The following is a 114,888-nucleotide window of genomic DNA, read 5'->3' as shown; positions in this document are numbered from 1 at the left end:
CTGGGCGGCGGCAAGGACCTCGATCTGTCCGTCGCCACCGCCGGCAACACCGACGTGGTGCGCGCCAAGGTCCGCACCATGGACATGCTCGGCCTCAAGGACGAGATCGAGGACATCCTGATCACCCTCGGCACGCAGTACCACCTCATCCGGCTGCTGAAGTCCCGCAACAGCAGCGGCCTGTTCCTCTACCTGGCACTCGACAAGGACCGGTCCAACCTCGCCATGGCCCGGCACCAGCTCCGGCGCATCGAAGGCGAACTGGACATCTGACCGGGTCAAGGGCGGCGCCGCGCACGGAGCGCGGCGCCGCTCCGTATGCCCGCGGGCACGGCCGCCGCCTCCGGGCCGCCCACGTAGTGGAAGCCCGGCGGCGGGTGCATCAGGAAGTCGTGGTGCGAGATGTTCCACGCGTACGCGCCGGACAGGGCGAAGGCCACCCGGTCGCCCGCGCGCAGGTGGGCGACGGGTGCCCGGCGGGCCAGCACGTCCTTCGGGGTGCACAGCTGGCCCGCGAGCGTGACCTCCTGGTTGTGGGCGCCCGGCCGGGGCCAGGGGCGGGTCCACTCCTCTACGGGGAGCACGACGAAGGGGTGGTCGTGGCCCTTGGCCGCCGGGGTGCGCAGGTGGTGGGTGCCGCCGCGCAGGACGGCGAACGCCTCGCCGTGGCTGTGCTTCACGTCCAGCACCTCGGTCACGTACCAGCCGCAGTACGCGGTCAGCGCCCGGCCCGGCTCGATGCGCAGCGTGAACTCGGGGTAGCGGTCGGCCAGCCCGGCGAGCCCGGTGCCGTACTCCCCCCAGTCGAAGCGGGTCTCCGGGCGTCCGTAGTCGACCGCCATGCCGCCGCCGAGGCCGATCTCGCACAGGGAGTGGCCGTGCCGGGCGGCGAAGTGCCGGGCCCAGTCGGTGATCCGGGCGGCGATGGCCAGTTGGGCGGGCGCGTCGAGGCCGCTGGCCAGGTGGGCGTGGATGCCGCGCAGCCGTAGCGGGCCGTCGCAGAGCAGCGGCAGGCAGTGCTCGGCGCGCGCGGGATCGAGGCCGAACGGCGTGGCCCGGCCGCCCATCGCCAGGGCCGCGCCGGCCGTGGCCCCGGCGCCCAGTGGCAGGTTGACGCGCAGCAGGACGTCCGCCTCCCGCCCGGCTGCCCGGGCGAGTGCGGAGAGCATCCGCAGTTCGTGCTCGCTCTCCAGGTGGAAGCGCTCGACGCCCAGGTCCAGGGCGGCGCGCAGTTCCGCCTCCGTCTTGCCCGGTCCGCCGAAGGCCAGCGGCAGCGCGGGCTCCGCCGCGCGCACATGCGCGGCCTCGCCCCCGGAGGAGACCTCGCAGCCGTCGATGTACGGGGCGAGCGTCCGCAGCAGGCGCGGGTCCGGGTTGGCCTTGGCCGCGTAGTACAGGTCGACGCGGGGCGGCAGGGCGGCCCGTACGGACGCGGCGTGGGCGGCGAGGTCGGCCAGGTCGTAGACGTAGGCGGGCAGCGGGCCGTCGAGCGTACCGCCGGGGCCCGGGTGCCCGGCGGTGAGGGCGTCCACCTGGCGCGCGGCCAGCTCCGTGATCATGCGGTGCTCCGGGGGCGGGCGGGGGTGGCCGTGGGCACGGGCGGGCCGCCGTCCGCGGCGCCGGGCGCGACCGGTGAGGCGATACGGACGTATCCCGCCTCCCGGTCCGCCGCGCGCCCCCACCGCGTCAGCAGGTTGGCCTTGGCGGGCAGGGGCGCGCCGGCCAGCAGGGCACGCAGTTCGTCCGGTTCGCCGTGCGCGGCGCTCCGCTCGCGCAGCACGCCCCGTACGGCCCGCCACAGCTCGCCCTCCAGCGCCGGGTGCCGGTCGGCGACCGCGGCGGCCGTCTCGGCGAGATGGTTGACGAGCAGGCAGTAGACGACGCGGTCCCAGCCGCGCTCCCGGTCGTACACCAGGGACCGCGCCACCTCTCCCGGCAGCCCGGCGAGGAACGCCGCGTGCGGGCCGCCGGGCAGCAGCTTGGTGCCTTCCAGGTCGCGGAAGAGGATCTGCGCGGGCATGCCGTGGGCGTCGACGCCGAGCACGACGTTCTGGAGGTGCGGTTCGAGGACGACGCCGTGGTCGAAGTAGGCGGCCAGCACGGGCGGTACGAGCAGCGACAGGTACGCGTCCCACCAGCCGAGCGCCGCCACCGGCCCGGAATCGGACAGGAGCGCCCCGAACTGGGCGTCACTCGTGCGGTGTTCATCGGCCACGGCGGCGGCCAGCAGCGGGGTGACGCCGGGCCGCAGCCGCTCCTCCAGCCCCTCCCGCACGATGACGCCGAGCCCTTCGGCAAGTTCGCGGTCGCCCACGTCCACGGTGCGGTAGCCGGGTTCGCGCAGCAGGTCGCAGCCCGTGAAGCGCGCGGCGAGGGCGGTGGCGACCGGTTCCAGGTGGTGGGTGAGGGCGACGGCGCCGCGCAGTTCGTAGTCGGCGTTCTTGCGCACGCAGTTGGTGATGCGGGTGTTGAGGCTGAACTTGAGGAACGTACGACCGTCGTAGAGCGTACGGACGGACGCGGTGGGCGCGAACGCGTCGCCGCGCTCCCCCAGGTCCAGCAGGTCCCCGCGCCGTACGGCGTCCCGCAGGGCGGGGTGCGCGCCGAGCATCGCGTACTGCCAGGGGTGCGCGGGCAGCAGCCGGTAGCCGTCGGGCACCTCGCCCTGCCGGTCCAGGGCTGTGAGCGCGGTGGGCGTGGCGGCCTCCTCGCGTACGCACTCGGCGCGTACGGCCAGGTGCCGCAGCCGGAAGCGGGCCCCGGCCTCGGGCGCGTAGCGGGCCCAGTCGGCGGCGCTGCCCGTACGGGACTTGGGCGTCGGGTGGAAGCGGTGCCCGAACAGCAGCGACTGTTCGGAGCGCAGGTAGCGGGCGTGCGGTCCGGTGCCCCTGGGGTCGTGGTCCGTGGAGGCCGCGGCGCGGCGCAGGGCGGCGGTGACGCCCGCGTGGCTGGACGCGACCTGCGCGCGGAACTCCTCGTTCCGTACGCCGGTACGCAGCTCCAGCTCGCGTTGCGTGCACGCGGCCAGTTCCTGCCAGCCCAGTTCGTGCCAGCCGCCGTCGCGCCACTGTCCGGCGGGGCCGCGGAAGCGGTGGGCCCCGGTCAGCGAGGTGCGGCGCAGTCCGATACGCAGCAGTTCGCCGCAGCGCGGCAGGCGCAGCAGCAGGTGGTCACCGGCCACGGCGGTCTGCCGTTCCGGGCCGCAGATCTCGCGCACCAGGCAGTTCAGGAGGGTGTGGGCGACAGGTTCGTCGGCCGAGCGCGGGACGGCGCGGTCCGGGCCGGCCGTGCGGGAGGGGGCGAGGGGCATTGCGGGGACTCCAACGAGGGGTGGGGAGCGGGGCCCGAGCGGTGGGCGGTCCGGTCACGGTGCCTGTGGGGGTGGCGGTCACCGACCCGGTGGGGTCAGGTAGTTCGGCCCGGTGACGTAGTGCTTGTTGATGTCCGACGCGCCCGACCGCCGTTTCGTGAGCAGGCTGCCGGCCGTGACCATGGCCTTGACCGGCAGCCGGTCGGCGTCCAGGACGCGGGTGCGCAGCACGGCGGCGGCCGCTCCGGGGGCGGCGTCCAGCCGGTCCACGGCCTCCGTCAGGCGCGCGCGGAGCTGCCCGAGCAGCACCGGCAGCGGCGCGCGGCCGAGCCGCGCCAGTTCGAAGGCGAGGGCGCCGGCGCACAGGTGGACGGTGATGGTGGTGAACACGTCCGCGACCGGGACGTCGCTGCCCACCAGGATGCGGCGGTCGGCGAAGCCGCACAGGTCGGCGGCGTCCCCGCCGAGCACGGCGGCCAGCCGGACGGTGTTCACCCGCGGCCCGTCGTTGTCCTTGAGCAGCAGGCGCAGACGCGGGCGCCCGGCGACCTCGTCCAGGATGAGCGAGGTGTTCTGCTGGTGCGACTCCAGCGCGATGCCGTACGCGAAGAGGGTGGTGTGCCAGTCCAGCAGGAGGGTCAGATAGGCGTCGAGGAAGGCGAGCAGGTCGCCGCCGTAGAAGCGGCGGGCGAGGTCGTCGGCGACCAGGGACCCGTCCGGCATCCGGGCCGCGAGCGCGGCCACCGGCACCACCCGCGCGCCGCGCAGACCGCTGGAACCGCGCAGACCGCGCAGGCTCCGCGCGGCGGCCGGACCGCCGCTCCCGCACACGGCCGCCGTGCCGCCGCTGCCCCGGGGGAAGCGGCGCACCAGAGTGGCCAGCAGGTCGTGCCCGGCGTCCAGGTGGGTGGTCTCGTCGGCGAGGAGCACGGTCTCGGCGAAGCGCGGGTGGCGGGCCACGACGGTCTCCAGGAGGCGCTGGCCCACCGCGCCGTCCACGAGGGTGCCCGGTTTCATGCCGCGCCGGTTGAGGCGGCCCAGTGTGGCGGTGGCGAGCGGCAGTTTGAGGTGGGTGTACGGGTCGTCGGTGACGGCGACGGTCCGCATCGACAGGGTGGGCCGCACCCGCAGCCACGCGCGGTCCGCGAGCCGCGCCGCGCCCTCCAGGCCGCGGACGCGCAGCGCTTCGGCCAGCGGTCCGTCGGCGGTGAGCGGGTGGACGGGCAGAGCGAGGTGGCTGCCGTCCAGCCGGGGCAGGCCCAGGTCCGCCGGGGTGGGCCACCAGTGGGGCAGCGCCGCCGGGTCGCCGTTGACGTGCTCGTACGGGAGGGCCAGCCAGCGCAGCGCGAAACCGGGCGCGAACTCGGGCGCGTAGGCGCGCACCTGGCCGGCGTCCAGGCCGATGCGGGCCCGGCCGGTGGGGTAGACGGGGTGGTCGCGGTGGGCGGCGAGGGTGTCGTAGTCGAGTGCGCCGCCGGGGCCGCACCAGGCCCGGTCGCCGTCGTACGCGCCGGTCGTGCCGGGCGGCACGGCGTGCGCGTCCGGTGCCGCGCCCCGGCCCCCGCCGCTCGCGCCGTCCGCCGGCCCGCTGTTCCCGCCGTACGCGCCGCCGCCCGCGTGCGGCCCGAGCCGGCCGACCACCGCCGCGCGCTCCGCGGCCTGCATCCGGGCCGTGGCCAGCGCCTGGTGGCACTCGCCGACGAAGGCGTCGAAGCCCGGCCGGTCCTCGGGCGGCACCGCGGTACGCAGCAGGCCCATGATCGCGTCGATGCCGGTCACCCGTGTGCCGTCGGGGCGCTCCAGCGCTCCCGTCCGGGCGGCGATCTCGCACTGGAAGCCGTCGGCCTCGACCGGAATCAGGACCGGGCCGTCCGGGAGGGGCAGCCGCAGCCGGTCGCCGTCCGTGCCGCGCAGCGTGCCGGCGGCGCCGCGCAGCCCGTACGCGTCCTCGCGCAGCAGCGTGCTCAGCACACGCCGCATCAGCTCTTCCTCCGGGCCGCCGAGGGGACCGCTTTCGATGTGCTCCGGCTCCGCACCGCACAGCGTGTCCGGTACGCCGTCTCCCGTCACCGCCGTCACGGCACGATCTCCCAACGGTGGGCGGCCAGGAACTCCCGTACGGCCGCGTCGATACGTTCCTCGTCGCGTCCGGTGGCCCGCAGCACCCCCAGGAAGTCGCGGTTGGTGCGGTACAGCGGGTGCCGCTCGCCCACCTCGCGTAAGGGCCGGTAGTCGAGCCGGACGCCGTCCGCTTCTCCCAGGTGCGCGTCCGGGGCCGCCTTCAGCACCCCGTCCCGGCCGGCGCACACGTACTCCATGCGCACCCGCACGCCGCGCCGCGCCTCCAGGGTCCGCGGCAGCCGCTCCCCCAGGTGCGTACGGAGGACCAGCTCGAACAGCGGGAGGTCCAGCGCCTCGGCGAGGACCAGGTCGCACTGGTCGCCGATGGCGCGGTAGTTGACCTCGATGATGCGGGCCCGGCCGCCCTGGTCCACGTATTCGGTGTGGCAGGCGCCGAAGCCGACGCCGAGCGCGCGCAGTTGGGTCAGCACCTGGTCCGTGGCGGGCCGGGGCGGTTCGGGGAGCAGGCGCAGCCGTTCCTCGATGAAGTGCGGCGGCGGTGAGATGTCCGTGCGGAAGGAGGCGAGCGGGTGCAGGGTGTGCCCGTCGCCGAGGGTTTCCAGGGTGTGCAGGGTGCCGTCCAGGTACTCCTCCAGGACCAGCGCGGCGCCGGGCCGCCGGTCCCGGATCTCGCGGCAGCGGGCGGCCAGTTCCGCGTCGTCCGCAACCAGGAAGACGTCCTCGCTGGCGACGCCTTCACGCGGTTTGAGGACGCAGGGGTACGGGATGCCATGCCCGTCCGGGTCGTCGTCCGGCGCCAGTTCGGCGGACCGTACGGCGTCCAGCCCGGCGGCGGCCAGGGCGCGCCGCAGCTCGGCCTTGTTCTTCGTGCGATACGCGGCCCGCCAGTCCTTGCCGGGCAGCCCGAAGTAGCCGGCGGCCAGGGCGGCCTGGGCCTGGAGGTGGTCGCTGTTGGTGAAGACCGCGGCGGGCGCTCCAACTCGGCTGGTTCCCGCGGCGATTCGCGCGATCACGGCACGGAAGTCCAGTACGTCGCACGGTACGATGTCCAGCTCGCCGGGCAGCGGGCCGCCACCGCCCCGCTCGCGCGCGTACCGCCCGTACGCCTCCCGGTGGGCGTCCGGCTGATCGGTCAGCAGCGCCACGGGCAGGCCGAGGCGGGCCGCGGCCGGCAGGAAGCCTTCCGTGACGGAGTCGGTGGGGTTGCGGGCCAGGACGATCAGGCCCGCGCAGGCGTCGTTCGGGGGTGCGGCCTCGTTCACACGCCGAAGATTAGGTTAGGCATACCTAACTTTGTCAACTCGCGCCACACCGGCGCCGCGACACCCTTCCCGCCCCTCCCCTGCGCGTTCCGGATTGCCTCCACCACGATCCGTCCCGAGGACTTAATCCGCCCTCAGGTCTTCCTTAAGCGGGCCATAAAGATCGCCGAGAACCGGCTTTCGGGCCCGAATCCCCTGCTCAGCGGGGCTAGCGTGCTGATCGCACCGGCGGGATCAGGCGCTCCCGCCGGTGCGCTCCCCCCGACCCGACGAAGGAGACCCCCACGATGACCGCTCGCCGCAAGGCCGCCGGTATCGCGCTGACCGGTATCGCCCCGCTGGTGTTCACCGCGCTCTCCGCGACCCCCGCGGTCGCCCACGGCTCGATGACCGACCCGGTCAGCCGGATCTCCGCCTGCTTCGCCGAAGGCCCCGAACACCCGAAGTCCGCGGCCTGCAAGGCGATGGTCGCGGCCGCCGGCACCCAGGCCCTGTACGACTGGAACGGCGTACGGGACGGCAACGCCGGCGGGCAGTCCAAGAAGCGCATCCCGGACGGCAAGCTGTGCAGCGCCAACAGCGCCGAGTACAAGGGCCTGGACCTGCCGCGGGCCGACTGGCCGGCCACCAAGCTCCAGGCGGGCAACCACACGTTCCACTACAAGGCGACCGCCCCGCACCGCGGCTCCTTCGAGCTGTACCTCACCAAGGACGGCTACGACCCCGCCAAGCCGCTCAAGTGGTCCGACCTGGAGGCCAAGCCGTTCGCCAAGGTCACCAACCCGAAGCTGACCGGCGGCGACTACGTCTTCAGCGGCAAGGTGCCCGCCAGGTCGGGACGCCACCTGATCTACAGCATCTGGCAGCGCTCGGACAGCCCCGAGGCGTTCTACACCTGCTCCGACGTGGTCTTCGGCAAGGACAGCGGCGGCGCGGGCAAGGGCGTTGCCCCGGCCGCCGCCGCGCCGAGCGACCGGCAGATCGCGGCGGAGGCGGACAAGTCCACCATCGACCACATGCACCACGGCGCGCACGGCGGCGCCCCGGCCGCCGGGACCGACGGCAAGGCGCAGCACGACAGCGCCGCGGGCAACGCGGCGCACCCCAACGGCGGCGCGGCCAAGGAGGTGGACCCGAAGCAGGCCGGTGACCAGCAGGCGGCCGGGAACCATCTGGCCGAGACCGGCGGCAACAGCGCGACCGGGCCGATCGCCATCGGCGGCGCGGCCGTCCTGGCGCTGGGCGCCTCGGTGCTGTTCGCGAGCACACGCCGCAAGGCCGCCCGGCAGCGCGGCTGACCCCACTGTCCAACCCGCAGGGCCCTTCCCCCACACATGAGGGCCCACCTGCGAGGCCATCCCCCACTGGCCCCGCAGGGCCCCTGGTGAGGTCATCCCCCACTGACCCACAGGGCTTGCCCCGTGAGGTCATCCCCCACTGGCCTCACGGGGCCTCACCCCCCACACCGGCGCCGCCGTCCCCTTCCCTTCACCTCAGGGGGCGGCGGCGCCACCCCGCCCGCCCCGCCCCCGCGCCGCACTCCCCTGTGGTGCGGCGTGGGAGCGAGCAGGGCGCGCCCGGCCGTGGCCGGCCCACGTCGTGTCATCTCTCAGCGCCGCGCGCCGGGTGGGAGATTCCCGTTCCGGCGGGAAATTCCGAAGAAACCCGCGCGGCCGGTTGTCAGTGGTCTCCCGTACAGTCGCAAGGGAGTCGACCTTGCTGACGAAGGGGGAGCGCCGTGACGGCGGTGGAGCGGACAGCGGGCGCGGTGGCCCGGCAGGTCAGGTCCGAGGTCGCGGAGATCACGTCCGAGCGGGAGCTGCGCGAGCTGGTCGGCGAGCCGAACGACCACGCGCTGCACAAGGTGCGCGACCGGCTGCACGACCTGGACCGGCAGTGGCTGGCGTGCTCGCCGTTCTGCTATGTGGCCACCTCGGACGCCGAGGGCCGGTGCGATGTCTCGCCCAAGGGCGACCCGGCCGGTTTCACACTGGTGCTGGACGACACGACGATCGCGATACCGGACCGCCCCGGCAACAAGCGCGTGGACGGCTTCCGCAACATCCTCGCCAACCCGCAGGTCGGTCTGGACTACGTCGTTCCGGGCCGCGGTGACACCCTCCGCGTCAACGGCCGCGCCCGGATCGTGCGCGACGCGCCGTTCTTCGACGCCATGGTCGTCAAGGGCCACCGCCCCCGGCTGGCGCTGCTCGTGGAGATCGACGAGGTCTTCTACCACTGCGCCAAGGCGTTCCTGCGCTCCGGGCTGTGGAAGCCGGAGAGCTGGCAGCCCGACGCGCCGCCCTCACGGGCCCGCATAGCCAAGGGGGTCGAGGTCCCCGACACACCGCTGGAGCAGCTGGAGGAGCACTACGGCCCGCGGTACGGCGACCGGCTGTACGGCTGAGCCAGCTTCGCCGCCGGCCGGGCCGCCGCCTCGCCGAAGCGGGCCCGCGCCCGGTCCACGGCCGCCTCGATGCGGCGCGCCTTGTCCTCGGCCGGGTCGAACGTCAGCTGCCGGGTGGCGAGTTCGGCCCGGCACAGGTCCTCCACCCGCAGCGCCACGGACCGTACGCGCGCCCGTTGCAGCCCGAGCGCCGCGTGCAGCGCGTACGCCGCGTCCGTCAGCGCCGGTCCGTGCGCGGTCGGTTCGGGCAGTCGCCGGGTGCGGGTCGTCGTGGAGCGGTCGGCGTAGCGGACGGTGAGGGTGAGCGCGCGGGCCGCCCGGCCGCTGCCGCGCAGCCGGGCGCCGAGGTCGTCCGCGAGGGAGAGCAGCGCGCGGCGCCGCCGGTCCGGGTCCAGTTCGTCGTGCGCGAAGCGGTGTTCGGCGCCGATCGAGCGCGCGGCGGCGTTCGGGGTGACCGGGCTCGGATCGATCCCGCGGGCCTTGTCGTGCACCGCCCGGCCGGTCTTCGCACCGAGGATGCGCTGGAGGGTGGCGGGCGGCGCGGCGGCGATCCGTCCGACGCTGTCCAGTCCGTACGCGCACAGGGCGCGCGCGGTCGCCGGTCCGACGCCGTGCAGCGCGGCGGCCGGTTTGCGGTCGAGGAAGTCCGCGACGGCGTCGCCGGGCACCCGGCGCACCTCGCCGGGCGCCGCGCCCTGCGCCGCCATCCGCGCGAGCAGCGGGTTGCCGGCGATGCCGATGGTGCACCGCACCCCGTACCAGGCCAGCGCCCGCAGCCGGATCAGCTCGGCGATGCCCGCGGCGTCCCGTTCGAAGTAGCGCAGCGCTCCGCGTACGTCGGCCAGCGCGGCGTCCGGCGGCAGCGCCTCGATCACCGGCGTGAACTGGCCGAGCAGCCGCAGAAGATGGCCGTAGGTCTCCGCGCCGAGCGAGGCGCCCTGGCCCCCTTCCGCACCACCGTCCCCGGCGGCGCGGAACCGTACGTACAGCACCTCGGCAGGCCCATCGGCCGGCCCTCTCATCAGCGTCATCCCGCACTCCCCGGGCTGGCGTGCCACAACTTCCGTCCGGTGGCGGAGCCTTCACCCGCCGGGCGGAGGTCGGCCCAGGGGTGCAGCTCATAGCCGGTCTCCAGCCGGATGGTGCGGCCGGCGGCCGGGCCGGCTCCGGTTCCGGCCCCGGCAGTGGCCGCCGGGACCTGGTCCGCCGCCCAGGTCGCCTCGGCCGCGGCCGAGCCCGCGCGGCCCGGCTCGCTGTGCACCCGGCGCGGCACCGCGCCGCCGTCCGCCGTGCCACCGTCCACCAGCACGGCCGGGTCCACCGCCGGTCCCCCTTCCGCGAGGCGCGCGGTGACCGCCTCCAGGCCGCCTTCGCGCCGCAGTTCGGCCAGCTCGGCCAGGTTCCAGGCGGCGGCGCCGACCACGCTGAAGCTGCGCGGCCCGCGCCGCTGGACCGTGCCGCGTACGAGCAGCAGCCAGGAGTGGAAGACCGTGTGCGCGCACGCCTCGTGGCTGTCATCGAAGAAGGCGCAGTCGACCAGGCCCGTGCTGTCGTCGAGGGTGGTGAAGATGACCCGGCGGCCGGAGCGGATCGGCGGGGTCTGGGTGGCCGCCTTGGCCCCGGCGACCAGCACCGTCTCCCCGTGCTCCACCTCGCGCAACCGCTTGGCCGCAACCGCCCCCAGCTCCGCGAGGAACTCCCGGTGGTCGCTCATCAGGTGCCGGGTGGTGTCCATGCCGAGGACGCCCAGCTCGGCGCTGAGCCGTTCGACGTCGCTCAGGTCGGGCAGCCCGGCCGGCTCGACCGCCTCGACGGGCCCGGCGGCGCCGTCCCCCGCGTCCAGGGGAAGCTGCCCCGCGGCCACGCCCCGCTGCTGACCGTGCAGTTCGGCCAGGTGCAGCAGCAGGTCCCGGCGGTTGGCGCCGAAGGCGTCCAGCGCGCCGACGCGGGCGAGGCGCTCGGCCACCGGGCGGCTGGGGCGGGCCCGCCGCCACAGGTCGGGAAGCGAGGAGTAGGGCTGCCCCTCCTCGATGCGGCGCGCCTCGGCCTCGCTCATGCCGTGCACGTCGGACAGAGCGAGCCGCAGACCCCAGACGGCCGGACCGGCCCCGGGGCCCGCACCGGCACCGGCCGGCCCGGCACCGGCCCCCGGCTCCGCCCCGGAAGCCGCAGTCCCACCCTCCGAACCAGACACCAGTTCGATTCGATGAGCGACCGCCGACCGGTTCACATCCAGCGGCAGCACCGGCACCCCCCGCCGCCGCGCGTCCGCCAGCAGCAGCCGCTTCGGATACATCCCCGGGTCGTGGGTGAGGAGCCCGGCGTAGAAGGCCGCCGGGTGGTGCGCCTTGAGCCAGGCGGACTGGTACGTCGGCACCGCGAAGGCGACCGCATGCGCCTTGCAGAAGCCGTACGAGCCGAACGCCTCGACGATCTCCCAGGTGCGCTCGACCACCTCGGGCGCGTACCCCCGGCGGGCGGCCCGCCCGGTGAACCAGGCCCGCACCTGCCCCTGGATCTCCGGCTTGGACAGCGCGCGCCGCTTCTCGTCCGCCTCGCCCCGGTCGCAGCCGGTCATGATCCGCAGGATCTCGATGACCTGCTCGTGGAAGACGACCACGCCATAGGTCTCGCGCAGCGGTTCCTCCAGGTCCGGGTGCGGGTAGCGGGCGGGCCGGCGGCCGTGCCGGGCCTCGATGAAGGGCCGCACCATGTCGGCCGAGACCGGTCCCGGGCGGAACAGCGAGATGTCGACCACCAGGTCGTGGAAGGTGGCGGGCTGGAGCCGCCCGACCAGATCGCGCTGTCCCGGCGACTCGATCTGGAAGCAGCCGAGCGTCTCGGTGGAGCGGATCAGGCCGTACGTGGCGGGGTCGCCGGGCGGCACCTGCGCCGGGTCGTCGAGATCGACGGTGCGGCCGGTGGCCCGCCCGATCTCGGCGGTCGCGTGCGCCATCGCGGACTGCATCCGTACGCCCAGCACGTCCAGCTTGAGCAGTCCCATCTCCTCCACGTCGTCCTTGTCGAACTGCGCCATCGGCAGCGGGGAGCCGCCCTCGCCGTCGCGGTGCGGGATCTCGCTGCGGGTCGGCACGACGGGCGTACGGGCCAGCAGCGAGGCGTCCGAGAGCAGCACCCCGCACGGGTGCATGGCCATGCCGCGCGGCAGCGCGTCCAGCGCCTCGACCAGGTCCCACATCGGTCCGTACCGCTCCGCTTCCACACCGCGCAGCTCGGGCAGTTCGGCGAGCGCCGCGCGGGCGTCGCGGGCGCGGATGTGCGGGAACGCCTTGGCCAGCCGGTCCACCTCGGCCGGGTCCATGCCCAGGGCGGCGCCCACGTCCCGTACGGCGTGCCGCACCCGGTAGGTCTCGGGCATGGCGACGGTGGCGACCCGCTCGGTGCCGAACCGGTCGAAGATCGCGCGGTAGACCTCCAGACGGCGTGCGGACTCCACGTCGATGTCGATGTCGGGCAGCACCGCGCGGCGCTTGGACAGGAAGCGCTCCATCAGCAGGTGCTGTTCGACCGGGTCGGCGTGCGCGATGCCCAGCAGGTGGTTGACCAGCGAGCCCGCGCCCGAGCCGCGCGCGGTGACCCGGATGCCCAGCTCCCGGGTGTCCTGGACGACCTGGGCGACGGTCAGGAAGTACGAGGCGAAGCCGTGGTGCTCGATGATGTCCAGTTCGTGGTCCATCCGCTCCCAGTACTTACGGCGCCGGTCGTAGCCGCGCAGCACCATCCCGGCGGCGCAGCGCGAGCGCAGCACCCGTCCGGCGGTGCGGCGCGCGGCGCCGACCAGGCGCGGTTCGGGGAAGTGGACGGTGCCCAGCCCGAGGCCGTCCTCCGGGTCCACCCGGCAGCGGGCGGCCGTCTCCTCGGTCATCTCCAGCAGCCGCCGAGCGGTGCCGGGCCCGAGACCGGCCGCCTCGGCGACCCGCTCGGCCGTACGGGCCATCGTGTGCGCGTCCTTGAGCCACCGCTCGCCGCTGTCCCGGGCCTCCGGGCGGTGCCGGTCCACCGGGACCAGGCGGCGGGCGGAGTCCAGGACGTCGGCGACGGGGCCCTGGCCGGGGTCGGCGTAGCGGACGGCATTGGTCAGCACGGCCCGGACGCCGTGTTCGACGGCGAAGCCGAGGGTACGGGCGGCGAGGCGCAGCGAGCCGGGGCCGGTGCCGGTACGGCCGTGGTCGACGACCTCCAGGCGCAGCGCGTCGCCGAACAGTTCGCGCCAGGGGGCGAGGAGCCGGGCGGCGCGGTCGGGACGCCCGGCGGCCAGCGCGCGGCCGGGGTCGGAGTCCGGGCCGAGCAGGACGGTCACCGCGTCCGGCGCCCCGGCGCGCACCGCTTCGGTGAGGGCGGCCCAGGTCAGTACGGGCCGGGTGGTGTCCCCCGGCAGGGTGGCGGCGTGGGCGGCCGTGACCAGGCGGCAGAGCATGGCCCAGCCGGCCGCGCCGTCCCGGGCGAGGAAGACGGCACGGGCCGCGGACTCGTCGATGAACGCGCCGCCGCGCACCGGACCGCGCCGCCGGGCCGTCCCCGGGGCGGCGCCCGGCGCCGGGTGGCCGCCCTCGGGCGGGGCCACCGCCAGTTCGGTGCCGAACAGCGGGCGGACGCCGGCCGCGGCCGCCGCCTTGGCGAAGCGGACGGCTCCGGCGAGGCCGTCCCGGTCGGTCAGCGCGAGGGCGTCCATGCCGCGTTCGGCGGCGCGCTCGACGAGGCGTTCGGGGTGGGCGGCGCCGTACCGCAGGGAGAAGCCCGAGGCGGTGTGCAGATGCGTGAACCGTGGCATCCGCGCCTCCTACCGCTCGTGCACCCCCTGACCTGTTCCGCGTCCCCCGTCGCGTTCCCACCATAACGCTTTTCTCGAACAGTCGTACGAAAATCGAACGGCGCCTACCCTTCGCCCCCGATCAGCCCGCCCGGCCTGCGGATTTCCGTAATGGAACGGAAGATATGGGGCAAAAGGTGACAACGAACTGCTCGGCACGACAGGGCGAGGGAGTGGCACATGGCCACGGCGGACGACGGCACCCGCGGCAACCGGGACCAGGACACCCACGGCGGCAGCTTCCTCGGGGAGGTGAAGGACGCGGTCTCCGCCCGGGCCGCGCTGCTGATGATCGGCGTACTGGCCCTGACGGCCCTGTTCATCGCGTCGTACGCGGGCGCCTTCCACTCCCCCAAGCCCAAGGACGTGGCGCTCGCGGTCGTCGCCCCCCAGCAGATGAGCGGGCAGCTCGTCGAACGGCTCGACAAGCTGCCGGGCTCCCCCCTCGACCCGCGCGCGGCCTCCTCCGAGGCGGACGCGACGCGGCAGATCAGGGAGCGGGACATCGACGGCGCCCTGATCGTCGATCCGCGCGGCAGCACCGACAAACTCCTGGTGGCCAGCGGCTCCGGGGCCTCGCTCTCGCAAGCCGTCGAGCAGGTGGTCACCCAGGCCGAGAAGGCGCAGAAGCGCACCGTGCAGGTCCGGGACATCGCTCCTGCCGACAAGGACGACACCCGCGGCCTGTCCTCGTTCTACCTGGTGGTCGGCTGGTGCGTGGGCGGCTATCTGTGCGCCGCGATCCTCGCGATCAGCTTCGGCGCCCGCCCCACCAACCTCAAGCGGGCGGTCATCCGGCTGGCCGCGCTCGCCGTCTACTCGGTCCTCACCGGCCTGGCCGGGGCCGTCGTCATCGGCCCCATCCTGGGGGCCCTGCCCGGCAGCCTCTACGGACTGTGGGGCCTGGGCGCCCTGATCGTGTTCGCGGTGGGCGCCACCACCTTCGCCTTCCAGGCCATCGCCGGGATCATCGGCATCGGCCTGACCATCCTCGTGGTGGTGATCGCCGGCAACCCCAGCGCGGGCGGCGCCTACCCGTACCCCCTGCTGCCGGACTTCTGGCGGGCGATCGGCCCCGCGCTGCCGCCGGGCGCGGGCACCTGGGTGTCCCGCTCCATCGCGTACTTCCACGGCAACGCGGTGACCGGCCCGCTGCTGGTGCTGTCCGCCTGGGCCGTCGCGGGCACCGTCCTGACGCTGGCCTTCGCCGCCCTCACCAAGGGCCGGACGATGATCAACCGCAGCGAGGTACGGCAGTGACGGCGCCGTCCGTACGCCCCTGCCTCACATGTGGGTGCCGCCGTCGATCCGTATCTCCGTACCGGTGATGAACGCGCCGTCCTCGGAGGCGAGCATCGCGATGACGCCCGCGACCGTCTCCGGGGGCGCGAAGCCCTCGCCGATGGCCGGCAGCAGCTTCCCGAACAGGCTCATGTCGGCGTCCGCCGGCAGGCCCGGGTCCGCGGTCATGCCGGACCGCACCGACCCCGGCGCCACACACACCGCGCGCAGCCCCTGCTTGGCGTACTCGCTCGCGATGGCGTGCGTCATGGACTGGATGCCGCCCTTGCTGGCCGCGTACGCCGCCATGTAGGGGTGCGCGAACGCGGCGGAGGTCGAGCTGAAGTTGACCACCACCGGCGCCCGGCCTTCCAGCAGCGCGGGCAGCGCCTCGCGGATCATCAGGAAGGTGCCGGTCAGGTTGACCGCGATGATCCGGTTGAAGGCGTCCAGGGTGGTCTCGTAGGTGTGCGAGGCGCGCAGGATGCCCGCCGCGTTGACCAGGACGTCCAGCCCGCCCAGCGTCTCGACGGCGGCGGCGACGCCCGCGCGCACCGCGGCCTCGTCCGCGATGTCCAGCACCGCGGTGCTCAGCCGGTCGGCGTGGCCGTCCGCCGCGGCCCGCCCGGCGGTCGCCTTCAGCCCCGCCTCGCTGATGTCGGCGGCCACCACCCGGCCCCCCTCGGCCAGCACCCGGTGCACGGTGGCCTGCCCGATGCCCGAACCGGCCCCGGTGATCAGGACGCGGCGTCCGTCGAAGCGTTCCATGTGGCTCTCTCCCGCTCTCGGTGTCCGCGTCCGCCGCGGGCGACACCGGCACCGTACGCCTTGGTGGCACGTTGTGCCACCTCCGCGCGCCGTGCCACCTCGCCGTACGGGCGTCGTAAGCTCGCCCCATGCCCACCGCACCGCGCCCCACCGCACCGGCCACCGCGCCCCCGCCGTCCGCCGCCCCCTCCCTGACCGAGCGGCGCAAGGCGGCGACCGAGCTGGAGATCGCGCGCGCCGCCGCGGCGCTGTTCGCCGAGCGCGGCTCCGCCGTCACCGCCGACGACATCGCCCGCGCCGCCGGCGTCGCCCTGCGGACCTTCTACCGCTACTTCCGCACCAAGGAGGACGCGGTCGCGCCGCTGCTCGCCGTCGGGGTACGGCAGTGGCTCGCGGAGCTGCGCCGGCTGGCCGGGGAGGCCGACGGGCGGTCCGTACGGGACGTGCTGGAGCGGGCGGCGCGGCGGGCGCTGACGCCGTCCGACGAGCGGGCGGCCGAGGCGCTGCGCTGGACGCGCGGGCTGCTGCGGGTGATGCGGGACGACCCGGCGCTGCGCTCGGTCTGGCACCGCGTGCACCACGACTCCGAGGAGGCGCTGATCCCCGTCCTCGCCGAGGTGACGGACGGCGGCCCGCTGGAGGTACGGCTCGCCGCGGCGGCCGCCAACACGGCGATGCGGGTCGCGGTGGAGACCTGGGCCTCGGCGGACGACGGGGCGGACGCGCGGGCGGAGGACCCCGCCGAACTGGTGGCGCGCGGGATGCGCGCGCTGACGGCCGGACTGCCGGGGCTGGACCGGCGCCGGGCATGACACTGCCGCCGGGCCCCTGCGGGGACTCGGCGGCAGTGTTACGGGACGCGTCCGTCGGAGCGCTTACAGCGCGCGCTCCAAACGCTCCGCCATCAGCTTGGTGAAGCGGGCCGGGTCACTCAGTTCACCGCCCTCGGCGAGCAGCGCCATGCCGTGCAGCAGCTCGGCCGTCCCGGCGAGGTCCGCGTCGTCGGGACGCTCGGCCTGGGCCTTGCGCAGCCCCTCGACCAGCGGGTGGCCGGGGTTGAGCTCCAGGATGCGCTTGGCCTCGGGCAGTTCCTGGCCCATGGCGCGGTACATGTTGCGCAGCGCCGGGGTCACATCGTCGGTGTCCGAGACGATGCAGGCCGGGGAGACGGTCAGGCGGGAGGACAGCCGTACCTCCTTGACCTGCTCGCCGAGCCGCTCCGTCATCCAGGACAGCAGCCCCGCGAAGTCCTCCTGCCGCTTCTCCCGCTCGGCCTTGGCCTCCTCGGTCTCCTCCTCGTCGAGGTCGGCCTCGCCCTTGGCGATCGACCGCAGTTCCTTGCCCTCGAACTCGGGAACGGTCTCGACCCACACCTCGTCGACCGGGTCGGTCAGCAGCAGCACCTCGTAGCCCTTGTCCCGGAAGGCTTCCATGTGCGGCGAGTTCTCGATGGCGGTACGGGACTCGCCGGTCATGAAGTAGATGTGCTCCTGGCCCTCCTTCATGCGCTCGACGTACTGCTGGAGGGTGGTCGGCTTCTCCTGGTCGTGGGTGGTGGCGAAGGAGGCGATCCGCAGGATGGCGTCGCGGTTCTCGTGGTCGCTGAGCAGGCCCTCCTTGACGACGCGGCCGAACTCCCGCCAGAACGTGGCGTAGTTCTCCGGGCGCTGCGTCATCATCTCCTTGACCGTGGACAGCACCTTCTTCACCAGCCGGCGGTGCATCAGCTGGATCTGCCGGTCCTGCTGGAGGATCTCGCGGGAGACGTTCAGCGACAGGTCCTGGGCGTCGACGACGCCCTTGACGAAGCGCAGGTACTCGGGCAGCAGCGCTTCACAGTGGTCCATGATGAAAACGCGCTTCACATAGAGCTGCACACCGCGCTTGTGGTCCCGCGCGAACAGGTCCTGGGGCGCGCGGGAGGGCAGGAACAGCAGCGCCTGGTACTCGAACGTGCCCTCCGCCTGCATGCGCAGGGTTTCGAGCGGGTCGGTCCAGTCGTGGCTGATGTGCTTGTACAGCTCGTGGTACTCCTCGTCGCTCACCTCGTCCCGGGAGCGCGCCCACAGCGCCTTCATCGAGTTGAGCGTCTCGGGCTCGGGCGCGGCCTTCGCCTCCTCGCCGTCCCCCTCCTCCTTCTCCTTCTGTTCGGCCGGGGCCTCGGCGGCCATCCGGACCGGCCAGGTGATGAAGTCGGAGTACCGCTTGACGATCTCCCGGATCTTCCAGCGGGAGGTGTAGTCGAAGAGCTGGTCCTCCTGGTCCACCGGCTTGAGGTGCAGCGTGACGGCCGTGCCCTGCGGCGCGTCCTCGACCGGCTCGACGGTGTACGTGCCCTCGCCGGTCGACGACCAGCGCGTGCCCTCGCTCTGCCCCGCCCGCCGGGTCACCAGCGTGACCTTGTCCGCGACCATGAACGCCGCGTAGAAGCCGACGCCGAACTGCCCGATGAGCCCTTCCGCGGTGGCCTCGTCCTTGGCCTGCTTCAGCTCCTGGAGGAACTTGGCGGTCCCGGAGTTGGCGATGGTCCCGATGAGCTGGACCACCTCGTCGTGCGACATGCCGATGCCGTTGTCGCGGACGGTGAGGGTACGCGCCTCGGCATCGGTCTCGATGTCGATGTGCAGGTCGGACACGTCGACGTCGAGGGTGTCGTCGCGCAGCGCTTCTAGCCGCAGTTTGTCCAGCGCGTCGGAGGCGTTGGAGATCAGCTCGCGCAGGAACACGTCCTTGTTCGAGTAGATCGAGTGGATCATCATCTGCAGGAGCTGACGTGCTTCTACCTGGAACTCGAACGTCTCGGTCGGCATATTCGTGGTTTCCTTCTCGTGTCACCAGGTGACGGGCCTACCGGAGAACTTTAGATCAGCCGGTCGGGCCGGGTACGCGCTTCCCGGCAGCCGTGGTCAGGGCGCGAGCGGTTCGCTGCCGCTCTCCGTCCCCAGGCCCTGCGGGTCCGGGCGGCCGGCGAGGTGGCGGTCCAGTTCCTGGGGCCACTGGCGGAGGGCTTCCGCGTCCATCGTCGCCAGTCGCGCGTCGACCGGCCCGGCCCGCTCCGGCCCGCAGAGCGGCACCACCGTGGCGTACAGGGCGCGCAGTCGCCGCTGGACCTGCACCGAGGCGGCGCCGAAGTGGCGGATCTCGTCCGTGCCGATGCACACGTAGTCGGCCCAGGAGCGGGTGCGGTGGGTGAAGGCCGCCGTGCCGGCGGCGGGCTCGGGTGCCGTTCGCGGGGCGAGCAGTACCAGCAGGTCTTCGATGTGGTCCAGCACCTGTACGGCCCGGCCGGGGTCGTTGACGGCCGGAGACAGCGCCTTGAGGGCGATGTCCACCAGGGCGCGCAACGCTCCGGCCGGGTCGCCGGAAACGCTCTGCGTCTCGCCGAACAGCAGGCAGCGCAGCAGTGCCCGGCGGCGGGTCCGGCCGCCGGGTCCGTACACGGCGAACAGCGGCGCCTCCAGTGCCACGAAGTCCCCCACCACGGGTACGAGTTCGACGCGCGCGCCCCATCTCCGGGCCAGCCGCTCCAGCCGCCGCGCGTCGAAGGCCAGCAGCACCTGACCGCTCCGCGGCGGTGTGCCCAGCCGTACCACCTCGGGTTCGCCGTCCGCTTGCGCGCCGTCCTCCGGGAGAGGGCCGCCGGTCGCGGGCCGGCCGGACGGGTGGGTACGGAACACCGCCCGCCGCCCCTCGGCGGCCAGCGTGCGCAGCAGTACACCGGAGTTCAGTACGCCGCTCACCCGCGCCACCAGCGCGAAGAACAGCACCGCGCAGACGACCGAGAGCCCGATGGCGAACAGCATCGACAGGACGGGCCGGTAGTCCTCCTCACGGACCGCCAGCCGCACCGACACCATCAGGGTGTAGACGAAGGTCGCCATGAAGGTGCCCATGGCCCAGCGCATGACGGGTTCCTGCTGGAGGATCGGCACCACGCGGACGGACAGCTGGGCCGCGCCGAACTGCATGGCGAGCGTGAGCGCGGTGAAGACCAGGCCGGTCAGGGTGATCATGCCGCCCGCGACGGCGCCGAGCAGGGTGGACATCGACCCGGAGTCCAGGTGCGGGAAGAACTGCTCGCCCACGTCCCGCTGGAGGTGGGTGAACTCGCGGTCGGCCGCCGGCAGCAGCCAGGACAGGAAGAGGCCGACGAGCAGCAGGACGACCGGCAGCTTCCACACCCGGTGGGTGCGCAGTCTGCGGCGCGTGCGGTACCAGCGCCATCCGCCCATGACGGTTCTCTCCTCGCGCCGCGAACAAGTGCCGCAAAGTTACCTCAATGGGGCATACGGCACGCCGTTCGCGCGCCGGGACACCGCGTGCCGTCGCCACCGACAGCCGCCCAACCCCTCCCAACACCCCCTTCGGCAGCCGCACTTCGGCCATTAGCGGCGAACCCGCACGAGCCCCCCGCGCCCCCTCGAACCACAGGAGTTGGCTGTTTTTCGCCGCACGCCCGGCCCGGCCGGAACCCGGCGCCCCACATGTTCCCGCTGACCGCGCGGCATAGCACGCATCGCGTACCGAAACACCCACCACTCGACTTCACGCCACCACGCTGAGTTTTCAACCAACGACTGGAAGTCACCGATCGATGTGCTTTCCTGATGCGCCTCGGCCAGACTCCTCGATGTCCGGCATTCGAGACGACAACCGAAGGAGAGTTCGAAAATGCGGTACATCACTGGAGGGATCGCGCTCGGCGCGGCGCTCGCACTCGGCGGTCTGGCCACCACGGCCCAGGCCGAGCCCGCGACGCCGAAGAGCCTGTACGCACCCTCCGAGTTGGTGCTCACCGTCGGGTACGGGGACACCGCCGCGACGGCCTCCATCCAGCGTGCGGTGTCGCTGAGCTGTAGCTCGGCCGGGAGCGGCTCGCACCCCATGGCGCGCGCCGCCTGCGCCGAACTCCGGACCGCGAACGGCGACTTCAACAAGATCACCAAGGCCGCCTCGGACCGTATGTGCACCAAGGAGTACAACCCCGTCGTGGTGACGGCGAACGGCGTCTGGCAGGGCCGCCGCGTCGCGTACGAGCACACCTTCGCCAACCCCTGCGCGATGGAGGCCGGCAAGGGCGTGGTCTTCGAGTTCTGACCGGGCGGTGATCCCCTGAGCGGTCCGGCCGCCACGGCCCCCGGCCGTACCGCACCACCGGCCCCCGGGCATCCACAGCGGATGCCCGGGGGCCGGTCCCGTTCCGACGCGGCGCGCACGACCACGGCCCTCCCCTCCCGGCCGTCAGCTCGCCGAGGTCATCCGGGCTGACCGGGCCCGGTGTTACTTGAGCATGCGGGCCGCCTGCACCCGGTGGAGGTGGATGACGACGTCGTGCGAGGCCGCGAGGCGGATCTGCGGGGCGTCCGCGATCCCGGGGTAGGTGGCGCCGATGTTCTTGACGGTGTGCGGCGTGGCGAGCCAGGTGCGGGCCGTTGCCGGGGCGTTGCGCAGGTCCACCACGTAGTCGCGGTGCCGTACCCGGTCGAGGGTGTGCTCGGTGGTGCCGGGCGCGGCCGGGCCTGCGGTGAAGCGGTGGACGGCGCCGTCCTGGCCGAAGGCGTTGAACGAGCCGTGGTCGAAGGTGAGGCCGACGCTGAGGTAGCCGTCGCCCAGCTGTTCGCGGAGGAATTCGCCCTGGGCCTTCGGGTAGGTGCCGGGGGCGTAGGTCTTGAGGGTGAGGTGGCCGTTGTGGGCGGCGAGCAGGATCTTGTCGCCGGTCCGCTGCTGCCACCAGGTGACGTTCTCCGCCATGATCCGGTCGCGGTAGCGCATGCCGGCGCTGATGTCCTGTGGGTCGTCCCAGTCGAAGGCGTACAGCGTGGTCATCTGGTGGATCGCGGTGGCGTGCTGGAGGGCCCAGGCGTGCGCGTCGGCGTCGGCGCCCGTGCCGGGCCGCTTTTTGAGCAGGTCCACCGCCCGGCCGGTCCGCTCGGCGAGCTCCTTGCGTTCGGCCAAGGGCTTCGCCAGGTAGTCGTTGACGTACGTCTCAGCGTCGGTGGCGGGCCGCAGGCCCCGGTACAGCTCGGTGAGCTTCGGGGCGAGTTCGGGGCGGGCCTTGGCCGCGTAGGCGCCCACCTTGTCGTACAGCTGGGCACCGGCGAACCCGCCGTCGTCGCCGACGAAGCGGACCGGGTCCTTGGGGTGCTTGACGTTGTACGCGCGTATCCACTGGAGCAGGTCGCGGTACTCGGCGTTGTTCCACCACCGGTAGGTGCCCTGGAACTCCTCGTCCATGATCTGCTTCAGGTCGCCCGTGCCGTGCGTGAGGTAGGCGTCGAGCCGCAGACCGGTGCTCCACGGGGCTTCGAGGGCAAAGGCCCGAAAGCCCTTCTCCTCGACCAGGTACCGCAGGACCCGGTGCCTGAGGGTGAAGAACTCGTGCGAGCTGTGGGTGGCCTCGCCCAGGCCCACCACCCGGGCGTCGCCGACCATCCGGCCGAACGGGCGGAGGTCGGCCAGGCCGCCGCGGGGCTCGGTGGTACGCAGCGGATGGGCCACCCGGCCCAGGGCCGCCTCGGGAGAGCCGAACGCGGCGGGCGCGGCCTCCTTCGGACCGGCGGCCGATGCGGCGGGCGGGGCGGACGGGGTGGCGGCGAAGGCAGCCGGGGCGATGGCCAGGGTGGCGCCGAGCGGGACGAGCAGGGCGGCGAGCAGGGCCTTGTGCGTGTTCATGGCGCAACTCTCGCCGCACGGGGGCGACCCGACCATCCACTTCGCCCCCCGATCGGCCGGGGGGTTAGGTACACCACCGATGGGCGAAGGACCGAGATCCTGGTCTCGGTCGTGAACAGAGCCAAGCAGGTCGCCTTACCTGAGGTCAGGGAGTATCGGCGACCGGCGATCCCCCGCCGAGAAGAGAGACGGCCCTGTGAGACGGGACACCCCGACTTTCGTCGGGTCCCTCGTGGTCCACCGGACGAACTCCGCGGGCCGGCCCGCGGCCCGCGCTGCCGCCCCGCCCCCTCCACGGGGCGGCAGCGCGGACGCCCTCGCGCCGCCCGCCGGAACAGCACGGCGCTCGGCTCACCGGTACCTGCCGGATTCTTTTCGGCCACGGGGCTGATGCATCATTAGAGCCAGCCGCAACGGGCTTGGCAAATCCGTTCCGGCCGCCGAACGGGAAAAGCCGGTACGGCAATTCGGGAACGGGCTCCCGACTTCCTGAAGTCGTCACGACCCGCACCGCGAAAACGGGATCATACCGGACATTTGCCAGCCGTTTCCCCGAAAGGCGGCATCCCTGAGAGGTGCCTCACACCTCCTTGGAAAGGGCGGGTCGGATCACATTCCCGTCAACATTTCAACGGCCCGCACGGGTATCGTGAAAACGATTCCCCGGAGACCGCCGACAGTCTGACGCGGCACCTGCCATCCGTCCCGCACCATGTCCCGGCCGGTGGAACCCGGCCGCCGGGAACCAAGCCGCCGGTATTTACACAGACTTCTTTCCTATTCTTTTGCCGACCGCGCCCGGAAAACGGAAACGGCCCCCGGCAGCAATTGCGTCCGGGGACCGTTCCGCTACGAAAATGGCGATGCCTGCCACGTCGGCCTCGGCCGGCGGGTAACCTAGCCGATCTGCGCGCCGACCGCCTTCAGGGCCGCCGGGACCGGCTGGAAGTAGGTCTCGCCGCCCGAGGAGCAGTTGCCGCTGCCGCCCGAGGTCAGGCCCAGCGCCGACTCACCGTCGTACAGCGCGCCTCCGCTGTCGCCGGGCTCGGCGCAGACATCGGTCTGGATCAGCCCTTCGACCGTGCCTTCCTGGTAGTTGACGCTGGCGTCGAGTGCCTTGACCGTGCCGTCGTGCACATGGGTGGTGCTGCCGCTGCGCTTGACCTTCTGACCGACGGTGGCCTCGGCCGCCTTGGTGATCTTCTGCGGGGCGCCGCCGTAGGTGTTCACCTCGCTCGGGTGGGCGGTGTCCGCGGTGTACTTGGCGATGGCGTAGTCGTTGCCCGGGAACTTGGAGTCCTCGGTGCCGGCGATCTCCTGGCCGCCCTGCTTGTCGGACCAGGACTTGACGGCGTTGCCGCAGTGGCCGGCCGTCAGGAAGTACGGCTGGCCGCCCTTGGTGACGTTGAAGCCGAGCGAGCAGCGCGAGCTGCTCCCCCAGATCGCGTCGCCGCCGGCGATGAACGGGGTGAACTTCGCCGCGGTGCGGCGCAGCTCGGCCTTGCTGCCGAGGCTCTTGACGACCTTGTTCAGTTTGTCGAGCTTGGCGCCCGAGACCGTGCGGTCGGCGGTGACGACGACCTTGTTGGCCCGCGGGTCCATGGCCCATGCGGTGCCGGGGATGGTGGCCCGCTGCTTGAGCGTCGCGCGGGCCGCGTCGAGCTGGGCGAGGCTGTGCCGGACCATTCTGGCCTCGGCGCCCTTGGCCCGTACGGCGTCGGCCGCCTTCCGGTCGACGACGTTGACCACCAGCTTCTTGGCCCGTGCGTCGTAGTACGAACCGGCCGCGTGGCCGCTGAGCTGGGATGCGAGTGCGGTGGCCGCGGCGGGCGTCAGCTGCTTCACGGCCGGGCCGTCCGCCGCGTTGGCGCTGGCCAGGGAGAGGGTGGCGGTGGTCGCGAGAGCCAGGGCTCCCGCGCCGGCCAGGACCGCGCGCCGCTGAGGAATCCGTCGGTGCTTCAACTCAAAGCCTCCCGTGGGGGGATGGGCCGCGGTATGTGGGGGGCCGCGTGCCCGGAGGACGTGAGGAACAGACACGGAACGGGAGTCGCCTGCGCAGCCTGCCGCAGGAAGTCGCGTCCATGCCAATGCGCGGTGTCGAGTATTCCGATTAACGCGGCTCGCGCACAAGACCGAGATCCGGTCTGGAGAACGGAACACGTTCCACCGGCCGTTCGCCACGCGTTCCGATATCCGCGCACGTCGTTTCCCTGTGCGGACACCAAACGAACACTTTGGAGTGGCCGGAACCGGCCTCGGGGGAGGTCTGCACCTGTCCGAAAATCGATGCCCCAGGCCGGACTTCGCTCACCGGCAGCGGCAGAACGTACAGAAGATTCAGCCCTTCGGGGTACTTCCTTCGCACACCAGGACGGTTTTTCGCCTCCCCGGGAGCCGCCGCTCCCGTATCAGGGAAGCTGCTCCGCCTCCGGCAACTCCTCCAGACCGGCCGCCGCTTCGGCACGCGGCGCGGCTTCCGGCCGGGCGTCCCGCACCTCCTCCGGCCGGGCGGCGGCCGGCGCGGCGGCGGCCTCCCGCTTCTCGTACGCCTCCGTCCGCGCCTGCGCCTGGAGGCCGGAGCGCTCCAGGAAGCGCAGCAGCTCGACCGGGAACGGCAGGACGAGCGTGGAGTTCTTCTCGGCGGCGACCGCGACGACGGTCTGGAGCAGGCGCAGTTGCAGGGCGGCCGGCTGGTCGGACATCGCCTGCGCGGCCTCGGCCAGCTTCTTGGACGCCTGGAGTTCGGCGTCGGCGTTGATGACCCGGGCCCGCCGGTCACGGGTGGCCTCCGCCTGGCGCGCCATCGACCGCTTCATGGTCTCCGGCAGCGACACGTCCTTGATCTCCACCCGGTCGATCTGCACGCCCCAGCCCAGCGCCGGGCTGTCGATCATCACTTCGAGCCCCTGGTTGAGCTTCTCGCGGTTGGAGAGCAGGTCGTCCAGGTCGCTCTTGCCGATGATGGAGCGCAGCGAGGTCTGGGCGACCTGGGAGACCGCGAAGCGGTAATCCTCGACCTTGACCACCGCGTCGGCGGCGTCCACGACCTTGAAGTAGACCACCGCGTCCACCCGGACGGTCACATTGTCGTGGGTGATGCCCTCCTGGGCGGGCACCGGCATGGTGACGATCTGCATGTTGACCTTGCGCATCCGGTCGACGGCCGGAACGATCATGGTGAACCCGGGCCCGCGCGCGGGCGAGGTCAGCTTCCCCAGCCGCAGCACGACGCCCCGTTCGTACTGCTTGACCACCCGAGCGGCCGCCATCACGTACACCGCGCCCGCCGAGGCCAGCGAGATCCCGGCTATCACGAGTTCCTCGACCATCACGGCCCCCTGCCGTCCGATCTGCCCGCGCACCCGCGTCCGGATCGTGCGCCCTCACCACGGTATGACCGGTCCGTGGAACGGTCGAGGGTCCGTGTCGGCCGTACGCCGCGCCGCGCACCGGCAAAGGGCCCCCGGCCGCGGGTGCGGTCGGGGGCCCGGAACGCTGCCGGCTGCGTGGGGGCGGGTCAGTAGATGCTGACCCCGTACGCGCTGATCGCTTCGGTGACGGGCTGGAAGTAGGTGGTGCCGCCGGAGGAGCAGTTGCCGCTGCCGCCGGAGGTCAGGCCGAGCGCCGTGCTGCCGGCGTAGAGCGGGCCGCCGCTGTCGCCGGGCTCGGCGCAGACGGTGGTCTTGATCATGCCGTACACGACGTCGCCGTTGCCGTAGTTGACGGTGGCGTTCAGACCGGTGACCTTGCCGCTGTGGGTGCCGGTGGTCGAGCCGCGGCGGGTGACCGTCTGGCCGACGGTGGCGTTGCCGGCCTTGGTGATGTCCTGGCCGCCGACCGTTCCTTCGTGCGAGACGCTGCTGTTGCTGTAGCGGACCAGGCCGTAGTCGTTGCCCGGGAAGCTGGAACCGGCGGTCGGGCCGATGCTCGTGCTGTGCGAGGAGTTGGTGTACCAGGGCGGGTTGCCGTCGGTGCAGTGCCCGGCCGTCAGGAAGTAGTACGTGCTGCCCTTCTTGACGTTGAAGCCGAGGGAGCAGCGCCAGCTGGTCGCGTAGATGGCGTCACCGCCGGAGATCAGCTTGCGCATGACGCCGGGGACGCGCTCCACCTTCAGCGCGCCGGCGTTGGCGCCCGCGCTCTGCTTGATCCGGTCGAGCTGGGCGTCGGTCACCCGGCTGTCGGCCTGGACGACGACCCGGTGGGTCTTCGGGTCCACGACCCAGGCGGTGCCCGCGACGTCCGCGGAGCGTACGGCGTCGCTGACGGCGGCGAGCTGGGAGGCGCCGAACGTGGCGGGCGGCGCGGGCTCGCCCGCGTGGGCGGTGGGCAGGGTCATGGCGCCGATCGCGGCCAGCCCGGACGCCACGGCGATCAGCCGGCCGCGTCTGGCCGCGCCGCTTCGGGGGGTAGTGCGCTCGTGTCTCACTGCTACCTCCGAGGGGATCGGAAGGACCCGCCTGTGGGCAGGTCCGTACGGCACCGCCCGGCGGGCACGCGGGACTCCGCACGTCCCGTTCGCGCATGCCCCGGACAGCGCTGCTCGGGAGTTTCGAGGGCCGGGCGCGTGGGCGCAAGGGGGGCTTTCGGACGCCCGCCCCATGGCCGTACACACGCCCGCCCCGACAGCAACGGGCGCTGCCGGGGCGGAGGTTGACCCCCTCGGTCGGTGCTGTGACGGCTCAGCCCGCGATGCGGTTCCGCTCGCCGGCGCGCAGCGCGAAGGGCAGTGTGTTGCCGGGCGGCGGGAACGGGCAGATGAAGTGGTCGGCGAAGGCGCAGGGCGGCAGCAGGGTGCGGTTCAGGTCCACCGGTACGGTGCCGTCCGCCGCCGGGGCCGGGGTGCGCAGGAAGCGGAAGCGGTAGCTGTCCGTGCCGCTGGTGGCGTCGGCGAGGACGGCCCACAGCGAGCCGTCCGCCTCGACGGCGACCTGGAGCGTGTGCTCGTCGCCGTCCAGCGTGAAGGCCAGTTCGCCGCCGAGGCCGAGCCCGCGCCGCTGCCCGTCGGCGTTGGGCACCTCGACCGTGCGCCCCGCGCGGTACGGCCGGAAGAGCCCGGGCCGCACCCAGTCCGCGTCGTACGGGAAGACGTCGATGCCGCCGAAGGTGCGCCGGGTCTCCGAGTCGGGGTCGAAGACGCGGACGGCCCACTCGCCCTCCCGGTGCAGCACCGGCAGCCGGCGGCCGTCGTGCGTGACCCGGGCCGTCGCGGGGCTGCCGTCGGCGTCGAGCCGTACGGTGCCGTCGAGCGGGGCCCCGTCGACGGTGAGCCCGTCGGCGGCGGTCGCGCGCAGGACCACCGCCGCGCCGTCCGCGCTCCAGTGGCCCGGTACGCCGTCCAGTCGGCCGTCCGGGGCATCGGCGAGCCAGTGCGTGCCCGTCAGCGCGAGCGGACCGTACGGCCGGGAGACCTCGGCGACGCGCTCGTCGTGCCAGGCCCTCCAGTCCTGCTCCGCCTGCGTGCCGGTGCTGCTGGTGGTGGTGCTCATGGCATCAGCCCTTTCCTGCGGGACGTGCCGGTTCCGGCAGCCCCAGATGAGAGCGCAGTGTGACGCCCTCGTATTCCGTACGGAGGACACCGCGCTCCTGGAGCAGCGGCACCACCCGGTCCACGAAGTCGTCCAGGCCGCCGGGGGTCAGGTGCGGTACGAGGATGAAGCCGTCGGCGGCGCGGGCGGCCACGAAGGCGGTCATCTCCTCGGCGACGGCCGCGGGCGTGCCGACGAAGGACTGCCGCCCGGTCGTCTCGATCACGGTCTCCCGGATCGACAGGCCCTTGGCCTCGGACAGCGCCCGCCAGCGGTCGGCGACCGCCTTGGGGTCGCCGATCCGGACGCGGCCCTGGGCCAGCTCCGGGTCCGGGACCGGGTCGAAGTCCGGCAGCGGCCCGTCCGGATCGTACGCGGACAGGTCCACGCCCCAGACCTGCTCCAGGGCGACCAGCGCGTTCTGCGGCGAGACCTGCTCGCGGCGGATCGTGGCGGCCCGTTCCTGGGCGTCGGCCGCGGTGTCGCCCAGGACGAAGGTGACGCCCGGCATGATCTTGAGGGAGTCGGCGTCGCGGCCGTGCGCGGGCAGCCGCCCCTTCACGTCGGCGTAGAACTCCTGGCCCGCCGCCAACGTGCTGTGCCGGGTGAAGATCACGTCGGCGGTGGCGGCGGCGAAGTCGCGGCCCTCGGCGGAGTCACCGGCCTGGATGATGACGGGGTGGCCCTGCGGGCTGCGCGGCAGCGTGAACTCGCCCCGGACGGTGAAGTGCGGGCCCTGGTGCGCGACCGGCCGCGCGGTGCCGTCCGCCGGCCAGGAGTCCCAGAGCGCGCGGGCCGTGGCGACGAACTCGGCGGCCCGTACGTAGCGGTCGGCGCGGTCGAGGAAGCCGCCGCGGCGGAAGTTCTCGCCGGTGAACGCGTCCGAGGTGGTGACCACGTTCCAGGCGGCGCGGCCCCCGCTGAGGTGGTCCAGGGTGGACAGCCGCCGGGCGAGTTCGTACGGCTCGTTGAAGGTGGCGCTGACGGTGGCGGCCAGGCCCAGCCGGTCGGTGACCGCCGCCAGCGCGCTCAGGACGGTGATCGCCTCCGGCCGGCCCATGACGTCGAGGTCGTGGATCCGGCCCTTGTGCTCGCGCAGCCGCAGCCCCTCGGCGAGGAAGAAGAAGTCGAAGCGGCCACGTTCGGCGGTGCGCGCCAGGTGTTCGAAGGAGGCGAAGTCGATCTGGGAGCCGACGGGGTCGCCGGTCCAGACGGTCGTGTTGTTGACCCCGGGAAAGTGGGCGGCCAGGTGCATACGCCTGGGGCCGGTCGGGGCGGACGGGGTGCGGGACGGTGCGGTGGTCGTGGTCACGGCGAGACCTTCCGGGCGGCGGCGTAGCGGTTGGCCGGGCGCGGCAGGCCGAGGTGCTCGCGCAGGGTCGCGCCCGGGTAGAAGCGGCGGAGCAGGCAGCGGTGCTGGAGGACCGGGACGGTGCCGTCGACGAGCCGGGCGAGGTCCCGCTGCGGGTCGGCGGGCCGCAGGTGGAAGCCGTCGCACGCGCCGTCCGCGTGCCAGTCGCCGATCAGGTCGGCGAGCCCGACGGCGTCGCCCGAGCAGTACAGCTCGACGGGCAGCGACGCCAGCACCCGCAGCCGGTCCGGGTCCCGGCCCAGGGCGCGGGCGCGTTCGCGCAGGTCGGCGCGGGCGTCACCGGCCGTGGCCGGGTCCTCGGCCCGTACGAGTGCCACGTCCGCGTGCGCCGCTGCCACCTCCCGGGCGGCCCGCGTGGTCGCGTCGGCCACGATCACCGGGCGGCCCTGGGGCGGCCGGGGTGTGATGGAGGGGCCGCGCACGGAGAAGGACGTGCCGCGGAAGTCCACGTAATGGAGCCTGTCGCGGTCGACGAACCGGCCGGTGGCCGCGTCGCGGATCTCCGCGTCGTCCTCCCAGCTGTCCCACAGCCGGGCGGCCACGTCGGCGACCTCGCCGGCCTCCCGCCACAGCGCGTCGGCGGGCGCGGCGTCCCGGCGGCCGAAGAGCCGGGCCTCGGCGCGGGACCGGGACACCTCCACGGTCCAGCCCGCCCGGCCGCGGCTGACCCAGTCCAGGGTGTTCACCGCGGTAGAGACGTGGAACGGCTCGGTATGGGTGGTGGTGACGGCCGGCACCAGGCCGATGCGCCCGGTCCGGGGCGCGACCCGGGCCAGTACGGCGAGCGCGTCGGGCCCCGGCCGGGCGAAGGAGTCGCCGAGCGTGACGAAGTCCAGGGTGCCGCGCTCGGCGAGCCGGGCCAGCCGGACGTAGTGCTCCGGGTCGTACGCCTCCCGGCCGCGGCGGGCCCTGCGGACCGGGCCGTCGAGCGCGAAGGCGAGGTGGAGGGGGCGCAGGGCGCACGGGGATACGGACATGTGAGGGGCCTTTCGTCGCTGCTCAGAGACGGTGGGGTGGCGCCGGGTGCCGTGCGGCGCGCTCGCGCAGGAAGCGGAGCAGGGCGCGGGCGGTGGCGTCGTTCTGCCGGAAGGCGGGCGCGTTCGTACCGGGCCGGGCGAACGCGCCGGAAGCGCGGGCGTCGGTGTACGGGCCGAGCGCGAAGCGGCGCGGGTGCGGCCGCCCGGCGCGGTCCAGCACCCGGCCGTCGCGGGGATCGACGGCGAGCAGGCCGGTGGCGGTGGAGGCGGCGCCGTCGTCGTACAGACCGCGCAGCAGGGCATCCTTCGTGTCCGCCACGGTGGGTCCCGGAAGCCGTGCCTCCACCAGCGCGCGGGCCTCGGCGAGCACGCCCGGCGCGCTGCTGCCGCGGGCCAGGAACACGCCGCGCTCCGGGTCGGCGGTGACGGTGAGTCCGGCGCCGAGGAAGCGCACCACACCGGCCCGGGACAGCGCGAGCAGCTGCCGCAGCCGCGGCCCCGGCGGCCCGGAGGCCAGGTAGCTGAAGAAGCCGTGCCACCACGGCCCGTGGTCCCCGACGCGGGTGAGCTGGCCGTACACCGACAGCAGGGCGAGGAAGACCGCCAGGTCGGGGCTGTGCGCGGGGTCGTGGCGGCGGGCGAGATCGGCCTCGATGTACGAGCGCAGGCCCTCCTGGAGGGCGTCCGCGTCCCGGTAGCGGACACCGTCGAGAGGCCGGTCCAGGGCGGCCAGGTCGAGGCGGTCCGCCGGGTCGGGTACGGCGGCGGCGACCAGCTCCCGCTGTTCCTCACCGAGCGGTTCGGCGGCGGCGTACTTCTCCTCGAACGCGGTCCAGTCGGCGCGTACGCGCTCCGGGTGGGCGGTGAACAGGCGGTGGTAGTGGGCGAAACCCAGTTCCTTGTCGATGAGCGGCCAGGCGTCGCGCCGGAAGTCGAAGCCGCCGGGGCGGGCGAGCAGCGCATCGACCTGCGCGGGGCCGAAGAAGCGGGGCAGCGGCGGCCGTTCGCCCTGCCAGGTGTAGCCGAGCTTGGCGTGGTACGGGACGCCGCGCCGCGAACCGGCGTACAGCACCGGTTCCCTGCCGGACGGCCGGTACACCAGCTCGCCGTCGGAACCGGGTGCGTACGATCCGCCGCGGCCCTCGGTGAGCAGCACCATCAGGTCGACGAAGGCCAGTCCGAAGCCGCGCACGATCACCGGCTCACCGGGGGCGAGCCCGGTCAGGTCCGTGTCGGCCGTGAAGTCGGCCGGAAGGTACGTCAGTTGGTGGCGCGCGGCGAAGGCGGTCAGCGCGCGTTGTTCCGGCGGGGGCTGGGCGTCGAGGTGCCCGAGGGCGAGGACGACGAGGTCGGCGACGAGCGGTGCGGGGCTGCCCTCCAGCCACACCTGCTGGCGTCCGTCGCGCGGGCCCGCGACGCGTACCGCGCGGCGGCGGTGCACATGGACGGTGACACCGGGCGGCAGCGCGGCCACCGCCTGCTCGTACACCCACTCCAGGTAGGCGCTCTGCACCTGCCGCCCGGCGAAGTCCTGCGGCCCTAACCCGGCTATGTCCGCGCGTAGTTCCGGGTCCACAGGGATCTCCCCCGTACGTACCCGGGCGGCCCACTCGGCGAGCGAGGGCCCGGTCCGCACCGGCCCCTCCTGCTCGACCGACGTGTCGGTGAACATCGTGACGTCCTCGGCCATGGAGTTCATCCACAGCAGCGGGGACTGGTCGCGGCGCCAGACGCGTCCGCCGCCGGGCGGATGGGGATCGACCAGATGCAGGTCGAGCGCTTCGGCGCCGTACAGCTCGGGGGCGTTGGCGGCGAGGCGCTCGACCAGGCCGGTGCCGCGCGGGCCCGCGCCGACGAGCACGACGGCGGGTCTCACCGGACACCGGGCCGGGTACGGCGCCGCGCCGGGGTGGCCGGGGGAAGCGGGGGACGGCGAAGGGGGCGCGGGGACGGCGGGGCGTCCACCGCGCGGTGGTTCGCAGGCATGCGTGAAGGCTCCGTGGATGCGGTGATCCCACTCGGGGAGTTGAGCGCCTTCACACACCGGCCGGGGCCGGCAACGGGCCGCGCCCCTCAGCGCAGCCGGCCCTTGAGGCTATGCGGCCAACAGCCCTGCCTGTCAAGGCTGTCCGGATCGTGGGCAGCGCGTCTCATGACGGTTGACGGAAAACCGGATGCCTGTTCCACTTGGCCGCATGGACTCACGGCAGTGGCTGGTCACGCGCGACCACATCGACTTCGGTCGTGTGTGGTCGTCCTCCTGTTGAGCTGACGCCCTGCCCCCGCCCGCCGCCGTTCCGGCCGGGCCCGCGGCGCGCCGCCTTCCGTCCGCCGCGCCTTCACACACCCGCGCCCGCCGGCGCACCCTCCCCTCGCAGCACCGCAGCACCTCCGGGCCGCCACGGCCCGGAGTCCAGGATTGTCGATAAATCGCCTCGGACCGCGCCCCGCCCCGGTGCGCCGGTCAACACCGCGCCTCCGGCAAGCGGCCGACCGGGTTCATCCGACCCCCCGTACGGGGCCGACCGGGTTGCCACTCGCACCCGGCCTCTTTGCATTCCGTCCGGTTTGCGACGGGAAACGATCGGGTACCGGACCGGCACTGGACGTTCCGACACTCCATGTGACAGCCTTCACACGGTCAGTTTCCGCGACTCCCCCCGGTTCTGACGCCATGCCACCCTCTTTGCACCAGATGTGTCACGAACCCCCCGTGCGGCGGCTATCCACTTGGCAGAGCATCCGCATCATGGACGACGATAGAGGTGCGGACACACGGACCGCGGGTGAGAGGAGGCGTCAATGGGATCGGTACGCAAGGCAAGCGCCTGGCTGGGCCTCGTCGACGACAACGATGACGAGCGCTACTACGACGACGACTACGCCGAGGGGTCCGAGCCCGGCAGCACCGGGAACACCCCCTGGGTGACCGACCCCCGCGTCCAGGTCGCCGAGGAGAGCGCCCAGGACCAGGGCACCCGCATCGCCACCGTCACCCCGGACGGTTTCCGGGACGCCCGCGGCATCGGGGAGCTGTTCCGCGAGGGCATCCCCGTCATCGTCAACCTGACCGCGATGGATTCCGCCGACGCCAAGCGGGTGGTGGACTTCGCGGCCGGGCTGACGTTCGGGCTGCGCGGCTCCATCGAGCGGGTCGCCACGCGCGTCTTCCTGCTGACCCCGGCCGACTACCGGATCCTCAACGGCGAGCCCGGCCGGCGCCGCGCCGAAGGCGGCTTCTTCAACCAGAGCTGACCCGGGGGCCCGGTCCGGCCAGGGGCCGGCGGGCGCCGTGCAGCCCGCCGGCCCCTGGCCGGCTCCGCTCACCGGAACGCGTCGAGCCCGGTGAGCGCCTTGCCCAGCACGAGCTGGTGCATCTCGACGGTGCCCTCGTAGGTGAGCACCGATTCCAGGTTCGTCGCGTGCCGCATGACGGGGTACTCCAGCGAGATCCCGTTCGCGCCCAGGATCGTCCGGGCCGTCCGGCAGATCTCGATCGCTTCCCGTACGTTGTTGAGCTTGCCGAAGCTGATCTGTTCCGGCCGCAGCCGCCCCGCGTCGAAGCGCCGCCCCAGGTGGTGGGCGAGCAGCAGGCCCTTGTGCAGCTCCACGGCCATGTCGGCCAGCTTGGCCTGGGTGAGCTGGAAGCCGCCGATGGGCCGGCCGAACTGCTCGCGGGTACGGGAGTAGTCCAGCGCCGCCTCGAAGCTGGCCCGCGCGGCGCCCATCGAGCCCCACACGATCCCGTACCGGGCGTGGCCCAGGCAGCGCAGCGGGCCGCCCAGCCCCTTGGCGCCGGGCAGTACCGCGTCGGCCGGCAGCCGTACCTCGTCCAGGACGAGTTCGCTGGTGACCGAGGCGCGCAGGGACCACTTATGGGTGATCTCGGGCGCGGAGAAGCCGGGGGTGCCGGCCGGGACGAGGAAGCCGCGGATGCCGTCGTCGGTCTGCGCCCAGACCACCGCGGCCCCGGCCACCGACCCATTGGTGATCCACATCTTGCGGCCGGTCAGCACCCAGTCGGTGCCGTCCCGCTTGGCGTGGGTGCGCATGTTGCCGGGGTCGGAGCCGTGGTCCGGCTCGGTCAGGCCGAAGCAGCCGATGATCTCGCCGGACGCCATGTCCGGCAGCCAGCGCTGTTTCTGCTCCTCGGAGCCGAAGCGCCAGATCGCGTACATGGCGAGCGAGCCCTGTACGGAGACCAGCGAGCGGATGCCGGAGTCGGCGGCCTCCAGTTCCAGGCAGGCCAGGCCGTACTGGACGTGTGAGGCGCCCGCGCAGCCGTAGCCGGTCAGCGCCATGCCCAGGGCGCCGAGGGAGCCCAGTTCGCGGGCGAGGTCCCGGATGCCGGGCAGCTCGCCGCGCTCGTACCACTCGGCGATGTGCGGCAGCACCCGGTCACCGGCCCAGCGGCGGACGGTCGTGCGGACCGCCCGGTCCTCGTCGGAGAGCAGATCGTCGATGCCCAGCGGGTCGGCCGGGTCGAAGGGCGGGAGCTGCGGGGACGGGGGTGCGGACATGGCGGGGCCTCCGGTGGCTGCGCGAACCCGAAAACTAGCGGTGGTAGTTATCCGGTTCCGACGGTACGGCGGCCCGCGGCGCGGCGGCAAGGGCCACCGCCGCCCGGGAACGCCCCGGTCAGCGGCGTACGCCCGCGCCGTGGCACACGGTCCCGGTCAGGACCGTACCCGCCCGTACGCCCTCGCGCCGCTCACCGCCCGGTGTTCGCGGGCGCGGGCTCCGCGTCGCAGTGCGCGTCCCCGTCGGTCCGGTCCCCCGCGTCCGCCGCCCGGCGCGGCAGCCGCAGCGCGATCAGCGCGCCGGTCAGCAGCAGCACGGCGCTGGCGACGAGCGTGATGTGCAGGCCGTGCACGAAGGCGCCCTGCGCGGCGTCGCGCAGTACGGACTGGGCCCGGCCGCCGAGTGTCGAGGCGACCTTGTACGCCTCCCCCAGGGAGTGCGCAGCAGAGGCAGTGGCCCCTTCCGGGACGCCGGGCACATGGGACAGCCCGGGTGCGTAGGCGGCGTTCATGACGCTGCCGAGCAGGGCCACGCCGATGCCGGCGCCGAGCTGGTACGAGGTCTCGCCGATGGCCGCCGCGCCGCCCGCCTGGTCGGCGGGGGCCTCGTTGAGCATCGACTCGTAGGCGCCGAAAAGCGTGCTCTGGAAGCCGAAGCCGAGCAGCACGAAGCCCAGGACGAGCAGCCAGGGGCGGTCCGTCTCGTCCATCGCGGTCAGGCAGAGCACGGCCGCCGCGGTGAGCACGAAGCCCAGCGAGACCATCACCTTGGGCCCGATGGCCTGGAGCACCTTGGAGCCGGTCAGCCCGGCGGCCATCGCCGAGAAGACCAGCGGCAGCATCCGCAGCCCGGTCTCCAGGGGGCTCAGGCCCAGCACGAGCTGGAGGTACTGCACCGCTATCAGCTGGAGCCCGACAAGGGCGAGCATCGCCAGCACGATGCAGCCCACGGAGGTGCCGAAGGCCGGGCGGGCGAACAGCCGCATGTCGATGAGCGGGTGCTCGCGCTTGCGCTGGCGCCGTACGAAGACGATCAGCAGCACGGCGCCGACGAGGATGGAGCCCAGTGTGGTCGGGCCGATCAGCGCCTCGCCGCTGCCGATGCGCTTGACGCCGAGGACGACGCCGAGCACGCCGAGCGCCGCGACGATCGCGCCGACGGTGTCCCAGGGCCCGTTGCGCTCGCCCCGCGACTCCGGCAGCAGCCAGCGGCCGATCAGGGCCATCGCCGCCATCATCGGGATGTTGATCAGGAAGACCGAGCCCCACCAGAAGTTCTCGACGAGGAAGCCGCCGAGCACCGGGCCGACCGCGGCGCCCACCGCGGCCACCGCGCTCCACACGCCGATGGCGACCGCCCGCTCGCGCCGGTCGGGGAAGACCTGGCGCAGGATGGACAGCGTGGCCGGCATGATCATCGCGCCGCCGATGCCGAGCAGCCCGCGGGCGGTCATCAGGATCTGCGGGTTGGGGGCCAGCGCGGCGGCGGCCGAGGCCGCGCCGAACAGCCCGTATCCGATCAGCAGGATGCGGCGGCGGCCCACCCGGTCGCCGAGCGTGCCGAAGAGGATGAGCAGCGACGCCGCGATCAGCGGGTAGATGTCCACGATCCACAGCAGTTCCACCGGCCCCGGGCGCAGGTCCTCGGTGACCGAGGGCACCGCCACGTACAGGATGGTGGTGTCCAGCGCGACGAACAGCAGGCTGACGCAGAGCACGACCAGAACGGTCCAGCGGCCCGCGCCGCCGCCTCCATGCCGGGGAACACCCGCCGCCCGCTCGTCGCCGGACGTGGTCGTCCCGGACATTCGCGTACCTCCTGTCATGCTCTCGCGGCCGCGTGCCGGGGCGCGAAGGCGCTCCGGCAGAACCGGCGGCACGGGCGAGTTGAGACGTCAGACTACGCGAGTCGCGTGACGTGACGCGTGGCTCACCCCACGATGAGACGCTCATCGCAGGGCCCGGCGGTTCCCATACCCGCTGACGGGCGGCGGACTCCGGTCACGGGATAATCGACCGGATGAACGATCTTGCCCCCTTTCGCGCCCCGGAGCCGACCGGCCCCGGCGACGGCCGTCCCGTGCGCGCCGCTCTGCGCCGCGCCGCCCCGGCGCTGCTGGCGTACGCCGCGATCCGGGCGCTGGGGGTGCTCGTCCTGGCCGCCTGGTCCGCGGCGCACGGCAAGAGCTGGCACACCCTGCTCACCGCCCGCTGGGACTCTCTCTGGTACACCCGCGTCGCCGAGCAGGGCTACGGCTACAGCGTCCAGCTCGCCAATGGGGACGTGCATTCGAACCTGGCGTTCTTCCCGCTGCTGCCGTGGCTGGAGCGGGGGCTGTCCGCGGTGGCCCCGCTGTCGGCCGCCGACGCCGGGCTGGCCGTGTCCTGGCTCGCGTCGCTCGCCGCGGCCTGGGCGCTGTACCTGACCGGCGAGCGGCTGCACGGGCCGCGGGCCGGGGTCGCGCTGGCCGCGCTGTGGGCGGCGCTGCCGGTGGGGATCGTGCAGTCGATGGCGTACTCCGAGTCGCTGTTCACCGCGCTCGCCGCGTGGGGCGTGTACTGCGTACTGACCGGGCGGTGGGTGACCGCGGGGGTGCTGGCCTCGCTGGCGGGGCTGACCCGGCCGGTGGGGGCCGCGGTGGTCGCGGCGGTGTGGCTGAGCGCGGCGGTGACGCTGTGGCGGGACCGGCCGGCGGGCGGCGCCCCGCGGTGGGGCCGCCACCGGCGGATGCTGCTCGGTGTGCTGCTGGCGCCGCTGGGCTGGTGCGGCTATTTCCTGTGGGTGGCCGCCGAGCAGGGCGGCCTCACCGCGTATCTGGACGTCCAGGGCGGCTGGGGCAACGGCTTCGACGGGGGCCGGGCCTTCGCCGCGTTCCTGTGGGACCTCGGTTTTCCGGCGGGCCTCGGACTGCTGGCCGGGGTGGCACTGGTGGTCTGGCTGTACGTGCTGGGCGCGCGCCGCGGGCAGCCGCTGCCGCTGCTCGTCTACGGCGGCGTCGTCCTGCTGCTGGCGCTGACCGCCAAGGGGTACTTCGGGTCCAAACCGCGGCTGATGATGCCCGCCTATCCGCTGCTGCTGCCGCTCGCGGCCGGGCTGGCGCGGTGGCGTCCGGCGGCGGCCTGGACGGTGACGGCCCTGGTCAGCGTGGGGTCGGCGGTGTACGGGGCGGTGTGGCTGAACGGTTCGGGGCCGCCCTGAGCCCGCCGGCCGTGCCCGCGCCGAACGGAACATTCCCCTCCGCGTACGGTCTCCCGGGGAAACGTGCCGCGACACCCGTACGAATCGGCGATAAACTTCTCCGGCGAATTGGAAAGAGCTCACCCGGAGCGACTTCCGGGGGCACCCCGAGAGGTAATCCGGCGACCGGGGAATTTCTCCGGAAAACCACTGGCCAAAGTCTCGTTTGAGACAGATTGCACATCACATCGTCATTACAAAGCTCACAGTTCGACCAGGCACCGACATCACACGCGGTAACGTCGATTGAGTGCGTACCGATGACAAGCTCGACCAGATGGAGGAGCGCCCGGCCGATCGCCCACCGTCACGCATGACCCGGACCCGCTGGTGGCTGTTCGGGGGCACGCTCGCGGTGTACGTGGCGATCGTGGCCGGCGTGCTCGCCACCTCATGGCTGGTCACGTTCGACTGGCAGGCGATGCTCTTCCGGCCCTACAAGCAGTGGCCGGAGATCCACGCCTTCCTCGACTACTTCGTCGTGCTGGGCCAGCGCGGCCCCACCGCGGTCGCCGTGGCGGCCTGGCTGGGCTGGCGCTGCTGGCGGACGAAGAACCTCCACCCGCTGCTGGTGCTGGGCACTTCACTGCTGCTGCTCAACATCACCGCGGGCGCCGCCAAGCTCGGCATGGGCCGCCTCGGCCCGCACTACGCGACCACCATCGGCGCCAACGAGATGTGGCTCGGCGGCGATATATTTCCTTCGGGCCACACCGCGAACGCCGTGGTCACCTGGGGTGTCCTGGCCTACCTCGCGACCACGCCGCTGCGCCGCCGGGCACTGTCGGTGATCGCCGCGCTCGGCGCCCTCGGGGTGGGCATGACCACGGTCTACCTCGGTACCCACTGGGTCAGCGATGTGCTGCTCGGCTGGGCGGCGGGGCTCCTGGTCCTGCTCGCGCTGCCCTGGTTCGAGCCCGCCGTGGAATGGGCCGAGGCCCGGCTGACGGCCCTGTGGATACGGCTGCGGACCGGCCGCCTGCCCGGCCCCGCGCCGCTCGCCCCGGCAGCGGCCCGCTCCGGGCTGTCCGCGCCGCGCCCCGCGCCCGAGGACGAGGTGCTCGTACGGGAAGCCGCCGGCCCCACCCGCACCGGCACCGCCGCGCGCACCGCGGACCCCCGGCCGCACCACCCGCCGCGCCCGCACACGACCCGCTCGGAGCGCACCCCGGTCACGCCGACCGGCCCCCGGCGCCCCCCGCACGCCGACCGCACGCCGCGCACCGCGCCGCTCGCCCCGGCTCCGGCCCGCGGCCGTACCGGCGGCAGCTGAACCGCGAGACCCGCGGGGGCGGTACGCACAGCCTCTCCCCCGCAGCCGACGGCCCCGGCCGCTCCTCCTGGAGCCCCGGGGCCGTCGGCTTTCCGCGCTGCCGCCGCGGTGGTTCAGCCCTTCCAGCTGCGGGTCACCACGTCGTCCTTGACCTCGAAGTTCAGGCGGCCCCCCAGGTATTCCATGGTGATGATCGTGCCCGGCGCGAGGGAACGGACGGTGCTCCAGCCGCGCTCGCGGGCGCGCTCCTCGGCGGTCCGCCGCGCCAGCCCGACGTAGGTCTCGGGGTCGTCATCGGGTTCGAAAGGGGACTTCGGTACGGGTGCCATGGCAGCCACCGTAGGCGGCCGCCGACAGGGGCGGAAGGGCCGGGGTGCCACCGGCGGGTACCGGGCCGGTCCTGCGTTCGTCACACTTCTGTCACAGGACCACGGCGTGTGTCCGGTTCGTTTTCCGTCACCCGAACGAGCCCGGCACTGCACCAACCGGGTGGGAATCGACGTCGGCCGGATTTCGGCCTTGATCGTCGTCCGGGGGCCGCAGCGGGACCCCCGCGGACCGGCCGCAATTAATTCCCCGTCAGTCTCCGTTTATTCCTTCTATTTCTCGCCGTCCGACGTCCGGAAAACGGCCGGCGGAGCGCCGTCCGCGCATATTTCACGGGCAAGGCGGCCGACGGCGGGTTTGGGTCCACCGCCGTGCGGTACTCGCTGTTGCCGAGGAGTCCCATGGGAGACAACACAGCGAACACACCGGACAGAAGCAGCAACCACCGAGCGGCATCCGCCCGCCTCAGCGCACCGGAACTCCTGCGGTCGGCCCGGGAACAGCTCGCCGAGCTGACGGGTCTGACCCCCGAGACGGTCTCCCGGTTCGAACGGACCGAGGACGGCTGGGTCCTGGAGACCGAGGTGCTGGAGCTCGCCCGGGTCCCCGAGACGATGAGCCTCATGGCGTTGTACGAGGTCTCGCTCGACCCGGACGGCATGCTCACGGGCTACCGGCGCGTCAGCCGCTATGAGCGCGCGAGAGGAAGACCACAGACATGACCGTTGTCCCGGCACAACAGCAGTCCGGGGGCGGGGGTGGCACCAGTGGCCTCTACGACGTCCTGGAGCTGATCCTCGACCGCGGCCTGGTGATCGACGCGTTCGTCCGCGTCTCACTGGTCGGCATCGAGATCCTCAAGATCGATGTCCGGGTGGTGGTGGCCAGCGTCGACACCTACCTGCGGTTCGCCGAAGCCTGCAACCGGCTCGACCTGGAGACCGGCGCCAACAAGAGCCCCGGCCTGCCCGACGTGGTCGGCCAGGTCACCGAGTCCGGCGCCAAGGGCAAGTCCAAGGGCGCGCTTTCCGGCGCGGCCGAGACCTTCGCCGACGCGATCGGACAGGGGCGGGACAAGGCCGAGGCCGAGAGCGAGTCGCAGCGCAGGCCGCGGCGCACCGCCTCCCGCAAGAAGGAGGAGAGCGAGTGAGCACGTACGTCTACGGCATCGCCCGCGCCGGCCACCCCGAACCGGAACAGAAGATCCTGGGCATCGGCGATCCGCCGCGTCCGGTCCGCGTCGTACGCGGCGGCGACCTGGCGGCCATCGTCAGCGACTGCCCCGACCGGCTCCGGCCCAAGCGCCGTGACCTGCTCGCCCACCAGCACGTACTGACCGAGGCGGGCGCGGACGGAGCGGTCCTGCCACTGCGGTTCGGCTCGCTGTCGGAAAGCGACGAGGCGGTCCAGGAGGTGCTGGCCGAGCACTCCGAGCACTACAAGGCACAGCTGGACGACCTCAACGGCCGCGTCGAGTACAACGTGAAGGCCGCGCACCGCGAAGAGGACGTACTGCGCCGGGTCCTCGCGGAGGAGCCCGAGATCCGGGCCCTCAACGAGGCCAACCAGGCGTCCGGTGGCGGTGCCTACCAGGACAAGCTGCGTCTCGGCGAGCTGATCGCCAACGCCGTGCGGGCCCGCGAGGTGGCCGACGCGCACATGGTGGAGACGGCGCTCACGCCGCGGGCCGAGCAGTCCCGGCCCGGACCCGAGGGCGCCGGCTGGCTGGTCAACCTGTCCTTCCTGATGCGGCGCGAGGACGCGGCCGCGTTCCTGGAGGCCGCCGACCGGCTCGGCGCCGACCACCCCCACCTGGAACTGCTGGTCAACGGGCCGCTGCCGCCGTACAGCTTCGTACGGCCGCTGGAGTCCGCTGCGGCGGAGTGAGCGGTGGGCCTGCTCAAGGAACTGCTGCTGCTCCCGGCCGCTCCCGTGCGCGGGACCGGCTGGGTGCTGCGGCAGGTCCTCACCGAGGCGGAACGGCAGTACTACGACCCGTCCGCGGTCCAGCGCGAACTGCGCGAACTGTCGGAACAGCTGGACCGCGGGGAGATCGACGAGGCCGAGTTCGACCGGCGCGAGGACGCGCTGCTGGACCGCCTGGAGGAGCTGCGGCAGCGCTCCTCCGGGGCGTAGCGGACGCGGCCCGCCGTACCCATGCGCAACAGACATTGAGGAGAACCCCGAGATGAAGAACCGGCCGGCACTGGTGCTGGCCGTCGCCGGAGGCTATCTGCTCGGCCGTACGAAAAAGGCCAAGCTCGCCATCGGTATCGGCAGCATGGTCCTGGGCAAGCGCCTGAACTTCAGCCCGCAGCAGCTGGTCTCTCTGGTCAACGACCAGATAGCCGCCAACCCGCAGCTCAAGGAGTTGCGCGAGCAGCTGCGCGGCGACCTGAAGGGGGTGGGCAAGGCGGCGACCGGCGCGCTGGTCACCAAGCGCCTCGACTCCCTGGCCGACAGCCTGCACGAACGGACCCTGAACGTACGCGACCAGCTCGACGCCGGCGAGGCCGCCGGCAAGGCGACGGACACCGTACGCGGGGCGACCGGCGGCGGACGGGACGGCGACGAAGCGTCCGAGGACACCGAAGAGGAGGAGACCGGCGGGGGCCGCGGCGGCGCACGGAAGTCCGCGGGCGAGGGCCGCGGCACCGCCAAGAAGACGGCCACGCGCTCTTCGAAGACGGGCACGTCCGGCGCCAAGTCCACCGCGGACCGGCGCAAGCGGCCCGCGAAGCAGACCGCCGCCGCGCCGAAGAAGACCGCGTCGGCCGCGAAGAAGACGGCCCGGTCCGCCACCCGCCGCAGCGGAGGTGACAGCCGTGGCTGAGTCGAAGTCCGGCGGCCCGGTGGCCGCCGTCAAGGAGAGCGTGGCGGGCAACCCGGCCGTCGACCGCCTCAAGGAGGAGGCCGTCTCGTTCGCCGCGGCGCAGGCCCAGCGGCTGCTGGTGGCCACCGGCAAGCGGCTCGGCGAGGCCACCACCCGGCTGACCGACGTGGCGGAGGGCCGCAGCGACAGCCTGATCGGCCCGGTGATCAAGGACACGCTCAAGGGCGCGGTCAAGGACACCGCCAAGGGCGCCGTCGGCAAGCTCACCGGCAAGCGCAAGGGCGGCGGCGGCAAGGGCAAGTTCGTCACGATCAGCGAGGACGTCGACGTCGGCGTGCCGCTGCGCGAGGCGTACAACCAGTGGACGCAGTTCCAGGAGTTCAGCACCTTCGCCAAGGGGGTGCAGGGGGTGGAGTCCGCGGACGACACCGACTCCAACTGGCGCGCGAAGATCTTCTGGTCCACCCGCAGCTGGAAGGCGCACACCACCGAGCAGATCCCGGACGAGCGCATCGCCTGGACCTCGGAGGGCGCCAAGGGCACGCTCAAGGGCGTGGTCACCTTCCACGAGCTGGCCGAGAGCCTGACCCGGGTGCTGCTGGTCATCGAGTACTACCCCAAGGGCCTGTTCGAGAAGACCGGCAACATCTGGCGCGCGCAGGGCCGCCGGGCGCGGCTCGACCTCAAGAACTTCCGCCGCTTCGTGATGATGCGCGGCGAGGCGACCGGCGAGTGGCGCGGTGAGATCCGCGACGGCGAGGTCGTCGTCGGCCACGACGAGGCCGTGGAACGCGAGGAACAGGACCGCGAGGAGCGGGACACCGAGGGCGCGGACAAGCCGGCCGAGGACGCGTACGAGGAGGAGTCGGGCGACGACCGCGACTCCGGCGGCTCCGAGGACGAGGAGCCGGAGGACGCGTACGAGGACGAGGACGCCGAGGCCGAGGGCGAGGAAGACGCCGACGCCGCGTACGAGGACGAGGAGGAGGAAGAGGGAGCCGAGGGCGAGCCCGAGGACGAACCCGAGGACTCCTACGACGAAGAGGAGGACGACGCCGAGGACACGTACGAGGAGGAACCGGCGGACGAGGAGGAGGACGAGCGCGAGCCGGAGCCGGCCCGATGAGTTCCCAGGTCCCCTCCCCCTACGGCTCCTCCAACGGCGGCGCCAACCTCGCCGACATCCTCGAACGCGTCCTGGACAAGGGCGTGGTGATCGCCGGTGACATCCGCATCAACCTGCTCGACATCGAGCTGCTCACGATCAAGCTGCGGCTGATCGTGGCCTCGGTGGAGCGGGCCGAGGAGATGGGCATCGACTGGTGGCGGGACGATCCGTCGCTGTCCTCCGGCGCCCGGCGCCGGGAACTCGCCCGGGAGAACGAGCGGCTGCGCGAGCGGATCGCCGCCCTGGAGGAGCAGGAGCCGCGAGAGGAGATCACTTGAGCACGCACGGCGCCGAGCTGATGTACACCTACGCCGTCGCACGGGCCGGCTGCCGTCCGCCGGACGGGCTGCTCGGCGTCGCGGACGCACCCGTGGAGACCGTCACGGAGGGCGCGCTGGCCGCCCTGGTCTCCCGGGTGCCGGCCGCCGACTTCGACGAGGAGGCACTGCGCGCGCACCTGGAGGACATGGCGTGGCTGGAGCGGACCGCCCGCGCGCACCGCAGCGTGGTGGACACCGCCGCCGCGGAGTTCTGCGTACTGCCACTGCGCCTGGTGACCGTCCACCGCGACGCGCGCGGGGTGCGGCAGGTGCTGGCGCAGCGCGCCGAGGAATTCCTGAGCGCGCTGGTGAGCCTGGACGGCCGGATGGAGTGGGGTGTCAAGGCGTACGTCGAGGACCCCGGCACCGCCAAACCGCCCGTGCCCGCGACCGGTTCGGCGCGTCAGGCGCCGGCCGACGGCTCCGGGCGCGACTTCCTGCGCCGGCGGCTCGCCCACCGGCAGGCCCAGGAGCAGAGCCAGCGGCGCGCCGACGAGCTGGCCGGCGCCGCCCACGAGGCGCTGGACAAGTTCGCCGAGCGCAGCCGCCTGCACCGCCCCCAGGACCCCCGGCTGTCCGGGGTCAGCGGGCGCAATGTGCTCAACGGCGCGTATCTGATCCCCCGCGACCAAGCGGGCGCGTTCGCGGGCCTGGTGGGCGAGCTGGCGGACCGCAGTCCCGGCGTACGGATCGAGCTGACCGGGCCGTGGGCCCCGTACTCCTTCACACAGGCGCCGCAGCCGCCGGAAGCTGGCGGGGAAACCGGTCCCGGCGGTGCCGTATGACCGCTCCGGTGCCCGCCTCCGAGCCGGGCCATCCGCTGGCCGACCGGCAGATCGCGCTGGTCGACCTGCTGGACCGGCTGCTGGCGGGCGGCGCGGTCATCGCGGGCGACCTCACGCTGCGCATCGCCGAGGTGGACCTCGTCCGTATCGATCTGCGGGCCCTGATCAGCTCGGTCAATGCCAACATTCCGTCGCCCTTCGAGGCACTGGGGCCAAACGCCGAGGAGGAGGTGGCGCCGTGACCCGGCGCGTCGAACTGGACGAGGACACCGTCGAACGCGACCTGGTACGGCTCGTGCTGACGGTGGTGGAACTGCTGCACCAGCTCATGGAACGGCAGGCGCTGCGCCGTGTGGACCAGGGCGATCTGACCGAGGACCAGGAGGAGCGGATCGGTCTGACGCTGATGCTGCTGGAGCGGCGGATGGGCGAGCTGTGCGAGCGCTACGGCATCGGCAAGGACGAACTGAATCTGGACCTGGGCCCATTGGGCCCTCTGCTGCCACGGGAGTGAAGGCCGCGGCGCGCGACGGGCGGGTGCCGCAATGATCCGGCCGGGCTGTGTACGCCCCCTCGCGTGACGCGGGGCGGGCGGCCATCATGGCCGCCATAGCCCGAGCACGTCCCTTACCGGCTGAGCCGGTTGCTTCTTGGCGAACGAGGTGGCGCAGATGGGTACGGACACCGTGGCGGCGAGCCCGGAACCGGTACGGGCCCGACGGCCCGGCGCAGTGCTGGTGGACTGGCTGACCACCACCGACCACAAGAAGATCGGCCATCTCTACCTGATCACCGCGTTCGGCTTCTTCCTGGTCGGCGGTCTGCTGGCGCTGCTGATGCGCGCCGAACTGGCCCGTCCCGGGCTGCAGATCCTGACGAACGAGGAGTTCAACCAGGCGTTCACCATGCACGGCACGATCATGCTGCTGCTGTTCGCCACCCCGGCCTTCGCGGGCTTCGCCAACGAGATCATGCCGTTGCAGATCGGCTCGCCGGATGTGGCCTTCCCCCGGCTGAACATGCTCTCGTACTGGCTGTTCCTCTTCGGCGGCCTGATCGTGCTGGCCAGCCTGCTGACACCGACGGGCGGCGCGGAGTTCGGCTGGACCGCCTACGCCCCGCTGAATTCGATGGGCCGCTCCCCCGGTATCGGCGCCGATATGTGGATCATGGGCCTGGCCCTGTCCGGCTTCGGCACCATCCTCGGCTCGGTCAACTTCCTCACCACCATCATCGGGATGCGCGCGCCCGGCATGACGATGTTCCGGATGCCGGTGTTCACCTGGAACGTGCTGTTCACCTCGATCCTCGTGCTGATCGCCTTCCCGGTGCTGGCGGCCTCGCTGCTGGTGCTGGAGGCGGACCGGCGCTTCGGCTCGGTGGTCTTCGAGGGCCAGTGGGGCGGCTCGCTGCTGTGGCAGCACCTGTTCTGGTTCTTCGGGCACCCCGAGGTCTACATCATCGCGCTGCCGTTCTTCGGCATCATCACCGAGATCATCCCGGTCTTCTCGCGCAAGCCCATCTTCGGCTACGTGATGCTGATCGGCGCGACCATGGCGATCACCGGGCTGTCGGTGGTGGTGTGGGCGCACCACATGTTCGCCACCGGCGCGGTGCTGCTGCCGTTCTTCTCGTTCATGTCGTTTTTGATCGCGGTGCCGACCGGGGTGAAGTTCTTCAACTGGATCGGCACGATGTGGCACGGCTCGCTGTCCTTCGAGACACCGATGCTGTGGGCCACCGGCTTCCTGGTGAGCTTCCTGTTCGGCGGGCTGACCGGCGTGATCCTGGCCTCGCCGCCGCTGGACTTCCAGGTCACCGACACCTACTTCGTCGTCGCCCACTTCCACTACGTCGTCTTCGGCACGGTCGTCTTCGCGATGTTCGCCGGCTTCTACTTCTGGTGGCCGAAGTTCACCGGGAGGATGCTCGACGAGCGGCTGGGCAAGCTGCACTTCTGGACGCTGTTCATCGGCTTCCACACCACCTTCCTCGTCCAGCACTGGCTGGGCGTGGCGGGCATGCCGCGCCGGATCTCCGACTACCTGGCTGCCGACGGCTTCACCGCGCTGAATACCCTCTCGACCGTCGGCGCCTTCCTGCTCGGCCTGTCCACGCTGCCGTTCCTCTACAACGTCTGGAAGACGACGAAGTACGGCACGAAGGTCGAGACGGACGACCCCTGGGGCTTCGGCCGTTCGCTGGAGTGGGCGACCTCCTGTCCCCCGCCGCGCCACAACTTCCTGACCATTCCGCGCATCCGCTCGGAGTCGCCCGCCTTCGACCTGCACCATCCGGAGATCGTCCGGCTCACTCCGCCGGACGCGCCGGCGCCGGAAGATTCCCCGCGGGAGACGGAGGCGGAGCCGGGCCCAGGGCCCGGGACAGCCGGTCCCTGATCTCCTCGATCCGCCCGGCCAGTTCGGGCGGTTCGCGGACCTCGAAGTCGAAGCCCATCAGGACGATGTGGATCACCAGCACGTCCAGGTGGTGGGCGCCGGTGCGCAGCAGGCAGCGGTGGTCGTCGAGCGGTTCGATGACGCCGTCGGCCGGGGTGATGCGCTGAGCGGCCTCCTCGGCGGGGGCGTGCAGCACGATGGTGGCCCGCTCGGCGTACGCGCGGGTGGACACGCCCTGCGAGACGTAGGCGGCGAGGTCGTCGGCGGGGGCCGGGCGCGGAGTGAAGCGCGGGCCGTGCGGCGGGGTGGGGGTGATGCGGTCGGCGCGGAACGTCCGCCAGTCCGCGCGGTCCACGTCCCAGGCCACGAGGTACCAGCGGCGCTGCGCCGACACCAGGCGGTGCGGCTCCACGGTGCGGCGGCTGACCGTACCGTCGTGGGCCGCGTAGGCGAAGCGCAGCCGCTCGCTGTCCCGGCAGGCGTTGGCCAGTTCGGTGAGGACCGCGGCCTCGACCCGGGGTCCGCCCGCGGCGCCGAGCATGGGGACGGTGAAGGTGGTGAGGGCGCTGACGCGGCGGCGCAGCCGGTTCGGCAGCACCTGTTCCAGCTTGGCCAGGGCCCGTACGGAGGTCTCCTCGATGCCCTCGACGCCGCCGACGGCCGCGGTGCGCAGCCCGACGGCGACTGCCACCGCCTCCTCGTCGTCGAGGAGCAGCGGTGGCAGGTCGGCGCCCGCGCCCAGTTGATAGCCCCCGGCGGTGCCGGGGGCCGAGTGGACGGGGTAGCCCAGTTCGCGCAGGCGCTCGACATCGCGGCGGACGGTGCGCGGGGTCACGCCGAGCCGGTCGGCGAGATCCGCGCCCGTCCACGCGCGGTGTGCCTGCAGCAGGGAGAGCAGGCGGAGCAGTCGTGCCGAGGTCTCCAACATGCCGGGCAGTCTGGCAGTACATGCGGACAGCTACGGTCCGCGTCTCAGGGGGCTACCACCTGTACCAGCGTGTACGCCCCCCGCCCGCGCTCGTCGTACGGAACAGGAAGCCGAGCAGCCACACGACCAGCACCGCGACGGCCACCCACCACAGGGCCTTGAGCGCGAAACCCGCGCCGAACAGGATCAAGGCCAGAAGCAGTACCAAAAGAACAGGAACCATGTGATTCGCACCTCCGCTGCTCCGAGTGCCCCCGGCGTGCGCTGTTATGCGTCCCTGTCTGACGGGACCCGGTCAACAGCCGGTGCTGTCCGGCCCGTCGTCCGTGACCCGGATCGTCAGATCGTTGTCGAGCGTGTAGTACGGCCCGATGCGCAGCTGCCCGGCGGAGCAGCCGACGGGCAGCGCCGGGTGCACGAAGACCGCCTTCTTCTCCGGCACGTCGTCCAGCAGCCGGCCGATGCGGACCGGCTCGGCGCCCTCGGCCGCGCGCAGCCACAGGTCCCAGCGCGCGTCGCCGCCTTCCCAGCGCTCCGCGAGCGGCACGTACGGCAGCGTGAAGGTGAACTCGCAGCCGTCGCCGGTGAGCGGGACGGTGACGACGGGGGCCACTTCGTCCGCTTCCGCGGCGCCGCCGCGGAGCCTGGCCTCGGCGCGCGCGCCCGGCCCGAGGACGGCGCCGTACAGCCGGCCGGTGACCGTCGTGCCGCCGGCGTCGACGACGATGTCCGCGGCCTCCGCGTGCGGTCCGCGCAGCCAGCTGCGCAGCGCGAGGCTGCCGGACCGGGTGGTGTACGGGATGCGCACGCCGAGCCGGCCGATGCCGGCCAGCGGGCGGCGGTCCACCAGCGGGCGCAGGTCGTTGTCGCCGGGCAGCAGCCGCTGCGGGTCGCGGCCGTCGCCGAGGTCCGCGTAAACGTTCCAGCGCCCTTCGGGCAGCGCGACGGTGCTCGGCAGGACGGCGCGCAGCCGCCCGGAGCCGTTCGGGCCGAGCGGCAGTCGCAGCTCCTCGTGGGCCGCGCTGTCGCCGTCGCCGCGCGGGCGCAGCACGAGCGCCGCGCTCCAGACCGGGCGGGTGCCCTGGGGCGCGGTGATGTCGAAGGTCAGACCGCCGGCGGAGTCCGCTATGCAGTCGGCGCGCAGCGGCTGCGCGGCCGGGGCCGCGTCGCCCGCGCCGTGCTCGGCCGCCGAGGGGGCCGGGGCCCCGGTCAGCACGGGAGCGACGGCTTCGGTGCCGGCCGGACCGGCGCCCGTCGCGGGCAGTTGCGTCGACGCGTTCATACCGTCCGCACCCCTCTCGCAGCGGCTCGCGCCGCGTCCTTGGTTGCGTACGCCCCGTGCCCCGGAGCCGGGTTGTACGTCGTCCGGACCGTCCCCCCGATGCCGTCGGCCTGGTGAAACAGGAATGAGCTGTGCATCCGTCCTGTCTTCCGTCCCCGTGTTCCTCGATCATCGGCGGACGAGTCCGGTTCGTCCGTCCCTTGAACGGGTAGACCACGGGCCCCGGTTCCGGGTTGAGGGCTTTGGCCAACTTGTTCCGAAAGAGTTAGGACATCGGTAGCAACATCACGGAACTTTCCCGGATCACTGATCGTCGTTTCCGTGTCGTGCTGTAACGCCACAAGCTAGGCGGTCCCGGGGCGTCCCGTCACGGGGTGTGCACCGTTCAACTTGGCACGCCGTGCCGTGCACTACCGCCCGGACGCTCAGGGCCGGTACGGCAGCTGCGGCACGGTGAAGCAGGTGGTGTCCATGTCGCCCTGGGTGACCCAGCCGCCCTTGCCGCCACGGGCCCCGTCCCGCCAGCGGGCGACCGACAGACAGGTCCGGTCGGTGGCCGGCGGCTCGGGCCGGGGCCGGAACGAGGCGGGAAGCAGCAGGCCGCGGGCGGTGTACGGCGGACCGTCGGCGACGAAGCGCTCCACGCACGCGCGGGTGACCTCCGCCCCGCACGAGCGCGCCGCATCGGCGAACCACATCGCCGCCGCCCAGCCCTCCAGCTGCCACTGCGACAACGGCCGGCCCTTGGCGTAGCGGGCCATTCCGGCGCGGAATTCCCGTACCGCCGCGCTGCCCGGCCCGCTCCCCTGATCGTCGTAGTTGCGGCTGGCACCCGTGGCCCACAGAGCGTTGCGACAGCCCGGCGAGTCCTTGTAGTCCTTGGCGACCACATCCGACCAATTCTGCACATTCGTTACTTTCGCCGTGGGCCGGACGCCCGCCGCGTCCATCGCCTCGCACAGCCGCGCGTTGCCGTGCGTGTCCAGCGCGTCGAAGACCAGGTCGGCGCCCCGGTCGCGCAGCCCGGCGGCGACCGCCGGGAAGTTGGGCAGCGCGAAGTCCACCTGTTCGGTGGTCACGTCGTACCCCTCGGCCTCCAGACCGCGCACGATCAGCCGGGCGTACGCGGCGGACGCCGCCTGGTTGTAGGAGACGACCGCGGCGCTGCGGGCCTTCTGTACGCGCTTGAAGTAGCGGTAGACCTCCGTGCCGCCGTAGAGCGTGCCGCCCCAGCCCGGCGCCTTGCCGTCCCGCGGCGCCTGGCTGCCGTAGATCCCGTACAGGTGCGGATATGTGTCGTACGCGGCGCCGACCGGCTGCCCGCCGATGTCGGGAACGCCGGCGGCGGAGACCCGGGGCGCACCCGCGTAGTCCAGCGCGGTGGTCGCGACCAGCGCGAACACCTTCTCGTCGGTGAGCAGTTTGCGCACGCACTCGTTGTTGCCGACGCCGCTGCCCCCGTCGTCGCAGGTGACCGGGCGTACCGGCCGCCCGTTGACACCGCCGTTCCGGTTGAGCGCGGCGAAGTACGCCAGCGCGCCGTCCCGCGGTCCGGTGAACGCCTCGCCGCCCACCGGACTCGTCGTGCTGGTGATGATCCCCACGGTGATCGGCTCGCGTGCCGGGCCGGTCGCGGGCGTGCCCCGGCGGTCCTCGAAGGCGCTCTCCGGGAGCCGGCTGCCACAGGCCGCGGTCAGTGCGAGCAGCAGCGCCGCTCCGGCGGCACCGGCCGCCTCAGCAGCCCGGCGCGCTCGCATTGCCGCTCATGCCCACCAGCGCGCACAGGGTCTTGAGGGAGACCTTCCACACCTTGTCCTGGTAGACGGAGACGCCCTTGGCGTTCGGCAGCGCGGTGGCCTTCTTGAGGGTGAGGCTGTACGTCACGTCGGCCTCGGTCGCGGAGGTGAAGCGTACGGCGGACACCTGCGCCCCGACCTGCCGGCCCCGCTGGTCGCCGTTGAACGCCTCCAGCAGCAGGCGCAGCTGCTCGCCGTTCTGGAGGTACTTGGCCTTCTCGGCGTTGGACAGGTTCGGGTCGAAGAACTTCTGCCAGTTCTCCTTGATCTCCCGCTCGGCGGCGGCCGGGTCGGCCGGAGCGCTGCCCGAGGACGGTGAACCGGCGGTGGCCGTGCCCGTACCCGCATTCCCCGAACCCGAGGCCCCGCTCGGCGCGGGCTGCCCGCCGTCGTCGGCGTCCCCGCACCCCGCGGTACCGGCCGCCACCAGCAGCACCGCCGCCACCAGCGCCGGAACCCGCCGCGCTGTCCCCCCACGGAACGTCATGTACACCACCGCCTGTCGTCGCGACCGCTCCGAGCCGGTCTGGCACAAACCTTCTAGGTGCTGTTTCCACAGGGCATAGTGGCGCTATTCGCCGAAAGTCGCGAGGGGGCGTGATGCGCAACGCGCGGACACGGTCCGGCGCGCGCCTGGTGCCGTGGGGCGGCTGGGCGGCGCTGGCGGGCGGGGCGGTGCTGTGCGCGGTCGGCTGGTACGGCGTCTCCGGCGAGCGGTTCGCCGAGCGCCAGATCCCGTTCCTGGCGTCCTGCTCGATCCCGGGCGCCGCGCTGATCGTCGCGGGTGCGGTGCTGGTGGCGCGGGGCGAGACGGGCCTGGCGGCGGCCCGGGTCGAGGAGTTGTACGGGCTGCTGGTCGCGTACGGGGCCGACGGGACGCCGCCCGGCGCGAACGGCTCCCCGGCCGCGCGGGAGGCCGTACCGGACGATGCCGGTCCGCCGCTCGCCGTACCCGGCGGGACGCTCCTGCACCGGCCCGGCTGCCCGCTCGTGGCGGGCCGCCCGGACGCCCGGCCCGTGGACGGGCCGCCGGAAGCCGAGGCCGCGGGACCGCTCGCGCCCTGCCCCGTCTGTGAGCCCGGCGGCCCGCGCCCCGGCGCCCGGCGGTGAGCTCGCTCTCGTACGACCTCACCCTGGCGGGCCTCGCGGTGGGCAGCGCCGCCGCGCTCACCGGCATCGGACTGATCGTCACCTACCGGGCCACCGGCGTGCTGAACTTCGCGCACGGCGCGGTCGCCATGGTGTGCGCCTACGTCCTGCGGCAGCTGGCGGTCGGCTGGAACTGGCCGCTGCCGCTCGCCGCCGCCGTCACCCTCCTCCTCGTCGCGCCCGGCACCGGGCTCGCGCTGGACCGGGCCGTCTTCCGCCCGCTGGCCGTCAGCGGCGCCGGACCGGCCCGCACCCTGGTCGCCTCGCTCGGCGTCTTCGTCCTCCTGGTCGGCGGGGCGGGCCTGCTGTGGGGGCCCGGGGCGCGCGCGGACGCGCCCGCGCTGCTGCCCGACGACCCCTGGGTGCAGCTGGGCACCGCCGTCACGCTGGCCGCCGGGGTCGCCGCCGTCACCCGCTGGACCCGCTTCGGGCGCGAGGTGCGCGCCGTCGTCGACAACCGGCCGCTCGCCGTCCTCGGCGGCATCGACGCCGACCGGGTCGCCGCCGCCGGCTGGGCCTTCGGCTCCTTCACCGCCGGGCTGACCGGCATCCTGCTGGCCCCGCTGCTGCGTCTGGACCCGTACGGGCTGCCGCTGCTGGTCATGGAGGTGATGGCGGTCGCGGTGGCCGCCGGGCTGCGCAGCCTGCCGGTGGCGGTGGCCGTCGCGCTGGGCATCGGCGTCGCGCAGAGCCAGCTCACCCGGCTGCACCCGGGCGGCAGCCTGGAGCCGCTGGTGCAGGCCGTGGGCGCCAACCTGTTCGTGGTGGCGCTGCTCGTCGCGGCCCCGGCCCTGCGCGGTCTCGGCTCCGCCCGTACCGGGCCGGCCGCGTCCGACGGCGCCGCCCCGCGCACCGGCCCGCTGCCCGACCACGACGGCCGCGCCTGGCTGGTCTGCGGCATCCTCTTCCTGCTGCCCCTCGGCTTCGCGGGCGGCGACCTGCGCACCGCCGTCCAGGTACCGGCGCTCGGCGTGGTGCTGCTCTCCCTGGTCGTGGTCACCGGGCGCGGCGGCCAGATCTCGCTGGGGCAGGCCGCGTACGCCGGGCTGGGCGCCCTGTTCACCGCGCTGCTCGCGGCCGGCCGCTTCCCGGGTGTACCGGCCGTCCCCGGACTGCTCGCGCTGCTGCTGGCCGTCCTGCTGACCGCGCCGCTCGGCCTTCTTACCGGGCGGCCCGCGCTGCGCGGGCACGGCCTGGCTACGGCCCTGGCCACCCTCGCCTTCGGCGTCGCGGTCAGCCGGTTCGTCTTCGACCAGCCGTACGCCACCGCGGGCCTCACTCTCGACCGCCCCGCCGGCTTCACCGCCGACCGCGCCTACTACGTCCTGGAACTGGCGCTGCTGGGCCTCGCGCTGCTCGCCGTGGCAGCGCTGCGCCGTGGCCGCACCGGGCGCGCGCTGGCCGCGATGCGCGACCACGAGCCAGGGGCGGCCGCTGCCGGAGTGCCCGTACCGGCGCTGAAACTGGCGGCCTTTGTGGTGGGCGCCGCACTGGCCGCACTGGGCGGCGGCATGCTCGGCATGGCGCTGCGCACCTTCGACGCCACGTCCTACGACCCGGTGCGCGGCCTGCTGTGGTTCGCGGCCGTGGTCGTCCTCGGCGCCGACAGCCTGCTGGGCGCGCTCACCGCCGCGGTTCTGCTGGTCGGCCTGGACGCGGGGGCCGCGGGCGGGGCCGCCGCCGCGGTGATCGGCGTGCTCGCCGTCCTCGCCGGCCGCCTCCCGCACGGCCCGTACGCAGCTCTACGCGACGCCGCTGCCCGCCTGTTCGCCGTCCCGGAGGTGCGGCTGACTCCGCTGGGCGCGCGAGTGCGGGAGCGGTTGGCGGTGGCGCGGGAGCCGGTACGTACGAGCGCCGATGGGCGTACGTCCGAACACCGCACCCCCGAGCCCCGCGCCTCGGCTCCGCACCGCCCTCTCCCCCGTACCGCGCCCTCGCCCGTCTCCCCCGCCCCCGCCGGCCGCCTCACCGCCCGCGCCGTCCGGGCCCGCTACGACGGCTTCACCGCGCTGGACGGGGTGGACCTGACCGTCGCTCCCGGCCGGATCACCGCGCTCATCGGTCCCAACGGCGCGGGCAAGAGCACCCTGTTCCACTGCCTGTGCGGCACCCTGCGCCCGGCCGGAGGGCGGGTGCTGCTCGACGGGGCCGACATCACCCGCAGGTCCGCCCACGCGCGGGCCCGCCTCGGGCTGGCCCGGACCTTCCAGCAGCTCGCCGTGTTCGAGGGACTGAACGTGACCGAAAACGTACGGGTGGGCGCCGAGCAGAGCGGCGTGCCCGATCCGGCCGCCGCCACCACGCGCGCGCTGGACCTGCTCTCCCTGGACGGGCCACTGCGCACCGCGCCCGTAGCCGGGCTGGACACCGGCACGCTGCGTCGCGTAGAGCTGGCGCGCGCCGTCGCGGGCCGTCCGCGCACGCTGCTGCTGGACGAGCCCGCGGCGGGTCTGGACAGTGCGGAAGTGGCGGCGCTGGCCGATGTGCTGCGCACACTGGCGGCCGACGGCACCGCGCTGCTGGTCGTCGAGCACGATCTCGATCTCGTCGCCGGACTGGCCGACACGGTGTACGCGATGGCGGCCGGCCGGATCGTGGCCCGCGGCCCTGCCCATCAGGTCCTGGCGGAGCGGGGCAGATCAGCGGGGCTGGCGGAGCCGGGCGCATGAGTGTCGAGGCCGCCCTGTACGCGGCGCGCGTGCGTTACGGCTCGCTGGAGGCGCTGCACGGCGTCGACCTGCTTGTTCCGGCGGCGTGCGTCACGGTGCTGCTCGGGCGCAACGGCTCGGGCCGCACCACGGCTCTGCGCGCGCTGGCGGGCACCGTGCCGCTCACCGCCGGGCGCGTCGTGTGGCGCGGTACGGACATCACCCGGGTCCCCGCGCACGCCCGCGCACGCCGCGGGCTCACGCTGGTGCCCGACCGCGGCGCGGTGTTCGGTTCGCTCTCCGTCGCCGAACAGCTCGAACTCGCCGCGCCGGACGGAGTGATCGGCCCGGCCCTGGACGCCTACCCGGCGCTGCGCGCGCTGCTCGGCCGCCGGGCGGGCACGCTGTCCGGCGGCGAGCAGCGGATGCTCGCCGTGGCCCGCGCGCTGGCCGGCACCGCCCGGCTGCTCCTCCTGGACGAGCCCACGCAGGGCATGTCACCGGAGGCCACGGCACGTACGTACGCGCTGTTCGGCGGCCTGGCAGCCGCCGGGCGCACGGTCCTGGTCGCCGAGCAGGCGCTGCCGCCCGGCCTGTGCCGGGCGGCGACCGTGGCGTACGTCCTGCGGCGCGGCGGCGTCGCCTTCAGCGGCGAGCCGGCCGAGGCCGCCCGCTTCCCGTGGACCGGCGGTCCGCAGCCCTCACCCCGGCGGTGATCCGCCGGGCGCCAGGCTCCGCTTGCCGAGTCCGAACCGCTTGGCGCAGTACGGCCAGGCCGACCAGCCCTGCACGCGCTGCACCCGCCGTGCGACGGCGATCTGCTGCTCGCGGCTGGCGAGGTCGGCGCGCGGCGCGTAGGCCAGGCCGCCGTGCTCCTTCCAGGTCGACTGCCGGAACTGCAGTCCCCCGAAGTAGGTGTTTCCGGTGTTCTTGCGCCAGTCGCCACCGCTCTCGCACTCGGCGATGCAGTTCCAGACTCCCCGGGACAGGGAACAGCCGGCCGGGGACGGCAGGTTCTGCTCCGTGTCCCGCGCCTGCGCGCCGGCGGGCACGCACAGCAGGACGACGGCCGGGACGAAGGACAGGACGGCCGCTCTGAGGCGGCCTGCTTTCGCGAGACGCTCGGGTTTCAGCGTTCGAAAAGTACGGGACATCGGCTCACGCTAGGCACGGGTCCGGGCGTGCCGCCTCCGTTGTGCCGCCGACTGCGCGACGCCCCACCCGGTCGGCGGACGACCGGATGGGGCGTTCGGCTCATCTACAGGGGCGGGGAGCGGGGCCGTGCCGGTTCCCGCGGGCGCCCGCGGGAACCGGGCCGCGTCCCCCACGGCTCAGACGCTGAGCCGCTGCCCCGGGACGATCAGATGCGGGTTGCCGCCGATGGCGGCCCGGTTCGCCGCGTAGAGCCGCTGCCAGGCCGTGTTGTGCGCGGCCGCGATCGAGCTGAGCGTGTCGCCCTGCCGCACCGTGTACCCGCCACCGGCCCGGATGCGGCCGCGGTCGGCGTACCCGCCCGTACCGCGTGCCTTCTTGCCGACCTTGGCGCGTACGTCGCGGCGGACGTCCTTGCGCACGTACTGCCGGCTGCTTTGCTTGCCCGACCGGTGTGCCTTCGGCGCCTTGGGGGCGCTGCCGTGGGCACCGGCGCGGGCGGCGCAGGTGGGCCAGGCTCCCCAGCCCTGGTTGGCCTGGACCCGGGAGGCCACGGCGATCTGCTGGGCGCGGCTGGCCTGGGCGGCGGTCGGCGCGTAGGCCGTACCGCCGTGCGCGCGCCAGGTGCCGTGGGTGAACTGCAGGCCACCCGAGAAGCCGTTGCCCGTGTTGATGTGCCAGTTGCCGCCGCTCTCGCAGCGGGCGATGCGGTCCCACACTCCGGCGTCCGCCGCCTGCGCCGGTCCAGCGGTGGCGGCCACCAGCGCGAGCGGGGCGATCAGTGCCGCCCCTGCCAGCGCGGCGATGTCACGACGTATGACGCCCTTCGTGAAAGGCATGGATTCCCTCTCCACGGCCCCGGGTCTCCCCCAGGCGCCGCGGCGCCGGCGCGTCTGGCGCCCACGGTCCGCGGCACCCCGCCCGCCGCGGGGTGGTGCTCGGTGGTGCTGCGTGTGGTGCATCCGGTGCCACACGACGCGGCTCTGGCGCCGTGTCGTGCTCGGCGTACCGGCCATGGTGCGGGCCGGTGGTGGAAGCGGACGGCGGGCGTCCCCGGGTGGTGCTCGGTGCACACGGCCGGAGAATGTAGGAAGGCTGACGCCCCGTTATCAACCGCGCCGCCGTCCCTCCTGGCCAGTCGGGCGTTACCGGAGGTATCGGCCAATTTAGGCCACCCACTTGATTCGCCGATTTCCTCATATATCCGCCAGTCGCCCCGGCGATCTGTGACCCAGTTCACCGCCGGAACTTCCGTGCCCCCCGCACCGGATGGCAGGGAGTGAGCGGTTCCGGGCCACATCTCACGCTGCGCTTCGAACGGTTCGATCGCGCACCCCGCCACGCGTGACCCCGGCCACAGATCGCCCGTTGTCCAGGTACGAGCCGGGGACCGCCCGGCAAGCCCGCGCAACGATCGAGGAGCCATCCGTGCCGCGCATGCTCGACGTCAGTGACGACGTACGCGCCGAGATCGGTGACGAAGAAGCCGACTGCCTGCTGGCCGGTGGCAACGCCCCCGGCAACTACGACTGCACCTCCTGCCGCACCCCCGGCGACAGCGACCAGGAGCGCACCAGCACCGTCCTGTTCGTGGGCGAGGAGACCGCGGTGCTCGCGTTCGCGCACGCGTCGTGCATCCCCTCGCAGGTCGTGCCGGTCTCCGAGGAGCAGCTCCAGGGCGCGGTGCGCTCCATCACCGGCGCGGACGGGGACGGGGCCGCACCCTCGGGCCGCCCGCCCGCCACCCCGTTCGCCGCGCTCCCGGGCGAGCCCCGGCAGGCGACACTCGGTGTCACCTGCGGCCTGGTCCTGGTCGAGAACGACCTGCGCCCCGCCCTGGTCGTCGAGCCCGCCGGCGCCATCGCCCGCCCCGGCTCCACCGAACCGGGCGACGCGTTCCTGCCGCTGCTCCTGGAGCACGGCTTCGCGCCGGTCACGGACATGTCCGTACTGCCCGCCGCCAACCCGGGCTGGTCGGTGCTGCTGGCCGGCGGTCGGCTGCACGCCATCCTCCAGCCCGGCACCGACGGCGGCCAGCCCGTCTCCTGGTGGCAGGCGCACCAGCCGCTGCCCGTCTCGGACGGCTGGCGCTCCGCCGCGGGCAAGGCGCAGACCGTGCTGGTGTACGCGGCACCGGTCGGCGCCATCGGCCACCAGCCGCGCGAGGACCTGATGCGCGAGGCCATGGAGAAGGCCGCCGCCGAAGGCAAGCTGGTGGCCGCCGCGATGCCGCTGGCGGGCACCTGACACCGAAGCCCTCTCCCGGCGGTCCTGGTGGGCGACCGCACCGGAAGGCCGTCCCGTGCCGTGCTCGTACCGAGCGGCGCGGGGCGGCCTTCCGGCACGTGGCGGCCGCCCGGACCGGCCGGGCGCCGCCCGGCGAGCCGGCCGTGAGCCGGTCGCGCGCTCCCCGCCGATCAGCCGATTCTTCGCCAAGGCCGCATCCCGGGAGCATCGGGGTCGTTGGCACAGACGTGCATCCATACGACCCGTCCACCCGCGTCCCGTATCCCTACCAGATCCCCGGCATGCGCCCGTCGCACGACGCGACCACGGCGACCGTGACGGCCCCCCACGCCGCCCCCGTGTCGGCCACGCCGATCTACGACTCGCTGTACGCCGAGTACCGCCGCTCCTTCCGGGCGCTGCCAGGGGACCGTTCGGGCGAGGAAGGGCTGAGCGCCGAGGCGATGCGGAGCATCTGGGGCCGTACGACCACCGCGACCGGCCACCTCCCGTCGGCCGGCCACTGGGAGCCCGCCGCCCGACAGCAGTACCACGGCCACCCGCAGCACGCGGGCGGCCCCGCGCGCGGCCACTTCCCCCCGGCGCTGCCGCCGGCACCCCGCGAGTACCGGCCGCACGGGCACTGACCGGCCCGTCCGTACGGCAGGCGTGACCCCACGCCCGTACGCGAGAACGACAGCGGGGCGGCCCGGAAGAGCCGCCCCGCCGTCTTCTTGCCGCTGTTACTTCTTCTTGCTGCGCTTCTCGCGCACCCGCACCGAGATGTGGATCGGCGTCCCCTCGAAGCCGAACTCCTCGCGCAGCCGGCGCTCGACGAAGCGGCGGTAGCCGGCCTCCAGGAAGCCGGAGGCGAAGAGCACGAAGCGCGGCGGCTTGGTGCCCGCCTGGGTGCCGAAGAGGATGCGCGGCTGCTTGCCGCCCCGGATCGGGTGCGGGTGGGCGGCGACGATCTCACCGAGGAAGGCGTTCAGGCGGCCGGTGGGCACCCGGGTCTCCCAGCCCTCGATCGCCGTCTCGATCGCCGGGACGAGCTTGTCCATGTGGCGGCCGGTGCGCGCCGAGACGTTGACCCGCATCGCCCACGGGATCTGCACGAGGTCCCGCTCGATCTCCCGCTCCAGGTAGAAGCGGCGCTCCTCGTCGAGCTGGTCCCACTTGTTGTAGGCGATGACCAGCGCGCGGCCCGCCTCCACGGCCATCGTGATGATCCGCTGGTCCTGGACGCTGATGGACTCGCTCGCGTCGATCAGGACGATCGCGACCTCGGCCTTCTCCACGGCGGCCGCGGTGCGCAGCGAGGCGTAGTAGTCGGCGCCCGCCTGGAGGTGGACGCGCTTGCGGATGCCCGCGGTGTCCACGAACTTCCAGGTCTTGCCGCCCAGCTCGATCAGCTCGTCGACCGGGTCGCGGGTGGTGCCCGCCATCTCGTTGACGACCACCCGCTCCTCGCCGGCGAGCTTGTTCAGCAGCGAGGACTTGCCGACGTTCGGACGGCCGATCAGCGCGATCCGGCGCGGCCCGCCGAGCGGGGTGCCGAAGAGCTGCTCGGGCGCCTCGGGCAGCGCTTCGAGGGCGGCGTCGAGCATGTCGCCGGTGCCGCGGCCGTGCAGCGCGGAGATCGGGTGCGGCTCGCCCAGGCCCAGCGACCACAGCATGGCGGCGTCGGCCTCGCCGGACGGCCCGTCCACCTTGTTGGCGACCAGCACGACCGGCTTGCCGGCCCGGCGCAGCAGCTTGACCACGGCCTCGTCGGTGTCGGTGGCGCCGACCTTGGCGTCCACCACGAAGACCACCGCGTCGGCGGCCTCGATCGCGAACTCGGCCTGGGCGGCCACCGACGCGTCGATGCCGAGGACGTCCTGCTCCCAGCCGCCGGTGTCGACGACCTTGAAGCGGCGGCCGTTCCACTCGGCCTCGTAGGTGACCCGGTCGCGGGTGACGCCCGGCTTGTCCTCGACGACCGCCTCACGGCGGCCGATCATGCGGTTCACCAGGGTCGACTTGCCGACATTGGGGCGGCCGACGACGGCGAGGACGGGCAGCGGGCCGTGCCCGGCCGCGGCGATGTCGCCCTCGACCTCCTCCAGGTCGAAGCCCTCCTGCGCGGCGAGCTCCATGAACTCCGTGTACTCGGCGTCACCAAGCGCACCGTGCTCGTCGCCGGTGGGGATCTGGTCGTTCATGAAGTCCGTTCCTCGTTCTCCGTCAACGGCGCCCGCTGGTGCGCGGGCGCCCTACAAGTCTCGTTCAGTGCCCGGTCAGGCGCCTGGCCTGGGCAAGGTGAGCGGTCAGCCGCTCCTGTATGCGCGTCGTCGCCGCGTCCAGCGCCGTACGGGTGCGCCGGCCGCTGCCGTCACCGGCCGCGAACGCCTCGCCGAAGACCACGTCCACGCGGCTGCGCAGCGGCGGCACCGCCTTGACGGCCCGGCTGCGGCGCTCCGCGCTGCCCAGCACGGCCACCGGCACCACCGGGGCCCCGGAGCGCACCGCGAAGTACGCCAGGCCGGCGCGCAGCGAGGCGAAGTTGCCCTCGCCCCGGGTGCCCTCCGGGAAGATCCCCAGTACACCGTCGTTCTTCAGCACGGTCAGCGCGTCGGTGACGGCCTTGCGGTCGGTGCCGGAGCGGTCCACCTTCAACTGGCCGATACCGTGCAGGAACGGGTCCAGCGGGCCGACGAATGCTTCCTTCTTGATCAGGAAGTGCACCGGCCGGGGCGCGGTGCCCATCACCATCGGGCCGTCCAGGCCGTGGGTGTGGTTGACCGCGAGGATCACCGGCCCGGTGGCCGGGACCCGCCAGGCGCCCAGCACCCGCGGCTTCCACAGTCCGTACATCAGGCCGATGCCGATCCGCCGCCCGACCGCGGCACCGGCCGCGCTCGGCGTCCGGTCGCCGTCCGCCGCCCGTCCGCTGCGCGTCACCGCGCCGCCTTCGCGGCCATCGCCGCCTCGGTGAGGGTGACCACGCACTCGACGACCTGGTCCAGCGTCAGGTCGGTGGTGTCCACCTCGACCGCGTCGTCCGCCTTGGCCAGCGGCGAGGTCTTCCGGGAGGAGTCGGCCGCGTCCCGCTTGATCAGAGCGGCCTGGGTGGCCGCCAGGTCGGCGGCGTCCTTGCCGGTCAGCTCGCCGCTGCGGCGGGCGGCGCGGGCCTCCGGCGACGCGGTGAGGAAGACCTTCAGGTCGGCGTCGGGCAGTACGGTGCTGCCGATGTCCCGGCCCTCGACGACGATGCCGTGCGGGGCCGCGGCGGCGATCTCGCGCTGCAGCTCGGTGATGCGGGTGCGTACCTCGGGGACGGCGCTGACGGCGCTGACGGCCGAGGTGACCTGCTGGGTACGGATCGGTCCCGCGGCGTCCAGGCCGTCCACGGTGATGGTGGGCGCGGCCGGGTCGGTGCCGGAGACGATCACGGGCTTGGCGGAGGCGTCCGCCACGGCGACGGCGTCGTTCACGTCGACGCCGTTGCTCAGCATCCACCAGGTGATCGCGCGGTACTGCGCCCCGGTGTCCAGGTAGCCCAGCCCGAGCTTGGCGGCGACGGCCTTGGAGGTGCTGGACTTGCCCGTGCCTGCGGGGCCGTCGATGGCGACAATCACTGCGGCCGGGGCGGTCCGGGCGGGGGTTTCCACGGTGTCGGGCACCTTCCTCGATCACGGGGCTGGACGGGGGCCGCCGCACGGGGCCCCGCACAAGGTTACTGGCAAGCAGGGGCGCCCCGTGCAGCCCGTACGCCCCTGCCCGGGAAGCGGGCCCGGGGCGCGGACGGCGGACCCTACTGCCGTATCGACCAGCCCCGCTCGCGCAGCTCGGCGGCGAGCACCGGCGCCGCCTGCGGCTCGACCATGAGCTGGATGAAGCCCGCCTGCTGGCCGGTGGCGTGCTCGATCCGTACGTCCTCGATGTTGACCGCGGCCCGGCCGGCGTCCGCGAAGATCCGGGCCAGCTCGCCGGGCTGGTCGCCGATGTGCACCGAGACGATCTCGTACGCGGCCGGGGCGGCGCCGTGCTTGCCCGGCACCCGTTCGCGGCCCGCGTTGCCGCGCCGCAGCACGTCCTCGACGCCGCGGGCGCCCGCGGCGCGCGCCTCGTCGTCGGCGGCCTCCAGTGCGCGGAGCGCCGCCACCGTGCGCTCCAGGTCGGCCGAGACCTCGCTGAGCACGTCGGCGACCGGGCCCGGGTTGGCGGAGAGGATGTCCATCCACATCCGGGGCGCGGACGCGGCGATCCGGGTCACGTCCCGGATGCCCTGCCCGCACAGCCGTACGGCGGTCTCGTCGGCGCCCTGGAGGCGGGCGGCGACCAGGCTGGAGACCAGCTGCGGGGTGTGCGAGACCAGGGCGACGGCCCGGTCGTGCGCGTCCGCCTCCATGACGACGGGCACCGCGCGGCACAGTGCCACCAGCTCCAGAGCTATGTTGAGGACCTCGGTGTCGCCGCCCTCGGCCGGAGTCAGGACCCAGGGCCTCCCCTCGAACAGCTCGGCGGTCGCGGCGAGCGGCCCGGAGCGCTCCTTGCCCGCCATCGGGTGGGTGCCGAGGTACGCCGACAGGTCGCAGCCCATCGCCTCCAGCTCGCGGCGCGGGCCGCCCTTGACGCTGGCCACGTCGAGGTAGGCGCGGGCGCAGCCGCGCCGGATCGCCGCGGCCAGCGTCGGCGCGACATGGGCGGGCGGCACCGCGGCCACCGCCAGGTCGACCGGGCCCGGCGGCTCCTCGGCCGTGCCGGCGCCGAGCGCGGCGGCGGTCTCGGCCTGCGCCGGGTCGTGGTCGGCCAGGTACACCTGGATGCCGCGGGACTGCAGCGCGAGGGCGATGGAGGTACCGATCAGGCCGGTGCCGATGACGAGCGCGGTCCTCACTGGGCGATGTCCTTCCGCAGGGCACCGGCGGCACCGAGGTAGACGTGCGCGATCTCGTCCTTGGTGCGCTCGGTCGCGACATGCGCCAGAACGCGCACCACGCGCGGCATGGCGCCCGCGATGTCCAGCTCCTGCGCGCACAGCAGCGGCACGTCGGTGATGCCGAGCTGCCGGGCGGCCACCGCGGGGAAGTCGCTGTGCAGGTCGGGGGTGGCGGTGAACCACATGCTGATCAGGTCGTCCGGGGTCAGCCCGTTGCGCTCCAGAACGGCGGTCAGCAGCGCGGACACCTGCTCATGCATATGCCCCGCTTCGTCCCGTTCCAGCTGCACGGCTCCGCGCACCGCTCGTACCGCCACGTCACCGCTCCCCTGGGTTCCACCTGCGGCGTCCGCCGCCGACTCCTGGGCGCAAGCCTAGCCAGATCCGGGCAGCGATCACGAAGCCGACCGGTCCGCGAGACACGGACCGGCCGGTGGTGGGACGTGGACGCCTGCGCTCAGGGCCGCCCGACGGCCCGGGGGCGGCGGGCGACGAGGTCCTGGAACAGCGGGTCCTGCGGTATCTCGCCGTCGGGCGTCAGCCGGTCCACGGCCTGCGGCAGCGCGTGCGCGAGCTGCTCCGCCGCCTCCTGGGCGCTGACGCCGTTCTCGTCCGCTATCCGCTGCAGGGTCTCGTCGGGCAGGGCCTTCTCGACCTGTTCGGGGGTGACCGGTTCGTTGGCGCCGCGCCCCACCCAGGAGTGCGCCTGCCGCCCCAGCTCTCCTTGCAGGAGTGTGCCGAGCACGGCCTGTATGCCGCCCCGGCCGCCGGGGCCGATTCCGTGGCCGGGGCCGCCGTGCCCTCCCGGTCCTGTGCCGCCGAGCGCTCCCAGCAGCGATCCGACGAGGTCTCCTCCCGCGCCGCCCTGGCCGCCGCCGGGCAGCCCGCCCATCAGTCTCCCGAGGTCTGGTGATCTCGTCATGTCCATGCTGCCTTTCGCCTTGCGCATGACCGGCAATGTCGATGAGGACCGCGCGACGAGTGACTTCATTCAAACGTACCGACGCCCGGGGTTTCCGCCACCCGAAACCGACTGGCGCCCACCTCTCCCACCAGCCACAATCCCCCTCATGCCGACCTCCGCCGCAGGCCACGCCCTGGTCACGGGACACACCGTCTACGCCTGTGTCATGGGCTCGCGCGCCTTCGGGCTCGCCACCGGCGCCAGCGACACAGACCGGCGCGGGGTCTACCTCGCGCCCACCCCGCTGTTCTGGCGCTTCGAGAAGCCGCCGGTCCACGTGGAGGGGCCGCGCGAGGAGGAGTTCTCCTGGGAGCTGGAACGCTTCTGCGAGCTGGCGCTGCGCGCCAACCCGAACATCCTGGAGTGCCTCCACTCCCCGCTCGTCGAGCACGCCGACGCCACCGGCCGCGAACTCCTCGCGCTGCGCGGCGCGTTCCTCTCCCGCGAGGTGCACCGCACGTTCACCGGGTACGCGGCCGGCCAGCTCAAGAAGCTGGAGGCGGACGTACGGCAGCACGGCGCGCCCCGCTGGAAGCACGCCATGCACCTGCTGCGGCTCTTGCGGACGGCCCGCGATCTGCTGCGTACGGGCGTGCTCACGCTGGACGTCGGCGAGGCGCGCGAGGACCTGCTCGCGGTCAAGCGCGGCGAGGTCCCCTGGCCCGAGGTCGAGCGCCGGATGACCGTACTGGCCGAGCAGGCCGCGGCGGCCGAGTCCGGCTCCCCGCTGCCGCCGGAGCCGGACCGCCGCCGCGTCGAGGACTTCCTGTTCCGGACCCGGCGCGCGTCAGCGCTCCGCTGCGCCGAGACGGGCGCGTACGAGGAGGTCGTGTAGCGCGTCGTGGCCGCCGGGGGCGTCCGGCAGCGCGGAGGCGGCCTGCGCCGCGTCCAGCCGTCCGTGCAGCTCCGCCACGTCCGCCCGCAACCGCTCCGGGTCCACCAGATCGGCGGCGGTCCCGTGCTCCGCCTCTGCCTTGGCCGCGATCAGCTCCGGTACGTACGCGGGCGCCGTCACCAGCTCGGCCAACGTGGGCAGATGGGCCAGCACCTGCCCGCTGCCCATCAGGTGAATGCCGGTCAGCAGCACGCGCAGCGTGTACAGCAGCGGCTTGAGCTCCCCGGTCTTCTCGAAGAGGCGCCACTGCGTGTTCGCGAAGCCCCGGTAGTGGTGGGCGTGGTGGCTGGTGAGAACGGCGGGCGCCAGCGCGAGCAGTTCCTCGTGCAGCGCGCTCGTGCGCACCACCAGCGGCGACAGCAGCTGTTCCAGCACATAGCCGTTGCGCCGCAGCATCAGCCGTGCGAACTTGCGCAGATCGTGGGTGACGAGATCGACCTCGACACCGTCCCGGTCCGCCATCCAGGAGCGCGTCTCGTCCGGCTCCCGCAGCCCGACCAGCGCGGCGGCGGGCAGCAGGTGCGCCCCGCGCAGGTCCACGTCCGAGTCGCGGGACGGAAAGCCGTACAAGTGCGCGCCGGAGACCGTCGCGAAGACCAGCGGGTCGCCCTCCCCCGCCGTCACCTCGCCCAGGTCCAGATCGGGCAGCCCGGCCGCCCGCAGCACCGCACCGCTCCGTGCCCCGTCAGACATCCCACACCTTCCCCAGCGCCAGCAGCTCGTCGCGGTACTCGATCCGGCCCGCCCACTCCTCGGGCCACGCCCCGGCCCCCAGGTGGGCGCCCGCGAAGGCGCCGGCGAGGCAGGCGATCGAGTCGGAGTCACCGGAGGAGCAGGCGGCGCGGCGCAGCGCGGTCAGCGGCTCGCCGGGAAAGAGCAGGAAGCACAGCAGCCCGGTGGCGAGCGCCTCCTCGGCGATCCAGCCGGCGCCGGTGGCCAGGCAGGGATCGGCCTCCGGGTCGGGGGCGCGCAGCGCGGCGTCCAGCCGGTCCAGCACGCCGAGGCAGTCGTCCCAGCCGCGCGCGATGAAGTGTTCCGGGGACGGGTCCTGGGCGTGGCGCCACAGCTCCCCCAGCCAGTCGCCCCGGTAGACCGTACGGCTGCCGACCGCGTACGAGCGCAGCAGGCCGGCCAATTCCTCCGGCCGTGCGCCCTCCGCGAGCAGTTGCACGGCGTACGCGGTGAGGTCGCTGGCTGCGAGCGCGGTCGGGTGCCCGTGCGTCAGCGCGGACTGGAGCTGCGCGGCGCCGGACCGCTGCTCCGGGGTGAGGGTCGGCACCAGCCCGACCGGCGCGACCCGCATGTTCGCGCCGCACCCCTTCGAGCCGACCTGACCGGCCTGCGCCCACGGCCGCGCGGGGTCACTGAGCAGCTGACACGCCCTGAGGCAGGTGTTGCCCGGCGCACGGTTGTTGTCCGGGGAGCGCCACCACTCGACGTACTTCTCCCGTACCGGCGGGACCAGCTGCGCGGCGTCCAGCCCGCCGACGCCGCCCGCGCTCGCCGCGGCCTTCCGCAGGCCGAGCCCGAGGGCGATCGTCATCTGCGTGTCGTCGGTCACGTACGCGGGCGACGGCAGCGCCATCTCGCGCCACGGGCCGCACGTGGCCTCGATCGCGGACACATCCAGGAACTCGGTCGGATACCCGAGCGCGTCACCGAGCGCGAGCCCGATGAGCGAACCGGTAGCGGCGGACGCCATGAAAAGAACCACCCCTTAATCGTCACAGTGACAATAAGGGGTGGTCCGACGACCTCGCAAGGCCGGTGCCAGGCGCCCGGCGCTTACAGATCGACCTCCCGCATCAGCATCCCGACCTCGGTGTTCGTCATCCGGCGCAGCCAGCCGGACTTCTGGTCGCCCAGCGAGATCGGCCCGAAGCTCGTCCGCACCAGCTTCTCCACCGGGAAGCCCGCCTCGGCCAGCATGCGGCGCACGATGTGCTTGCGGCCCTCGTGGAGGGTCACCTCGACCAGGTAGTTCTTGCCGGTCTGCTGCACCACGCGGAAGTGGTCCGCGCGCGCGTAGCCGTCCTCCAGCTGGATGCCGTCCTTCAGCTGCTTGCCCAGGTCGCGCGGGAGCGGGCCCTGGATCGCGGCCAGGTAGGTCTTCTTCACGCCGTAGCGCGGGTGGGTCAGCCGGTGGGCCAGCTCACCGTGGTTGGTGAGCAGGATGATGCCCTCGGTCTCGGTGTCCAGCCGCCCCACGTGGAACAGCCGCGTCTCGCGGTTGGTCACGTAGTCGCCCAGGCACTGCCGGCCGTCCGGGTCCTCCATGGTCGAGACCACACCGGCCGGCTTGTTCAGCGCGAAGAAGAGGTACGACTGCGTGGCGACCGTCAGGCCGTCCACCTTGACCTCGTCCTTGTCCGGGTCCACCCGCACACCCTGCTCGGTGACGATCTGCCCGTTGACCTCGACACGCGCCTGGTCGATCAGCTCCTCGCACGCACGGCGCGAGCCCATGCCGGCCCGGGCCAGCACCTTCTGCAGGCGCTCGCCCTCCTGGTCGCCGAACGTCTTCGGCGTCTTGATCTGCGGCTTGTTGTGACGGGCGCGGTTACGCTCCTCCACCTGCGCGTCGTACTCACGCGGCCGCGCCGGGGCCTGGCCGCGGCCACGCTGCTGCGGGCCCTTGCCGCCGCCCTTCGGGCTCGTACGGGGGCCGCCCTTGGCGCCGCCGCGGGCCGCCGCGCCGCGGCCCTTGCGCTCGGGGGCGCCGGAACCGCCGCGGCCGCCCTGGCCGCCGGAGCCGCCCTGGCCAGCCGAGCCGCCACGGCCGCCCGAGCCGCCCCGGCCCGCGCCCTCGCCCACGTCGTAGCGGCGCTCCTCGGGACGGGGCCGGCCGGCGCGCTGCTGCTTCTCGTCCTTCTTGTTGCCCGCACCCCGGTAGTTGCCCCTACCGGCGTCCCTGTTGTTCCTGCCGCTGCTTCGCATCAATGATCCGTCTGAGAGTCGTCGCCGCTGTCGTCTACGTCGAACGACGGAACACCTTCCCGGGAATCGCCCTCGACCGCCTCCGCCTCCGGGAGGAAGGGAGCGAGCTCCGGAAGCTCGTCCAGGCCGCGCAGGCCCATCCGCTCCAGAAAGTAGTTCGTCGTCCTGTACAGGATCGCACCTGTTTCAGGTTCCGTCCCCGTCTCCTCCACCAGACCACGCTGAAGAAGGGTGCGCATCACACCGTCACAGTTCACCCCGCGCACGGCCGAGACCCTGGAACGGCTGACCGGCTGACGGTACGCGACCACGGCCAGAGTCTCCAACGCGGCCTGCGTGAGCCGGGCCTGCTGCCCGTCCAGCACAAAGCTCTCCACGGCGTCCGCGTACGCGCCCCGGCTGTAGAACCGCCAGCCCCCCGCCACCAGCCGCAGGTCGAACCCGCGCCCCTGCCGCGTGTACTCCTCCGACAGCTCCCGCAACGCCAGCGCCACCTCGCGGCGGGGCCGCTCCAGCACCCTGGCCAGGTGCTCCTCCGTCGCAGGCTCGTCCACGACCATGAGCACCGCCTCCAGCGCGGGCCGCAGCTCCAGCTCCGCGACGCCGAGCGCGCCCACCGGCGCGTCCCGCCCGTCCGGGCCGCCCCCCACGACCGCCTGTGCCTCACTCACTCCGCGTCCCCGCCTTCCTCACCCGCCGCGGCCTGCGGCCCGGCCTCACGATCGAACTCGTCCGTGACCACCGGCTCGGCCTCCGCGCCACCCGTCCACCGCACCGTCAGCACCCCCAGCGCCTGCTCCTGGTCCAGCTCCACCACCCGCTCCCGGTACAGCTCCAGCAGCGCCAGGAACCGAGCGACGACGGTGAGCGTGTCCGGCGCGTCCTCGGCCAGCTCCCCGAACACGGCCGTACCGGCCGCACGCAACCGCGCCACCAGCACCTCCGCCTGCTCCCTGACACTCACCAGCGGCGCGTGAATGTGATCCACATACACCTGCGGCTTCGCCCTCGGCTGCATGGCCTTCACGGCCAGCCCGGCGAACCCCTCGGCCCCGATACTGATCACGACCTCGGGCAGCAGCTCGGCATGGTGCGGCTCCAGCCCGACGGTACGGGGGTAACGGCGCCCCTCGTCCTCCAGCCGCTCGCTGAAGATGTCCGCGACGCGCTTGTACGCCCGGTACTGCAGCAGCCGCGCGAACAACAGATCACGCGCCTCCAGCAACGCGAGATCCGCCTCGTCCTCCACCTCCGCCGCGGGCAGCAGCCGCGCCGCCTTCAGGTCGAGCAGCGTCGCCGCGACGACCAGGAACTCGGTGGTCTGATCGAGATCCCAGTCCGGCCCCATCGCCCGGATGTGCGCCATGAACTCGTCCGTCACCTTGGACAGCGCCACCTCGGTGACATCCATCTTGTGCTTCGAGATCAACTGAAGCAGCAGATCGAACGGCCCCTCGAAGTTCTCCAGCCGAACAGTGAACTTCCCGTCACCAGCCTCACCGTCCGCAAGCGACGGGGCATGGTCTTCGGTGGTGGTCATCATGATCCAGGGAGGGGTTCGGACTAGCCCCCAAAGCGTAGCCTTCCCGGGGGGCAGCCGATCCTCAAGGCGCGCGCCCGGGGGTCCGGTTTGCCCCGGTGGGGGTGCGCCTTGGCGCCGGGGGTTCGGTGGTGGGGGCTCGGGGCCCCGCAGGGGTCTCTCCTCGTTGCCTGGAGCGGCCGAAGTGTATGGACGCAACCGGGGCTTCGGTCGCCTGCGGGGAGACCCCTACGTGTCCCCGAGCCCGGCCGGTGGGCGGCTTTCCCGCCGCCGTGGCGGGGGTCTTTACAGGCCCCTGGCGGCCGGACCCCTGCGGCCCCCTCCGCATGACGCGGAGCCGCCTGAGGCCCTGCGCCTACACCCGGCGAGCTTCACCTCATGGGGGGCGCGCACCAGGCTTCTTTCCCCTCCCCCCACCGGCCCGCACACGCCGAACCGACGGGAGGGGGTGTGCAGGGGGACACTCCCCGCAGGCGACCGTTACATGGTTGCGTCCAGACATGACGGCCGCTCCAGGCGCCGAGGAGATGGCCCCCTGCGCACCCCCGCCCCACAACGAAGCCAATGCGTATCCGCGCGAAGCGCGGGCCAGACCCCCACAAACCCGCGGCTTCGCCGCGATCAGCGGCCCCGCAACCGCCGCACCAAAATACTCGCATCCCCCCGAGACTCCAGATCCGCCAGCACCACGGCCACGGCCTCCCGAACGATCCGCCCGCGATCGACCGCAAGCCCATGCTCACCACGGAGAACGAGGCGGGCATGCTCCAGATCCATCAGCTCCTCGGCGGACACGTACACCGTGATCTTCTCGTCGTGCCGCTCCCGCCCGCTGGGACGACGGTTCGCACCACGCCCCCGCCGCCGAGCCGGCACCGCACCGCCGTCCGCCGCGTCGGCGGACGCGGATTCCTGCCGGCGGCGCCCCTTCGGGGCAGCCGCCTCCGCACCGCGGCCACCGTGCTCGGCCGGCGCCGAACCATCCGGCTCCTCCCGCCGCGGGTTCGATTCCTCGCCCCGCGAGGGCTCCGTGGTCTCCGCCGGCCCGCCCGGCGCAGGCACCCGCGGCGCATCCCCGTTGACGGCGGCCCCAGGGCCGCCAGCGGCCGCGGCCGGCCCACCGGTCTTGCGGGGCGCCGGGGACTGCAGCCCCGACCCCCCGGTCGTACGGAACAATTCGTCGGCTCCGGGCAGACTCACTCGGCGTGACACCGGGCGAGCACCTCCCTGGCCAGTTGACGGTAGGCGGCGGCACCGACGGAGTTGGACGCGTACGTGGTGATGGGTTCACCCGCGACGGTGGTCTCGGGGAAGCGGACCGTACGGCCGATGACGGTGTGGTAGACGTGGTTGTCGAAGGCTTCGACGACGCGCGCCAGGACCTCTCGGCTGTGTACGGTCCGCGAGTCGTACATGGTCGCCAGGATGCCGTCGAGTTCCAGGTCGGGGTTGAGCCGTTCCTGGACCTTCTCGATCGTCTCGGTGAGCAGCGCCACACCGCGGAGCGCGAAGAACTCGCACTCCAGCGGGACGATGACCTTGTGAGCGGCCGTCAGCGCGTTGACGGTCAGCAGGCCGAGGGACGGCTGACAGTCGATGACGATGTAGTCGTAGTCGGCCATCAGCGGCTTCAGCGCACGCTGGAGGGTCGACTCGCGTGCGACCTCGCTGACCAGCTGCACCTCGGCGGCTGACAAATCGATATTGCTGGGGAGCAGGTCCATGTTCGGGACCGCGGTCTTCAGCAGCACTTCGTCGGCCGACATGCCCCGCTCCATGAGCAGGTTGTAGACCGTCAGGTCCAGTTCCATGGGGTTGACGCCGAGCCCGACGGACAGCGCGCCCTGGGGGTCGAAGTCGACGAGCAGGACCCGTCGTCCGTATTCGGCGAGTGCGGCGCCCAGATTGATGGTCGAGGTGGTCTTTCCCACCCCGCCTTTCTGGTTGCACATCGCGATGATTTTGGCGGGTCCGTGGTCCGTCAACGGTCCTGGAATCGGGAAGTAGGGAAGCGGGCGTCCCGTGGGGCCGACGCGCTCGCGGCGCTGCCGGGCGGCGTCCGGCGCGAGCGTGGCCGCGTATTCGGGGTCCGGCTCGTACTCCGCGTCCGGGTCGTAGAAGTGCCCCTCGGGCAGGTCGTCGTAGTCGGCGAGCCGGGTGGGTTCGGAGCCGCCCCGGTCGCCGGCCATGGCGTTCACGTGATGGCCGTCCATGCTCTGGTGGGCTGTCGTCGTGGTGCTCTGTTGGGTCGCGAAGGTGTGGACAGCGACGGAGCCGACAGCCTGGAGCCCCGAGGGACCCTGGCCCCGTGCAACCGCTCCTGGTCGACCACCTCCGGGAGTAAATGTCGACTCATTCACAAGTCGTCTTACCTCCTTGGATGTGACCAGGAAACTTATCGATAGGTCAGCGTGGCACTATGCCGACGGTTGGCGACTCTATGGCGTGTCGGGCGTTCGCAGCAACACAATCCGCCGGACCCGGCCCGATGTGTCGGCAATCGAACATGCCGATGTCAAGGGTGCAAGCGGTATCAGCGCAAGGTTTCGAGGGTGTGCGAATCGGTTAAACGGTTACGTTCTCGGCGAGTTGAGGACCGCCCGTGCGGTTTCGGGCGTGCGGCGTGTCGGCGAACGGCCGCGGCCGGGCCTTGAGGACAAGGCCCGGCCGGCAGTGCGTCATTGACGCGCGCTATTGACGTCTCAGCCGAGGAGCGTGGTCAGGTCGGTGGCCTCCAGGCCGTGCGCCTCGGCGACCGGACCGTAGACGACCTTGCCGTCGTGGGTGTTCAGACCCTTGGCGAGGGCAGCGTCGCGGCGCAGCGCCTCAACCCAGCCGTTGTTGGCCAGCGACACGATGTACGGCAGCGTGGCGTTGGTCAGCGCGTAGGTGGAGGTGCTGGGCACCGCGCCGGGCATGTTGGCCACGCAGTAGAAGACCGAGTTGTGGACCTGGAAGGTCGGCTCGGCGTGGGTGGTGGGACGGGAGTCCTCGAAGCAGCCGCCCTGGTCGATCGCGATGTCGACAAGGACACTTCCGGGCTTCATCTTGGCGACCAGCTCGTTGGTGACCAGCTTCGGGGCCTTGGCGCCCGGGATGAGCACCGCGCCCACGACGAGGTCGGCCTCGACGACGGCCTTCTCCAGCTCGTAGGCGTTGGAGACGATCGTCTGCACCTTGGTGCCGAAGATCCGGTCCGCCTCGCGCAGCTTGTTGATGTCCTTGTCGAGCAGGGTGACGTGGAAGCCGAGGCCCACGGCGATCTGCACGGCGTTCCAGCCGGAGACGCCGCCGCCGATGACGACGGCCTTGCCCGCGGCCACACCCGGCACACCGCCCGGCAGCACACCGCGGCCGCCGGCCTGGCGCATCAGGTGGTACGCGCCGACCTGCGGGGCGATACGGCCCGCGACCTCGGACATCGGGGCGAGCAGCGGCAGCTGGCGGCCCGCGGTCTCCACCGTCTCGTAGGCGATGGCGGTGGTGCCCGACTCCAGGAGGGCGTCGGTGCACTCGCGGGAGGCGGCCAGGTGCAGGTAGGTGAAGAGCGTCTGGTCCTTGCGGAGGCGGTGGTACTCCTCCGCGATCGGCTCCTTGACCTTCAGGAGCAGGTCGGCGGTGGCCCAGACCTCGTCGGCGGTGCCGAGGATCTCGGCGCCGGCCGAGACGTACTCCTCCTTCGGGATGGCGGAGCCGAGGCCGGCGTCCTTCTCGATGAAGACCTGGTGGCCGTGGCGGACCAGCTCGTGCACACCGGCAGGCGTGATCGCCACCCGGAACTCGTTGTTCTTGACCTCGCGGGGGATGCCGACCTTCACGTCGATCACGGTCCTTGTAAGAGAGCTTGCAGGAAAAATCCATGCATGCGAGGCATGCCGGGACTGACCGCGGTGTCCGCGGCCTGGCCAGTCTATTTAAGGATTCTCTGTTGTCTAGCCTTGCAAAGCATCAATTACTGAGAGGAGCACCACCGATTTCGTAGGTCACTGTGGGTGATCTGAGAGGAGACGTTCCCCTATGGCCCGATGCAGCCGGGCGGTGGCCGGGTCGCCGAGCCGGTCGAGGGTGTCCGCGATCCGCAGCTGGAGGGCCGCCTCCAGGCGGCCGTCCCGGGCCTCCGCGGCCAGGGACAGGGCCGCGGTGCAGGTCCGCAGCGATTCCTCGGGCCGTCCCGCGTACTCCTGCACCCGCGCGACCTCCCCCAGCGCGCGCGCCTGGCCCGCCACATCCCCCAGCCGCCGGTACGTCCCGTAGGCGGCCCGCCATTCCTTGAGTGCCGCGCCCCACCGGGCCGCGTAGGTGTGCACCGCGCCGATGCGGCCGTGCAGCCGCGCCCCGTCCGCGTTCTCGCCGCGGGTCAGCCGCAGCTCCAGCGCGCGCCCGTACCAGTCGGCGGCCCGCTGCCAGTCCCCCAGCTCCGTGTAGGTGCCGCCCAGCGATTCCAGTGCCCGTACGGTCGCGATGGGGTCCCTGACCTCGCGTGCCGCGCTGAGCGCGCCCCGGTAGCGGGCCATCGCGTCCGTGGTCCGCCCGGCCTGCGCGTCGAGGTCGCCGAGGTTGAGCAGCGCGGCGGCCTGTTCCCGCGCCAGCCCGCGCCGCTCGGCGACCTCCAGGACCAGCCCGTGCAGCCCGTAGAGATCGGGGGCGGCGGCCTCGGCGCCCTGGTGGGCGATGAGCGTACGGACGATGGCGGCCATCAGCCGCCGGTCCAGGGTGTCCAGCTCGCCTTCCTCGACGGCGATCCGGGCCGCCTCCAGAAGGGCGGGCCGGCGGCTGCGCAGCCAGGCGGCGGCGGACGCGGCGGAGGCGAAGCGCAGCGAGCGCGGCAGTCCGGCGACCTTCTGCCGGGCCGGTGATCCGGCGGGCTCCCCGAGCGCCCGGCAGGACTGGAGCAGCCGTACGGTGCGCTCCAGCATCCGTGCCCGGGCGAGCTGGATCTCGGCGGGCCGTTCCTTCGCGTCGAGCGCGGCGCGCACGAGCGGCGCCAGGCAGCCGGGCATCGCGTACTGCGCCTGGAGCCCGGCGCTCCCGGCGTACCCGGAGCCGTGCCCGCGCGGGTCGGGTTCCGCGGCTTCCGCCCTGTCTTCCTGAACCGGCCGCATCAGGCCCCGGGCCGCGAAGTCCCGCAGGGCCGCTTCGGCGGCGGCGACCGAGCAGCCGGCCAGGGCGGAGGCGATATGCGCGTCCGCGATCCCGGCCGGGGCGAGGCCGAGCAGCCGTAGCGTACGGGCCGCGACCGGCGACAGGGAGTCGTAGACGAGGCGGAACGCACGGGCCAGGGGGCGGTCGCCGGCCGGTTCGCCGGCCGGTTCCGGCACCTCGCGCAGCGCCTGGAGCAGGTCGGCGACGGAGGACTTGGGCCGTTCGGCGAGCCAGCCGCCCGCCAGCACCAGCGCGGCGGGACGGCCGCCGCACTCCTCGGCGACGGCGTCGGCGGAGCGGGGGTCGACGGTGATGCGGGTGGGGCCGGCGTACCGGCTGAGCAGGGCGACGGCGGACGCGTTGTCCAGGCCGCCCAGGGTGCACGGCCGGACGTCGGTGATGCCGGTGAGCGGGCCTTCGGAGACCGCGACGACCAGGCAGCCGGCGGCGTCCGGCAGCAGCGGCTCGACCTGCTCGGCACCGGCCGCGTCGTCCAGCAGGAGCAGCGCGCGGCGCTCGGCGAGGGCCGCGCGCAGCGCCTCGGTCAGCTCGTCCTCGGCGGCGCCGGGCTGGACCGGGGCGCCGAGTTCGGTGAGCAGATCGCGGGCGACGAGGTCGAGGGGGACGGGGCCGCCGCCGGGGTTGGTCAGCGCGGCGCGCAGTACGCCGTCGGGGTAGTCGTCGGCGAGTTGCCGGGCCAGTTCGGCGGCGAGGGCGCTGCGTCCGGAGCCGGGCCGCCCGGCGATCAGCAGGACGCGGCTGCGGGCGCCCCGGCGGCCGGAGAGGGTGTCCAGGCCGGTACGGGCGATGTCGGCGCGCAGGGCCTTCAGTTCGCGGCGGCGGCCGATGAAGCCGCCGGGCGCGGTGGCGGCGGGGGGCACGGTCCGGCGGGTGGGCGGGCGGCGGGTGCCGGGGCGGTCGGCGGCGTCGCGCGCGCCGTCCGCGTCGGGCCCCGGCCGCTGCCGTGCCGTCGTCGCGGGCCCGCCCGCCTTCCCCGGCGGGACGTGTCCCCCGCCCACCGCCTGATCCGTCACGGGTCGCTCCCGTCCACCTGCGCGAAGAGTCTGTGTCTGAACCCCGACCGGGATTTGGACACGGGCTCTGACGAGCCCGCCGCGGTCGCCAACGGGAACGCTGTCGAGCGTAGTTCACGACCCGTCACACGCCGGGCGGAGCACGGCGGTGGGGTCACCCGTCCGGATCAGATCATGATCGGACCGCGGGGGCACGGACGGGTGAGAGCAGCGGGCCCCGGGCGGGCGTCCGGCCCCGGCGTCCTGCCCCGGACTATGCCTCGAACGGGCGGGCCGGCCACGGCGCGTCGGCCGGGCGCAGGGCGTCCAGGCCCTCCCCCGCGCGGGCGGCGGCCAGCGCGAGCACCCCGACCACCAGGCAGTTGTTGTGCAGTTCGCCGGCGAGCGCGCCGCGGACCAGTTCGGCGACCGGGACCCGCGCCAGCTCCATGTCGGCCTCCTCCTCGGACGCCTCGAAGCGCTCGCCCTCGACCTCGGACAGGTCACGGGCCAGGAAGATCCGTACGGCCTCGTCGCAGCCGCCGGGGGTGGTGTAGACGTCGGTCAGCACCCGCCAGTCCTCGGCCTTGACGTGTGCTTCCTCGTACAGCTCGCGCTGGACCGCGCGCAGCGGGTGCTCGCCGGGGACGTCGAGCAGCCCGGCGGGGATCTCCCAGAGCTTGTGGCGGACGGGGTGGCGGTACTGGCGCAGGACCAGCACCCGGTCCTCCTCGTCGAGCGCGACGACGGCCACCGAGCCGGGGTGGACCTGGTAGTCGCGGGAGACGGTGGAGCCGTCCGGCATGACGACCCGGTCCGTGCGCATGCTGGTCTTCTTGCCGGTGAAGGGCGTCGCGGTCGAGGTGACCCGCCACGCTTCCGGGGTGTCCTGGATGGCCATGTACGTGGATGTCCTTCCGCAAAGCAGTCGACCGGGGTACCCGGCCCGTAACGGACCACGTACCCCGGTCAACGGTACCCGCCGACGATCGGCTCATCCGTGCCCGTCCGCAGGTGGGAGGGCCGATCGCCCGTGGGTCACGCCTTGGCGGCGCCCTTCTTGCCGGCGGCGGCGCCGGTCTTGCGCTCGACGGCCGCCTTCACCAGGCCGGCGAAGAGCGGGTGCGGGCGGGTCGGGCGGGAGCGCAGCTCCGGGTGCGCCTGGGTGGCGACCAGGTAGGGGTGCACCTCGCGCGGGTACTCGACGTACTCGACCAGCTTGTTGTCCGGGGAGGTGCCGGAGAACAGCAGACCGGCCTTCTTCTCCAGCTCGCCGCGGTAGGCGTTGTTGACCTCGTAGCGGTGGCGGTGGCGCTCCTCGACGTACGGCTGGTCGTCGTAGACCTCGCGCACGATCGAGCCCTCGGCCAGCTTGGCCGGGTACATGCCCAGCCGCATGGTGCCGCCCATGTCGCCCTCGCCGGCGACGATGTCCATCTGCTCGGCCATGGTGGAGATGACCGGGTCGGCGGCGGCCGGGTCGAACTCGGTGGAGTTCGCGCCCTCGATGCCGGCCAGGTTGCGGGCCGCCTCGATGACCACGCACTGCAGGCCCAGGCACAGGCCCAGCAGCGGCAGCTTGTTCTCGCGGGCGTAGGTGATGGCGCCGACCTTGCCGTCCACGCCGCGGTCACCGAAGCCGCCGGGGACGCAGACCGCGTCGCAGTCGGCGAGCTGCTGCTTGGCGCCGGCCGGGGTCTTGCAGTCGTCGGAGGTGACCCACTTGATCTTCACGCGGGCCTTGTTGGCGAAGCCGCCGGCGCGCAGCGCCTCGGTGACCGACAGGTAGGCGTCGGGCAGGTCGATGTACTTGCCGACCAGCGCGACCTTCACCTCGTGGTCCGGATTGTGCACCCGGTCCAGCAGGTCGGCCCACACGGTCCAGTCCACGTCGCGGAACGGCAGGTCGAGCTTGCGCACGACGTAGGCGTCCAGGCCCTCGGCGTGCACGACCTTGGGGATGTCGTAGATGGAGGGGGCGTCCGGGCAGGCGATGACGGCGGCCTCGTCCACGTCGCACATCAGCGAGATCTTGCGCTTGATGGCGGTGGGCACCTCGCGGTCGGCGCGCAGCACGATGGCGTCCGGCTGGATGCCGATGTTGCGCAGCGCCGCGACCGAGTGCTGGGTCGGCTTGGTCTTCAGCTCGCCGGAGGGGCCGATGTAGGGCAGCAGCGAGATGTGCACCACGAAGACGTTGTCCCGGCCGACCTCGTGGCGGACCTGGCGGACGGTCTCCAGGAACGGCAGCGACTCGATGTCGCCGACGGTGCCGCCGACCTCGGTGATGACGACGTCGACGTCCTCGTGGGCCAGCCGGCGGATGCGGTGCTTGATCTCGTTGGTGATGTGCGGGATGACCTGCACGGTGTCGCCCAGGTACTCGCCGCGCCGCTCCTTGGCGATCACGGTGTTGTAGACCTGGCCGGTGGTGACGTTCGCGGAGCCGTCGAGGTCGACGTCCAGGAAGCGCTCGTAGTGGCCGATGTCCAGGTCGGTCTCGGCGCCGTCGTTGGTGACGAACACCTCACCGTGCTGGAACGGGTTCATCGTGCCCGGGTCGACGTTCAGGTACGGGTCGAGCTTTTGCATCGTGACCCGAAGGCCCCGCGCCTTGAGCAGCGCGCCCAGGCTGGAGGCGGTCAGGCCCTTGCCGAGCGAGGAGGCGACGCCCCCGGTGACGAAGAGGTGCTTGGTCGTCGAAGATTTGGGCGGCATGGCCAAGACGGGGCTCCCGTGGTCGCGTGGTGAAGAGGTGCGAGTCGGCCGCGCCCTGCGCTGGTCAGGGGAGCCTTCGCTGCGGTCGGGGGTGCCGTGTGACTTGCGCCGGGCCCACCGGTCCACGGGGTACCAGGCTATCAGCGACCGGGCATGGTCGCGCCCGGCGACGCTCGCGGCACCCGGGCCGCGCCGCTCACCGCGGGGTTCATGGCGCCCCGCGTGACCGAGGCCACCCGTTCGGCGCAGTGCCGTTCTCCCGCAGCGGCAAGCGGATCACTGTCCTCCGTCGTATCCTGCTCGGACACTCGCTAGGGCCGTCCGGCAAGGCACCACCCCCGCCCGATTTCCGGACTCGCTGCTCGGCGGAGTTTCATGGGCAGGACGGACAAGATCACACGTCCCATGGGGGGCGTCACTCCAGTTCGACGGGAGATGCACGTGGCCGGGCGCATCGAGGACTACGCACTCATCGGCGATATGCAGACCGCCGCTCTTGTGTGCCGGGACGGCACGGTGGATTGGCTGTGCCTGCCCCGCTTCGACTCACCCGCGGTCTTCGCAGGACTGCTGGGCACGGAAGAGAACGGCTTTTGGCGGATGGGGCCCGCGCACGGTCCCGAGGGCGCGCCGGTGCCCGCCGACCGCCGCCGCTACCGGGGCGACTCGCTCGTCCTGGAATCCGAGTGGGACACCCCGCGCGGCACGGTGCGGGTGATCGACTTCATGCCGCCGCGCGAGGACGCGACACCGCAGCTGATCCGTATCGTCGAGGGCGTCAGCGGGCGGGTGCCGATGCGCTCGGCGCTGCGCATGCGGTTCTCGTACGGCTGGGTGGTGCCGTGGGTGCACAAGGTGGACGAGCGCACCGTGGCGGTCGCCGGGCCGGACGCGGTGTGGCTGGACACCGAGGCCGAGACGTACGGCAAGGACCTGACGACGTACGCGGACTTCACCGTCGGGCCCGGCGAGCGGATCGCCTTCACGATCAGCTGGCAGCCCTCGCACAGCCGCCCGCCGCACGTGCCGGAGCCGGAGGCGGCGCTGGAGGCGACCGAGGACTTCTGGCGCGAGTGGGTCGACCACTGCACGTACCACGGCCCGTACCGGGACGCGGTGGTGCGCTCGCTGATCACGCTCAAGGCGCTCACGTACGCGCCGACCGGCGGCATCGTCGCCGCGCCCACCACCTCGCTGCCCGAGGACATCGGCGGCTCGCGCAACTGGGACTACCGTTTCACCTGGTTGCGCGACGCGGCGATCACCCTGTCCTCGCTGCTGCGCACCGGCTACCGGGAAGAGGCCCGCGCCTGGCGCGAGTGGCTGCTGCGCGCGGTGGCCGGCGACCCGGAGAACCTCCAGATCATGTATGGGATCGCGGGCGAGCGGGAACTCGGCGAGAACGAGCTGACCTGGCTGACCGGCTACGAGAACTCGCGGCCGGTCCGGGTCGGCAACGGCGCCGCCGGACAGCTCCAGCTGGACGTGTACGGCGAGGTCACCGAGGCGCTGCACCTGGCGCACAACACGGGTCTGGCCCGCAACGACTACGCCTCGCTGCTCCAGCTGAAGCTGATCCAGTGGGTGGAGAAGCACTGGGACGAGCCGGACGAGGGCATCTGGGAGGTGCGCGGGCCGCGCCGGCACTTCGTGCACTCCAAGGTGATGACCTGGGTCGCGGTGGACCGCACGATCAAGCTGATCGAGTCCGGCGACGTGGACGGCCCGCTGGACCGCTGGAAGCAGCTGCGCGAGACGATCCACCGCGAGGTGTGCGAGAAGGGTTACGACAAGGAGCGCAACACCTTCACACAGTCCTACGGCTCCAAGGAGCTGGACGCCTCGCTGCTGCTCATCCCGCAGATGGGCTTCCTGCCGCCGGACGACAAGCGGGTGATCGGCACCATCGAGGCCATCCAGCGGGAGCTGGGCACCGAGGACGGCTTCATCCTGCGCTACCCGACCTCGGGCGAGGACGCGGGCGTGGACGGCCTGGAGGGCGACGAGGGCGCGTTCCTGGCGTGCTCGTTCTGGCTGGCCGACGACCTGGCGATGATCGGCCGCGTCGAAGAGGCCCGCATCCTCTTCGAAAAGCTGCTCTCGCTCCGCAACGACCTGGGCCTGCTGGCCGAGGAGTGGGACTCCCGCCTCCAGCGTCAGGTGGGCAACTTCCCCCAGGCGTTCAGCCACGTTCCGCTGATCGACACGGCGCTGCGGCTCACGGCCAGTGGGGCTTACGGGGGGTAGTCGGCGCACGATTGAGGGGTCACGGCACCGGCCGTGACCCCTCTTCTCGTTTTCGCGCCGGTCAGAAGGCCGTCAGCGTGAGTGTCATCTCGCGCGGGGCGCCGTCCTCGATGTACGAGGCGAAGTTGGCCACGTCGTCGAAGGCGAAGCCGTACGCCTTGCCGTCGGCGGACTGCTCGTGCAGCACGCGCGCGTAGTGGTTGGCGAGCTGGCCCTTGTAGAAGGTGCCCGGGTCGGTGGTGGGCTGGGCCGCGTGGTCGGCGAGGGTGGCGCGGTTGAGGGCGGCGCCGAGCACCGCGGCGACCGGGCCGCGCAGTCCGTCGTTGGGGGCTTGCAGGGCGCCGTGGCAGAAGAGCACATCGCGGGTGGAGGGCTTGGCGATGGAGAACTGGGCGGGGCCGCGGAAGGTGAACTGGTTGCCGCTGACCCGGCCGGTGAAGGTGCCCCTGTTGGTGGTGACCTTCAGGTCCTTGGACGTGTAGGCGTTCCAGGCGCGGTCGATGTACGGCGCGAAGTAGTTCCCGTCGAACAGCCCGGCGTCCAGGCCGTGGCTGGGGGCGATGACGCGCTTGTCGCCGACGACGAGCTTGCCGAAGCCGGGCGTACGGCCGATCTCGGAGAAGATCCGGGATCGGGCACCGGCCTTGAGCGCCCCGGCCGTCTGGTCGCGGGCGCCGACGAGGCGGATGGACATCGGGACGCTGAACATGTCGACGGCCGTGGTGTTGCAGTGCATGCCGGCCTGGTCGTAGGTGAACTCAGCGCAGTCGTGCACGATCTGGTAGTTGGGATCGCCGGACACCCAGCCGGCCGGGTAGGCCAGCGCGGGCCGGCCGTTGCCGTCCTTCACGGCCTTGAACTTCAGCTTGCTGCCGAGCGACGCGTAGATGCGGCCGGACATTTGCGGGATGCGCAGGGTGGTGTCGCCGTTCGCGGCGAGCGGTATGCCGTAGTCGGTGAAGCCGTCCGGGCGGTTGTCGGACAGGGCGATGGGCTTGATGTCGCCGTTCGCGGTGACCCGTACCTGCTGGCCCCCGGTGTTGCCGACGATGTAGATCCAGATGGCGTTGTTGGCGTAGCGGCCGGTCCGGTTGACGACGCGCAGCGGCAGTCCGGCCGCCGCCGCGCCGATGACCGGTGCGGCCCCGGCGGTGCTGTTCAGGAGGACGCTTGCGCCCGCTCCGGCGGCGGCGCTCGCGGCGAGGCCGCCGAGCAGGGTACGACGGGAGATCATGCGGTGGCTCCTTGCTGTACGGAGACGGACACGTGGTCGACGAGCAGGGAGCCGCCGGGGCGTGTCGCGTCGGTGGGGGTGGCGCGGCCCGCGACGCCGTCCGGGAAGGCGCCGCCCATCGCGAGGTTGAGCAGGATGAAGTGGCCGTGGTGGGTGGTGTTCGCCCAGGTGTTGGCGTCCATGTCGGCGGAGCTGACGGTGTGGAAGCGCTGCCCGTCCACGGACCAGTGCAGGTATTCGGTGGGACCGGTGCGGTCCAGTTCCAGGGCGTAGGTGTGGAAACCGGCCTGGCAGGAGGCGCCCGGGCAGACGCGGGAATTGCCCTTGCCCTGCGATTCGTTGCAGGGGCCGCCGGGGTTGACGCCGCAGTGCAGCACGCCCCAGACGCGGTTGTGCCCGTTGACGTTCTCCATGATGTCGTACTCGCCGATGCCCGGCCAGTTCCAGTAGTTGCCGCGGAACTTGTCGCCGAGCGTCCAGAACGCCGGCCAGTAGCCGAGCGCGGCGTCGCCGGAGACGTCCGGCATCTTGATGCGCGCCTCGATGCGCAGTTTGCCGCGGGCCGGGGCGGTGAAGTCCGAGCGGCGGGTCTCGATGCGGCCCGAGGTCCAGGTGCCGTTCTTCTTCAGAGCGGTGATCTTCAGATGCCCGGCGCCGTCGAGCTGCAGGTTCTCGGGGCGGTCGGTGTAGGTCTGGCGTTCGCCGGTGCCCCAGTTGGCGGGGCCGCCCGGGTAGCCGGTGCCGGTGTCGATGATCCAGTCACCGGACGACGGGCGGGAGCCGGCGGGACCGTTGAAGTCGGTGCGCCAGACTTCCGCGAACGTGGCCGCCGGTTCGCCGGCCGTGGCGGTGGGCTGGGCGGCGGGCCAGGCGACGACAAGGGCGAGGGCGGCGCCGAGCGAACCGAGCACTGCCGCGGTTCTCGCCCGCAGCCGCCTCCCTGTCGGTATTTTCGTGGTCATGACATGTGCTCCTCGACGGGGTGGGGGTGATGAGGAGTTCCGTTCTCACACGCGGCCTGAAAGGATTGAGAGCGCTCTCACGCCGCGTAGGGGCACACAGTGCCGACTTCCCGGCGAGCCGTCAAGGCTTGGCATCGTCACAGGAGTTGGCCCGATTTCGACTTCGGGGGTTGAATGGTGCATGCATCAAATGAGCGGCGGCCGACGCTGGAAGCGGTCGCCGCCCGGGCCGGCGTCTCGCGCGCCACGGTCTCACGCGTGGTCAACGGCGGTGCCGGCGTACGCGGTGAGGTGCGCGAACGGGTCCGGCGCGCGGTCACCGACCTGGGATACGTACCGAACAGCGCGGCCCGCTCACTGGTGACCCGGCGTACCGGCGCGGTCGCCGTGGTGATCGCCGAACCGGAGACCCGGGTCTTCGCCGACCCGTTTTTCGGCCGCCAACTGCGCGGCATCAGCAGGGAACTGTCCGCCGCCGACACCCAGCTGCTGCTCCTCCTCCAGGAGACCCGCGCCGACCACGAGCGCATCGGCCGCTACCTGTCCGCCGGGCACGCCGACGGCGTGCTGATGTTCTCGCTGCACCGCGACGACCCGCTGCCCGCGATGGCCGAGGCGTCCGGCCTGCCCACGGTCTACGGCGGCCGCCCCGGCTGGGCGGGCGCCGAGGACGCGCTGTACGTGGACACCGACAACCGGGACGGCGCCCGGCAGGCCGTACGCCATCTGCGCGCCCGCGGCCGCCGCCGGATCGCCGTGATCACCGGCCCGCTCGACCAGACCTCCGCCCAGGACCGCCTGGACGGCTACCGCGACGCCCTGGCCCCCGCGGCGGCCGACCCCCGGCTGATCGCGGACGGCGGCTTCACCGCGCAGGGCGGCGAGCGCGCCATGGCCGAACTCCTCGCCGCCGCCCCCGACCTGGACGGCGTCTTCGTCTGCTCCGACCTGATGGCCTCCGGCGCCCTGCGGACACTGCGGGCGCACGGACGGCGGGTGCCGGAGGACGTGGGCGTGGTGGGTTACGACGACCTGGACCCCGCGGCGTGGACGGACCCACCGCTGACCACCGTCCGCCAGGACGTGGAGGAAATGGGCCGCCTGATGGCACGGCTACTGCTGCGCCGCCTGGCGACGGGGCCGGGGGCCGCGCGGGACGAGCTGGCTCCGGTGGTCACGGCGGCGAAGCTGGTGGTGCGGGAGTCGGGATGAGGCGGAGATTGGGGGCGGGGGCCGGGCCGCCTGCGGGCCGGTACGTCCGGGTAGCGGACTCGCCGCTGACCACCGTGCGCCAGCGTGGAGGAAATGGGCCGCCCGGTGGCGCGGCTGCTGCGGCGTCTGGCCACGGGGCCGGGGGCGCGCAGGACGAGCTGGCCCCGGTGGTCACGGCGGCGAGGCTGGTGGTGCGGGAGACGGGGTGAGACGGAGATCGGGGAGCCAGGCTGCCTGCGGGCCGGTACGTCCGGATAACGGGTCCACCGCTGACCACCGTGCGCCAGGACGTGGAGAAGATGGGCCGCGCGGGACGAGCTGGCCCCGGTGGTCACGGCGGCGAGGCTGGTGGTGCGGGAGTCGGGATGAGCAGGGGTTCGGCTCCCAGGGCCCGGCCTGCGGACCGGTACGTCCGGATAGCGGACTGCGGGTACCGTTCGACGCCATGGGGCCGGAAGCGAAGATCGAAGCGGTGATCACGGTGCGCAGGGCGCTGGAGCTGCCCGCGCTGCGGCGGGGGCTGCCCGAGGTGCTGGCCGGTGAGGACCGTCTGGACCGCGCCGTGCGCTGGGTGCACGCGGGCGAGGTGCCGCATATCGCCTCGCTGCTCAAGGGCGGCGAGCTGCTGCTGACCACCGGCCTCGGCCTGGGCGCCCGCCCCTCCGAGCAGCGCGCCTTCGTCCGCGAGCTGGCCGACCGCGAGATCGCCGCCCTCGTCGTGGAGCTGGGCTCCCGCTTCGACGCGCTGCCGTCCGCCGTCGTCGACAGCGCGCGGGCCTGCGGCCTGCCGCTGGTGCAGCTGCACCGCGAGGTGCCGTACGTCGTCGTCACCGAGGAGATCCACACCGAGCTGGTCAACAGCCACTACCTGCTGCTGCGCCAGGCCGACGAGCTGCTGCGCAGCTGTACGGACGTCCTGCTGCGCGGCGGTGGCGCCCCCGAGGTGCTGCGGCGGCTGGCCGCCTTCACGGGCAACCCGCTCTGCCTGGAGGCCCCCGATGGCAGCCCCCTTTACGCGGCGGGCCCGGACGACGGCGGTGCCGCGGACGCCGACCCCCTCCAGGCGTGGGAGGGGCTGCGGGAGACCGGCCTGCGGGTGGACGTGCCCGGCGGCGGGCCCGGCCCGGATGCCGTACGGGCCCGGCTGGTCCTGCTGCCCGTGAACGGGCCCGTGGCGCCGGTGCACCGGATCGCCGCCGAGCGCCTGGCCGACCTGCTCGCCGTCGTGATGCTCCAGTCCCGCCAGGAAGAGGTGCTGGCGGCGCGCGGGCGCGGCGACTTCCTGGCCGACCTGGCGAAGGGCCGGATCACCGCGGGCGAGGCCCCGGCGCAGGCCCGCCTGCTGGGCTTCCGGCCGGGTGCCGAACCGATCGTGCCCGTGGTCATGCTGCTGCCTTCACAACTGCCCGCGCCGGGCAGTTGGGCAGTGCTGGCCCGCGCCCTGCGCGAAGAACTGTCCGCGCTGGGCGTGCCCGTCCTGCTCGGGGTACGGCCGGTGGAGGGCCGGGTGCCGCTGCTCGTGGCGCCGCGCGCGGGCCAGGACCGTACGGCCGTCGCCGACCGGGTGGCCGAGGCGCTGCGCGCCGGAGTCGTACGGGCCGGGGCCGACCGCCCGGCGGCGCGGCGCCCGGTGGTCGTGGTCGGCGCGGCGGGCGACTGGGCGGCGGCGGGGCCCGGGCTCGCGCACGCGACCGAGGCGGCGGCCGCCGCGCAGGGCCTGCCGGAACAGCCCTGGCACGACGCGCGCCGCCTGGACATCGAGCTGCTGCTCTGGCGGATGCGCGAGCACGGCGAACAGGGCGTGCTGACGGACTTCGTGGACCGTGCCATCGGCCCGCTGCTGCTCCACGACCGGTCCGCCCGCCAACCGCTGCTGCCGACGCTGGAGGCGTACCTGGCCAGCGCCGGGCGCAAGGCGGAGACGGCCCGCGACCTCAACGTCAACCGGCAGACGCTGTACGACCGCCTGGCCCGGATCGCCCAACTGCTGGGCACGGACCTGGACGACCCGCAGACGGTCCTCGGACTGCGGCTGGCGCTGCGGGCGCGGCGGCATACGGAGCGGGGGTGAGGGCGTCCCCGTAAGACGCCCGCTCAGGCCCGCAGCGTCTCGGCCGCCGTGCCGATGCCCAGCGCCAGCAGGACGCCGCCGGTGCCGCGCTCCAGGTTGCGGTGCACCTTGGGCCGCCGCAGCCACTGGAGCAGCCGTCCGGCGCACAGGGCCACGAGCAGCAGCCAGCCCGCCGCGATCACCGCGTCGATGACGCCGAAGAGCAGCGTCACACCGAGCACGGAGTGCCCCTCCGGCAGGAATTGGGGGACGACGGCCACGAAGAAGATGCCGACCTTGGGGTTGAGCAGGCAGCTGCAGAGCCCCTGCCGGAACGCCCGCGCCGCGCGGACCGCCGTCAGGTCCCCGCCGCCGGGCTCCCCCATCGCCTCCGTGCTGCCGGTGGCCGCCCTCCGGTACGTCCACAGGGCCTGCGCGCCCAGCACCACCAGATAGGCCGCGCCCACCAGCCGTACGGTCATGAAGGCCGCGTCCCAGCGCTGGAGCGCCGCCGCCAGCCCGGCCGCGGCGGCGACGGCCCAGGCCATCGAGCCCACCGCGGAGCCGACGGCGGAGGCCGCCCCGGCCCGCCTGCCACCGCGCAGGCAGTTGCGCAGCACCAGCAGGGTGTCGGGCCCGGGTGCGATGGTCACCAGCAGGGCGAAGAGCGCGAAGCCGAGAAGAGCGGCGGTCACGGCGGTCTCCTGTCGTACGGGGTGGGTCGGACCGCGGCCAGTGATCGTCCGCGGTGCCGGGCGACTCTACCCACCGCCGCCCTGGAAAAGGGCCCTTTTTCGCGGGCGCTCAGCCCTCCCGCCGCTGCATCAGCTCGTCGTACACGCTCAACACCTGCGCGACCGTGGCATCCTCGGTCGGCCAGCCCGCCGCCTGCGCGCGGCCGGCCGCGGCGAGCGTGTCCCGGCGGGCGGGGTCGGCGAGCAGACCGAGGACCGTACGGGCCAGGGCGGCGGCGTCTCCGTACGGGACCAGTTCGGCGGCGCGGCCGACCAGTTCGCGGGTGCCGCCGACATCGGTGGCGACCAGCGGCACCCCGGCCCGCAGCGCCTCCTGGGCGATCAGCGAGCGGGCCTCCCAGCGGCTGGGCAGCACCAGGAGGTCGGCGGCGGCGAGGAGTTCGGGCACGTCGTCGCGGCGGCCCAGCAGGCGTACCGGCAGCCCCTCGACGTCGATACGCCGCTGGAGCGACGCCCGCAGCCCGCCCTCCCCCGCGACCACGACCATCGGCTGCGGATCCAGGGCGCACCAGGCGTGCGCCGCGTCCAGCAGCAGGTCGTGTCCCTGGTGCGTCTCCAGGCGGCCGACGACGAGGATCAAGGGGCGGTCGACGGCACCCAGTTCGGCGCGCAGCTTGTGGGCCGGGCGGTCCTCCGCGGTGAGCGGGCGGCCGCCCGGACGGGGCGCAGGAATGGCGACGGGCGCCAGGCGCGCGTCCCGGGCGCCGCGCTCGCGCGCCCGGTCCACCAAATCGGAGCAGGCGCCCAGGACGACCGCGGCGGCCCGCGCCACGCGCCGTTCCAGCAGGCGGACGAGGCGGGCGCCCGGCCCGTCCGTGGGCGCCTTGGTGTGCCAGGTGACCACGAGGGGCACCTGGCGGCCCCGTGTGCCCTGGAGGGCCAACGAGGCGCGCAGGCCCGCCCGCAGGCCGTGCGCGTGCACCAGGTCGGCGTCCCCGCAGGCGGCGCGCAGCGAGGTGACGCTCGCCGGGTCGGCGCGCGGCGGTACGGGCACGAACCGGGCGCCCGCGTCCGTGTAGTCGTACGCGCCTTCCGTATCGGGCGGGGCGCACACCGTCACCCTGACCCCACGGGCCACCAGCCCGGCGGCCAGCGAACGGACGTGGGCGGCGCTGCCCGCGCCGCCGCGGCCCAGCACCTGGACCGTGCGCAGCGGCGACTGTCCGTGCGGCGGGGCCGGGGTGCTGGTCACGTGGGCGGGGCTCCAGATTCGGTGTCAGGTCGGGCGGCGCCGCGGGGCCCGCCGCCGCCCGGGACGAGGCCCGTGGGGGCGGCGCGCGGCCGTGCGCCGCACACGCTGGGCCCAGGATGCCAGCCCCGCCCGTGAATGCGGCACCGCCGACGGGCCGTTCCGAAGGCACACATCGCCCATACACTCACGTGACCACCCATATGGGCGACAAACCGGCCACCCCTCTGGCCCAGCGGCAGTGACCTGGTGCGGGGTCCGGCCGTTACGCGCCGGCAGCACCCGCCGCCCGGCTGATCCGGTCACCGGCAGCGGCGGCCACGACCAGGGCGGCGGCGTGCGCGGCCAGCCCCGTACGGCCGTATCCGGTGGCGATGGCGAGGCCGAGGCCCGCGCCCAGCGCGTGGGCGCCCGCGTCGCCGATCATGCTGCGCTCCCCCAGGTCGTCCGCGAGAACCGCGGCCGCGGCCCCTGCCGGAGCGGCGGACAGGGCCCCGGCCGGTCCGCTCCGCAGCAGACCCGGCGCCGCGGCGGCGAGCGTGGCGGCGGGCGCCCGGCCCGGCCGTACGTCCACCAGGTTCACGAAGTGCGCGGCGCCCGCGATCACCACTCCGGCCAGCGCCTTGTCCAGGGGCCGGTCCTTGACCAGCGCCCCGGCGGCCAGCCCGGCCGCGCCGATGCCGAACAGCTTCACCGCGCCGCTGGTCAACTCCCCGTCGCGCAGGGCCGACAGGTGCGCCCGGAAGCCGCGCCGCGGGTCGCCCGCCCCGGCGAGGTCGTCGTACAGGCCGCAGCCGCCCGCCGCCAGGACGGCCAGCGCCGCCGCGCCGCGCGTACGGGCGGGCAGCCCGGGCGCGGTCACGGCCGCGGCGGCGGTGCCCAGCACGACGGCCGGGCCGCTGTACAGGTCGACCGTGCGGCCTGCGTAGTTCGTCCGCTCCCAGCGTCCACGCCCGCCGGGCGCCCGGCGCCGGAGCAGGCCGTACGCGGCGCGGGTGACGGCCGCGGCGGTGCCGAGGGGAAGAGCCTTGGGCAGCGTTGTGATCATGGTCGTCAGGCTAGGGGGCAGGGGCCGGTACCGGTCAGGGGGATGGTTTCCCCTGCCGGTTCAGCGCCCGGCGCGGGCGGTTTCGAGGAGTTCCTCCGCATGGGCCCGGGCCGTCTCGGAGTCCTCCTGGCCCGCGAGCATGCGGGACAGTTCGCGGACCCGCTCCTCGCCCTCCAGGACCGTGACGCCGCTGCGCGTCACCGAACCGTCGTGGGTCTTCTCCACGAGCAGCTGGCGGTCGGCGAACGCGGCGACCTGCGGGAGGTGGGTGACCACCACGACCTGCGCCGACCGGGCCAGGCGTGCCAGCCGGCGGCCGACCTCCACCGCCGCCTTGCCGCCGACGCCCGCGTCCACCTCGTCGAACAGATACGTCGGTACCGGGTCGGAACCGGCGAAGACGACCTCCACCGCGAGCATCACGCGGGAGAGTTCACCTCCCGAGGCGCCCTTGGCGATCGGCCGGGGCGGGGTGCCGGGGTGCGGCGCGAGGAGGAGTTCCACCTCGTCGGCGCCGGTGGGGCCGAAGGCGACCGTACGGCCGCCGACCTCGATGCCGTCGTCCTCGTCGGCGGTCTCGGTCTGGGTGATCCGTACGCTCACCCGGGCGTGCGGCATGGCCAGCTCGGCCAGCTCGGCCGTCACCGCGTCGGCGAATCGCTTCGCCGACGCCTCGCGGGCGTCCGTCAACGCCTGCGCCAGGCGACCCAGTTCCGCGCGCAGCTCGTCCCGCTCGGCGGTCAGCTCGCCGATCCGGTCGTCGTCGCCGTCCAGTTCGGCGAGGCGGGCCGCGCCCTCCTCGGCCCAGGCCAGCACGGCGGCGATGTCCTCGCCGTACTTGCGTGTCAGGTGTGTGAGGGCGGCGCGGCGCTCCTCCACGGCCGCCAGCCGCAGCGGGTCGGCGTCCAGCCCGTCCGCATAGCTGGCCAGTTCGCCCGCCACGTCCGCCATCAGGATGCCGATCTCGCCCAGCCGCTCGGTGAGCGCGGACAGCGCCGGGTCGTGGCTGCGTACGGCGTCCAGCGCCCGGTGCGCGCCCGCGACCAGGGTGGTGGCGTCCACGGCCTCCAGGTCCTCGGGGTTGCCGGCCAGCGCGGCGTGCGCGGCCGCGGCGGCGGAGGCCAGGGACTCCGCGTGGCCGAGCCGTTCGGCCTCGGCGGCCAGCTCGGTGTCCTCGTCGGGCTGCGGTTCGACCGCGGCGATCTCCTCCAGGCCGAAGCGCAGCAGGTCGGCCTCCTGCGCGCGCTCGCGGGCCAGGGTCGTCAGCTCGTCCAGCTCGGCGGCGACGGCGCGCAGACGGCGGTAGGCGGCGGTGTACTCGGCGAGCGGCAGGGAGACCGCGTCGCCCGCGTAACGGTCCAGGGCCTGCCGCTGGCGGGCCGGGCGCAGCAGCCCCTGCTGGTCGGTCTGGCCGTGCACGGCGACCAGGTCGTCCGCCAACTCCCCCAGCAGTCCGACCGGTACGGAACGTCCGCCGACGTGGGCGCGCGAGCGGCCCTCGGCCGAGACCGTGCGGCTGATCAGCAGCGTCCCGTCGTCCAGCTCGGCGCCCGCCTCCTCGGCGCGCACCGCGGCCGGCGCGGCGGGGGCGACCGCTATGCGGCCCTCCACGACCGCCGACTTGGCGCCGATCCGCACCAGGGCGGGGTCGGCGCGCCCGCCGAGCAGCAGCCCGAGGCTGGTGACGACCATGGTCTTGCCCGCGCCCGTCTCGCCGGTCACCGCCGTGAAACCCGGCGACAGCTCGACGACGGCATCGTCAATGACGCCCAGGGACCTGATCCGCATCTCCTCCAACACGGATACGACCTTACGAGGTCCCGGGCCCGCCCCGCGACGGCCGCCCCTCGCCACGGCCCTCCGTCCTGCGGAAAACCCCACCCCAGGAACGGGTGGATACCTCATGGTGGAGCCCCCTCCCCGCCCGTCACGCTGGAAAGAGAACACGATCGGAAGGGTGTGCAGATGTCCGGGGGAAGTGCAGCGGGACCCCGTTCGGGGGCGGGGTTCCGCGCCGGGACGGGAGGCGGGGCGAAGGCCGGAGCCGGTGCGGACGGGCCGCCGGCCAAGGGCCGGGCGACCAGCGGGCTGGCGCGGGCGGCGCTGCGCGGGCACCGGGCGTCCTTCACCGGCACGGCGCTCGCGGCCCTGTTCGCGGCCACCGTGGTCAGCGCCTCGACCATGCTGCTGGCGGCGACCGGCGCGGAAGACGTCCCGCCCGCCGCCCGGCGCGCCATGGCCGCCTCCGAGATCGGCGTCATGGCCGCCGGTTTCCTGATCGTCTCGGTCTATCTGTCGGTGTTCGTGATCGCTTCGACGATGGGCACGGCCGTCACCCAGCAGCACCGCGAATTCGCGATGCTGCGGGCGATCGGCGCCCGGCCGTGGCAGATCCGGCGCGCGGTCGCGGCGCAGGCCGTGGCAGCCGCGGTGCCCTCCGCCGTGGCCGGGTTCGCGCTCGGCGGGGTGCTGGCGCGCTGGTGGTTCGGGGGCATGGCGGACCACGGCCTGATCCCGCCCGGCGTCGCCTTCACGTTCAGCTGGGTGGCGCTGCCCGTGTGCCTGGCGGTGGCGACGGTCACCTCGGCCCTCGCGGGCGTGCTCGCCGCGAGCCGCTTCGCCGGGCTGCGTCCCGCGCGCGCCCTGGAGGAGGCCGCGGCGGGCCGGCGCGAGCTGGGGCTGCTGCGGCTGCCGCTGGGGCTGGCCGCGGTGGCGGGCGGCGTGGTCGTCTCCTCGGTCCTGGCCCGGCAGCCGGAGAAGGCGGGCCAGGGTGCGTTCCTCGTGCTGCTGCTGTTCTGCTTCGGCGTCGGCCTGCTCGGGCCCCGCATCGTCGGCCCGGTGGCCTGGCTGGTCGCCCGGTCGGCGGACCGCCTCGGCAGCTCCGCCGAACTGGCCATGCTGAACGTGACGACCCAGTCCCGCCGCTTCTCCGCCGCCGTGGTCCCGCTGGTGCTGGTCGTCGCGTTCGGCACGACGAAGATCGCGATGCACACCACCGCCCTGCACCGCACCGGCTCCGCGGGCCCGGCACCGTCGGTCTGGATGGACTACGCGGTCACCGGTCTCTACGCGGGCTTCGCCGCCATCGCCGCGGCCAACACCCTCGCCATGATCACCACCGAGCGCCGCCGCGACCTGGCGCTGCTCCGCCTGATCGGCACCCACCCGCTCCGGCTGCGGTCCATGGCCGCCTGGGAGTCGGCCGTCGTCGCGGCCACGGCCCTGCTCCTGGGCACCGCCATCGCGCTCTGCACCCTGGCCCCGCTCCTGCGCTCCGCGTACGGAAGCGCCCTGCCGTACCTCCCCTGGACGACGGTCCTCGGCATATCCGGCGGCGTGCTCCTGCTGACCCTGCTCGCCACCGGCCTCCCGGTCCACGCGACCCTGCGTCGCCGCGCGACGGAGACGCTGGCGGCGGCCTGACCGGCCCGGCACCTCGCCGACGAACCGTACGAAACACCATCGGGGGACACATCATGGCCACACACCCGCATACGCACCAGCACTCTCGCCCGCAGCCGCATGCTCACCCGCACCAGCCCGGACCGACGTCGGCGACCGCCCGCCGCACCACCCGCCCGCGGCCCTCAGGGATCACCCTCGCGGCCCTGGCGACCGTGACCGCTCTGACCACCCTGACCGTCGCCTGCACGCCTCCCGCCTCGGCGCACACGGACCAGCCGGGCCGGCCGGGCCACTCGGCCCAGCGGCCCTCTCCGGCCTCCCTGGAGGGCGTATGGCGGACGGACGGATACGGCAGCCTCGTCACGATCGACGGCCGTCAGCTGCGTACGTACGAGACCACGGCCGTCAGCTGCCTCCCCGGCTCCGTGCGCGGCGTCCGTACGGGCCCGCCGGGTGCCGGGGGCCGGGCCGACTTCGCCGTGCCGGACGGCGCGCGCATCACGGTCGTACCGCGCGGCGGCGACGAGGCCCGTCTGAGCATTCAGGACAACGTCGGCCACCGCACCCTGCACCGGATCGCCGGGCTGCCCGCCCGCTGCCACCAGCCCCCGGCGAAGGATCCGCGTACGGTCTTCGACGTCTTCTGGCGTACCTACGCCGAGAACTATCCGTTCTTCGCCGCCAAGAAGACCGACTGGGCCGCGGTCCGCGACCGCTACCGGCCGCGTGTCACGGCGCGGACCACGGACGACGAACTCTTCGCGATCCTGCGGGAAATGATCGAGCCGCTGCACGACGGGCACACCCGCCTGTCCGCGGGCCCCGGCCGGGTGTACGCGGGCTCGCGGCCCGGGACGGCCCTCCCCACCCCGGCGTTCCTCAAGCAGGTGGACGCGGCGATCGCCGCCGGGCTCGGCCCGGGTGTCACCCGACAGCAGTGGGCCGGCGGCGCGCTTTCGTACGCCGACCTTCCCGACCGGCTCGGCTATCTGCGCATCACGTCCTTCCAGGGCTACACGGACCGGGAGGACTACGACAGCGATGTGGCGGAGCTGGACCGCGCGCTGGACGCGGTGTTCACCAAGGCCCGTACGTCCGGCCCGAAGGCGCTGCGCGGCCTGGTCGTCGATCTGCGGCTGAACGGCGGCGGTTCGGACCAGCTCGGGCTGCGCGTCGCCGCCCGGCTGACCGGCCGCCCGTACCTCGCCTATCGCAAACACGCCCGCAACGACCCAGCTGACGCGCGGAAGTTCACCCCCGACGAGCCCGCGCGGATACGCCCGCACGACGGCCCGCGCTACACGGGCCCGCTGGCGCTGCTGACCGGGCCGCTGACGATCAGCGCGGGCGAGACCTTCACCCAGTCCCTGCTGGGCCGTACGCCCGCACCGGCCCGGATCGGCGAGAACACCCAAGGCGTCTTCTCCGACACCCTGGACCGCACGCTGCCGAACGGCTGGAAGTTCGCCCTGCCGAACGAGGAGTTCCTGACCGCCGACGGCCGCACCTTCGACGGCACGGGCATACCCCCGACCGTCCGCACGCCGGTCTTCACACCCGAGGACCTGGCGTCCCGGCGCGATCCGGCCCTCGCGCGGGCTCGCGCCCTGCTGTCCGGCCACCAGGAGAAGCCATGACCCGGGCCTCGGCGAGCGGATCGGCGAGCGGCAGATCACCGCTGGCGTTCGTCACGCTGCTAGCCGTCTTCTCCGTCCCGTTCTGGCTGGCCGGGGCTGTCGTCGACGGGACCGGCGCGCTGCCGATGGGCATGCCGGTGAGCGCGTTCCAGTTCGTCCTGCCGGTCACGGTGGCCCTGATCCTCGCCTTCCGGGAGGAGGGCGGGGCCGGGGTGCGGCGGCTGATGAAGCGGGCCGTCTCCGGGGCCGGAACCTCGCGTCGCGCCTTGTGGGCCACCGCCGTCCTCCTGGTCCCGGCCCTGCTCCTCGTGACCTACGGGCTGATAACACTGGCCGGGAAGCCGCCCAGCGGGTCGCACTCCCCGCTCGCGTCCCTACCGCTGCTGCTCGCCCTGTACCTCCTCGCCGCACTGGCCGAGGAGGCGGGCTGGACGGGCTATCTCCTGCGGCCCGTGCAGGAGCGCTACGGAGCGCTCGGCGCCGGGCTGGTGATCGGGCTGATATGGGCGGCCTGGCACCTGGTCGCATACGTCCAGGCGGGCAGGTCGGCCCCGTGGATCGCCGGCCAGGTGCTCGGATCGGTCGCGGTGCGGGTCCTGATCGTCCGGCTGGTCGCCAACGCCGGCGGCGCCGTACTCATCGCGGTCGTCGTGCACACCACGATCAACCTCGCCCAGTCCCTGTTCCCCGGCTACCCGGACCAGCCCGCGCCCGCGCTGCTCCACGGCCTGCTGGCGACGCTCACGGCCGCGGTCGTGGTCCTGGGCGCAAGACCCAGGACCACGCCCCGTAAGAACAGCCGTGAAGCCCACGAACCCCCTACTGCGGTGCCCCTCGCCACCCCGCCACCGGCAGGGCGAACTTGGCGACCAGGCGGTCCGTGAAGGAAGCGTGGTGCAGGCGGGCGAGGCGTACGGGGACCGCGCCGCGGCGGACCTCGACGCGGGCGCCGGCGGGGAGTTCGACGCTGCGGCGGCCGTCGCACCACAGCACGCCGTGCGGCGTCTTGGGCTGCACCTCCACCGCCAGCACCGAGTCCGGCGAGGTGACCAGCGGCTTGGCGAACAGCGCGTGGGCGCTGATCGGCACCATCAGCAGCGCCTCGACCTCGGGCCAGACCACCGGACCCCCCGCCGAGAAGGCGTAGGCGGTGGAGCCGGTCGGTGTCGCGCACACCACGCCGTCGCCGCCGAAGCGCGAGACGGGCCGCCCGTCGACCTCCGTGACGACCTCCAGCATCCGTTCGCGCGCGGCCTTCTCCACCGACGCCTCGTTCAGCGCCCAGTCGGTGTGCGCGATGCTGCCGTTGTTGCGGACGAGCACGTCGAGGGTCATCCGCTCCTCGACCTCGTAGGAGCGGGTGACGACCCGGTCGACGACCTTGTCCAGGTCGTCGCGTTCGGCCTCCGCGAGGAAGCCGACCCGGCCGAGGTTGACGCCGAGCATCGGCACCCCGGACGTGCGGGCGAAGTCCGCGCCGCGCAGCAGTGTGCCGTCGCCGCCGAGGACGACGAGCAGTTCGCAGCCCTCGGCCGCGCACTGCTCGGACTCGACGCGTTCCACGGACGCCGGCAGCGGCAGGTCGGCCGCTTCCTCGGCCAGCACCCGTACGCCGATGCCGCTGCGCAGCAGCCCCTGGACGACGAGTTCGGCGCTGCGCACGGCCGCGGGGCGGCCGGTGTGCGCGAGCAGGAAGACGGTGCGCTGCCCGTCCTCCGCTGTCCGGCCGGTGCCGTGTGCCGGCGCCGCGGTACGCGCGCCGGCCGTATCGGCCGTCCCGGCCGCTCCGGATGTTTCAGAACTGGTCAACGGGGCCCCTCCGCCACTGCTCGGTCGACGTCCGCCGGGTCCAGTGCAGGCGCCCCGGCGCGCAGCCACAGAAAGTACTCGACATTGCCGGAGGGACCGGGCAACGGGCTCGCGGTCACCCCGGCCACGCCCAGGCCCAGCGCGGCGGCCCGCTCCGCGACGCCGCGCACCGCCTCGGCCCGCAGTTCGGCGCTGCGCACCACGCCGCCGCTGCCCAGGCGCTCCTTGCCGACCTCGAACTGCGGCTTGACCATCAGCACCAGGTCGGCGTCGGGCGCCGCGCAGCGCACGAGCGCGGGCAGCACCAGGCCGAGCGGGATGAAGGACAGGTCGCCGACGACGAGATCGACGGGTACGCCGTCGATCTGCTCCAGGGTCATTTCGCGGACGTTCGTACGGTCCTTGACGGTGACCCGGTCGTCGCTCTGCAGCGACCAGGCGAGCTGTCCGTACCCGACGTCCACTGCGACGACGTGCCCGGCCCCGGCGCGCAGCAGCACGTCCGTGAAGCCGCCGGTGGAGGCGCCCGCGTCCAGCGCGCGGCGGCCGGCCACCTCCAGACCGAGGGGGGTGAACGCGGCGAGCGCCCCGGCCAGCTTGTGGCCGCCGCGCGAGACGTAGTCGGGGTCGCTGTCGTCGGCGCGTACGACCAGGGCCGCGCTGGTCTCCACCTGGGTGGCGGACTTGGTCGCCGTCGCCCCGGCGACGGTCACCCGCCCCGCGGCGATCAGCTGGCTCGCGTGCTCGCGGGACCGGGCCATCTTGCGGCGCACCAGCTCCGCGTCGAGTCGGCGTCGTGCCACACCTGCCACCTGTGGTTCAGCTCCTGTTGTCGTACGTTGCGGACGGCTGCGGGGACTGGGGCGCGCCGGACGGGCCGGCGGGCCCGGGGCGCTGGTCGAGAGCGGCCAGCGCGTCGCGCAGTCCCCGGTGCACATCCTCGTACACCTCCAGGTGCCCGCTCGCGGCGAGGTGGTCGGCGTCGGCGAGGCGCCGCAGCTGGGCGTCCACGTCGGCGTTCCCGGTGGGCGTGACGGCGACGCCGAGCGGCTGCGGTGCGGCGGGCGCGTCCGGCACCTGCCGGTCCGGCTCCGATCCGTCCGGCTCCGGCCCGGCCGTGCCCGGCCCGCCCGCATCCGGAGCACCCGCTTCCGGAACTCCCGGTTCCGTACGGCCGGCATCCGTACCGTCCGGCACCGCGCCCGCCACCGGCTCTCTCGGCTCTTCCATGCCTTGACGCTACCTCGAACCGGCCGTCCTCCGGGCCACCGGACGCCCGCCCCGCGGCGGCGTATCGTCGATCGCGATGGCAACCCTCGAAGAGTGCCGCGCCGCCCTCGGCCGGCTCGCACAGAACCTTTCCACCGCCGACGGCGACGTGCGCGGTGCCGCCGCGCTCGACCGGTCGCTGAGCTGCCGGATCACCGACCTGGACGTGACCTTCGTCGGACGGCTGGCCAACGGCGCCCTCCAGGACGTCACCAGCGTCCACGGGCCACCGCCCGGCCGGGCCCAGATCCGCCTGTCGATGCGCGGCGACGACCTGGTGGCCCTGGTCGACGGCGAGCTGCACTTCGCCAAGGCGTGGGGCAGCGGCCGGGTCAAGCTGGAGGCGGGCTTCCGCGACCTGCTGCGCCTGCGGGCGCTGCTGTGACGACGGGCCCGGCCGTTGCACGGCGGCCGGGCCCGCCGCGGACTCAGGACGCCGCCGCGGCCGTCTCCTTCGCGCGCGCTTTGCGCGCCGCCGGGACCACCAGCGGGGTGCCCGTCTCCGGGTCGTCGATGACCTGGCACTTCAGGCCGAAGACCCGCTCGACGAGGTCGGCGGTGACGACATCCTGCGGCGCCCCCTCGGCGACGATCTCGCCGCCGCGCATCGCAATCAGGTGGGTGGCGTAGCGCGCGGCGTGGTTGAGGTCGTGCAGGACGGCGACGAGCGTGCGGCCCTGCTCCTCGTGCAGTTCGGCGCACAGGTCCAGCACCTCGATCTGGTGCTGGATGTCCAGGTATGTGGTGGGCTCGTCCAGGAGCAGCAGCGGCGTCTGCTGGGCGAGCGCCATGGCGATCCACACGCGCTGCCGCTGGCCGCCGGAGAGTTCGTCCACGTAGCGCTCGGCCAGCTCGCCGACGCCGGTCGCGTCCATCGACTCCCGTACGATCCGCTCGTCCTCGCCCGACCACTGGCGCAGCAGCCCCTGGTGCGGGTAGCGGCCGCGGGCCACCAGGTCGGCGACGGTGATCCCGTCAGGCGCGATGGAGGACTGCGGCAGCAGCCCGAGCGTACGGGCGACCTTCTTGGCGGGGAGCGAGGAGATGGCCGCGCCGTCCAGCAGCACCGAGCCGGCGGCCGGCTTGAGCATCCGCGACAGCGCGCGCAGCAGCGTGGACTTGCCGCAGGCGTTCGGCCCGACGATCACCGTGAAGGACTGGTCCGGTATGGCCACCGAGAGGTCCTCGGCGATGACCCGCTGGTCGTAGGCGAGGGTCACGTTCTCGGCCGTGAGACGGCTCACTGCGTTGCTCCTTGTCGGGTCTGCGTCGTGGGGGCCCGGTGCGGCGCGCCGGGCGGCGCGCGGTGGCCGGTGACGGTACGGCTCATATCCGGCCCGCCTTGCGCTCGGAGGCCAGCAGCCACAGCAGGTAGCAGCCGCCGAGAACGCCGGTCAGCACGCCGACCGGCAGCTGGTCGGCGCCGAAGACCTGCTGCGAGATCCAGTCGGCGCTCACCAGGAGGGCGGCGCCCATGAGGGCGGCGGGCAGCAGGTTGGGGCCGGGCGCGCGGGTCAGGCGGCGCGCGAGCTGCGGCGCGGTCAGGGCGAGGAAGGCGATCGGCCCGGCCGCCGCGGTCGAGGCGGCGACCAGCACCACGGCCGCCACCAGCAGCACCATGCGTACCCGCTGGACCGGGACGCCCAGCGCGTACGCGGCGTCGTCGCCCATCTCCAGCATGCGCAGCGGCCGCCCGTACACCAGGGCCAGCGGGATCAGCACGGCGCACACCAGAGCCAGCGGCCACACCTGGCTCCAGTCCCGGCCGCTGAGCGTGCCGACCATCCATGTGGTGGCCTGGGACGCCTCGACGATGTTCGCCTTGGTCATCAGGTAGAGGACGATCGCGTAGAGCATCGCGGCGGCGCCGATGCCGACGAGCACGAAGCGGTAGCCGTGGATGCCGCCCTTCCAGGCCAGCAGGAAGATCACCAGTCCGGTGACGACGCCGCCGACGACCGAGCCGGCCGCGATGGCGGCGGCGCCGCCCTGGAAGAAGACGATGATCAGCAGCGCGCCGACCGTGGAGCCCTGGGAGAAGCCGAGGACGTCGGGGCTGCCCAGCGGGTTGCGGGAGACCGCCTGGAAGACCGCGCCGGCCACGCCGAACGCTGCGCCGACCAGCAGCCCGACCAGGACCCGCGGCAGCCGCAGGTCGTTGACGATGAACTCCTGGGCGGTGGTGCCGGAGCCGGTGAGGGTGGCGAGGACGTCACCGGGGCTCATCGGGAAGTCGCCGGTGCCGATCAGCAGCACGCTCGCGGCCAGCGCCACCACGGCCAGCAGCACCGTGACGAGGAGGGTACGCAGGTCCAGGCGCACGGACAGGCCCCCGGCGGTGCGCACCGCCCGCAGGGACCCGCCGGTCCGCGCGGCCGCCGCGCCGGCCGTGCCGGATGCCGCGCCGGTGTCGGTGTCGGTCTTGACGGTGGAACTCACAGCTGGGCCATCCTCCGACGCCGTACGAGATAGATGAAGACCGGGCCGCCGATGACGGCCGTCACGATGCCGACCTGGATCTCCCCCGGCCGGGCCACGACGCGCCCCAGGACGTCCGCGCCGAGCAGCAGGACCGGCGAGAGCACCGCGGAGTACGGCAGGATCCAGCGCAGGTCGGGTCCGGTGACGGCGCGGACGATGTGCGGGACCATCAGGCCGACGTAGACGATCGGGCCGCAGGCGGCGGTCGCGCCGCCGCACAGCAGGGTGACGGCGATCATGGCCAGCGCCCGGGTGCGGGTCAGCCGCGCGCCGAGCGCCCGGGCCTGGTCGTCGCCGAGCGCAATGGCGTTCAGGGGCCGCCCGACGGCGAGCGCGATGACCGCGCCGGCCGCGAGGAAGGGCGCGACCTCCTGCACCGTGGTCATGGTGGCGGAGGCCAGCGAGCCGACCGTCCAGAAGCGCATCTTGTCCAGCGCCGCGGTGTCCATGATGTTGACGGCGTTGATGTAGCCGATCAGCGCGGCGGACAGGGCGGTTCCGGCCAGCGCGAGCCGTACGGGTGTGGCGCTGCGGGTGCCGCCGAGGACGTACACGGCGACCGAGACGACCGCGGCGCCGAGGAAGGCGAACCAGACGTACCCGGTCAGTGAGGTGACCCCCAGGAAGCTGATGGCGGAGACGACGGCCGCCGAGGCGCCCGCGTTGATGCCGAGGACGCCGGGGTCGGCGAGCGGGTTGCGGGTGAGCGCCTGCATCACGGTGCCGGCGAGGCCCAGGGCGGCGCCGGCCAGCAGGCCGAGGAGGGTGCGCGGCAGGCGGACGTCCCGTACGACCACGTCGGTGTCGTTGCCCGTGTAGTGGAAGAGGGCGTGCCACACCTGGTCGAGGGGCACCTGTTTCGCGCCCACGGCGATGCCCAGGACGGTGACGACGGCGAGCGCGCCGACGGCGGCGACGAGCCCCGCCGAGCGAGTGATCTGCCGCCGTCGCGGTGCCGCGGGGGCGTTTGCTGCTTCGGGGGGACTGTCAACCAACACGGGAGTTAGGTTAGCCTACCCTCACGATCAGACATCAAGTCGTTCTGCAGGGCCTTTTACCGGCCCTTTGCCGTACGTCCCGATGTCCGGCCGAAACCGTACTGAAGACCGTGAACGACCGGCTGAAGTCCCGTCAAGCCTTGCCGGCCGTGCCGAGGCCCAGCCCAGAGAGAAGCACTGCAGCCATGAGCACCTCCCGAAGCGTATCCCTCACCCGCCGCGGCGTCCTCGCCGCGGGTGGCGCCGTCGGCATCGGCGCCCTGCTGGCCGCCTGCGGAGGCGGGAAGGACTCGGGCTCCAAGGGCGACGTCAAGGGCGGTGCCTGGTCCTTCACCGACGACCGCAAGAAGAAGGTCTCCCTCGACCACACGCCGCAGCGCATCGTCGCCTTCACCGGCACCGCCGCCGCCCTGTACGACTTCGGCATCGACAAGCAGGTCGTCGGCGTCTTCGGCCCGACCAAGCTCAAGAACGGCAAGCCGGACCCGCAGGCCGGGGACATCGACGTGGACCGGGTCACCATCATCGGCAACGCGTACAACCAGTTCGCGGTCGAGAAGTACGCCGCCCTCAACCCCGATCTGCTGATCACCAACATGTACGAGCCGGGCGCCCTGTGGTTCGTGCCGGAACAGAGCAAGGACAAGATCACCAAGCTGGCCGAGCAGGTGGCCATCACCTCGGCCCGGGTCCCGCTGGTGAAGATCATCGAGCGGTACGCCGAGCTGGCGCAGTCCCTCGGCGCCGATCTGAAGGCCAAGAAGGTCACCGACGCCAAGGCCCGCTTCGAGAAGGCCGCGGCCGAGCTGCGCAAGGCCGCCAAGTCCAACCCGGTCCGGGTGCTCGCCTGCTCCGGCAGCGCCGACCTGTTCTACGCCTCCAACCCGGGCATCAACTCCGACATCATGTACTACAAGTCGCTCGGCGTGGACATCATCGTTCCGGACAACCTGGACAAGGGCGGCTACTTCGAGAACCTGAGCTGGGAGAACGCCGACAAGTACCCGGCCGACGTGCTGATGCTGGACAACCGCACCTCGGCCCTCCAGCCCAAGGACCTGGCCGCCAAGCCCGCCTGGAACAAACTGCCCGCCGTCAAGGCCGGCCAGGTCACCGGCTGGTCCAGCGAGCCGCGCTTCTCCTACGCGGGCGCCGCCCCGCTGATGGAAGAGCTCACCAAGGCCATCCAGAACGCCAAGAAGGTCGCCTGACGCGACGCCGGGCCGGCCGCCGCACCGGCCGGCCCGGCCGAGCGCCCGCCCCCACCGCCAGTCACCGAGTCACGGTTCCGGGAGGTTCCTCCGCATGACCACGACCGCCGCACCCGCCACCACCCCGTTCCGCTTCTTCGACGTGCACGTCGTGCGCACCCGCCGGCTCGGGCCCTCCATGGTCCGGATCACCTTCGGCGGCGAACGGCTCGGCGAACTGGCCTCCGGCGGCCGCGACCAGCGGTTCAAACTGTTCCTCCCGCAGGCCCACCAGTCCGAGCCGGTCTTCGCCGACCAGGGCGAGAACTGGTACCCGGCCTGGCGCGCCCAGGACCCCGCCGAGCGGCCCCTGATGCGCTCGTACACGATCCGCGAGCAGCGCCACGAACCGGCCGAGGTCGACGTGGACTTCGCGCTGCACGGCGCGGACGCCCCGGGCGGCGCGGCCGGCGGCCCGGCCTCCCGCTGGGCGGCGGCGGCCGTACCGGGTGACCGCGTCTCGATCCTCGGCCCGGCCGTCGAGGACAACGGCGGTGTCGACTTCCGCCCGCCGCCCGGCACCGACTGGATCCTGCTGACCGGCGACGAGACGGCGCTGCCCGCGGTGGCCGGTATCCTGGCCTGGCTCTCCCCCGGCACCCAGGCCAAGGTCTTCCTGTCCGTCGCCCACGCGGCCGACCGCCAGGACCTGCCCACCTTCGCGGACGCCGACATCACCTGGCTCGTCGCCGACGAGCGTCCGGCGGACGGCACGGACGCCCTCCTCGAAGCGGTGCGCGCCGCCGAGCTGCCCGAGGGCACGCCGTACGCCTGGATCGCGGGCGAGGCGGGCAATGTGAAGCTGCTGCGCCGGCACCTCGTGCGGGAGCGCGCCTTCGACCGCCGGGCCGTGAAGTTCACCGGCTACTGGCGGCGCGGCGCCAGCGAGGAGGACCTGCTCGCGGAGTACGTCGCGGGCACGGCGGCCGCCACCGACGAGGACTGAACCGGTCCGGGCCACGACCAGGCCCGGCCTCCATACCGTGCGCGTACGACGGTCCGTACCGCACCACAGGGAGGGGCCCCGCTCACCCAACGAGCGGGGCCCCTCCCGTCTTTACGCGTCAGCCGTGCCGCGCGCGCTTCACAGCCCGAGCCGCGCCAGCGCCTTGCCCGCGTCCGCGCCACAGCTGCCGTCGCCCGCCGACGTCCAGGCCGCGCCGCACAGCGCCCGCAGACCGTCCAGCGCAGCGCCCTCGCCGTCCAGCGCCAGTACGTCGTCGCGTACGGACGCCGTCCAGCCGCCGCACCGGAAACCGCTGTCCGCATCCCCGGAAACCTCCGGCTGCGGGCCGAGCACGCCGCGCAGATCCGCGTCCACGTACGTCGGGCGGTGCTGCGGCGGCGCGGCCAGCAGCTCGGCGGCGGTGGTCACGCCGGTCAGCACCAGCAGCGAGTCCACGCCGCCGTTGTAGGCGCCCTCGATATCCGTATCGAGCCGGTCGCCCACCACCAGCGGCCGCTTCGCGCCGGTACGCAGCACCGTCTCCCGGTGCATCGGCGTCTCCGGCTTGCCCGCCACCTGGGGCCTGCCGCCACCGGTGGCGGTCCGTACGACCTCCACCAGCGCCCCGTTGCCCGGCGCGATCCCGCGCTCCTTGGGGATGGTCAGGTCGGTGTTGGAGGCGAACCAGGGCACGCCGCGCTGTACGGCGTAGGCGGCCTCCGCCAGCCGCTCCCAGTTCAGCTTCGGGTCGAAGCCCTGCACCACCGCCGCCGGGCCGTCGTCCGCTGACTCCACCGGCACCAGGCCGCGCTCGCGCAGCGCCACCCGCAGCCCCTCGCCGCCGATCGCCAGCACCCGCGCGCCCTCGGGCACCTGCCCGGCGATCAGCCGGGCGACCGCCTGCGCCGAGGTGATCACATCCGTCGGCGCGGTCGGCAGCCCGAACCCGGTGAGCTGGTCGGCGACCGCGTCCGGCGTCCGGGACGCGTTGTTGGTCACATACGCCAGATGCATCCCGGCGTCGCGGGCCGTGCCGAGCGACGCCACGGCGTGCTCGATCGCCGAGCCGCCGGCGTACACGACTCCGTCCAGGTCCAGCAGCGCCGTGTCGTACGCCTCGCGCAGTGCCCGCTCGCACTGGCCGGGCCGCTCGCGCAGCACCCGCTCGCTCATGCCGTTTCGCTCCCTATTCACACAGGTACAGAAGTGGGTAACAGCGGTACGCGAAGCGGAACCCCACATACCGATATATCCAGCAGGACAAGGGTTTCCCCCCGATCATCCCGCACTCGGAAAGGCGGCATAGCATTCCCCAATGACCACCGACGGCCTTCGCCTCCACCCCTTCCGCGGACTGCGCTACGCCACGGACCGCGTCAGCAGCCTCACGGCCGTCACCTCGCCGCCGTACGACGTCGTCGTACGGCCGGACGGCGTGCGCCACCTGGAAACCGCCGACCCCTACAACATCGTGCGGCTCATCCTCCCGCAGGCACCCGACCCCGCCACCCGGCACCTCCAGGCCGCCGAGACACTGCGCCGCTGGCGCGCGCAGGGCGTCCTGGCCACGGACGACCGGCCCGCGCTCTACGTATACGAGCAGAGCAAGGGCGGCCTCCTCCAGCGCGGCCTGATCGGCGCCCTCGAACTGGACGGGCCGGTCCTGCCGCACGAGGACGTGATCCCCGAGGTCGTCGAGGACCGTGCCGCCCTGATGCGCGAGGCCGCCGCCAACTTCGAGCCGCTGCTGCTCTCCTACGTCGGCCAGGGCACCGGCAACGGCGCCACCGGCGTCATCGAACGTACCGTCCTGACCACCCCGCTGCTCGCCACCACCACCGAGGACGGCTTCTCCCACCGGCTGTGGGCGGTGACCGACCCCGGCGAGCTGGCCACCGTCAACGGGGACCTGGCCCTGCGGCACGCCCTGATCGCCGACGGGCACCACCGCTGGGCCACCTACCAGCGGCTGCGCCAGGAGCACCCCGGCAACGGCGCGGCCAGTCCCTGGGCGAGCGGCCTGGTGCTGCTCGTGGACTCCGCCCGCCACCCGCTCCAGGTCCGGGCCATCCACCGCGTCCTGCCGCACCTGCCGCTGGACGTCGCGCTGGCCGGGCTGGGCGGCGCGTTCCGCGCCCGGCCGGTGGACGGCCCGCTCGATGCGGCGCTGGCGGAACTGGAGGAGACGCCCGGCAGCGCTTTCCTGCTGGCCTCGGGCCCGGAGCGGTTCTGTCTGCTGGACCGGCCCGATCCGGACCTGCTCGACCGTACGATCCGCCGCGACCGCCCCGAGGCGTGGCGCGAGCTGGACGCCACCGTGCTGCACTCGGTCCTGCTGGACGAGGTGTGGCGGGTGCGCGACCACCCGTCCGAGATCAGCTATCTGCACCGTGCCGGGGACGCCGTCGAGCAGGCGGCGAAGCACGGCGGTACGGCCGTCCTGCTGCGCCCGGTCCTGGAGCAAACGGTGCGTCAACTCGCGCTCAAGGGCGTGACGATGCCGCGCAAGTCGACGTCGTTCGGTCCCAAGCCGGCCACCGGCCTGGTGCTGCGCGTCCTGGACGAAGAAGCCTGATTCACGGCCGTACGGCCCCTGATGCCCCGATGACGGCCCGGCGCGCGTGTCCCGCGCCGGCGTCTCGGCACCCCTTTCCCTGGCGCCACACAAGTTAGGTTAGGCTTACCTCACATCACGTAAGCGGATGGAGCCGTTCCCCCTGTGCCGACGGGTCTCCTGCCCAGGCGCGGGCGTTCCATGCGCATCCCCCCACGTGAGCTAGTCCGCATCAGGGAGGACACGTTCATGAGCCCCCTCGCGCGCTCCGCCGAGGACCCGTCACCCGCCGCAGGTACCGGGACGCCGGACAGCCGGTCCCAGCTGTTCAACAACAGCACCGCCGAGCGCTACCGCCGCTCCGTCGCCGACGGCGTCGACCGCATAGCCGACAAAATATCCCGTACCGAACGCCCCTTCACCGGCGTCACGGTCGACGGCCTGACCCCCACCGTGGCCGGGATCGACCTCGAACAGCCACTGCACGACCCCGCCGCCGCACTGGACGAACTCGAAGAGGTCTACCTCCGCGACGCCGTCTACTTCCACCACCCGCGCTACCTCGCGCACCTCAACTGCCCGGTCGTCATCCCCGCCCTGGTCGGCGAGGCGGTGCTCTCCGCGGTCAACTCCTCGCTGGACACCTGGGACCAGAGCGCCGGCGCCACCCTCATCGAGCGCCGCCTGATCGACTGGACCGCCCGCCGCATCGGCCTCGGCGAGCGCGCCGACGGCATCTTCACCAGCGGCGGTACGCAGTCCAACCTCCAGGCCATGCTGCTGGCCCGCGACGAGGCGTGCCGCACGGCCCTCGCCCGCGAGAACGATCCGGACACCGACCCGCAAGGCGCCACAACTCCGGTACGCCGTACCGACATCCTGCCCCGCCTGCGCATCCTCGCCTCCCAGGTCGGCCACTTCAGCATCGAGAAGGCGGCCACCCTGCTCGGCCTCGGCGCGGAAGCCGTGATCGCGGTGCCCTGCGGCCCGGACAAGCGGATGCGGGCCGACGCGCTCGCCGACGAGCTGGCGCGCTGCGCGGCCGAGGGCCTGATCCCGATGGCGGTCGTCGCCACCGCGGGCACCACCGACTTCGGCAGCATCGACCCGCTGCCCGAGATCGCCGACCTGTGCACGCAGTACGGGACCTGGCTGCACGTGGACGCCGCGTACGGCTGCGGCCTGCTGGTCTCCCGCCGCCGCGCCCTCCTGGACGGCATCGAGCGCGCCGACTCGGTGACGGTCGACTACCACAAGTCCTTCTTCCAGCCGGTCAGCTCCAGCGCCGTGCTCGTCCGCGACCACGCCACCCTGCGGCACGTCACGTACCACGCGGACTACCTCAACCCGGCGCGGATGGCCGAGCGGCGCATCCCCAACCAGGTCGACAAATCGATCCAGACCACCCGGCGTTTCGACGCGCTCAAACTGTGGCTGACGCTGCGCACCATGGGTGCCGACGGCATCGGCGAGCTCTTCGACGAGGTCATCGACCGCGCCGCCGACGCCTGGAAGCTCCTCGACGACGACCCGCGCTTCGAGGTCGTGGTCGAGCCGCAGCTGAGCACCCTGGTCTTCCGCTACCTGCCGTACCCCGACGACCGGGACCCGGTGCTGAGCGACGAGGTCAACCTGCACGCCAGGGAAGCGCTGTTCGCCTCCGGCGACGCCATCGTCGCGGGCACCGTCGTGGACGGCCGCCACTACCTGAAGTTCACCCTGCTCAACCCCGAGACCACGCTGGCCGACATCGCCACGGTCCTCGACCTGATCGCCGAGCACGCCGGCAGCTACCTCGCCGAGCGCCCCGTACCGGCCCTCAGCGCCGCGAGCTGACCGTCCCGCCGACCGGCCCCGCGGCCCCGTCCCCGACGGGCCGACGGCCCCGCGGCCGACCGACACCCCGCAAACGGAGACCCCACGTGTCCGCCCCTCTCGATTTCCTCGCCATCGGCCTCGGGCCCTTCAACCTCGGCCTCGCCTGTCTGACCGAGCCCATCGACGAGCTCGACGGCCTGTTCCTGGACAACAAACCGTCCTTCGACTGGCACCCCGGCATGATGCTGGAGACCAGCACCCTCCAGGTGCCGTTCATGGCCGACCTGGTCACCCTCGCCGACCCGACCTCGCCGTTCTCGTTCCTGAACTACCTGAAGGAATCGGGCCGGATGTACTCCTTCTACATCCGCGAGAGCTTCTATCCGCTGCGCGCCGAGTACAACGACTACTGCCGCTGGGCCGCCGCCAAGCTGGACACCGTACGCTTCGGCCACCAGGTCACCACCGTCGAGTACGACGAGTCCGAGCAGGTCTACGTCGTGCACGCCGACCACCTGCCCAGCGGGGAGAAGAAGACCTACCGCGCCCGCAAACTCGTCCTCGGCACCGGCACCCCGCCGCACATCCCGGAGTCCTGCCAGGGCCTGGGCGGCGACTTCCTGCACAACGCCGACTACCTGGACAACAAGGCCGCCCTCCAGGCCAAGGACTCCATCACCATCGTCGGCAGCGGCCAGAGCGCCGCGGAGATCTACCACGACCTCCTCCAGGACATCGACAGCCACGGCTACCACCTGACCTGGGCCACCCGCTCCCCGCGGTTCTTCCCCCTCGAATACACCAAGCTCACGCTGGAGATGACCTCTCCGGAATACGTGGACTACTTCCACTCGCTGCCCGCGGCCACCCGCGACCGGCTCAACGCCTCGCACAAGAACCTCTACAAGGGCATCGACTCCGAGCTGATCAACGAGATCTTCGACCTGCTCTACCAGAAGAACCTGCACGGCCCCTGCCCCACCCGGCTGCTGACCAACACCGCGCTCGACGGCGCCGGTTACGACGCGGCCTCCGGCACGTACACCCTCCGGCTGCGCCAGGAGGAGCAGGGCCAGGACTTCACCCTCGCCACCCAGGGCCTGGTGCTGGCCACCGGATACCGCTACGCCACACCGGAGTTCCTCGCGCCGCTGACGGACCGCATCGCCTGGGACGACGCCGGCCGCTACGCGGTGAACCGCAACTACAGCATCGACACCGCGGGCCGCGACATCTTCGTGCAGAACGCCGAACTGCACACCCACGGCTTCGTCACCCCGGACCTGGGCATGGCCGCGTACCGCAACTCCTGCATCATCCGCGAGCTGCTCGGCCGCGAGTACTACCCGGTCGAGAAGTCCATCGCCTTCCAGGAGTTCGCCGCCCCGGCCGGACCGCACCACCCCGTGGAGGTCTCCCCCGTATGACCGCGCCCGTCTTCACCCGCACTCACGCCTCGCTCGGCGAGTTCGCGCTGCGCCCGGTCGACCCGGCCGGCGACGCGGAACTGCTGCACGGCTGGGTCACCCACCCCAAAGCCGTCTACTGGATGATGCAGGACGCGGACCTCGCGGCCGTGGAGAAGGAGTTCGCGCGCATCGACGCCGACCCGTACCACGACGCCTTCCTCGGCCTGCACAACGGCGTCCCGGCGTTCCTCATGGAGCGCTATGACCCGGCGCACCGCGAGGTGACCGAGGTCCACGAGGCCGCGCCCGGCGACGTCGGCATGCACTTCCTGACCGCGCCGACCGACACCCCGGTGCACGGCTTCACCCTCGCCGTGATCACCACCGTCATGGACATGCTGTTCGCCGAGCCCGGCAACCAGCGCGTCGTCGTCGAACCCGCCGTCCAGAACACCGCGGTGCACGCCCTCAACAAGGCCGTCGGCTTCGAGATCGTCCGCACCGTCACGCTGCCCAAGGGCGAGGCGTACCTGAGCACCTGCACCCGCGGCCAGTTCCTGGCCGCCCGAGGAGAAAACCCATGTTGAACCCCACCGCGGACCCCTCCGGCACCGCGGCGTGCGACGCCGTCCGCCACCTCACCCCCGAACTGTGGGCGCGCGCCAACCGCCTCCTCGTCCGCAAGGCCCTCGCCGAATTCGCGCACGAGCGCCTGCTGACGCCGCAGCGGCTGCCCGAGGACGGCCACTACGTCGTACGCAGCGACGACGACCGCGTGGAGTACCGCTTCACCGCCCGCCGGCTGAGCCTGGACCACTGGCACATCGACGCCGACGCCATCACCCGCCGCCGCGACGGCGCCGATGTCCCCCTGGACGCGCTGGACTTCTTCCTCGAACTGCGCCGCACGCTCGCCCTCGGCGACGACATCCTCCCGGTGTATCTGGAGGAGATCAGCTCCACCCTCTCCGGTACGGCGTACAAGCTGGCCGCCGGGCCCGCGTCCGCCGCCGAGCTGGCGAAGGCCGACTTCCAGACGATCGAGACGGGGATGTCCGAGGGCCACCCCTGCTTCGTCGCCAACAACGGCCGCCTCGGCTTCGGCGTGCACGAATACCACTCCTACGCGCCCGAGGCCGCGAACCCCGTCCAGCTGATCTGGCTGGCCGCGCGCCGCGACCGCGCCACGTTCACCGCGGGCGAGGGCCTGGACTACGACGGGTTGATCAAGGAGGAGCTGGGCGGTCCGACCCTGGACCGGTTCGCCGCGACCCTGCGCGACCTCGGCCTGGACCTGGCCGACTACCGCCTGATCCCCGTCCACCCGTGGCAGTGGTGGAACAAGCTCTCCGTCACCTTCGCCGCCGAGGTCGCCCAGCAGCACCTGGTCTGCCTGGGCCCCGGTGACGACGCCTACCTGGCGCAGCAGTCCATCCGTACCTTCTTCAACACCAGCGACCCGGCCAAGCACTACGTCAAGACCGCGCTGTCGGTCCTCAACATGGGCTTCATGCGCGGCCTGTCCGCCGCGTACATGGAAGCCACCCCCGCCATCAACGACTGGCTGGCGGACCTGATCGAGCGCGACGAGACCTTCCGCGCCGCCCGCTTCTCGATCATCCGCGAGCGCGCCGCCATCGGCTACCACCACCGCCAGTACGAGGCCGCCACCGCCAAGGGCTCCCCGTACCTGAAGATGCTCGCCGCCCTGTGGCGCGAGAGCCCGGTGCCCACCCTCGAACCGGGCCAGCGGGTCGCCACCATGGCCTCCCTGCTGCACACCGACCCCGAGGGCGGTTCACTGGCCGCGGCCCTCATCGAGGAGTCCGGCCTGGAGCCGGCGGACTGGCTGCGCCGCTACGTGGACGCCTACCTCACGCCCGTCCTGCACGCGTTCTACGCCTACGACCTGGTCTTCATGCCGCACGGCGAGAACGTCATCCTCGTCATCGAGGACGGCACCGTACAGCGCGCGATCTTCAAGGACATCGCCGAGGAGATCGCGGTGATGGACCCGGACGCGGTGCTGCCGCCGGCCGTCGAGCGCATCCGCGCCGACGTCCCCGAGGACAAGAAGCTCCTCTCCCTCTTCACGGACGTCTTCGACTGCTTCTTCCGCTTCCTGAGCGGCATCCTCGTCACGAACGACGTGCTGGACGAGGACACCTTCTGGCGTACGGTCGCCGACTGCGTGACCGCCTACCAGGAGGCCAACCCGCAGCTCGCGGAGAAGTTCCGGCAGTACGACATGTTCGCCGACGAGTTCGCCCTCTCCTGCCTGAACCGCCTCCAGCTGCGGAACAACAAGGAGATGGTGGACCTCCAGGACCCGGCGGGCGCCCTCCAGCTGATCGGCACGCTGGAGAACCCGATCGCCCGGTTCGCGCCGGGCAGGAAGGCGTGACCTGCGCCCCTGCATGACGCAGGCCGTGTACGACTGAAGGGCGGGACCCCGGTGGGGTCCCGCCCTTCAGTCATGTGGCGTCAGCCGGGCTGTGGCGTCAGCTCTGCTCGGGACGGCTGTCGCGCGGGGTGTCCTCGCGCGGCGCGTCGTCGGAGGGAGCGGCGTCCGTCGCGGCCGGGGCCTCGGTCACGGCCTCGTCCTTGCGCTCGTCCGCGTCCTTGCGCTCGTCCTCGTCCTTGCGCTCGTCCGCGTCCGTGTCCTCGTCCTCGTCCGCGTCTTCCAGGACGTCCGTGAACTCCACGCCGTCCAGCTCCGCGAGCCGGTCCGAGGCGTTCGTGGTGCCGCCCTGGTCGGCCTCCAGCGCCTTGGCGAACCACTCGCGCGCCTCGTCCTCGCGGCCGACCTGCAGCAGCGCGTCGGCGTACGCGTAGCGCAGCCGGGCGGTCCACGGCTGTACGGAGTTCGACGCCAGCTCGGGGCTCTGCAGCGTCACGACGGCCGCGTCGCTCTGGCCCATGTCCTGGCGGGCACCGGCCGCGACCAGCCGCATTTCGACCTGGCCCGCACGGTCCAGCTTCTGCACCTCGGGCTCACCGGCCATCGCCAGCGCCTTCTCGGGCCGGCCGAGGCCGCGCTCGCAGTCGGCCATCACGGGCCACAGCTCCACACTGCCGGTCATCCGCCGCGCCGCCCGGAACTCGGCCAGCGCCTCGCCGTACTTCGCGACGGCGTACGCGGCGAAGCCGGCCGCCTCACGCACGGAGGGGACACGCGACGCCAGCCGCAGCGCCACCCGGGAGTAGCCGTACGCCTGCTCCGGGTCCTCGTCGAGCAGCCTGGCCACCATGACCAGGTTCCGGGCAACATCGTCGGCGAGCGTCTTCGGCAGGCTCAGCAGCTCCTGCCGTACGTCCTTGTCGACCTCCTCGCCGGTGACGTCCTCCGGGATCGGCAGCCGCTTGATCGGCTCGCGGTCACGCCGGTCGTCACGGCGGTCGTCCCGACGGTCGTCGCGGTAGCCGCCGCGGTCGTCACGGCCGCGGCCGGCGCCGTACGGGCGGCGGGCGCCGCGGTCGTCTCGACGGTCGTCGCGGCGGGGGCCGCGGTCGTCGCGACGGAAGCCACCGCGGTCACCGCCGCGGTCACCGTCTCGGCGGTCATCACGCCGGAAGCCACCGCGGTCGTCGTCGCGACGGGGGCCGCGGTCGTCCCGGCGGAAGCCACCGCGGTCGCCCTCGCGGCGGGGAGCGCGGTCGTCGCGGGGGAAGCCGCCGCGGTCGTCGTCGCGGCGCGGACCGCGCGGGCGGTCGTCGCGGCGGTCGTCGCGGCGGAAACCGCCACGGTCATCTCGGCGGTCGTCACGGCGCGGTGCGCGGTCGTCACGGCGGAAAGAGCCGCCACGGTCGTCGTCCCTACGGAAGCCACCGCGGTCACCGTCACGGCGGTCATCGCGCCGGAAGCCGCCGCGGTCGTCATCGCGACGGTCGTCACGGCGGGGGGCGCGGTCGTCGCGGCGGAAGCCGCCGCGGTCGTCCCGGCGGTCGTCACGGCGCGGGCCACGGTCGTCATCGCGACGGAAGCTGCCGCGGTCGTCGTCGCGGCGCGGACCACGCGGGCGGTCGTCACGCCGGTCGTCGCGGCGCGGGCCACGGTCGTCGTCACGGCGGAAGCCGCCGCGATCGTCACGGCGGTCGTCGCGCCGGAAGCCGCCACGGTCGTCATCGCGGCGCGGGCCGCGGGGGGCACGGTCGTCGCGGGAGAAACCGGGACGGTCGTCACGGCGGAAGCCACCGCGGTCGCCCTCGCGGCGCGGAGCGCGGTCGTCGCGCGGGAAGCCGCCGCGGTCGTCGTCGCGGCGCGGACCGCGCGGGCGGTCGTCACGCCTGTCGTCGCGGCGGAAACCGCCACGGTCGTCACGGCGGTCGTCACGGCGCGGGCCGCGATCATCGTCACGGCGGAAACCGCCACGGTCATCTCGGCGGTCGTCACGGCGCGGGCCGCGATCGTCGTCACGGCGGAAACCGCCACGGTCATCGCGGCGGTCGTCACGGCGCCCGCCGCCGAAGCCACCACCGAAGGATCGGCCGCCACGGTCGTCCCGGCGCGGGCCGCGGTCGTCACGCCGGAAGCCGCCACGGTCACCGCCGTCGCGCCGCTGAGGCCGGCGCTCCGAACGATCGTCGGAAGAGTTGGGGGACATCGACGTGACTCCTGTCTTCGGTACTGCAAACATTCTCGCGCACCGACCACTTCGGCGCGCTTCGGCCAAACAAAAAAGGACCCTCGGTCCCAGCGTGAACGCTGGGACCGAGGGTCCTCCAAAGATTGTTCGGCGGCGTCCTACTCTCCCACAGGGTCCCCCCTGCAGTACCATCGGCGCGGAAAGGCTTAGCTTCCGGGTTCGGAATGTAACCGGGCGTTTCCCTAACGCTATGACCACCGAAACCCTATCGGGTTCTAGCGAACAAGCACACTTTTCAATTGAATAAATCAATCAGTGGAACTTGGTTCACCGACGCTGCGACTGTTCGCAACCCGGGAACCACACAGTGGACGCGAGCAACTGAGGACAAGCCCTCGGCCTATTAGTACCAGTCAACTCCACACCTTACGGTGCTTCCATATCTGGCCTATCAACCCAGTCGTCTACTGGGAGCCTTACCCCATCAAGTGGGAGGGAGCCCTCATCTCGAAGCAGGCTTCCCGCTTAGATGCTTTCAGCGGTTATCCTTTCCGAACGTAGCCAACCAGCCATGCCCTTGGCAGAACAACTGGCACACCAGAGGTTCGTCCGTCCCGGTCCTCTCGTACTAGGGACAGCCCTTCTCAAGACTCCTACGCGCACAGCGGATAGGGACCGAACTGTCTCACGACGTTCTAAACCCAGCTCGCGTACCGCTTTAATGGGCGAACAGCCCAACCCTTGGGACCGACTCCAGCCCCAGGATGCGACGAGCCGACATCGAGGTGCCAAACCATCCCGTCGATATGGACTCTTGGGGAAGATCAGCCTGTTATCCCCGGGGTACCTTTTATCCGTTGAGCGACGGCGCTTCCACAAGCCACCGCCGGATCACTAGTCCCTACTTTCGTACCTGCTCGACCCGTCAGTCTCACAGTCAAGCTCCCTTGTGCACTTACACTCAACACCTGATTGCCAACCAGGCTGAGGGAACCTTTGGGCGCCTCCGTTACCCTTTAGGAGGCAACCGCCCCAGTTAAACTACCCACCAGACACTGTCCCTGATCCGGATCACGGACCCAGGTTAGACATCCAGCACGACCAGAGTGGTATTTCAACAACGACTCCACCATGACTGGCGTCACGGCTTCACAGTCTCCCACCTATCCTACACAAGCCGAACCAAACACCAATATCAAGCTATAGTAAAGGTCCCGGGGTCTTTCCGTCCTGCTGCGCGAAACGAGCATCTTTACTCGTAGTGCAATTTCACCGGGCCTATGGTTGAGACAGTCGAGAAGTCGTTACGCCATTCGTGCAGGTCGGAACTTACCCGACAAGGAATTTCGCTACCTTAGGATGGTT

At 73.0% G+C, this 114,888-nt stretch carries 99 protein-coding genes and 2 rRNA genes (2 of these 101 only partly in view); 40 read left to right on the top strand and 61 right to left on the bottom strand.

What is annotated here, in order from left to right:
• A protein-coding gene (locus CP984_RS32470; RefSeq protein ID WP_003986007.1) for a hypothetical protein crosses the window boundary here: on the top strand, window positions 1–273 show its 3' portion. Its footprint begins 102 nt before the window's first position; 273 of the gene's 375 nt are visible here — the last part of the coding sequence; its start codon lies off the left edge, out of view; the stop codon is at window positions 271–273.
• Between the two features lie 5 nt (window positions 274–278).
• Here CP984_RS32470 and CP984_RS32465 read toward each other — a convergent pair whose 3' ends face one another.
• From CP984_RS32465 to CP984_RS32450, 4 genes are all read right to left on the bottom strand, one after another.
• The gene (locus CP984_RS32465) at window positions 279–1,559 is read right to left on the bottom strand and encodes a type III PLP-dependent enzyme (protein WP_003986008.1); all 1,281 of its coding nucleotides are present in this window, start codon (window positions 1,557–1,559) and stop codon (window positions 279–281) included.
• Window positions 1,556–3,310, bottom strand: coding sequence for an IucA/IucC family protein (locus CP984_RS32460; RefSeq protein ID WP_003986009.1), 1,755 nt, complete (start codon window positions 3,308–3,310; stop codon window positions 1,556–1,558). The genes CP984_RS32465 and CP984_RS32460 overlap by 4 nt, the downstream gene beginning before the upstream one ends.
• A gap of 78 nt (window positions 3,311–3,388) precedes the next feature.
• Complete coding sequence (locus CP984_RS32455) at window positions 3,389–5,290, bottom strand: IucA/IucC family protein (RefSeq protein WP_050504578.1); 1,902 nt, start codon at window positions 5,288–5,290, stop codon at window positions 3,389–3,391.
• 95 nt (window positions 5,291–5,385) lie between these two features.
• Window positions 5,386–6,654: an ATP-grasp domain-containing protein gene (locus CP984_RS32450; protein ID WP_003987192.1), complete on the bottom strand. Its 1,269-nt coding sequence runs from the start codon at window positions 6,652–6,654 to the stop codon at window positions 5,386–5,388.
• A 287-nt stretch (window positions 6,655–6,941) separates the two neighbouring features.
• Between CP984_RS32450 and CP984_RS32445 the strand changes: the two genes are divergently transcribed.
• Window positions 6,942–7,952, top strand: a complete 1,011-nt coding sequence (locus CP984_RS32445) for a lytic polysaccharide monooxygenase (protein WP_003987193.1) — start codon at window positions 6,942–6,944, stop codon at window positions 7,950–7,952.
• Window positions 7,953–8,392: 440 nt separating this feature from the next.
• Window positions 8,393–9,061, top strand: a complete 669-nt coding sequence (locus CP984_RS32440; RefSeq protein WP_003987194.1) for a pyridoxamine 5'-phosphate oxidase family protein — start codon at window positions 8,393–8,395, stop codon at window positions 9,059–9,061.
• On the opposite strand, the gene CP984_RS32435 is transcribed toward CP984_RS32440, so the two are convergent.
• Both CP984_RS32435 and CP984_RS32430 read right to left on the bottom strand, forming a co-directional pair.
• The gene (locus CP984_RS32435; RefSeq protein WP_371282147.1) at window positions 9,025–10,092 is read right to left on the bottom strand and encodes a DNA polymerase Y family protein; all 1,068 of its coding nucleotides are present in this window, start codon (window positions 10,090–10,092) and stop codon (window positions 9,025–9,027) included. The two genes, CP984_RS32440 and CP984_RS32435, sit on opposite strands and share 37 nt — an antisense overlap.
• Window positions 10,089–13,853, bottom strand: coding sequence for a DNA polymerase III subunit alpha (locus CP984_RS32430; protein ID WP_030178880.1), 3,765 nt, complete (start codon window positions 13,851–13,853; stop codon window positions 10,089–10,091). The genes CP984_RS32435 and CP984_RS32430 overlap by 4 nt, the downstream gene beginning before the upstream one ends.
• Before the next feature lie 219 nt (window positions 13,854–14,072).
• Between CP984_RS32430 and CP984_RS32425 the strand changes: the two genes are divergently transcribed.
• On the top strand, window positions 14,073–15,152 hold the full coding sequence (locus CP984_RS32425; protein ID WP_003984507.1) for an ABC transporter permease: 1,080 nt from the start codon (window positions 14,073–14,075) through the stop codon (window positions 15,150–15,152).
• 24 nt (window positions 15,153–15,176) lie between these two features.
• On the opposite strand, the gene CP984_RS32420 is transcribed toward CP984_RS32425, so the two are convergent.
• Window positions 15,177–15,941 carry an SDR family NAD(P)-dependent oxidoreductase gene (locus tag CP984_RS32420; RefSeq protein ID WP_003984508.1) on the bottom strand — a complete coding sequence of 255 codons (765 nt, stop codon included), beginning with the start codon at window positions 15,939–15,941 and terminating at the stop codon, window positions 15,177–15,179.
• 128 nt (window positions 15,942–16,069) lie between these two features.
• Between CP984_RS32420 and CP984_RS32415 the strand changes: the two genes are divergently transcribed.
• Window positions 16,070–16,753, top strand: a complete 684-nt coding sequence (locus CP984_RS32415; protein WP_003984509.1) for a TetR family transcriptional regulator — start codon at window positions 16,070–16,072, stop codon at window positions 16,751–16,753.
• Between the two features lie 63 nt (window positions 16,754–16,816).
• On the opposite strand, the gene htpG is transcribed toward CP984_RS32415, so the two are convergent.
• Complete coding sequence (gene htpG / locus CP984_RS32410) at window positions 16,817–18,751, bottom strand: molecular chaperone HtpG (RefSeq protein WP_003984510.1); 1,935 nt, start codon at window positions 18,749–18,751, stop codon at window positions 16,817–16,819.
• Window positions 18,752–18,847: 96 nt separating this feature from the next.
• The gene (locus tag CP984_RS32405) at window positions 18,848–20,173 is read right to left on the bottom strand and encodes a DUF2254 family protein (protein ID WP_003984511.1); all 1,326 of its coding nucleotides are present in this window, start codon (window positions 20,171–20,173) and stop codon (window positions 18,848–18,850) included.
• A 439-nt stretch (window positions 20,174–20,612) separates the two neighbouring features.
• On the opposite strand from CP984_RS32405, the gene CP984_RS32400 reads away from it, so the two are divergent.
• Complete coding sequence (locus tag CP984_RS32400; protein ID WP_003984512.1) at window positions 20,613–21,038, top strand: subtilase-type protease inhibitor; 426 nt, start codon at window positions 20,613–20,615, stop codon at window positions 21,036–21,038.
• A 183-nt stretch (window positions 21,039–21,221) separates the two neighbouring features.
• Here the strand turns inward: CP984_RS32400 and CP984_RS32395 are convergent, their stop codons facing one another.
• The 8 genes from CP984_RS32395 to CP984_RS32360 all read right to left on the bottom strand — a co-directional run bounded on the left by CP984_RS32395 (window position 21,222) and on the right by CP984_RS32360 (window position 32,363).
• A complete protein-coding gene (locus tag CP984_RS32395; protein ID WP_003984513.1) occupies window positions 21,222–22,613 on the bottom strand; it encodes an erythromycin esterase family protein in 1,392 nt (463 codons plus the stop codon).
• An 897-nt stretch (window positions 22,614–23,510) separates the two neighbouring features.
• Window positions 23,511–24,575, bottom strand: coding sequence for a S1 family peptidase (locus CP984_RS32390; protein ID WP_003984514.1), 1,065 nt, complete (start codon window positions 24,573–24,575; stop codon window positions 23,511–23,513).
• A 446-nt stretch (window positions 24,576–25,021) separates the two neighbouring features.
• Window positions 25,022–25,942, bottom strand: coding sequence for a slipin family protein (locus CP984_RS32385; protein WP_030178884.1), 921 nt, complete (start codon window positions 25,940–25,942; stop codon window positions 25,022–25,024).
• A gap of 188 nt (window positions 25,943–26,130) precedes the next feature.
• Entirely contained in the window at window positions 26,131–27,039 is a 909-nt protein-coding gene (locus CP984_RS32380) for a S1 family peptidase (RefSeq protein ID WP_003984516.1), read from the bottom strand.
• Window positions 27,040–27,292: 253 nt separating this feature from the next.
• Entirely contained in the window at window positions 27,293–28,099 is an 807-nt protein-coding gene (locus CP984_RS32375; protein ID WP_003984517.1) for a DUF1684 domain-containing protein, read from the bottom strand.
• A gap of 4 nt (window positions 28,100–28,103) precedes the next feature.
• The gene (locus tag CP984_RS32370) at window positions 28,104–29,393 is read right to left on the bottom strand and encodes an NtaA/DmoA family FMN-dependent monooxygenase (protein WP_030178887.1); all 1,290 of its coding nucleotides are present in this window, start codon (window positions 29,391–29,393) and stop codon (window positions 28,104–28,106) included.
• Between the two features lie 53 nt (window positions 29,394–29,446).
• Complete coding sequence (locus tag CP984_RS32365) at window positions 29,447–30,487, bottom strand: LLM class flavin-dependent oxidoreductase (protein ID WP_003984519.1); 1,041 nt, start codon at window positions 30,485–30,487, stop codon at window positions 29,447–29,449.
• Between the two features lie 22 nt (window positions 30,488–30,509).
• Complete coding sequence (locus CP984_RS32360; RefSeq protein WP_030178890.1) at window positions 30,510–32,363, bottom strand: FAD/NAD(P)-binding protein; 1,854 nt, start codon at window positions 32,361–32,363, stop codon at window positions 30,510–30,512.
• Window positions 32,364–33,289: 926 nt separating this feature from the next.
• Here CP984_RS32360 and CP984_RS32355 point away from each other — a divergent pair.
• A complete protein-coding gene (locus CP984_RS32355) occupies window positions 33,290–33,742 on the top strand; it encodes a cell division protein SepF (RefSeq protein WP_003984521.1) in 453 nt (150 codons plus the stop codon).
• A gap of 68 nt (window positions 33,743–33,810) precedes the next feature.
• Here CP984_RS32355 and CP984_RS32350 read toward each other — a convergent pair whose 3' ends face one another.
• Both CP984_RS32350 and CP984_RS32345 read right to left on the bottom strand, forming a co-directional pair.
• On the bottom strand, window positions 33,811–35,007 hold the full coding sequence (locus tag CP984_RS32350) for an acyl-CoA dehydrogenase family protein (RefSeq protein ID WP_003984522.1): 1,197 nt from the start codon (window positions 35,005–35,007) through the stop codon (window positions 33,811–33,813).
• Between the two features lie 191 nt (window positions 35,008–35,198).
• Window positions 35,199–36,815, bottom strand: a complete 1,617-nt coding sequence (locus CP984_RS32345; RefSeq protein WP_003984523.1) for an MFS transporter — start codon at window positions 36,813–36,815, stop codon at window positions 35,199–35,201.
• 212 nt (window positions 36,816–37,027) lie between these two features.
• Here CP984_RS32345 and CP984_RS32340 point away from each other — a divergent pair, with 212 nt between their 5' ends.
• On the top strand, window positions 37,028–38,206 hold the full coding sequence (locus CP984_RS32340; protein WP_003984524.1) for a mannosyltransferase family protein: 1,179 nt from the start codon (window positions 37,028–37,030) through the stop codon (window positions 38,204–38,206).
• Between the two features lie 289 nt (window positions 38,207–38,495).
• Window positions 38,496–39,518, top strand: coding sequence for a phosphatase PAP2 family protein (locus CP984_RS32335; RefSeq protein WP_030178893.1), 1,023 nt, complete (start codon window positions 38,496–38,498; stop codon window positions 39,516–39,518).
• A 113-nt stretch (window positions 39,519–39,631) separates the two neighbouring features.
• Here CP984_RS32335 and CP984_RS32330 read toward each other — a convergent pair whose 3' ends face one another.
• Entirely contained in the window at window positions 39,632–39,847 is a 216-nt protein-coding gene (locus CP984_RS32330; protein ID WP_003986606.1) for an I78 family peptidase inhibitor, read from the bottom strand.
• A gap of 399 nt (window positions 39,848–40,246) precedes the next feature.
• Between CP984_RS32330 and CP984_RS32325 the strand changes: the two genes are divergently transcribed.
• The 11 genes from CP984_RS32325 to ctaD all read left to right on the top strand — a co-directional run bounded on the left by CP984_RS32325 (window position 40,247) and on the right by ctaD (window position 47,350).
• Window positions 40,247–40,567 carry a gas vesicle protein GvpO gene (locus tag CP984_RS32325; protein ID WP_003986605.1) on the top strand — a complete coding sequence of 107 codons (321 nt, stop codon included), beginning with the start codon at window positions 40,247–40,249 and terminating at the stop codon, window positions 40,565–40,567.
• Window positions 40,564–40,995 carry a gas vesicle structural protein GvpA gene (locus tag CP984_RS32320; RefSeq protein WP_003986604.1) on the top strand — a complete coding sequence of 144 codons (432 nt, stop codon included), beginning with the start codon at window positions 40,564–40,566 and terminating at the stop codon, window positions 40,993–40,995. Before CP984_RS32325 ends, CP984_RS32320 begins: the two co-directional genes overlap by 4 nt.
• Window positions 40,992–41,732, top strand: coding sequence for a GvpL/GvpF family gas vesicle protein (locus CP984_RS32315; RefSeq protein ID WP_003986603.1), 741 nt, complete (start codon window positions 40,992–40,994; stop codon window positions 41,730–41,732). The genes CP984_RS32320 and CP984_RS32315 overlap by 4 nt, the downstream gene beginning before the upstream one ends.
• Before the next feature lie 3 nt (window positions 41,733–41,735).
• The gene (locus CP984_RS32310) at window positions 41,736–41,981 is read left to right on the top strand and encodes a gas vesicle protein GvpG (RefSeq protein WP_003986602.1); all 246 of its coding nucleotides are present in this window, start codon (window positions 41,736–41,738) and stop codon (window positions 41,979–41,981) included.
• A gap of 52 nt (window positions 41,982–42,033) precedes the next feature.
• A complete protein-coding gene (locus CP984_RS32305) occupies window positions 42,034–42,678 on the top strand; it encodes a hypothetical protein (protein WP_003986601.1) in 645 nt (214 codons plus the stop codon).
• Entirely contained in the window at window positions 42,671–43,804 is a 1,134-nt protein-coding gene (locus tag CP984_RS32300) for an SRPBCC family protein (protein ID WP_003986600.1), read from the top strand. The genes CP984_RS32305 and CP984_RS32300 overlap by 8 nt, the downstream gene beginning before the upstream one ends.
• Complete coding sequence (locus CP984_RS32295; RefSeq protein WP_003986599.1) at window positions 43,801–44,124, top strand: gas vesicle protein; 324 nt, start codon at window positions 43,801–43,803, stop codon at window positions 44,122–44,124. Before CP984_RS32300 ends, CP984_RS32295 begins: the two co-directional genes overlap by 4 nt.
• Window positions 44,121–44,951, top strand: a complete 831-nt coding sequence (locus CP984_RS32290; protein WP_003986598.1) for a GvpL/GvpF family gas vesicle protein — start codon at window positions 44,121–44,123, stop codon at window positions 44,949–44,951. Before CP984_RS32295 ends, CP984_RS32290 begins: the two co-directional genes overlap by 4 nt.
• Window positions 44,948–45,193, top strand: a complete 246-nt coding sequence (locus tag CP984_RS32285; protein WP_003986597.1) for a gas vesicle protein — start codon at window positions 44,948–44,950, stop codon at window positions 45,191–45,193. The genes CP984_RS32290 and CP984_RS32285 overlap by 4 nt, the downstream gene beginning before the upstream one ends.
• Window positions 45,190–45,465, top strand: a complete 276-nt coding sequence (locus tag CP984_RS32280; protein ID WP_003986596.1) for a gas vesicle protein K — start codon at window positions 45,190–45,192, stop codon at window positions 45,463–45,465. The genes CP984_RS32285 and CP984_RS32280 overlap by 4 nt, the downstream gene beginning before the upstream one ends.
• A gap of 157 nt (window positions 45,466–45,622) precedes the next feature.
• Window positions 45,623–47,350 (top strand): aa3-type cytochrome oxidase subunit I, encoded by a 1,728-nt coding sequence (gene ctaD / locus CP984_RS32275; protein ID WP_003986595.1) that lies wholly within the window; start codon window positions 45,623–45,625, stop codon window positions 47,348–47,350.
• Here the strand turns inward: ctaD and CP984_RS32270 are convergent.
• The 5 genes from CP984_RS32270 to CP984_RS32250 form a co-directional block, all read right to left on the bottom strand.
• Window positions 47,262–48,278, bottom strand: a complete 1,017-nt coding sequence (locus CP984_RS32270; protein ID WP_003986594.1) for a helix-turn-helix transcriptional regulator — start codon at window positions 48,276–48,278, stop codon at window positions 47,262–47,264. The genes ctaD and CP984_RS32270 overlap by 89 nt on opposite strands.
• A gap of 52 nt (window positions 48,279–48,330) precedes the next feature.
• Window positions 48,331–48,501, bottom strand: a complete 171-nt coding sequence (locus CP984_RS32265; RefSeq protein WP_003986593.1) for a hypothetical protein — start codon at window positions 48,499–48,501, stop codon at window positions 48,331–48,333.
• A gap of 72 nt (window positions 48,502–48,573) precedes the next feature.
• Complete coding sequence (locus CP984_RS32260) at window positions 48,574–49,560, bottom strand: hypothetical protein (RefSeq protein ID WP_030189790.1); 987 nt, start codon at window positions 49,558–49,560, stop codon at window positions 48,574–48,576.
• Window positions 49,561–49,985: 425 nt separating this feature from the next.
• Window positions 49,986–51,317: an ABC transporter substrate-binding protein gene (locus CP984_RS32255; protein WP_003987390.1), complete on the bottom strand. Its 1,332-nt coding sequence runs from the start codon at window positions 51,315–51,317 to the stop codon at window positions 49,986–49,988.
• On the bottom strand, window positions 51,295–51,843 hold the full coding sequence (locus tag CP984_RS32250; RefSeq protein WP_032922589.1) for a hypothetical protein: 549 nt from the start codon (window positions 51,841–51,843) through the stop codon (window positions 51,295–51,297). The genes CP984_RS32255 and CP984_RS32250 overlap by 23 nt, the downstream gene beginning before the upstream one ends.
• Before the next feature lie 113 nt (window positions 51,844–51,956).
• On the opposite strand from CP984_RS32250, the gene CP984_RS32245 reads away from it, so the two are divergent.
• The 3 genes from CP984_RS32245 to CP984_RS32235 are packed head-to-tail and all read left to right on the top strand — an operon-like array spanning window position 51,957 to window position 55,869.
• The gene (locus tag CP984_RS32245; RefSeq protein WP_030178905.1) at window positions 51,957–52,466 is read left to right on the top strand and encodes a hypothetical protein; all 510 of its coding nucleotides are present in this window, start codon (window positions 51,957–51,959) and stop codon (window positions 52,464–52,466) included.
• On the top strand, window positions 52,463–55,174 hold the full coding sequence (locus CP984_RS32240) for an ABC transporter permease subunit (RefSeq protein ID WP_030178908.1): 2,712 nt from the start codon (window positions 52,463–52,465) through the stop codon (window positions 55,172–55,174). Before CP984_RS32245 ends, CP984_RS32240 begins: the two co-directional genes overlap by 4 nt.
• The gene (locus tag CP984_RS32235; RefSeq protein ID WP_003986584.1) at window positions 55,171–55,869 is read left to right on the top strand and encodes an ATP-binding cassette domain-containing protein; all 699 of its coding nucleotides are present in this window, start codon (window positions 55,171–55,173) and stop codon (window positions 55,867–55,869) included. Before CP984_RS32240 ends, CP984_RS32235 begins: the two co-directional genes overlap by 4 nt.
• Here CP984_RS32235 and CP984_RS43065 read toward each other — a convergent pair.
• Together CP984_RS43065 and CP984_RS32225 are read right to left on the bottom strand one after the other, a co-directional pair.
• A complete protein-coding gene (locus CP984_RS43065; RefSeq protein ID WP_003986583.1) occupies window positions 55,855–56,307 on the bottom strand; it encodes a transglycosylase family protein in 453 nt (150 codons plus the stop codon). The genes CP984_RS32235 and CP984_RS43065 overlap by 15 nt on opposite strands.
• Window positions 56,308–56,484: 177 nt before the next feature.
• Window positions 56,485–57,144, bottom strand: a complete 660-nt coding sequence (locus tag CP984_RS32225; protein WP_003986582.1) for a LysM peptidoglycan-binding domain-containing protein — start codon at window positions 57,142–57,144, stop codon at window positions 56,485–56,487.
• 589 nt (window positions 57,145–57,733) lie between these two features.
• Here CP984_RS32225 and CP984_RS32220 point away from each other — a divergent pair.
• Together CP984_RS32220 and CP984_RS32215 are read left to right on the top strand one after the other, a co-directional pair.
• Complete coding sequence (locus CP984_RS32220; RefSeq protein WP_003986581.1) at window positions 57,734–58,552, top strand: hypothetical protein; 819 nt, start codon at window positions 57,734–57,736, stop codon at window positions 58,550–58,552.
• A gap of 227 nt (window positions 58,553–58,779) precedes the next feature.
• On the top strand, window positions 58,780–59,178 hold the full coding sequence (locus CP984_RS32215; RefSeq protein WP_003986580.1) for a hypothetical protein: 399 nt from the start codon (window positions 58,780–58,782) through the stop codon (window positions 59,176–59,178).
• 96 nt (window positions 59,179–59,274) lie between these two features.
• On the opposite strand, the gene der is transcribed toward CP984_RS32215, so the two are convergent.
• From der to CP984_RS32185, 6 genes are all read right to left on the bottom strand, one after another.
• On the bottom strand, window positions 59,275–60,735 hold the full coding sequence (der, locus tag CP984_RS32210; RefSeq protein WP_003986579.1) for a ribosome biogenesis GTPase Der: 1,461 nt from the start codon (window positions 60,733–60,735) through the stop codon (window positions 59,275–59,277).
• 64 nt (window positions 60,736–60,799) lie between these two features.
• On the bottom strand, window positions 60,800–61,522 hold the full coding sequence (locus tag CP984_RS32205) for a lysophospholipid acyltransferase family protein (protein ID WP_371282131.1): 723 nt from the start codon (window positions 61,520–61,522) through the stop codon (window positions 60,800–60,802).
• Window positions 61,471–62,184 (bottom strand): (d)CMP kinase, encoded by a 714-nt coding sequence (cmk, locus tag CP984_RS32200; RefSeq protein ID WP_003986577.1) that lies wholly within the window; start codon window positions 62,182–62,184, stop codon window positions 61,471–61,473. Before cmk ends, CP984_RS32205 begins: the two co-directional genes overlap by 52 nt.
• Before the next feature lie 143 nt (window positions 62,185–62,327).
• Window positions 62,328–63,413, bottom strand: coding sequence for a prephenate dehydrogenase (locus tag CP984_RS32195; protein ID WP_030178918.1), 1,086 nt, complete (start codon window positions 63,411–63,413; stop codon window positions 62,328–62,330).
• Window positions 63,410–63,772, bottom strand: a complete 363-nt coding sequence (gene aroH / locus CP984_RS32190; RefSeq protein ID WP_003987279.1) for a chorismate mutase — start codon at window positions 63,770–63,772, stop codon at window positions 63,410–63,412. The genes CP984_RS32195 and aroH overlap by 4 nt, the downstream gene beginning before the upstream one ends.
• 140 nt (window positions 63,773–63,912) lie before the next feature.
• Window positions 63,913–64,404 (bottom strand): YidB family protein, encoded by a 492-nt coding sequence (locus CP984_RS32185; RefSeq protein ID WP_226048722.1) that lies wholly within the window; start codon window positions 64,402–64,404, stop codon window positions 63,913–63,915.
• Between the two features lie 121 nt (window positions 64,405–64,525).
• Here CP984_RS32185 and CP984_RS32180 point away from each other — a divergent pair, with 121 nt between their 5' ends.
• Window positions 64,526–65,254 carry a nucleotidyltransferase domain-containing protein gene (locus CP984_RS32180; protein ID WP_003987281.1) on the top strand — a complete coding sequence of 243 codons (729 nt, stop codon included), beginning with the start codon at window positions 64,526–64,528 and terminating at the stop codon, window positions 65,252–65,254.
• Here CP984_RS32180 and CP984_RS32175 read toward each other — a convergent pair.
• From CP984_RS32175 to CP984_RS32125, 11 genes are all read right to left on the bottom strand, one after another.
• The gene (locus CP984_RS32175) at window positions 65,207–66,007 is read right to left on the bottom strand and encodes a nucleotidyltransferase domain-containing protein (RefSeq protein WP_043979329.1); all 801 of its coding nucleotides are present in this window, start codon (window positions 66,005–66,007) and stop codon (window positions 65,207–65,209) included. The two genes, CP984_RS32180 and CP984_RS32175, sit on opposite strands and share 48 nt — an antisense overlap.
• Window positions 66,000–67,016 (bottom strand): ADP-ribosylglycohydrolase family protein, encoded by a 1,017-nt coding sequence (locus CP984_RS32170; RefSeq protein ID WP_003987283.1) that lies wholly within the window; start codon window positions 67,014–67,016, stop codon window positions 66,000–66,002. The genes CP984_RS32175 and CP984_RS32170 overlap by 8 nt, the downstream gene beginning before the upstream one ends.
• Window positions 67,017–67,099: 83 nt before the next feature.
• Window positions 67,100–68,251 carry a pseudouridine synthase gene (locus CP984_RS32165; protein ID WP_030178924.1) on the bottom strand — a complete coding sequence of 384 codons (1,152 nt, stop codon included), beginning with the start codon at window positions 68,249–68,251 and terminating at the stop codon, window positions 67,100–67,102.
• The gene (gene scpB / locus CP984_RS32160; RefSeq protein WP_003987457.1) at window positions 68,251–68,922 is read right to left on the bottom strand and encodes an SMC-Scp complex subunit ScpB; all 672 of its coding nucleotides are present in this window, start codon (window positions 68,920–68,922) and stop codon (window positions 68,251–68,253) included. The genes CP984_RS32165 and scpB overlap by 1 nt, the downstream gene beginning before the upstream one ends.
• Complete coding sequence (locus CP984_RS32155) at window positions 68,919–69,791, bottom strand: segregation and condensation protein A (protein WP_003987458.1); 873 nt, start codon at window positions 69,789–69,791, stop codon at window positions 68,919–68,921. The genes scpB and CP984_RS32155 overlap by 4 nt, the downstream gene beginning before the upstream one ends.
• A gap of 621 nt (window positions 69,792–70,412) precedes the next feature.
• On the bottom strand, window positions 70,413–70,991 hold the full coding sequence (locus tag CP984_RS32150) for a hypothetical protein (RefSeq protein ID WP_030189780.1): 579 nt from the start codon (window positions 70,989–70,991) through the stop codon (window positions 70,413–70,415).
• Complete coding sequence (locus CP984_RS32145) at window positions 70,988–72,004, bottom strand: ParA family protein (protein WP_003987109.1); 1,017 nt, start codon at window positions 72,002–72,004, stop codon at window positions 70,988–70,990. Before CP984_RS32145 ends, CP984_RS32150 begins: the two co-directional genes overlap by 4 nt.
• A gap of 489 nt (window positions 72,005–72,493) precedes the next feature.
• Entirely contained in the window at window positions 72,494–73,609 is a 1,116-nt protein-coding gene (ald, locus tag CP984_RS32140; protein WP_003987110.1) for an alanine dehydrogenase, read from the bottom strand.
• A gap of 165 nt (window positions 73,610–73,774) precedes the next feature.
• Window positions 73,775–75,967: a tetratricopeptide repeat protein gene (locus tag CP984_RS32135; RefSeq protein ID WP_030178929.1), complete on the bottom strand. Its 2,193-nt coding sequence runs from the start codon at window positions 75,965–75,967 to the stop codon at window positions 73,775–73,777.
• A gap of 253 nt (window positions 75,968–76,220) precedes the next feature.
• Entirely contained in the window at window positions 76,221–76,847 is a 627-nt protein-coding gene (locus CP984_RS32130) for an NUDIX domain-containing protein (RefSeq protein ID WP_003986591.1), read from the bottom strand.
• Window positions 76,848–76,984: 137 nt separating this feature from the next.
• Window positions 76,985–78,664: a CTP synthase gene (locus tag CP984_RS32125; protein WP_003986590.1), complete on the bottom strand. Its 1,680-nt coding sequence runs from the start codon at window positions 78,662–78,664 to the stop codon at window positions 76,985–76,987.
• A 435-nt stretch (window positions 78,665–79,099) separates the two neighbouring features.
• Between CP984_RS32125 and CP984_RS32120 the strand changes: the two genes are divergently transcribed.
• Entirely contained in the window at window positions 79,100–80,911 is a 1,812-nt protein-coding gene (locus CP984_RS32120; protein WP_030178932.1) for a glycoside hydrolase family 15 protein, read from the top strand.
• A 61-nt stretch (window positions 80,912–80,972) separates the two neighbouring features.
• Here the strand turns inward: CP984_RS32120 and CP984_RS32115 are convergent, their stop codons facing one another.
• Window positions 80,973–82,145, bottom strand: a complete 1,173-nt coding sequence (locus CP984_RS32115; protein WP_003986588.1) for a beta-1,3-glucanase family protein — start codon at window positions 82,143–82,145, stop codon at window positions 80,973–80,975.
• Entirely contained in the window at window positions 82,142–83,107 is a 966-nt protein-coding gene (locus tag CP984_RS32110; protein ID WP_030178934.1) for a glycoside hydrolase family 16 protein, read from the bottom strand. The genes CP984_RS32115 and CP984_RS32110 overlap by 4 nt, the downstream gene beginning before the upstream one ends.
• Window positions 83,108–83,281: 174 nt before the next feature.
• On the opposite strand from CP984_RS32110, the gene CP984_RS32105 reads away from it, so the two are divergent.
• Window positions 83,282–84,319 carry a LacI family DNA-binding transcriptional regulator gene (locus tag CP984_RS32105; protein WP_003986586.1) on the top strand — a complete coding sequence of 346 codons (1,038 nt, stop codon included), beginning with the start codon at window positions 83,282–83,284 and terminating at the stop codon, window positions 84,317–84,319.
• Window positions 84,320–84,764: 445 nt separating this feature from the next.
• Window positions 84,765–86,390: a PucR family transcriptional regulator gene (locus tag CP984_RS32100; protein WP_030178937.1), complete on the top strand. Its 1,626-nt coding sequence runs from the start codon at window positions 84,765–84,767 to the stop codon at window positions 86,388–86,390.
• Between the two features lie 23 nt (window positions 86,391–86,413).
• On the opposite strand, the gene CP984_RS32095 is transcribed toward CP984_RS32100, so the two are convergent.
• The 4 genes from CP984_RS32095 to recN form a co-directional block, all read right to left on the bottom strand.
• Window positions 86,414–87,064: a LysE family translocator gene (locus CP984_RS32095; RefSeq protein ID WP_003987409.1), complete on the bottom strand. Its 651-nt coding sequence runs from the start codon at window positions 87,062–87,064 to the stop codon at window positions 86,414–86,416.
• A 109-nt stretch (window positions 87,065–87,173) separates the two neighbouring features.
• Window positions 87,174–88,316 (bottom strand): glycosyltransferase family 4 protein, encoded by a 1,143-nt coding sequence (locus tag CP984_RS32090; RefSeq protein WP_003987410.1) that lies wholly within the window; start codon window positions 88,314–88,316, stop codon window positions 87,174–87,176.
• Between the two features lie 262 nt (window positions 88,317–88,578).
• Window positions 88,579–89,361, bottom strand: a complete 783-nt coding sequence (locus CP984_RS32085; RefSeq protein ID WP_030191390.1) for a hypothetical protein — start codon at window positions 89,359–89,361, stop codon at window positions 88,579–88,581.
• A gap of 60 nt (window positions 89,362–89,421) precedes the next feature.
• Entirely contained in the window at window positions 89,422–91,149 is a 1,728-nt protein-coding gene (recN, locus tag CP984_RS32080) for a DNA repair protein RecN (protein ID WP_003984785.1), read from the bottom strand.
• 177 nt (window positions 91,150–91,326) lie between these two features.
• Between recN and CP984_RS32075 the strand changes: the two genes are divergently transcribed.
• From CP984_RS32075 to CP984_RS32065, 3 genes are all read left to right on the top strand, one after another.
• Window positions 91,327–92,784: an ABC transporter permease gene (locus CP984_RS32075; protein WP_003984786.1), complete on the top strand. Its 1,458-nt coding sequence runs from the start codon at window positions 91,327–91,329 to the stop codon at window positions 92,782–92,784.
• A 194-nt stretch (window positions 92,785–92,978) separates the two neighbouring features.
• Entirely contained in the window at window positions 92,979–94,403 is a 1,425-nt protein-coding gene (locus tag CP984_RS32070; protein ID WP_003984787.1) for a S41 family peptidase, read from the top strand.
• Complete coding sequence (locus CP984_RS32065; protein WP_003984788.1) at window positions 94,400–95,287, top strand: CPBP family glutamic-type intramembrane protease; 888 nt, start codon at window positions 94,400–94,402, stop codon at window positions 95,285–95,287. The genes CP984_RS32070 and CP984_RS32065 overlap by 4 nt, the downstream gene beginning before the upstream one ends.
• On the opposite strand, the gene CP984_RS32060 is transcribed toward CP984_RS32065, so the two are convergent.
• The 3 genes from CP984_RS32060 to CP984_RS42845 form a co-directional block, all read right to left on the bottom strand.
• Window positions 95,223–96,095: an NAD kinase gene (locus tag CP984_RS32060; RefSeq protein ID WP_030653435.1), complete on the bottom strand. Its 873-nt coding sequence runs from the start codon at window positions 96,093–96,095 to the stop codon at window positions 95,223–95,225. The two genes, CP984_RS32065 and CP984_RS32060, sit on opposite strands and share 65 nt — an antisense overlap.
• Window positions 96,096–96,208: 113 nt before the next feature.
• Window positions 96,209–97,024, bottom strand: coding sequence for a TlyA family RNA methyltransferase (locus tag CP984_RS32055; protein ID WP_003984790.1), 816 nt, complete (start codon window positions 97,022–97,024; stop codon window positions 96,209–96,211).
• Window positions 97,025–97,031: 7 nt separating this feature from the next.
• Window positions 97,032–97,442 (bottom strand): hypothetical protein, encoded by a 411-nt coding sequence (locus CP984_RS42845; RefSeq protein WP_003984791.1) that lies wholly within the window; start codon window positions 97,440–97,442, stop codon window positions 97,032–97,034.
• Window positions 97,443–97,518: 76 nt separating this feature from the next.
• On the opposite strand from CP984_RS42845, the gene CP984_RS32045 reads away from it, so the two are divergent.
• Entirely contained in the window at window positions 97,519–97,866 is a 348-nt protein-coding gene (locus tag CP984_RS32045; RefSeq protein ID WP_003984792.1) for a hypothetical protein, read from the top strand.
• Between the two features lie 43 nt (window positions 97,867–97,909).
• On the opposite strand, the gene CP984_RS32040 is transcribed toward CP984_RS32045, so the two are convergent.
• The 3 genes from CP984_RS32040 to CP984_RS32030 all read right to left on the bottom strand — a co-directional run bounded on the left by CP984_RS32040 (window position 97,910) and on the right by CP984_RS32030 (window position 100,960).
• Window positions 97,910–98,725, bottom strand: a complete 816-nt coding sequence (locus CP984_RS32040) for an ABC transporter ATP-binding protein (RefSeq protein WP_003984793.1) — start codon at window positions 98,723–98,725, stop codon at window positions 97,910–97,912.
• A gap of 82 nt (window positions 98,726–98,807) precedes the next feature.
• Entirely contained in the window at window positions 98,808–99,920 is a 1,113-nt protein-coding gene (locus tag CP984_RS32035) for a FecCD family ABC transporter permease (RefSeq protein WP_003984794.1), read from the bottom strand.
• A complete protein-coding gene (locus CP984_RS32030) occupies window positions 99,917–100,960 on the bottom strand; it encodes a FecCD family ABC transporter permease (protein WP_003984795.1) in 1,044 nt (347 codons plus the stop codon). Before CP984_RS32030 ends, CP984_RS32035 begins: the two co-directional genes overlap by 4 nt.
• Window positions 100,961–101,145: 185 nt before the next feature.
• On the opposite strand from CP984_RS32030, the gene CP984_RS32025 reads away from it, so the two are divergent.
• Window positions 101,146–102,171 (top strand): ABC transporter substrate-binding protein, encoded by a 1,026-nt coding sequence (locus CP984_RS32025; protein ID WP_003984796.1) that lies wholly within the window; start codon window positions 101,146–101,148, stop codon window positions 102,169–102,171.
• Window positions 102,172–102,265: 94 nt separating this feature from the next.
• A complete protein-coding gene (locus CP984_RS32020) occupies window positions 102,266–103,156 on the top strand; it encodes a siderophore-interacting protein (RefSeq protein WP_003984797.1) in 891 nt (296 codons plus the stop codon).
• A 138-nt stretch (window positions 103,157–103,294) separates the two neighbouring features.
• Here the strand turns inward: CP984_RS32020 and CP984_RS32015 are convergent, their stop codons facing one another.
• The gene (locus CP984_RS32015) at window positions 103,295–104,329 is read right to left on the bottom strand and encodes an HAD-IIA family hydrolase (RefSeq protein ID WP_003984798.1); all 1,035 of its coding nucleotides are present in this window, start codon (window positions 104,327–104,329) and stop codon (window positions 103,295–103,297) included.
• Between the two features lie 142 nt (window positions 104,330–104,471).
• On the opposite strand from CP984_RS32015, the gene CP984_RS32010 reads away from it, so the two are divergent.
• The 5 genes from CP984_RS32010 to CP984_RS31990 all read left to right on the top strand — a co-directional run bounded on the left by CP984_RS32010 (window position 104,472) and on the right by CP984_RS31990 (window position 111,341).
• Complete coding sequence (locus CP984_RS32010) at window positions 104,472–105,731, top strand: DUF1015 family protein (protein WP_003984799.1); 1,260 nt, start codon at window positions 104,472–104,474, stop codon at window positions 105,729–105,731.
• Between the two features lie 228 nt (window positions 105,732–105,959).
• Entirely contained in the window at window positions 105,960–107,546 is a 1,587-nt protein-coding gene (locus CP984_RS32005) for a pyridoxal phosphate-dependent decarboxylase family protein (protein WP_003984800.1), read from the top strand.
• An 86-nt stretch (window positions 107,547–107,632) separates the two neighbouring features.
• Window positions 107,633–108,955, top strand: coding sequence for a lysine N(6)-hydroxylase/L-ornithine N(5)-oxygenase family protein (locus tag CP984_RS32000; protein ID WP_003984801.1), 1,323 nt, complete (start codon window positions 107,633–107,635; stop codon window positions 108,953–108,955).
• A complete protein-coding gene (locus CP984_RS31995) occupies window positions 108,952–109,524 on the top strand; it encodes a GNAT family N-acetyltransferase (RefSeq protein WP_003984802.1) in 573 nt (190 codons plus the stop codon). The genes CP984_RS32000 and CP984_RS31995 overlap by 4 nt, the downstream gene beginning before the upstream one ends.
• Window positions 109,518–111,341 carry an IucA/IucC family protein gene (locus CP984_RS31990; RefSeq protein WP_003984803.1) on the top strand — a complete coding sequence of 608 codons (1,824 nt, stop codon included), beginning with the start codon at window positions 109,518–109,520 and terminating at the stop codon, window positions 111,339–111,341. Before CP984_RS31995 ends, CP984_RS31990 begins: the two co-directional genes overlap by 7 nt.
• 97 nt (window positions 111,342–111,438) lie before the next feature.
• Here the strand turns inward: CP984_RS31990 and CP984_RS41600 are convergent, their stop codons facing one another.
• The 4 genes from CP984_RS41600 to CP984_RS31975 form a co-directional block, all read right to left on the bottom strand.
• Window positions 111,439–112,305 carry a tetratricopeptide repeat protein gene (locus tag CP984_RS41600; protein ID WP_078605302.1) on the bottom strand — a complete coding sequence of 289 codons (867 nt, stop codon included), beginning with the start codon at window positions 112,303–112,305 and terminating at the stop codon, window positions 111,439–111,441.
• A complete protein-coding gene (locus CP984_RS41595; RefSeq protein WP_191094852.1) occupies window positions 112,233–113,462 on the bottom strand; it encodes a hypothetical protein in 1,230 nt (409 codons plus the stop codon). Before CP984_RS41595 ends, CP984_RS41600 begins: the two co-directional genes overlap by 73 nt.
• 206 nt (window positions 113,463–113,668) lie before the next feature.
• Window positions 113,669–113,785 (bottom strand): 5S ribosomal RNA (gene rrf / locus CP984_RS31980).
• 121 nt (window positions 113,786–113,906) lie between these two features.
• Window positions 113,907–114,888: ribosomal RNA gene (locus CP984_RS31975) — 23S ribosomal RNA — on the bottom strand (it continues 2,142 nt past the right edge of the window).

The sequence above is a fragment of the Streptomyces rimosus genome (genome assembly GCF_008704655.1).
Classification (GTDB): domain Bacteria; phylum Actinomycetota; class Actinomycetes; order Streptomycetales; family Streptomycetaceae; genus Streptomyces; species Streptomyces rimosus.
This window is presented reverse-complemented; position numbering and strand designations above follow the sequence as displayed.

Coding starts and splice junctions, on each gene's coding strand:
- CP984_RS32340 (WP_003984524.1), top strand. CDS start 37,028: ATGAACGATCTTGCCCCCTTTCGCGCCCCGGAGCCGACCGGCCCCGGC.
- CP984_RS32400 (WP_003984512.1), top strand. CDS start 20,613: ATGCGGTACATCACTGGAGGGATCGCGCTCGGCGCGGCGCTCGCACTC.
- htpG (WP_003984510.1), bottom strand. CDS start 18,751: ATGCCGACCGAGACGTTCGAGTTCCAGGTAGAAGCACGTCAGCTCCTG.
- der (WP_003986579.1), bottom strand. CDS start 60,735: ATGAACGACCAGATCCCCACCGGCGACGAGCACGGTGCGCTTGGTGAC.
- CP984_RS32185 (WP_226048722.1), bottom strand. CDS start 64,404: ATGCGCAAGGCGAAAGGCAGCATGGACATGACGAGATCACCAGACCTC.
- CP984_RS43065 (WP_003986583.1), bottom strand. CDS start 56,307: ATGTCCCGTACTTTTCGAACGCTGAAACCCGAGCGTCTCGCGAAAGCA.
- CP984_RS32260 (WP_030189790.1), bottom strand. CDS start 49,560: ATGAACGCGTCGACGCAACTGCCCGCGACGGGCGCCGGTCCGGCCGGC.
- CP984_RS32130 (WP_003986591.1), bottom strand. CDS start 76,847: ATGGCCATCCAGGACACCCCGGAAGCGTGGCGGGTCACCTCGACCGCG.
- CP984_RS32415 (WP_003984509.1), top strand. CDS start 16,070: ATGCCCACCGCACCGCGCCCCACCGCACCGGCCACCGCGCCCCCGCCG.
- CP984_RS32255 (WP_003987390.1), bottom strand. CDS start 51,317: ATGCGAGCGCGCCGGGCTGCTGAGGCGGCCGGTGCCGCCGGAGCGGCG.
- CP984_RS32395 (WP_003984513.1), bottom strand. CDS start 22,613: ATGAACACGCACAAGGCCCTGCTCGCCGCCCTGCTCGTCCCGCTCGGC.
- CP984_RS32370 (WP_030178887.1), bottom strand. CDS start 29,393: ATGCACCTGGCCGCCCACTTTCCCGGGGTCAACAACACGACCGTCTGG.
- CP984_RS32350 (WP_003984522.1), bottom strand. CDS start 35,007: ATGTCCGCACCCCCGTCCCCGCAGCTCCCGCCCTTCGACCCGGCCGAC.
- CP984_RS32180 (WP_003987281.1), top strand. CDS start 64,526: ATGCCGACCTCCGCCGCAGGCCACGCCCTGGTCACGGGACACACCGTC.
- CP984_RS32085 (WP_030191390.1), bottom strand. CDS start 89,361: ATGATCACAACGCTGCCCAAGGCTCTTCCCCTCGGCACCGCCGCGGCC.
- CP984_RS32065 (WP_003984788.1), top strand. CDS start 94,400: ATGACCCGGGCCTCGGCGAGCGGATCGGCGAGCGGCAGATCACCGCTG.
- CP984_RS32385 (WP_030178884.1), bottom strand. CDS start 25,942: ATGGTCGAGGAACTCGTGATAGCCGGGATCTCGCTGGCCTCGGCGGGC.
- CP984_RS32225 (WP_003986582.1), bottom strand. CDS start 57,144: ATGCCTTTCACGAAGGGCGTCATACGTCGTGACATCGCCGCGCTGGCA.
- CP984_RS32265 (WP_003986593.1), bottom strand. CDS start 48,501: ATGGTTCCTGTTCTTTTGGTACTGCTTCTGGCCTTGATCCTGTTCGGC.
- CP984_RS32305 (WP_003986601.1), top strand. CDS start 42,034: ATGAAGAACCGGCCGGCACTGGTGCTGGCCGTCGCCGGAGGCTATCTG.
- CP984_RS32425 (WP_003984507.1), top strand. CDS start 14,073: ATGGCCACGGCGGACGACGGCACCCGCGGCAACCGGGACCAGGACACC.
- CP984_RS32175 (WP_043979329.1), bottom strand. CDS start 66,007: ATGTCTGACGGGGCACGGAGCGGTGCGGTGCTGCGGGCGGCCGGGCTG.
- CP984_RS32295 (WP_003986599.1), top strand. CDS start 43,801: ATGAGTTCCCAGGTCCCCTCCCCCTACGGCTCCTCCAACGGCGGCGCC.
- ctaD (WP_003986595.1), top strand. CDS start 45,623: ATGGGTACGGACACCGTGGCGGCGAGCCCGGAACCGGTACGGGCCCGA.
- CP984_RS32455 (WP_050504578.1), bottom strand. CDS start 5,290: ATGCGGCGTGTGCTGAGCACGCTGCTGCGCGAGGACGCGTACGGGCTG.
- CP984_RS32420 (WP_003984508.1), bottom strand. CDS start 15,941: ATGGAACGCTTCGACGGACGCCGCGTCCTGATCACCGGGGCCGGTTCG.
- CP984_RS32145 (WP_003987109.1), bottom strand. CDS start 72,004: ATGGACGGCCATCACGTGAACGCCATGGCCGGCGACCGGGGCGGCTCC.
- CP984_RS32110 (WP_030178934.1), bottom strand. CDS start 83,107: ATGACCACGAAAATACCGACAGGGAGGCGGCTGCGGGCGAGAACCGCG.
- CP984_RS32115 (WP_003986588.1), bottom strand. CDS start 82,145: ATGATCTCCCGTCGTACCCTGCTCGGCGGCCTCGCCGCGAGCGCCGCC.
- recN (WP_003984785.1), bottom strand. CDS start 91,149: ATGCGGATCAGGTCCCTGGGCGTCATTGACGATGCCGTCGTCGAGCTG.
- CP984_RS32355 (WP_003984521.1), top strand. CDS start 33,290: ATGGGATCGGTACGCAAGGCAAGCGCCTGGCTGGGCCTCGTCGACGAC.
- CP984_RS32320 (WP_003986604.1), top strand. CDS start 40,564: ATGACCGTTGTCCCGGCACAACAGCAGTCCGGGGGCGGGGGTGGCACC.
- CP984_RS32075 (WP_003984786.1), top strand. CDS start 91,327: ATGTCCGGGGGAAGTGCAGCGGGACCCCGTTCGGGGGCGGGGTTCCGC.
- CP984_RS32430 (WP_030178880.1), bottom strand. CDS start 13,853: ATGCCACGGTTCACGCATCTGCACACCGCCTCGGGCTTCTCCCTGCGG.
- CP984_RS32120 (WP_030178932.1), top strand. CDS start 79,100: ATGCACGTGGCCGGGCGCATCGAGGACTACGCACTCATCGGCGATATG.
- CP984_RS32010 (WP_003984799.1), top strand. CDS start 104,472: ATGACCACCGACGGCCTTCGCCTCCACCCCTTCCGCGGACTGCGCTAC.
- CP984_RS32100 (WP_030178937.1), top strand. CDS start 84,765: ATGGGGCCGGAAGCGAAGATCGAAGCGGTGATCACGGTGCGCAGGGCG.
- CP984_RS32285 (WP_003986597.1), top strand. CDS start 44,948: ATGACCGCTCCGGTGCCCGCCTCCGAGCCGGGCCATCCGCTGGCCGAC.
- CP984_RS42845 (WP_003984791.1), bottom strand. CDS start 97,442: ATGGAAGAGCCGAGAGAGCCGGTGGCGGGCGCGGTGCCGGACGGTACG.
- CP984_RS32125 (WP_003986590.1), bottom strand. CDS start 78,664: ATGCCGCCCAAATCTTCGACGACCAAGCACCTCTTCGTCACCGGGGGC.
- CP984_RS32435 (WP_371282147.1), bottom strand. CDS start 10,092: ATGACGCTGATGAGAGGGCCGGCCGATGGGCCTGCCGAGGTGCTGTAC.
- CP984_RS32445 (WP_003987193.1), top strand. CDS start 6,942: ATGACCGCTCGCCGCAAGGCCGCCGGTATCGCGCTGACCGGTATCGCC.
- CP984_RS32405 (WP_003984511.1), bottom strand. CDS start 20,173: ATGGGCGGATGGCGCTGGTACCGCACGCGCCGCAGACTGCGCACCCAC.
- CP984_RS32235 (WP_003986584.1), top strand. CDS start 55,171: ATGAGTGTCGAGGCCGCCCTGTACGCGGCGCGCGTGCGTTACGGCTCG.
- CP984_RS32330 (WP_003986606.1), bottom strand. CDS start 39,847: ATGGCACCCGTACCGAAGTCCCCTTTCGAACCCGATGACGACCCCGAG.
- CP984_RS32460 (WP_003986009.1), bottom strand. CDS start 3,310: ATGCCCCTCGCCCCCTCCCGCACGGCCGGCCCGGACCGCGCCGTCCCG.
- CP984_RS32325 (WP_003986605.1), top strand. CDS start 40,247: ATGGGAGACAACACAGCGAACACACCGGACAGAAGCAGCAACCACCGA.
- CP984_RS32045 (WP_003984792.1), top strand. CDS start 97,519: ATGGCAACCCTCGAAGAGTGCCGCGCCGCCCTCGGCCGGCTCGCACAG.
- CP984_RS32250 (WP_032922589.1), bottom strand. CDS start 51,843: ATGACGTTCCGTGGGGGGACAGCGCGGCGGGTTCCGGCGCTGGTGGCG.
- CP984_RS32345 (WP_003984523.1), bottom strand. CDS start 36,815: ATGTCCGGGACGACCACGTCCGGCGACGAGCGGGCGGCGGGTGTTCCC.
- CP984_RS32015 (WP_003984798.1), bottom strand. CDS start 104,329: ATGAGCGAGCGGGTGCTGCGCGAGCGGCCCGGCCAGTGCGAGCGGGCA.
- CP984_RS32170 (WP_003987283.1), bottom strand. CDS start 67,016: ATGGCGTCCGCCGCTACCGGTTCGCTCATCGGGCTCGCGCTCGGTGAC.
- CP984_RS32165 (WP_030178924.1), bottom strand. CDS start 68,251: ATGCGAAGCAGCGGCAGGAACAACAGGGACGCCGGTAGGGGCAACTAC.
- CP984_RS32365 (WP_003984519.1), bottom strand. CDS start 30,487: ATGTCCGTATCCCCGTGCGCCCTGCGCCCCCTCCACCTCGCCTTCGCG.
- CP984_RS31995 (WP_003984802.1), top strand. CDS start 108,952: ATGACCGCGCCCGTCTTCACCCGCACTCACGCCTCGCTCGGCGAGTTC.
- CP984_RS32155 (WP_003987458.1), bottom strand. CDS start 69,791: ATGACCACCACCGAAGACCATGCCCCGTCGCTTGCGGACGGTGAGGCT.
- CP984_RS32025 (WP_003984796.1), top strand. CDS start 101,146: ATGAGCACCTCCCGAAGCGTATCCCTCACCCGCCGCGGCGTCCTCGCC.
- CP984_RS32465 (WP_003986008.1), bottom strand. CDS start 1,559: ATGATCACGGAGCTGGCCGCGCGCCAGGTGGACGCCCTCACCGCCGGG.
- CP984_RS32020 (WP_003984797.1), top strand. CDS start 102,266: ATGACCACGACCGCCGCACCCGCCACCACCCCGTTCCGCTTCTTCGAC.
- CP984_RS32270 (WP_003986594.1), bottom strand. CDS start 48,278: ATGTTGGAGACCTCGGCACGACTGCTCCGCCTGCTCTCCCTGCTGCAG.
- CP984_RS32245 (WP_030178905.1), top strand. CDS start 51,957: ATGCGCAACGCGCGGACACGGTCCGGCGCGCGCCTGGTGCCGTGGGGC.
- CP984_RS32005 (WP_003984800.1), top strand. CDS start 105,960: ATGAGCCCCCTCGCGCGCTCCGCCGAGGACCCGTCACCCGCCGCAGGT.
- CP984_RS31990 (WP_003984803.1), top strand. CDS start 109,518: ATGTTGAACCCCACCGCGGACCCCTCCGGCACCGCGGCGTGCGACGCC.
- CP984_RS32375 (WP_003984517.1), bottom strand. CDS start 28,099: ATGAGCACCACCACCAGCAGCACCGGCACGCAGGCGGAGCAGGACTGG.
- CP984_RS32105 (WP_003986586.1), top strand. CDS start 83,282: ATGGTGCATGCATCAAATGAGCGGCGGCCGACGCTGGAAGCGGTCGCC.